Source organism: Gemmatimonadaceae bacterium, from assembly GCA_020852815.1.
Taxonomy (GTDB): domain Bacteria; phylum Gemmatimonadota; class Gemmatimonadetes; order Gemmatimonadales; family Gemmatimonadaceae; genus SCN-70-22.
The window spans coordinates 1-115,343 of sequence record JADZAN010000046.1; the positions used below are offsets into that span (position 1 = coordinate 1).

Consider the following 115,343-nt stretch of genomic DNA (forward strand, 5'->3'; position numbering starts at 1 on the left):
AGAAGACGAGAAGACGAGAGGCCTTCCCCAGCGAACCTGGGGACGAGACCAACGTGCGGGGGGGCGGCGGGCGGCGGAAGGTGTGCGTTCTCGTCCTGACTGGTCCACTCGTAGCCGGATGCTAGCTTGCACGCGTCTCATCATCTCGGGGGATGCGGTATGTCGCGAATGGCGATAGTGGCGCTTGGCGCGCTGGTGGTCGGGACACTCGGCTGCACGCCGGGGGCGCGCGGCGCGGCGGGGAATGGGCCGGTGACGGCTGCGGCGCCGCATCTCACGATCCTGCACTTCAACGACGTCTACGAGATCACCCCGGTCGAGGGCGGGAAGTCCGGAGGACTGGCGCGCGTAGCCGCGTATCGCCGACGCCTCATCGACTCGGTGGGCCCGGTCCTCACCACGCTCGGCGGCGACTTCGTCTCGCCGTCGGCGCTCGGCACCTCGCGCGTGAACAACGAACCGCTCGCGGGCAAGCAGATGGTCGCCGTGCTCAACGCCGTGGGGCTCGACTGGACCACGTTAGGCAACCACGAGTTCGACATCGGCGACCGCCGCCTGCGGCAGCGCCTCGAGGAATCCCGCTTCCAGTACGTCGCCTCCAACGTCACCGACAGTGCCGGGCGCCCCTTTCCCAAGGTGCAGCCGCACGCCATCGTCCGTATTGCATCTGGCGGACGCACGCTCCGCGTCGGGCTGGTCGGCGTCGTCATCCCATCCAATCCGCAGCCGTGGGTCAGATACGAAGACCCGATCGCCTCGATTGCCGCGCACGCCGCCATGATCCGCGACTCGGTCGACATTCTCATCGCGCTCACGCACCTCTCGGTGCAGCAGGACCAGCGCGTGGCCGAGGAGGTCCCCTCGATCGACGTCATCCTCGGCGGCCATGAGCACGAGAACTACCTCCTGCAACGCGGCCCCAACCTCACCCCCATCATCAAGGGAGACGCCAACGTGCGCACCGTGGCCGTGGTGCGCATCGAGCCCGGCCTGCGCGGCGGGCGCGCGCGCGTGAGCAGCACCCTCATCCCCATCACCGACCACACGCCCACCGACAGCGACGTGGCCGCCGAGGCGCAACGGTGGATCGACGCGGCCTTCGCCGGCTATCGCACGCAGGGCTTCGCCCCGGAAGCGGTGGTCGCCACGCTCCGCTCCGCGCTGGACGGGCGCGAGACAACAGTGCGCACGCGCCCCGGGCCGCTCAGCGATGCGATCCTCGCCGGGATGCGCGCCGAAGCCGCCGACGCCGAAGTGGCGATCTTCAACGGGGGCTCGATCCGCATCGACGACGTGGTGCCGCCGGGTGCCCTCACGCAGTACGACGTCATTCGAATCCTCCCGTTCGGAGGGGTCACCGTGCGCGCCGACCTCACCGGGCGGCTGCTCAAGCAGGTGCTCACCATCGGGAGGCAGAGCGCGGGGAGCGGCGGCTACCTGCACGCATCTGGTGCCAGCTTCGATGGCGGCGGCGTGCTGCAGGTGAACGGCGCGCCGGTGACCGACGAGCGCTGGTACCGGGTCGTCCTCACCGACTTCCTGCTCAGCGGGAACGAGTCGCGCCTGGGCTTCCTCACGCGCACCAACCCGGAAGTGAAGGTGATTCGGGACATGCGTGACATCCGCCTCTCGTTCATCGATCAGCTACGCCGGATGTGACCGCCGGCCACTTCGGCGAGGCTCGTCGGCGCGGTGGCCGTCGCGCGCCACGAATTGAGATAAGCGCTGCGTTGGGAAGGAGTTGCCGAGCGCTCCGGTGTCGGCGTCTCGCGGGTTGACCCAGCGTGGGAGGCTGTCTACTTTTCGCCCCCTGATCCCGAGTAGCTCAGGTGGTAGAGCGGGTGACTGTTAATCACCATGTCGGGGGTTCGAGTCCCTCCTCGGGAGCTGGCGAAAGCTCACGACAAGGCCCGTCGCGGAAGCGGCGGGCTTTGTCGTTCGAGCGACATCCCGGGGCAACTCGGGTAGAGGAGTGATCCGACCGCTCTCGCAGCGCCCACGTTTGTACTTCGCTGCCCGCCGCGCCTCTCGCGGCAGTGTGCTGGGGCGCGAACCTACCGGCTGCCGATTCTCCGCGCGCGTATGCTCTCGGATCCGCTCGTGAACAGCGTGTCGTGCAGGACGACGGGAGCGCCGTAGTATCGATTGGAGTCGCTCGCGCTGGAACCGGAAGGCGGATCGCGTCGGATGATAGCGCCCCGCGTCAGATCGTACTCCACAAGAACGCCGCCATGATTGACGGCGACGGAGGTGCTTCCCACCGCGGGCGGATCGAGGGGACTTCCCCGCTGTGACGCACGCCAGATCTCATGTCCGTCGACCGGCGAGAGCGCTTGAATGATGCCCAGATCGGACGTCGCGAGAAGCATGCCTGAGCCTGCAGCGGAGTAACGTCGATCGTCGAAGGGACCGGTCCCGGGACCGGAGGGATCTCCTGGCGGCGAATGCACCCGTGGAGCTGTCCACCGTATCGCTCCCGAGCCAGCGTCGTGTGCGAATACGCGACCGTCGTCCTGTGCTTCGACGATCAGGTCTCCCGAGCGGGCCACGCGCGAGTAGCACTTGGAACTCTGTCCAGGTAGTTCCGGCGAGTACTGATGGCGCCACACAATCTGGCCGGTTGCTGCGCGCAGCGCGAAGAGTTCACCGGTCTCGACCTTCGTGCCGAATGTGTTGCCGCAGACGAAGAGCAACATGTCAATGAGCGTCGGACCGAACGCCGCGAGGGTAGTATCGCCTCGTTGCAATCGTGCGCTCCAAAGCTCGCGCCCGCTTCTCGCGTCCAACCGCCGGACAATGCCTTCGCCACCTGCAACGAAGAAGGTGCTCCCATCCGTCGCGATGGTTCTTGTGCCTTCGTTCCCCGGCGTCGAAAGCTGCCACAGCGGCGTTCCGTCGTTGGCGTCCACAGCGAAGACGTCCACGTCACCCACGGCGGCGACACCGCCGGCGAGAGCGACGTTCTCGCCAAACGGCGCACCATCTCCATAGCGCCTCTTCCATCGCAGCCGTCCGGTATGCGCGTCGAGCGCAGCGAGTTCTCGCTGACCCGTCGTGACATAGAGGACGCCAGCAGCGGAGTCCAGCCCCGGCGTGACGTTGCTTCCGCGGAGACTGACCACCCACCCCCACTTGCCGTGACCCGACGATGGAACGGATGGACGGCCAGCGTCGCACGCACTGACTGCGAGCGAGGTTGCGACGAACCAGCGGAGGACACGCAAGAGGTCAGTGCGGGTCATATGATAGGGGCGGAGTAGGGTCGCACGTGGCGACCCTACCCGGTCCATGGTTCACGCCTGACACGGCGACGTACTGCATCGCACTGTAACCAACTTCGAGGCGGAGGTACTGCCACCCGCCGAATCCATGATCACCACCTGCAAGGTATAGGACGCAGCCGCGCCCCACGTGAAGCTACTGCTCGATCCAGTCTGCTTCGACACGCCGTTCACCTTCCACGCGTACGTGTAGGGCGTTCGTCCGCCGTTGCTCCCGACGACTCAGCTCAGCGCCCGGACAACGCGGTCCGCTCGATGCGCAACCGCACAAGTGTCGGTACCTCGTCCACGACCTCCTCTCCCCAAGCCATCCGATCGGACACCCAGAGCAGGCGGGTACTGGGATTGCCTGAGGCCAGGCCGGTAAGGCTGCCATTCCGATCCAATACGTAGTAGCGGACGCTTCCTCCAGCGTCTGCCCCACGCAGCCAGGTGCTGCCGTCAGCGGCAACGATGGCCGCAGTCACCGGTGTGGCAAACTCGGGCAAGAAGAGTGCGCGATCGAGTTCGGCCGCGGCAAACCGGGGACGGATCGCACGCAGTACCGCCTCGCGCACACTATCGCGCGCTGTCCGGGAAATTGGCACGGGCGCGACGGGCACGACAGTGGACCACAACGTGTCGCCAAGCAAGTTGATCGCTGTGGCGCGGAACGACGCTGCACTTCGGCGGTCTGAGCTTGAACGCTGGATCACAATTACACGTCGATTGGCACCATCGCAGGCGAGCAAGGGATTGTCCGCAAACGGCTGAGCGCGATACATCATCGCAGATGCGGATCGGAGCACCATATCCGAGTGGCGAATGGACACCCACGTCAGCGTACCGATGACTGCTCCCGAGCGAGCCATGCGGTAGACGGGGCTAGCTGTCACACGCCCATCTGCAATCGCGCGCCCGGTCGTACCACCGAAGCCAAGCATCTCACCGTCGCTCGTGAGGGCGAGCGGCATGGAGAAGAAGGAATCCGCGCGCGCGCTTCCGGCTTGGCCAAGTTTGTCCAATGGCCAGGACCTGATGAAGCGTCCATCCGAATTGAACATTGATACTCGGCGCTGAGCTACATCAATTGCCCAGAGGGTATCCGCGAGCGTACCGATTGCGAACAGGCCCTGAAACTCGCCCGGCCCGGCTCCCGGGCGACCAACATTCCTAACGAAGCGACCGCCGCTGTCAAACTGGCGCACGAATTGGGAGCCCTCGTCGCGAACGTAGACCCGCTGGCCGTCGACGACAACGCCTGCAATTCGCACAAACTGAAAAGCACTTCCGTCCTCATCGTCACCGAGTCGGAGCTCCGGGACGAGTCTCAGCGCGGCGGACCGCTGTCCCTCCGGGACAGAAGCGGCGTCACAGGAGACAAGAAGCAGTAGGAGGACGGCGGGTGAGAACCGATGGCTCGTGTACGGCGCCCACAATCTCCTGAGGACTCGCATTGTCGGCGTCATCCGCCGCAATCTCATGACTTGAGTGCGGCTTCGACAGGTGCCCGCAAGGAGTCGACAGAGTCCTCGGGAGTGCGCAGCGACACTCTGGATGCCAGGTGCGTTGCTCCTTTGCCTACAAGTCATTGGAAGCTCTATCTTCTGCACATACCCGAGCGGTGCCAGCATACGATGCGTGTTGAACCACAGGACCCATGCCAGCGTCGGGAATCCGACGTCATCAAAGCCGCGCGGCCGGATGACCTCCGTCCCGCGCCCTCGCTCTCGTCACGGCTTCAGGTCCTCTCCGGCGAGGGGGCCATCGACGTCTTCCGCCGTGCGGTCGCGCTCGAGCAGCAGGGGCGGTCGATCATCCATCTCGAACTCGGCGCGCCCGACGTGCCGGCGCCGCCGCACGCCACCGAGGCGGCGATCCAGGCGCTGCGCGACGGTGATGCGCGCTACGTGGCCGTCAACGGCATTCCCGAGTTGCGCGAGGCGATCGCCGCCGACCTGCGCTCGCGCGACGTGCACGTGGACGCCGACCAGGTGCTCGTGACGCCGAGCGCGAAGACCGCCGTGTTCTACGCCATCCTTGCCGCCGCGGAACCGGGGAGCGACGTCCTGGTTCCCGACCCGGGCTTTCCCATCTACCCCAGCGCCGTGCGCTTTGCCGGGGCCGTCCCGGTGGGATACGGTGTCGACAGCCGCAACGCGCCGGATGTCGACGACATCGAGGCAAAAATCACGACGCGCACGCGCGCCCTCCTCCTCAACTCGCCCAACAACCCGACGGGTGGCGCGTTAGGCTCGGCGGCGCTGGCGCGACTGGCTGCCCTCTGCGCCCGGCACGGGATCGTGGCCATCACCGACGACATCTACACGCGACTGGTGTACGATGCCCCCTTCGCCCCGACGCTGGCCGCGTTTGACGGGGCGCGCGACCGCACCATGGTCATCGATGGCTTCTCGAAGACGTATGCAATGACCGGGTATCGCCTGGGCTACATCGCGGCGCCACGCCCGTTCGTCGAGCCGTTGCTCCAGTTGGCCACCAACGGCCACACCTGTGTGGCCCCCTTCATCCAGCGCGCCGGCGTGGCGGCGCTCACCGGACCGCAGGACGCGGTGCGCGCGCAGGTCGAGATCTACCGCGTGCGTCGCGACCGGTTGGTGAGCGGCCTCAACGCCATCGAGGGGGTCCGCTGCGCCACGCCGGACGGCGCGTTCTACGTCTTTCCCGACCTTCGCGCGGTGCTTGCAGCTCGCGGGATGTCCTCGGCGCAGTTCGCCGCACGGTTGCTCCAGGACTTTGGCGTCGCGGCCATCGACGGCGCGGCGTTCGGCGCGCGCGGCGAGGGGCACCTGCGGCTCTCGTTTGCCTCGTCCACGGCAGAACTCGACGCGGCGCTGGCGCGCATTGCGTCGTGTGTCGCCTCGCTCTAGCACTTTCATGGCCATCGACCGTCGCTCTGCCATCGCCGCGCTCGCGGCCCTCCCACTTGGACGTGCGCTGTCGGCACCGGAGTCGAGCGCCGACGCGACGCCGTACCCGAGGCCGCCAGCAGCAACGCCGCTGCTGCGCACCGACGGGAGCGCGCGGCATTTCGCTGTGATCGGCGCCGGCGCCTTTGGTGGCTGGACGGCCTGGCACTTGCGGCGCGCTGGTCATCGGGTGACGCTGATCGACGCCTACGGAGCCGGCAACTCGCGCGCGTCGTCAGGCGGCGAGACGCGCCTCATTCGCGCCGTGTACAACGGGCAGCGCGAGTACACCGACCTTGTCGCGCGCGCCTTCGCGCTGTGGCGCGAGTACGAGCGCTCGTGGGGGGCGCGCTTCCTCACGAAGACGGGGGCGCTGTGGATGTTCGAGGGCGACGACGACGCCTTTGCGCGCCGGTCGCTCGAGCTCATGCGCGCGCATCGCCTCCCGCTGGAGGAGGTGGAGCTGGCGGCGGCCGCGCGCCGGTGGCCGCAGCTGTCGTTCGCTGGGGTACGCCACGTCTGGTTCGAGCCCGAGGCCGGGGAGCTGTTGGCGCGCGCGGCGTGCGAGACGGTCCGCGAGCAGTTCGTGAAGGCAGGAGGCGAGTACCGGACGGCGCTGGCGCGCCTCCCGGCATCGCTGGGGCGCCACCTCTCGGCGCTCCCGTTAGGCGACGGGTCGACGCTCACCGCCGACGCCTACGTCTTTGCCTGCGGCCCATGGCTGGGGCGCCTGTTTCCCGACGCGGTGGGGAAGCGGATCCGCGCCACGCGACAGGAGATGTTCTACTTCGGGACTCCGGCCGGCGACACGCGCTTCCTCGACCCGGCCATGCCGGCGTGGGCCAACTTCGGCGACCGGTTGATCTACGGCATGCCCGGGAACGAGCGGCGCGGCTTCAAGGCGGCCGACGATTCGCTGGGTGACGAGGTGGACCCCGACACGCTGGAGCGCCTGGTGCGCCCAGAGGCGCTGTCGCGCGTGCGTGCCTTCGTGGCCCGCCGCTTTCCCGCGCTGGCCAAGGCACCGCTGCTGGAGACACGCGTGTGCCAGTACGAGTACAGCACCGACGGCGACTTCGTCGTCGACCGGCACCCGGCGGTGGACAACCTCTGGATTGCCGGCGGCGGCTCGGGGCACGGCTTCAAGATGGGGCCGGCCATCGGCGAGCACATTGCCGCCGTGGTGCAGGGCGACACCCCGGTGCGCCCCAAGTTCTCGCTTTTGCGCCTGACGAACGCCAGGCCGGCGCCGGCCACGCGGCGGGGGTAGCGCGACGATGCCGGCGCGCGGCCCCCCGCCGCCCGGCCCGTCAGATGAAGATCACCTGCGCCCCGTCCGACTTCTCGAAGAACTCCATCGCCGTGATCACGTCTTGCACCTGCGGCACCAGCTCCTCGCGCGCGATCCCCATCATCTCCATCGCCATCTGGCAGGCGTACAACTCGGCGCCCGCGTCGCTGAGGGTCTCGAGCAGTTCGCGCACCGTGGGAACGTCGATCTCGGCGATCTTCCTCTTCATCATGTGCGTCGCCAGGCCCTCTACGCCCGGCAGCCCGGCGAGCATTGCCGGCATGTGCGCGCCGGGATTGCCCACCACGCCGGCGTGGAGCTTGTCCACCGTCGACTCGCGGATGATGTCCATCCCCCAGAAGGTGAAGAAGAGCACGGCGTCGATCCCCATCATGCGCGCCGCATTGGCCAGGATGAGGCCGGGGTAGGCCATGTCGAGGCTCCCCTTGGAGCAGATGATCGCGACCTTGCGGTTGGTGGCGCGGGCATCGTTGTTGGCGCCGCTCGTGGCGCCGGCCGGCACCGCCGCAGTCTCCAGCGCGGTAGTCATCGTTCGTCCTCGTCGTTAGGTGTCGTGGCTCGGCTGGCGCTCACACGCAGCTCTTGGGCTTGGTCAAACCAGAGACCTTGGCCGCCAGGATGCCGGGGCCCTTCGGAAAGAGCTGGTACAACTCCTTGGTGGGGATCCCGGCAATCGCCGTGATGCGGCGCAGCCCGGGCGGCGTTCCCTGCTCTGCCGCGTCGCGCCGGCAGAACTCGATCACCTTCCAGTGGCGATCGGTGAGGGTGATCCCGGCGCGCTGCGCGAGCTCCTCGCCGATTTCGGGAGTCCATTCCTGCGGGTTCGTCATGAAGCCGTCGTCATTGAGCTGCACCTCATGTCCCGCGATCAGTGCCATGGTCATCGTAACCTCACGGATGGGTCAGCCCCGCTTCCCCGCCATGCTCATGCGCGGGCCGACGGTGGGGAGTTCGTGTCCCTTGAGCAGGACGTTCCAGTAGATCGACCGAAAGGCGAGCTTCCCCCAGTGGTTCACGCGCGTCTCCTCGAGGAGCGTGAATGGTCCAACGATGGGAAGCGGGAACCGGCCCGCGAGCGGCTCCACGTCGTAGTTGAAGTCGATGAGCGTCGCCTTGCCATAGCCCGTCTCGATGAAGCAGTTGGCATGGCCGTCGAAGCCGGGATCGAGCGGGAGGCCGGCGATGGCGCGACGCACGTTCCCGGTGAGCACCTCGGCCTGGAAGTGCGCCACCGACCCCGCCTTCGACGAGGAGAGATCGGTCGCGTCGCCAATCACGAAGACGTTCTCGAAAGCCCTGGACTGCAGCGTGTGCCGATCGGTGGGGACAAAGTCGAGTTCGTTGCCCAGCCCCGACGTGGCAATCGCTGCACTCCCGCGGTGCGTGGGGACGGTGACGAGGAGATCGTACGGGATCTCGCGCCCGTCCCAGCTCCTGAGCATGCGCGCCGAACCGTCCACTTCGCCCGTGTTGAAGGTCGTCTCGACCGCGATGCCCCGCTCCTCGAGCAGCCCTCCCATCATGTCGGAGCACCGCTTCTTGGTGAAGGCGCTGTCCAGCGGCGTGGCATACACCAGCTCGACGTCGTCGCGCATGCCGCGCCCCGCGAAGAACGCCTCGGCCAGGAAGAGAAACTCGAGCGGGGCCACCGGGCACTTGATCGGCATCTCGACCACGTTCACGACGAGCCGCCCGCCCTTCCATGTGCGCAACTTCTCGCCCAGGGCCGAGGCGCCGTCGAGCGTGTAGAAGTCGAACGCCGTATCACGCCAACCCTTGCCTGTCAGTCCCTCCGTCTCGGCGGGGACGATGCGACTCCCCGTGGCGATGATGAGGAAGTCGTAGGCGATCGATGCGCCTCCCAATAGGGTGACGCGGTTCTCATCCGGGACGATGCGGTCGACCACGGCGAGGATGAGCTTTGCGGCTGGCGGCAGCACCGCCGAGCGCCGCTTCACCAGCTCGGAGCGCGTGTAGTCGCCGAACGGAAGAAAGAGGAGTCCCGGCTGGTAGACGTGCTCGTCGTCCTGGTCGACGACGGCGATCTCCCAGTCATCCAGCGGGAGGACATGGACCAGCTTGGCCGCCATCATGGTGCCGGCGGTGCCGCCGCCAAGGATCAGGATCCGTTTCATCGCGCCACTCCGGGTTCGTAGTCCCAGCGTCCCGTTCGCGCGATTGGAAGGGCATCATGCGGGCCAGCGCACGGTCCCGAGGCGAAGCGCAAGGGGGGCAACGCGTTAGGCACCCGGCCGCATGGGCGCGGCGCGCCCGAATGAAACGCGACGTTGCAACAGGCGAAACATCGTGAAACTCGATGTTTCAAGACGAACGCGCCGCGGCACCAGCCAGCGACGCTCATCGCCGCCGCGCGACGCTACAGCCGGTACTCCTTCATCTTCCGCCACAGCGTCGTGCGGCTCATCCCCAGGGCGCGTGCCGCCTCGTCGCGGCGATAGCGCGCGCGCTCCAGCGCACCACGGATGCGCTGCATCTCCTCCTGCCCAGCCGGCGTTCCGGCCTCGCCAACCCCCACCCCGCCAGCTCCGCGCATCGCGCCATTCGCCGCCGGCAGCCGCAACGCGACGGGCGAGGCGGCGCGCGTATCCACGGCAATCCCCGGCGGCAGGTGCGTCACCTGCACCGTCTGGCCATCGCACAGCGCCGTGGCGTACTCCAGCGCGTTCTCCAGCTCGCGCACGTTCCCCGGCCAATCCCAGGAGACCAGGGCATCCAGTGCCGCCGGGGACAGGCGCAGCGCGCGCCCCCGACGCTGGCCAATGCGCTCGAGCAGGTGCGGAATGAGGAGCGTGAGATCGTCACGACGCTCGCGCAGTGGCGGCACGTGAATGGGGACGACGCGGAGACGGTAGAAGAGATCCTCGCGGAAGCGCCCTGCCGCCACCGCCGCCGCGAGATCCACATGCGTGGCGGCGATCACGCGCACGTCGGCGGTTCGCGTGCGCGACTCTCCCACGCGCTCGAACGTATGATCCTGCAGCACACGCAGGAGCTTGGCCTGCAGCGCCGGTGGCATATCACCGATCTCGTCGAGGAAGAGCGTCCCGCCCTCGGCGGCCTCGAAGCGCCCGGCGCGATCGCGCAGTGCGCCAGTGAAGGCGCCGCGCACGTGCCCGAACAGTTCGCTCTCCAACAGCTCCGCCGGGAGCGCGGCGCAGTTCACCGCCACGAACGGTCCGCGCCGCCCCGATCGTGCATGCAGCGCGCGCGCCACCATCTCCTTCCCCGTCCCGCTCTCCCCCGTGACGAGGATAGTCGCGTCGTTGTCGTGCAGGAGTTCGATGAGTCGAAAGATGCGTTGCATCTGTGGCCCGCGCCCGACGATTCCCTCGAAGGCGGGGAGCGCATCGGCACGCGCCAGGTCCGAGCCCGGACGAATCATGATCGCCGTTCTCGCCCCCGAGCTGCCGCAGTGCGTCGTGGCAGCGATGGGGCCGAGCGAGATGGAGACCGGGATCCCCTCGCCGTCGCGCGCGACCAACTCGGCGGCGAGCCCTTCGCGTCGCACGCCGGCGTCGAGCGCCTGGCGCAATAGATCGGGGGCTCCATCGCGCGCATCGCGCAGGAGCAACGCCAGCGGCCGCCCGCGCAGCGCGTCAGGCGCAACGCCCAGCATCGCGGCCAACGCCGTGGATGCCGACATGACGCGCTGCCCGGCGTCGGCAATCACGTACCAGCGCCCCAGGCTGCCAAGGAGCGTCTCCAGCTGCTCGCGGCCGTCCATGACCTCGTGGACGCCGAGGGTGTGTGCCTCGGGGCTCCGCGTGTCCGCCAGGCGCAACGTCTCGATGGCCCCCGTCACGTTACCCTGCGCGTCGCGCACCACCTCGCCCGCGCGCACGACCTCGAGCTCGGCGCCGGTCCTGGTATAGACGGTGAGCGGTGTCTCGTCGACATGCCCGTGCCGGAAGACGCCACACCCCTTGAGGCACTCGCGGCAACGGATGAGCGAGATGCACGGCTTCCCGATCACGTCCGCCGCGGTAAAGCCGGTGATGCGTTCCAGCTGCGGGCTGACGGCGATGATGGTGCGGTCGGCGTCGACCTCGAACCAGCCGACACCGGAGAGCCTGGCAATGACGTCGCGTGCGCGATCGGCTTCCGGCGGCGCCAGCGCCGGGCGATGTGGGGCGGCCTTCACCATGGCAACACGATGTTGCAACGAAACGTTGCGTCGCATCGGGGGATCTGCCTAAGCCGGAGGGCCGAAAGCCGGACCTCGGAAGTGAAACGCATTCACGTGCCGTCGCGGAAGGCGCGGGGGGAGGCGGTTCGGCGTCAGCGCTCGCGCCACCGCGCGGCGGGGGTGGCGTCGGTTGGTGGCGGTTGGAGGAAACGGCCGAGGCGTCGTCGCCTGGCGTGCGAATGGCGCGTGGCGAAACGGTTCAGGGGCCCATCCGCGCCCTAACGCGGAAAGGCCCCTGTGTTACGTGACCGCTCGGCGCGGTGCGCCAGACAGCCAGTGCGGATGTGCTGCGGGTCGTGCGGACGAATTGCGGACTTACTGCAGAGTTTCTGCAGACGTACTCAGTCCTGCGAGAACCCGATTACCAGCCTCTGGCGATCCGCGCCGTTCGTGGGTCAGTAGACAATGGATCACCTCCTCGTTTGCAGGTTGGGCGTTGAGGGTGCGATGGTGCGGAGAAGATATGGGGAGGCGCGCGGGACGCAATACGGACGCTCGCCGCCGCGCGGCGCCTTGAGCGGGGCTGGCGCTTTGACTGGGCGCGGCGCGAGGGATAGGATCGTGGCGACCGCAACCGCCGATGGCCCCGCTACCGCCTGCATGTCGCGAGCGGAGACGGCGAGGCTTTCATACGCGCCTTCCCCCAGAGGTCGTGATGTCCGTTCGACAGTCCTTGCGCGCCTTCGTGGTCACGACCACGACGCTCGTCACCGGAGCAGCCGCCACGTTTGCCCGCGCCCCCCTTGCTCCTGACGAGGCGCACGCCCAGGGGTCCGCCAGGGGCGCGGCGGCAGCGGCGCCGGCGCTGGCGATTCCCGCCGAGTCGTACCGTCAGCTACAATGGCGCACGATCGGCCCCGAAGGGAACCGATTCACCTCCGCCGCCGGCATTCCCGGCGACCCGCTCACCTATTACGTGGGCGCGGCCTCGGGCGGCGTGTGGAAGACGAACGACGGCGGCACCAACTGGCAGCCGCTGTTCGATGCGCAGCCGGTGCAGTCCATCGGGGCGCTCGCCGTGTCGCGCTCCGACCCCAACGTGGTGTGGGCGGGGACGGGCGAGGCGCACATCCGGTCGCACATCTCGCTCGGAATGGGCGTGTATCGCTCCACCGACGCGGGGCGCAACTGGACGCTGATGGGCCTGGAGAAGACGGGACGCATCGCGCGCATCGTCATTCATCCGCAGGACCCCAACACCGTCATCGTCTGCGCGCTGGGGCACGCCTATGGCCCGCAGCCGGAGCGCGGGATCTACCGCACCACCGACGGTGGCGTCACGTGGACGCTGGCCATGCACGTGGACGACAACACCGGCTGTTCGGACCTCGCGATGGACCCGCGCAACCCGCGCATCCTGTACGCGGGGATGTGGCAACTCGAGATCCACACGTGGGGGCGCACGAGCGGCGGTCCGGGGAGCGGGCTCTTCACGTCACGGGATGGCGGTGCCACCTGGACGCGCCTCACCGGGCGCGGCCTTCCGCGCGGTCCGGTGGGCAAGGTCGCCGTCGCGATCGCCCCGTCCAACACCGACCGCGTCTTCGCCCTGATCGAGACGGGCGACGGAATTCCCTGGAACGGACAACCGACAGAGAGCGGGCAGCTATGGCGCTCCGACGACGGCGGCCAGAACTGGCAGCTCATCTCGCGCGACCGCAATGCGATGGGGCGCGCGCACTACTACTCGCGCATGGCCGTGAACCCCGATGACCAGGACGAGGCGTACTTTCTCACGGCGTCGTACGCGAAGACGGTGGACGGCGGGGCAACGCTCCGCACGGTGCAGGGGCGCGAGGCGCCCGGCGGCGATCACCACGACATCTGGATCGATCCCACCAACGGCAACCGGCAGCTCGTGGCGCACGACCAGGGGCTGTCGATCACGCAGAACCGCGGGAAGACGTGGTACCGCCAGCGCCTGCTCAACGCGCAGATGTACCACGTCACGGTGGACAACGAGATTCCGTACAACGTGCTGGGCAACAAGCAGGACGAGCCGTCGTATCGCGGGCCGTCCAACTCGCGCGTGATGGGCGGGCGCGGCCAGGGGATCTCACGCGGGATGTGGCATTCGGTGGGCGGCGGTGAGAGCGGGTGGGCAACGCCCGACCCCACCGACTCGAAGATCGTCTGGTCCACCGCGTCGGGATCGGGAATGGTCGGCGGCATCGTGGTGCGCTTCGAGGAGGACCGCCGCCAGTTCCGCAACGTCGAGGTCTGGCCGCAGCAGTCGAACGGCCCCGCCGACGGGGTGAAGTACCGCTTTGTCTGGGACTCCCCCTTCCAGATCTCGCCGCACGATCACAACACGATCTACGTCGGCAGCCAGCACGTGCACCGCACGACGAATGGCGGCCAGAGCTGGGAGGTCATCTCCCCCGACCTCACGCTCAACGACCGCACGCGCATGGGAAGCTCCGGCGGGCTCACGCCGGACAACATCGGCGTGGAGTACGCCGGCGTGGTGTACGGCATCGCCGAGTCGCCCCGGGAGAAGGGGGTGATCTGGGTGGGGACGAACGACGGTCTCGTGCAGCTGACGAGGGACAACGGGAAGTCGTGGACCAACGTCACGAAGAACATCCCGAACCTCCCGCCATGGGGGAGCGTGCGCTCCATCGCCCCCTCGCGCTTCGACGGTGGCACGGCGTATCTCACCGTCGACTTCCACCAGGTGAACAACCGCGACCCGTTCATCTACAAGACGACGGACTACGGCGCGACGTGGAAGTCGATCACCAACGGGATCGCCAAGTCGCCGCTCAGCTACGCCAAGGTCATCACCGAGGATCCGGTGCGACGCGGCATGCTCTACGTCGGGACGGAGAACGCGATCTACGTCTCGTTCGACGCCGGGGAGCAGTGGCAGCCATTGCAGAACGATCTCCCGCACGCGCCGGTCTCCGGCATCGTCGTGCAGGAGCACTTCAACGACCTCGTGATCTCGACGTATGGGCGTGGCTTTTGGATCATGGACGACATCACGGCGCTGCGCCAGCTCAACGCGGACGTCCTCGCCCGTCCCTCGCACCTCTTCACGCTGCGCCCTGCCTATCGGTTCCGTCCCATCACCGCGCCGTCGACCACGTACGACGATCCCACGACGGGCGAGGACCCGGAGTACGGCGCCTCGATCAACTACTACCTCAAGGCTCCGGTCGCGGGCGGCGTGAAGCTCAGCGTGGCCGACGCCAACGGACAAGTGATCCGCACCATCACGGGAACGAACGTGGCCGGGATCAACCGCGTGTACTGGGACCTGCGGCACGAGGCGTCGAAGGAGACGCGCCTCTTTACCTCCCCGCTGTACGCGCCGCACCTCATCGCCCCGCCCAACGGGCGCGTGGCACCGGGGACGGGGCAACTCGCGATCCTCGCCGCTCCGGGGCGCTACACGGTCACGCTTGCGGCTGGCGGCGACGAGCAGCGGCAGCCGCTGGAGGTTCGCAAGGACCCGAACTCCGGCGGGACGGAAGGCGACATCGAGGCGCAAACGCGCGCCCTGGTCGCACTCCGCACCGACATGAATGACGGGGCCGACGCCGTGCAGCGTATCGAGGCAGTGCGCGTGCAGCTCGAGGCGATCGCCAAGGTGGTCGACGACGCCGAGGTCCGCCGCGCGGCCGACGCGCTCCTGCAGCAGTTCGTCGACCTGGAGCAGAACCTCGTCGACTTGCGGCTGACGGGCACGGGGCAGGACGGCGTGCGCTTCGGCTCCAGGCTCCTGGGCAAGCTCAGCTACCTCGCCAACGGGATGGCCTCCAGCGACCACCGCCCCACCGACCAGCACCTCGAGGTCCAGGGGATCCTCGGCGGCGAACTCAAGCGGCACCTCGGCGCGCTCGACGCCCTCATCGCCAACCAGCTCGCCACCTTCAACAACCTCCTCAAGTCGCGCAACGTGCCTAACGTGATTGTCCGCCCCCGGTCGCCCATCAGCGACTGACGCGGCCACGGCGACGCGCACTACCTTTCGGCCACACCTCCCCTGCCTCGCCCCGCAAGCCTGAGCCATCACATGTCCCTCCTCCTGCGCCTCCTCATCAATGCGGCCGCGCTGTACGTCGCGGCGCGGTTCGTCGACGGCATCTCGTTCTCGGGCCCGCCCATGGCGCTCATCGCCGTCGCCCTCGTCTTTGGCGTCGTCAACACCTTCGTGAAGCCGGTCATCAAGCTGTTCTCGATTCCCGTCATCTTCTTCACGCTGGGGCTCTTTCTCGTGATCATCAACGGCGCGATGCTCCTCCTTACCTCGCGCCTCTCGATGACCTTGGGGCTCGGCTTCACGGTGCGCGGCTTCGGCCCCGCCTTGCTGGGCGCAATCGTCGTCTCGCTCACCTCCCTCGTTCTCGGGCAGTTCCTGGAGGACGAAGTCAGGGCGTGACGCCCGCCGTCCGGCGCGACCCCCGGGCACTCCGTCTCCCCAAACGCCAAAAAGGAGCAAGGCCCGCGGACGCCAGTACGGCGCCCGCGGGCCTTCCCCGTTGGATGGTGGATCCGCGTCGCGTTAGGCGTTGCGGTCCAGGCACCCCTTGAACTTCGGGTTGTTCTGTTCGTCCTGGATGATCGGGAGATTGACGTCGTTGCCGAAGACACCGCCCTTGTAGTGCTGCCCGGTGGGGAAGACCGCGGTGGCCGCCCTCCCGTACTGGCGAATCAGGCGGCGCATGTCGCCCAACCGCTGGCCGCGGCTGAACGTCCACAGCGCCTTCTCGCGGAACATCAGGTTGATGCGCAGTTCATCCGTCCCCGGATCGGCCAGCGGCGCCATGGCGTTCACGGCGACCGCGTGGAGCGTGGGAGGCGCCGCGCGCAGGGCGTTGAGGATGGAAAGCCACTGCGTGTAGTTCTTGTCACGCAACGCCTTCTCGGCCTCGATCATGCGGGCGTCCACGCCGTTCACGATGTCGACGGCGGTCAACTGCCCGAAGATCTCCGTCGTGTTCATGAACGTCTGCCCGTCCTGCCCGGCGGTGGTGCGCTTGGTGACCGGGACACGCGGATCGTTGAGCGTCGCGAACGGAATGGCGTTCGGGACGACGATGTTCCGCTGGTTGCCCTGCAGCGAGTCGCCCACGGTGTAGCGAAGCGCCGAACGTCCCAGCGACCAGAGGTTGTTCGTCTGCGTCGTGAGGGAGAAGAGCGACCGATGGGAGAAGGTCGTGGGGATCCCGGCAACCGTCGCCGCGGCTGCATCGACCTGGTTGAGCCCCAGTTGCGCGCGCGCCTTGGCCACGCGCGCCGCGCGGGAGAGCGCCACGGAGGTCGTGTCGGTCGCGCTGCCGATGGAGGCCAGCGCCGAGTCGAACGACGCGATGGCGACGTTGAGGACCTGGTTCACGGTGAGCGGATCGCCGTACACGGGCGTGGCACCCGAACCGTCGGAGAGCGGGATGCCGTTGCAGAAGTCAGACGCCAGCTGCAACTCCACGAAGCCGCGCGCGAAGTACTGCTCGCCGATGTTCGTGGTCGCGGTGGGCTCCCACTGCTTCAACCCGGCAATCGCCTGGTTGGCCGAGGTGCGTACCCGATACAGGCGGTACAGCATGTTGGAGATCTGGGAGTTGTTCTCCTGGATGCGGCGCTGGTCGGTCTCGTCGTTCTGGACGAAGGTCGAGCTGGTCGCCCATTCGTCGGCCAACAGGCCGCCGAAGAGCCACGTGCTCTCGTTGCCGCCGGTGGCGGCCGTGAGGCGCGACACCGTGCCGATGGCAAGACCACGCGCCCCTTCGAGCGAGTTGGCGTCGGACGGGTTGATGAGGTCGGGATCGATCGCCTCGAGCAGCGTGTCGGTCACGCTGCCGCAAGCGGTCGAAGTCGCGAGCGCGAGGGCCGCAACGGCCCTCAGGGAGCGCCCGCCGAAGGACATACGATGCATGATCGAGTTCCCCTGTTGGGCGTTAGCGGTTGATGTTGACACGGAGGATGTAGTAGCTGGGAAGCCCGAGCCCCTGGAAGTCGCCGCCCGGCGTGTCGACGCCGGCCGTGACCTGGTAGTCGTTCTCGGGATCGACGCCGCGATAGGCCGTCCAGCGGGCCAGGTTGCGCCCGGTGAGGAGGACGCTCACCGCGCGGCTCTTGAAGAAGCGCTGCGACCAGTCCTGGCTCAGGCTGTACTGGACCGTCAGTTCGCGGAAGCGAACGAAGTCACCCTTCTGCAGGAAGCCGTCGAGCGACGCCGACGGATGGTCGCGCGTGGCGACGACCATGGCCTGCTCCTCGAACGAGGCTCCCGGGCTCTGGAGCCCGTTGCAGTTCTGGCGCGAGACGCAGCGAATTCGCTCGGTGTTGTTGTACCACTTGTGGCCACCGCGATAGTCGAGCATGGACTGGATGCGGAGGCGACGCGAGAAGAAGTCGAAGCCGTTGGTCCACGTCACGAGGTTGCGCGGCTGGCCATAGCCACGGAACGAGAACGAGTCGGCAACGAAGACTTCGTTGAGGTTCGGGTCGGCGTTGTAGGTCAGGATCTTGTCGCCGTTCTTGTCCTGCCACCCGGTGATCGCGCGCGCCCACAGCCCAAACAGCGGATAGCCTTCCAGCGCGCGCGTCGTGGTGCCGATCTGCCGCGGCGTGCCGCCCAGCGAGATGAGCTCGTTGGAGTACGTCGAGCCGTTGAGCGAGACGTCCCACGCGAAGTTCTTGTGGTCCATCACCTGCGCCGAGATGATCGCTTCCCACCCGTTGTTCCCCACCGAGCCGATGTTGACGCGCTGCGTCGTCGGCCCGCCAATGGACGGCGGCTGGATGGCGGAGATGATCGCGTCCTTCGTCTTCTTGGTGTAGTACGTGACCTCGAGCGAGTACCGGTTGTTGAGGAACTTGGCGTCGAAGCCCGTCTCGAACTCGGTGGAACGCTCAGGCTTGAGGTCGGGGTTGCCGATCTGCGTGTAGACCGCGGCCGGCTGGTCGAGGCCGCGATAGTTCGCCGTCGTGGCGAGGTAGTAGCGCAACGCATCGTTTGGCCCGGGCTGCACGCCCGACGAGCCGTACGACGCGCGGAACCGGAACTGGTTGAGCCAGTCGAACTTGGGGAAGAACGACTCGTCGGACATGATCCAGGAGAGCGACCCCTTGGGGTAGTACACCTGCTGGAAGTTTGTCCCGAAGGCGGAGTTCTGGTCGGTGCGCACGGCCGCGGTGAGGAAGAGGCGATCGTTGATCGCCGCCGCCTGCTCCACGAAGAGGCCGAGCGTCTTCTGGTACGTCGTCGCCTCGGCCGCATTGGGGACGGCGCCGGCACCGGCGGTCTGCGCCCCCGGGGCAAGCTGCGTCCCCGTCGCCGAGCCCAGTTCGAAGAGGTAGTTCACGTACTGCACGCCGCCTGTTGTCTTCAGGCTGAGCCACGGCATGGGCGTGTACGACGCCGTCGACCCGAGGTCGACCGTGAAGTTGCGGATGTCGGTCCGCGAGTTCTGCTTGAAGCCAAGGCGGTAGTTCGCGGTGATGGGCGGTCCCTCGCCGCGCAGCAGGAGGTTGTCGTCCACGCGGTTGGCATAATCGTTCCCCAGCGTGAGGCGGTTCTGCAGCCACGAGGTGGGGCGCCAGTTGGCGTTGAACGAACCAATGAAGCGATTCACGCGCTGTCCGGTCTTCTCCTGCCAGGTGTAGCCCGGCGTCCAGGCGCGGTACCCGTAGAGCGGCGTGGCCAGCCCTCCCGTTCCCACCAGGCGGTCCGGCGAACAGATCTTGCACCCGGGTCCACCGAAGGCCTGCGACCCCAGGCCGGCCGTGGCGTTGGATTCCAGCGAGAAGCGCTGGTTGAGGTTGACGAAGCCGGTGGAGGCGGAGATGTCGAGCTTGGGGCTCACCGCGGCGTTGATGTTGGCGCGCACGCTGGTCTTGCCCAGCGCGTTGGGGCGCTCCGTCCAGTCGTGCAGCGGGAGGTTGAGCGTGTCGAGGCGGCGGCGCTCGAAATCCGGGATCTCGAGGAGCCCGGTCTCGTCCTCACGCTCGCCCGAGACGAAATACCGCACCGCCTCGGTTCCACCCGACAGCTGCAACCCGTACTGGTTGCGGTTGCCGGTGCCGAGCGGCGTCACGTCGGGATCGGTGAAGAGGTTGTACTTCGCGACCGAGTCGATGGTGCAGAAGCCCGACGAGACGCGCGGCAGGTTGCAGCCGTTGATGGCCAGCGCCGCACCCGTCGACTTGTTGCGCCCGAAGATCGTGTAGTTGGTGGGATAGGTGTTCTGGTCCTTGATCACCCCGCCCTCGGCGTACACGGTCCAGCGGGCCGCGCCCGCGCGTCCACGCTTGGTCGAGATGAGGACGACGCCGTTGGCCGCGTCGGTGCCGTACAGCGTTGCCGCCGAAGGCCCCTTCACGATCTCCATGCTCTCGATCTCTTCCGGGTTGATGTCGCCGATACGGCTCGGCTGCGATCCACCGGTGAAGAGGTTCGACGAGTTGGAGTTGTTCGACATGCGAACGCCGTCGATGATGAAAATCGGGTCGTTCGACAGCGACAGCGAGTTCTGGCCGCGAATACGGATGCGGGCCCCCGCCCCCGTCTGCGTCCCCGACGTCACGGTGACGCCCGCCGTGCGCGAGTTGAGCATGTCGTTGACGTTCTGCACCGCGCCCGACTCGGCGATCTTGGCCGCGTCGATCGACGCCACCGCGTTGCCGAGCTCCACGCGACGCGTGTCACCGGTGGCCGTCGTCACGACCGGCGCCAGCGTGAGCGCGACTTCCGACAAGGCAAACTCCAGGCTCGCCGCCTGTCCGGCGACGACGGTCACCGCCTTCTTCTGTTCCGAATAGCCAACGCGCAGCACGCGAACCGTGACCGCGCCAGGCGCAACGGAGCGGAACGTGAAGCGCCCATCGGCATTCGTCAGGCCGCCCAACGTCGTGCCGACGATCACGACCTGCGCCTGATCGAGGGGGCGGCCGCCAGCCGCCTCGGTGACGTGGACATTGATACTCCCCTGCGAGGTCTGTGCTCCGAGCGCACCGGCGCCTAACGCCAGCAACGCCCCGACCGTCCGCAGGGTTCGTCCGAACGAGACAGTACTCATTCCCGGACTCCAGGGTGTGGGGAGAGATGAGGGGTACAACCACCGCCATCGCGCACGACCGGAGCGTCGATGTCGGGGTCCTCTCTCACCACCCTGCGGCCCCCCCGTATCACCCGCGCACCAGCCTCGCGCGTACCGATCTCCGGCCGCTTCGTAGGGGGAAGACGTGGGCCGGAATTCCGGATAAGGGCTTGGCGGATCGCGCTAGGTTAAGGGAGCAAAAAGCCCCCGTCAACGACGGATGTACGTGCGCACCCTTCCTCGCCCTTATGTAACCGGTTCCAATTGGTTGGCAGATGCGGCTGGCCCCTCACACGTGCCCGCCCGAGCATCGCCCGGTTACCGAAGCCGCCGCTGCAGGAATTCCGCCGCCGTGGTGAACGCCGCCTGCCATGACGTGTGCCGCAGGAAGGAGTGCACCTCGTCGGGGAAGACGAGCTGCTCCACCTCCACCCGGCGCTCGCGGAGCTGCTCCACCAGCGTGATGGTCTCCGCGAATGAGACGTTGCGATCGTCATCGCCGTGGATCACCAGCACCGGCGCCTTCCATCGATCGAGGTACGCCAGTGGCGACGACTCGCGCGCCAGGCGCGTGCGCGGCGGATCGAGGAGGATGTTCCAGTCGGGGACGAAATGCCGGATCCCCACGTTCCAGTCGTGCACGCCGTGGATGTCGACGCCGGTGGCAAACAGCTCCGGCGCGCGCGCCAGCCCCATCGCGGTGAGGTAGCCGCCGTACGACCCGCCCCACAACGCGATCTTCTTCGGATCGACGTCGGCACGATTGCGCAGGAAGAGCCCCGCCCCCACCACGTCGTTGAACTCGCTCGCCCCTTCGGCCCCGTAGCGCGGTGCCTCGCGGAAGGAGAGGCCGTAGCCAATCCCGCTCCGGTAGTTCACGGCCAGGACGACGAAGCCCCGGCTGGCCAGGTACTGGTTGAAGGCGTAGGCGTTGTGATAGTACTCGCCATAGTGGTAGCCCAGCAGCATCTGCCGGCGCGAGCCGCCGTGGAAGAAGATCGCCGCCGGGTGTCGCTCCCCCGCCCTGGCGTTAGGCGGCAGGAAGAGCTGCGCCGGCACCTGCATCCCGTCGGGGGCGGTGAACATGACCGCCTGCGGCACCACCAGTTGCGAGGTGGGAAAGCTCGCCAGCACCGCCGGCGCCAGCGCCACCGCCCGGTCACCCCCCGCCAGCCGCACCGCATGCGCCGGCGTGCGCGCGTCCGAACGCAGGTAGGCCAGCGATCCATCGCTCAGCTCCACCTGCCCCCACTCGATCCCGTCGCCACGCGTGACCGGGACCGGCGCCCCGCCCTTCACCGCCACGCGCCAGATGTGACGGCGATCGATGTCGCCGATGTTCGTGTTGTACAGCACCTCGCGCCGGTCGCGACTCAGGCGGACGTACTCCACCTCGCCATCGCCGGGCGTGAGGAGCGTGGCGCGCCCGCCCGCAACCGGGACGCTGTACAGGTGATTCCACCCGTCCTTCTCCCACGGGAAGACGATCACGTCGCCGTCGCCCCACAGGATCTGGTCGGGGGCCACCACCTCGTGCGGCACGCTCCCGTCTCCCGCGTCGGCGGTCCACACGGTGCGCGCGCTACCCGTGGCCACGTCACCCACGAGGATGGACCACGGACGCCCCGTGCGCTGCGCCTTGAAGAGATACAGCTCGCTCGACGCCGGCGTGCGCACGAAGGCGACGAATCGTCCATCGGGACTCCACACAGGCGCGTCGTCGGTGTCGACGCTCGGCGCGAGCCACGTCACGCGCTTGGTGGCCACCTCGACGACGGCGATGAAGGCATGATCGCCTCGGCTGCTGACGTACGCGAACCTGGTCCCGTCGGGCGACCAGCGCACGTTCGACATCCCGCCGCGGATGTTGAGGAACTCGGTGAACTCACCCTTTTCCTCGGCCAGCGAGCGCCCCCACAGCTTGCCGCGCGACACGAGGAGGAGCTTGCCGTCTGGTGAGATGGTGGGAGCGGTCCCGCCACCCAGCCGCACCGGCGCCCCCCCGGCGAGTGCCACGCGATAGATCGCACTCTCCGCTCCCCCCGGAAGCTGCGCCGGGTTTGGGCTCTCCCCCGCGCGATTGCGCCCGCCACCGCGCACGAAGACGATCGATGAGCCGTCAGGCGCCCAGGTGAGCGTGTTGATCTCCTGCCCGTCGTCCTCGGTGTAGCTCGTTAGGCGACGGCCGGCGTAGGCGGGCGCCTCGGCCACCCAGATGTTGCGGCGCCCGCGTTCGTTGAGCACCCAGGCCACCGCACCGCCGCGCGGCGCCGCCGCAATCTCCAGCGGAAACGGCGCGGCGAGGAGCTGGTCGATGGTGAGCGGCGATGCCCCCTGCGCGGGAAGGGGGGCGGGAACGGCGGAGAGAGCGCACAGCAGGGCGAACAGATGGACAACTGTGGGGCGGTGCATGGGGATGACGTCGAATGGGGAAGACGCGGGGCGCAAGACGCGCGCCCCTCGTGCGGCGCAGCGGGCGAGAATATGTCCCCCATTCGCGCCCACCGCGCCCCCTTCACCGCGTTCCCCCTACGCCCCCTCACGACCCCGGTCCATATTTCCGTCGCGACAGGCGATGAGCGCCACCTCCACCCTTTCCGTCCCATGCCGCAATCGACCACGCCCCTCGTCGGGGTGGTGATGGGCTCCAAGTCCGACTACGAGCACATGCAGCACTGCTGCGCCATGCTCGACGAGCTGCAGCTCCCCTACGAAGCGCGCGTCGTCTCGGCGCATCGCACCCCCGACTGGATGTTCGAGTACGCCGAGTCGGCCGAGGGACGTGGGTTGCTCGTCGTCATCGCCGCCGCTGGGGGGGCGGCCCACCTCCCGGGGATGATCGCTGCCAAGTCGCTCCTCCCCGTCCTCGGCGTCCCGATCCCGGCAACGCTTCTCAACGGGAGTGACGCGCTGTACTCCATCGTGCAGATGCCGGCGGGAGTCCCCGTGGGGACGCTCGCGATTGGCAAGCCGGGGGCGATCAACGCCGCGATCCTCGCCGCCGAGATCGTGGCCGCGCGGCACCCCGAGGTGCGCGAGCGGCTTCGCGCCTTCCGCGCCGCGCGCCGCGACGAGGTGCTGGGCCAGGTGCTGCCGTGAGCGTGATCCTTCCAGGCGCAACGATCGGGATCCTGGGGGGCGGGCAGCTGGGGCGCATGACGGGAATGGCGGCACGTTCGTTAGGCTACGATGTCCAGGTCCTCGACCCGGATCCCGACTGTCCCGCACGCGCGGTCGCATCGCGCACCGTCACGGCGCGCTTCGACGATGCCGACGCCGCCGCCGACCTCGCCCGCGAGTGCGATGTGGTCACGCTCGAGATCGAGCAGATCGCGCGCGCGTCGCTCGAGGCGGTGAGCGCGCTGGCGCCGCTGCGCCCGCGCGCCGAGGCGGTCTTCACGGTGCAGGATCGCATCCGGCAGCGCTCATGGCTCGACACGCACGGCTTTCCGGTGGGAGCGTATCGTGCCGTCTCGACCGCGGAGGAATGTGCGGCGGCGGTCGCCGCGCTAGGCCCCTCGATCTGCAAGGCCCCGATGGGGGGCTACGACGGGCGCGGCCAGGTGCGGGTGAAGTCGGCGACGGAGGGACGCGCGGCGTGGTCGGCGTTAGGCGGCGCTCGCGTGATCGTGGAGCAGTTTCTCGACCTCGACGTCGAGCTGTCGGTTCTCGTCGCGCGTCGTGAGGACGGCGAGAGTGCGACCTATCCGCCGTCGGTGAACCATCACGTGAACGGTGTCCTCGACTGGGCCATCACCCCCGGAGGGCTCCCCGACTCGGTGGCGCGACACGCGCAGCAGGTTGCGCGCGCCATCGCCGATACGATGGGGGTCGTCGGGCTCCTCGCCGTCGAGCTCTTCGTCACGAGGGACGGGCGCCTCCTCGTCAACGAACTCGCCCCTCGCCCGCACAACACCTATCATCATTCCGAGCGCGCGCACTCCACGTCACAGTTCGAGCAGCTGGTGCGCGCCGTGTGCGGGCTCCCGTTAGGCAAGGTCGACCTCGTCACGCCGGCGGCCATTGCCAACCTGCTCGGCGACCTGTGGGTCGAGGGAGATCTCCCCCACTTCACGCAGGCGCTCACCGTCCCCGACGTGCGTCTGCACCTGTACGGCAAGGCCACGGCACGCCCCGGCCGGAAGATGGGGCACCTCTCGGCGATTGCCCCCACGGCGCATGATGCGCTGGAACGCGTCCTCGACGCGCGGCATCGCCTCGCCACCCGCCCCATGATAGATGCCTGAGTCCATGAGTCACCGCCGCGCCCGCCGCACTGACGCACGTGGCGCCAGCCGCATGATTATCCGCGTTCGCATCGCGACGCTGGCCATGTCCGGGCTGCTCGCCAGCGCGTGCGCGACCTCGCGCCCCGCCCAGGGCGCCGCCGCCATCGCGACCGCCACGCTGCGCGCCGCCGACGGACGTGAGGTGGGAACAGCCACCCTTCGCAAAGTCGATGATGCGCTCCAGCTCGAACTCGACGTCAACGGCCTACCCGATGGAACGCACGGGCTCCATTTCCACACGGTGGGCAAGTGTGACGCGCCCGGCTTCGCCACCGCCGGCGGGCACCTCAATCCCGGCGGGACCAAACACGGCATGCAGAACCCGCAAGGGCCGCACGCCGGCGACCTCCCCAACCTCGTGATTGCCGGCGGACAGGCCCGCGGATGGACGGCGCGCACCCAGCGCGTCGTCGCCGACTCCACGCCCGGCGGGCTCTTCGATGCCGACGGCACGGCGCTCGTGATCCACGCCAATCGCGACGACGACGTCACCGACCCCAGCGGGAACAGCGGGGCGCGCATCGCCTGCGGCGTGATTCGCCGCATGTAACAGCGGGCGTGACCGTTGGTGGCGGCACGTGGGACGAGCCTACACACCAACGCCCGCTGGTAGGTGGAGGCCGGGGCGCTTCACCATTGGTGAGGCGCCCCTCGTCGTCAGGCACCCGTGCGGTGTCGCGTTTCGATCGATGGCCGCGCATAGCCTGTCACGCGCTCGATTGACAGCGCAGGTCCCGGTAGTAGTGTGAGACGCTACCTCCCGGGTCCCGCGCGCTCGTGGCGACGCCTGCCGCTCGCACCTGACTAACCCGGGAATCGCACCCTGGTGAGGACCCCTCCATGACTTCGCACGCCCACCGCACGACCGATGGCCGCGGCCGCCTGTACGACAGCGTCGTCGACACCATCGGCAACACACCCTGCATCCGCCTCAACCGCATCGCACCGCCGCACGTGCGCGTGTACGTGAAGGCCGAGTACTTCAACCCTGCGTCGTCGGTGAAGGACCGCCTCGCGATCTCGATCATCGAGGAGGGCGAGCGTCGCGGCGAACTGAAACCGGGGCAGACGGTGGTCGAGGCCACGAGCGGCAACACCGGAATCGGGCTCGCGATGGTGTGCGCCGCCAAGGGCTATCCGCTCGTGGTGACGATGGCCGACTCGTTCTCCATCGAACGCCGGCGCCTGATGCGATTCCTGGGGGCCAAGGTCGTCCTGACCCCGCGCGCCGCCAAGGGGCTGGGGATGTACCAGAAGGCGCAGGAGCTGGCCGATGCCAACGGCTGGTTTCTCGCGCGCCAGTTCGAGACGGCCGACAACGCGAGCATCCACGAGAACACGACGGGGCGCGAACTCGTCGCCGACTTCGAGGGCGAACGTCTCGACTACTGGGTGACGGGTTACGGCACCGGCGGGACACTCACCGGCGTGGCGCGCGTGCTGCGCACCGAGCGCCCGGCGACGCGGATCGTCCTCGCCGAGCCGAGCATCGCCCAGTTGTTAGGCAGCGGGACGCCGCAGGTGCGCGCCGCCGATCATGCGCCGGCCGAGAGCCATCCCGCCTTCACGCCGCACCCCATTCAGGGGTGGACGCCGGACTTCATTCCCTGGGTCCTGCAGGAGTCGGTCGATCGTCACTACTACGACGAGTTGGTCGCCATCGCCGGCCCCGATGCCATGGCCTGGTCGCGGCGCCTGGCGGCGGAGGAAGGGATCTTTACCGGGATCTCCGGCGGTGCCTCGTTAGGCGCGGCGATGCAGGTCGCCCAGCGCGCCCCCGAGGGATCGGTCCTCTGCTGCATGCTCCCCGATACGGGCGAGCGCTACCTCTCCACGCCGCTGTTCGAGGGCGTGGCGTCCGACATGACCGACGAGGAAGTCGCGCTCTCGCGCTCGACCCCCGGATTCCAGCTCGAAACCGCCTGACCGCACGCCCCCCTCGAAGGACGACGGACCATGACCAGCATCTCGCCGGCACTTGGCCGGCACGCCCCCATCGACATGTCGCCGGGGGACTTTCGCGACATCGGTCACGCCCTGGTCGATCGCGTGGCCGACCTCCTCTCCACGTTGCGCGACCGCGCGGTGACCGGCGGACTGCCGGTGGACGAGGTGCGCGCGCTCGTCTCGCGCTTCGGCGCGATGCCTGACGAGGGAGGCGACGCCGCCTCCATCGTCGCCGAGGCCGCCGACCTGCTCACGGCGCACTCGCTGTTCAACGGGCATCCGCGCTTCCTCGGCTACATCACCGCGTCGCCAGCGCCCATCGGCATGCTGGGCGACCTCCTGGCCGCCGCGGTGAACCCCAACGTGGGGGCGTGGGCGCTCTCCCCCGTGGCGACGGAGATCGAGTCGCAGACCATTCGCTGGATCGCCGAACTCCTTGGATATCCAGTGGGGTGCAGCGGCGTGCTGGTAAGCGGCGGCAACCAGGCCAACTTCGTCGGGCTCTATGCGGCGCTCCGTGCGCGCTTCCCGCGCGAGGACGCCGAGCGAACGGCGGGGCTCGCGCGCGCCACCATCTACGCCTCGCGCGAGACGCACACCTGGATCGAGAAGGCGATCGACATGTTCGGCCTCCCGTCAGATGCACTGCGATCGATCGACGTCGACGCCGAACGTCGGCTCCAGCTCGCCGACCTCACCGCGCAGCTCACGCGCGACCTGGCGGCGGGGCGCATCCCGATCGCCGTCGTGGGAACGGCGGGGACGGTGAGCACCGGGGCGGTCGATCCGCTCGGCGCAATGGCGGCGCTGTGCCGCGAGCACGGGACCTGGTTCCATGTCGATGGGGCCTACGGTGGCTTTGCCGCCATGCTCGACGACGAGAAACTCGTGCCGGACGACCTGCACGCGCTCGCGCTCGCCGACTCGGTCGCCGTCGATCCGCACAAGTGGCTCTATGCGCCACTGGAGGCGGGGTGCGCGCTGGTGCGCGATGCGGCGCTGCACCGCGCCGCGTTCTCCTACCACCCGCCGTACTATCACTTCGGCGTGGAGGCGACCAACTACGTCGACCTGGGGCCGCAGAACTCCCGCGGCTTCCGCGCCCTCAAGGTGTGGATGGCGCTGCGCCAGGTGGGGCGCGCCGGCTACCGGCAGATGATCGGCGACGACATCGCGCTGGCGCGCGCACTGCACGAACGCCTGTCCACCGACCCGCGCTTCGAGGTGGGCGCGCGTGGGCTGAGCATCACGACGTTCCGCTATGTGCCGCCCGGCCTGGCCAGCGACCGCTCGAGCGAGCGCGAGGCGTACCTCAACCGCCTCAACCGTGAGCTGCAATCGCGCCTGGAGCGGAGCGGTGAACTCTTCGTCTCCAACGCCGTGGTGGACGGCAGCTACCTGCTACGCGCCTGCATCGTGAACTTCCGCACGTCGATGGCCGACATCGACGCCATCCCCGACATCGTGGCGCGCCATGGCGAAGCGTCGGCACACTTCGTGTGAGAAGACGAGAAGACGAGAAGACGGGAAGACGAGGGAGGTCACCATCGGGCATGAAAGTGGGGCGCCCGCACGCGAGTGCAGGCGCCCCAGCTTCTCGTCCTCTCGTCCTCTCGTCTTCTCGTCTTCTCGCCCTAGATCGCCTTCGACAGCCCGCCGAATCGCCGGTCCCGCGCGCGGAACTGGGCGACGCTGTCGTCGAAGTCGGCGTTGGAGAAGTCGGGCCACATGCGGTGCGAGAAGACGAGTTCCGCGTAGGCGCATTCCCAGAGCAGGAAGTCGCTCAGCCGCTGCTCGCCGCCGGTGCGCACCATGAGGTCGACGTCGGGGACGCCGCCCGGGCAATGGTTCACCATGGCGATGGCGCGCCCCAGATCGTCGCGCGAGAGCGCGGCCCCTTGCGGCACCATCGTCGCCGCGCGCACCAGCGTGTCGCGCGACGAATAGTCCACCGCCAGGCGCAACACCATCCCGTCACAGGCCGCCGTCTCGCGCTCGGAGGCCTCGATGGCCCGCCGGAGTTCCGGCGACAAGCGGTCGCGACGCCCGATCACGCTCAGGCGGATGTCGTTCTCCATCAGGCGCGGCGTCTCCGACGCCAGGTTGCGCCGGAAGAGCTTCATCAGCGCGCTGACTTCATCCTGCGGACGGTTCCAGTTGTCCGAGGAGAAGGCATACAGCGTGAGGTACTCCACCCCCGAGCGGCGCGCATGCTCCACGATGCGCCTGACGGTCTTGGCCCCCTCGATGTGCCCCATCGTGCGCCGCTTGCCGCGCTGCTGCGCCCAGCGCCCGTTGCCATCCATGATCATGGCAACGTGACGCGGCATGTAACCGGGAAGGGGCGCCAGTTCCCGCCTCCCGTCTCCGGACTCGATTCTGCGTGTGGTCACCGCTCTCGCGTGTCTCGCGTGGCTTTGATGATCGCTTCCATGTGCCCGAGATAGCGCTCCAGCGCGGCCCGCCCGGTGGGCGTGAGCGCGTAGTCCGTCTTGGGCAAGCGTCCTTCAAACGACTTGGTGCAGCGGATGTAACCGGCTTCCTCGAGTTTGCGCGCGTGCACACTCAGGTTGCCGTCGGTCGTCCCCATGAGCGACTTGAGGGCGTTGAAGCTGAGCGACTCGTTCACGGCAAGTGCAGAAACGATGCCGAGCCGGATGCGCTCGTGGATCAGACGATCCAGCGACGCCGGAGTCGCATCGGCCATCTGGCCGTCGACGGGCGCCATTGCCGCGCGCCCAGTCGCCCCCTTCCCGGTCGCCCCGGGAGCGGAACTGCGCTTGGCTGCCTTAGCCACCGTACCTCCTCGAAATCGCGAAGCCGAACAGGACGTGCAGCCCCCCGAAGCCGGCCGCCATGATCGCGTTGATCAGGACCCCGCGCATCTCGACCGGCCAGCCGGCAAAGACGAGCGGGACCGCCAGCGCAATCGCCCCGAACCCCATGAACAACGCCCCCATGACCGGGATGACGGGGACCGACAGCGCCCCCCCAGCCATCACCGCCGCCCCGTACAGCATCAGCCACATCCCCGGCAGCGCCGCGTACCAGCCGGCGCGGAGCGCCACCGCCGTCAACACGGCCCCCGCCACCAGCGACGGGAAGAAGGCGAGCGCCAGCTTCCGGGCCAGCGCCGAGGTGAAGGCGGCGCGCGAGGCACGCGTCTTCTTCACCGTGAGGATGGTCGAGGCGGCGAAGGCCACCGGAGCCGCGGCCATCCAGGTGAAGAGCCACCTCGGCGACTCGAAACGCGCCCCCGCCACCAGCGTGGCCACCAGCGCCACGACACCGGCCAGGATGATCCCCACCCCCGACACCGCGGTGAAGGTCCCCGCCGCCTCCATCGTCTCGCGAATGAAGCGGAGATTGTCCGCCGCCCGGTCCGAGAGGGCGGGTGGCGGCGTGGGGGGCTCGAGTCGAAGCGGGCGGTCCTGGCGCGTCATGACAGGAGAATCGCCTGTGTGAGGTGTTGTCGTCAAGTGCTTTGCCGTGTAAAGACGAGGCGAGTCCGCCACGGTCACACCGGGGGGGCCCGCCAAGGCGCCGCGGACGAGGAAGGGGGGGAGCACCGTCGGCCGACCGGCGCTCCCCCCCCCCCCCGCTACCTCGGTCGGCGGCGCCGGCTAGCGCCCCGCCGCCGCCCCCGCATCGTCGTCATCGCTCACCGCCGGGGGGCCGAGCACCCTGCGAAGCTCCTGGATGCGCTCGTCGAGTTCCTTGCGCAGCACGCCGTACCGCGTGATGGCATCGCGCCCGATCTTCTGGTCCGCCTGCATCGTCATGCTGTACAGGTACTGGATGTGCGCCTGCAACTCCGGCTTGGAGTAGCGCACCGACGGCTGGACGACCTTGGCTCGCAGCGCCTCCAGCGCCTTGAGCGTGTCGGCCGCGCTCGCCGCGGAGGCCAGGCGCTTGCGCCCTTCCTCGATCTGCGCCGCCACCTGGTTCACCTCGGTCACCATGTCGCGCACCTTGAGGTTGTGCTGGAACTGCTCGCGCAGGTCGGCCAGCGTCACCCCGTCACGTGCAATGCGCGGGTCCATGCGCAGCTCGAGCGGCTGCGTCGCGGACCAGCTCCCGCTCGTCAGGCGCACGCTGTAGCGCCCCGGCACCACGCGCGGCCCGTTGCGACCGCTCCGCATCGGGTTCGCATCCCACGGCCCGGCCACCGTGAAGTCCCACGTGAAGCGGTTCACGCCGGCGGCCGCGGGCAAGCGCGGCGCCCCCGAACGCTCGGTGATCATCTGGCGCATCGACGGCTGCACCGTTTCGCGCTCGCCCTCACCCGCGCTGGAGAAGGAACGGATCACCTTCCCGTTCGCATCGAGGATGTCGAGCGTGATCGGTGCCGACGGCGCGCTCGCCAGCCAGTAGTCGATGGCGGCGCCGTTAGGCGGATACTGCGGATCGGCCGGGTCGGCGCGCGACGACTCCACGCCGCCGAACGATCCGGCATAGCGCTGCATGATCGCCGCGCGCGGCGTCAACAGCGCCGCCGGCGCCGAGACGAGCTTGTCGGTGAGCTGGTGCAGCGACGACAGGTTGTGCATCACCCAGAACGAGCGCCCCTGCGTGGAGACCTGCAGGTCGCCGTACTGCACGCGCATGTCGGTGATGGGGACCACGGGGAGGTTGAGCTGGAACGGCTGCCATTGCTTCCCGTTGTCGAACGAGATGAACATCCCGAACTCCGTCCCCGCGTAGAGCAGCCCCTCGCGCGCCGGGTCCTCGCGCACCACGCGCGTCGGGTTGTCGGCGGCGATGCCGTTGGTCCCGTCGGTGAGGAGCGTCCAGGTCGCGCCGTAGTCGTCGGTGCGGTAGAGGAACGGGCGGAAGTCGCCTAACAAGTAGCAGTGCACCGCGTAGTACGCCGATCCCTTGCGATGCGGCGACGGCTCGATCTGCTGCGTGCGGCACCCGTCCGGCGGTCCCTTGAAGCCGTTGCGTGCGAACGCTCCCGACGTGGGCACAAGCCCGCGCGGGGTGATGTCCTTCCACGTCCGGCCACCGTCACGCGTGATGTAGAACGGCCCGTCGTTGGCCCCCGTCCAGATCACCCCGGGCTCGAGTACCGACTCGCGAATGGCATAGATCACGGAGAAGTACTCCTCACCCGTGACGTCGATCGTGATCGGCTCGCCGCTGGGCGCGTCCTGCCGTTCCTTCGGGTTGAGCGTGAGGTCGGGCGAAATGGTCTGCCACGTCACACCGCCGTCGCGCGTGCGATGCACGTACTGCGAGCCATAGTAGACGGTGTTCGGCTCGTTAGGCGAGACCTCCATCGGCGACACACGCTGGAAGCGCAGGATGAGGTCCTTGCCAGGATTGCCGTAGAGCGACTGCCCGCCATTCCAGTAGGGTTGCTCCTGCCCGGTGCGCATGCTCATGCGCGAGAACTGCCCCTTGCACGCGCCATAGACGGTGTCGGGGTTGGTCCGGTGCGGCATGATCGGCCCCGTCTCGCACCCCGGGCCCTGCATCCACTCCTGCATGGGCGAGTCCGGGCGCCCCGACGTGAGCGGGAGCGACGGAATGATGAGCGTGGAGTTGTCCTGCTGCGCCCCGTACAGGCGGTAGGGATACTGGTTGTCCGAGACGACCTGGTAGATCTCCGCCGTCGGCTGGTTGTAGATCGACGACCAGGTGCGACCGCCATTGAGCGAGACCGTGGCCCCGCCGTCGTTGGCCTGCACCATGAAGTCCGGATTGCCGGGATTGATCCAGAGGTCGTGGTTGTCGCCGTGCGGGATGTTCTGCGCCCGGAAGCTCTTCCCGCCGTCTGTCGTCTTGTAGAATCCCTCGCTCATCACCCAGACCGTGTTGGGGTCCCTGGGATGCGCGGCGATGTTGGCATAGTAGAACGGGCGCGTGAGCATCGGCGCGTAGTTCGACGCCAGCGTCCACGACTCACCCGCGTCGTCGGAGCGATAGAGCCCGCTCCCCGGCTTGGCCTCGATCACCGCCCACACCACGTTAGGCGCGGCCGGCGTCACGGCGACGTTGCTCTTGCCGAACAGCTCGTTGGGGAGCCCGTTGGTGAGCTTCTTCCACGTGCTCCCGCCATCGGACGACTTGTAGATCCCCCCTTCTCGCGCCCCCGAGATGATCGTCCACGGCTTGCGTTCGGCGCGCCACATCGAGGCGTACACGACGTTGGGATTGCCGGGCTGGAACTCGACATCGACCGCCCCCGTGGAGTCGGAGATGAAGAGCACGTTGGTCCACGTCTTCCCGCCGTCGGTGGTGCGATAGATCCCGCGCTCCTTGTTGGGGCGGAACGGGTTGCCGATGGCGGCGACGAAGACGATGTCGGGGTTGCCGGGATGAATCTCGACGCCGCCGATGTTCCCGACGTTGGCGAGCCCGACATGGGACCACGTCGCGCCGGCATCGGTCGACTTGTAGACTCCGATCCCGATCGCGACGTTCGAGCGCAGGCCGTCGGAGCCGGTGCCGGCGTAGATGACCTTGGGGTCCGAGTCGGCCACGTCGATGTCACCCATCGACCCGACCTTGAAGTACTTGTCGGAGATGTTGAACCAGGTCTGCCCGGCGTCGGTCGTGCGCCAGACGCCACCGCCCGTGGAGCCCATGTAGAAGGTGAACGGTTCCTGCGCGACGCCGGTCACCGTGGTCACGCGCCCACCGCGCGCGGGACCCACGTTCCGGTACTGCAGGTTCCGCAGGAGCGAGGGGTTCACCTGCGTGAGCGGCGCCACCGGCGCCGGACGGGATTGACGGGCGGCGGGCGAGCTTGCCGGGCGAGCGGCGGCCGTTGCCTGTGCGCCGCCCTCGGCGGCCACGAGCGAAACGGCGAGCAGCGTCGCTCCGGCCATGCCGCGGCGCGCGAAGAACGGACTGCGTTGGTGCATACAGCGCCTCGAGGTCTGGGGAGAGAGGTGTGCCAGTAGAACGTGCGGGGAGAGAGGCGCGTTGGCGCGCCTCCGAGCCGCACGCCCCGACGTGCGCACACCGCAATCTGCCGAGGCGCGCCCGCGGAGGCGAGTCGTGGGGCGCCCTTGCGCCTGCGCCGCATGCGGGATTGCGTTGCGCACTCCTCACGACGCCGACTTCGATGCACAACGCCCCGCGACAACGCCCCGCGCTCGCCGCGCCCACTGCCCACGCTGCGCGCGCCGCACACACCGCGCGCCTTCTCACGCTCGGCGCGCTCGCCGCGTCGATGCTCGCATCACCGCTGCGCGCACAGGCCACCAACGAGGCGCGCACGCGCTGGGAACGGCTGTGCCAGATCCGCAAGGACAAGTTCGACCTCATCCTCCCCGAGGCGATGCGGGAGAACGGGATCGACATGTGGATCGTGGCCATGAAGGAGGGGCACTACGACCCGCTCTGGGCGCTGCTGGGGCGCGGCTACGCGGGGAGCATCGGGTACTTCGTCTTCACCGACCGGGGCGATCGCATCGAGCGCGCGGCGTTAGGCATCGAGGATCACCACCGCGAGGCCTGCGGGGCCTACGACATCGACGACGGTGGCAACGACCTGGCCGCCTTCGTCAAGGCGCGCAACCCGCGCCGGATCGGGCTCAACATGTCGGAGGAGATGGGAATGGCAGACGGCCTCACCCACACGCTCCACCGGCACATCGTCAAGACGCTGGGCGATCCGTACGCCGCCCGCCTCGTCTCTGCCGAGAAGCTCATCTCGGACTTTTCCTCACGCCGCACCGCGAGCGAGATCGTCGCCTTCGGCCAGGCGGGGGAAATCGGGCGTCAGGTGGCCGAGCGCGCGCTGTCGAACGATGTCATCACGCCAGGAGTGACGACGCTGGCCGACGTGTCGTGGTGGATCGAGGACGAGATGCTGCGGCGCGGGCTGGGGAGTTCGTTCGAGGTGCCGTCGATCTACGTCACCGGGCCTAACGGGATCGAGGCCACGTCGAACGAGCGCATCATCCAGCGGGGCGACATCCTGATGATCGACTTCGGCGTCGGCTACCTCAACATGTGGACCGACCAGAAGCGCATCGCCTACGTCCTCAAACCGGGAGAGACGAAGCTCCCGGAGAGCTACCAGCGCGCCTTTGACAACGCGCGCAAGGTGCGCGCCGTGATCCGGCAGACCGCCAAGGCCGGCAAGACGGCGCAAGCGATGATGGACGAGGTGAACTCGGCGATTGCCAGGAGCGGCGTGCTCCCGATGCGCGGCTTCAACCAGGTGCGCGCCGACGACTCGATCGAGTTCATCATCGGCTGCCACTCGGTAGGCGATTGGGGGCACGGCATCGGCCCGTCGATGGCCTTCTTCAACCCCACGCGCCTTACCTTCGAGATCCGCCCCAGCAACCTCTTCTCGATCGAGCTCTTCGCCTACACACCAATCCCCGAATGGGGTGGAAAGAAGCTGCGCATCCCACTCGAGGACGATGCGATCGTGACATCGCGCGGCGTGGAGTGGGTGTATCCGGTGAACGAACGAGTGCTGCTCGTCAGGTAGCGGACGGGGGACGGGGGAACGCTTGCCCCAGCGGAGACTGGGGGGGGACGGGAGTGCGAACGGCGCCGATCGGCGCCGTTCGCGAGTCGTGCGCGGTTGCGGGTTCCGTCGCCGGCGCGCATCGCGCGCCGGCACTCCCGTGTCCCGTGATCAGTTCTAGCCTTTCCGCTTCCCCCACAGCGGCGGCGGCGGCTCCGTCATCATCCGCTTGGGTGCGTTGGGCAGCAGGCGCAACGCTTCCTGCACGGCGCGCTCGAGTTGCGGGTCGTGGCCGGCAATCACTTCCTTTGGCGTGTTCTCGACGTCGATGTCGGGGGCCACGCCTTCGTTCTCCACCGCCCACTTCCCGTCGCGCGTGAAGAAGCCGCCGCGCGGGGCGATCATCGTGCCGCCGTCGATCAGCGCTGGCGTGTCCCACGTTCCCACGAGCCCGCCCCACGTCCGCTTCCCGACGAGCGTCCCGACCTTGCGCCGCTTGAACATGTACGGCATGAGGTCGCCGCCGGAGCCGGCCATCTCGTTGATGATCATCACCTTCGGACCCCAAATACCGGCAGCCGGCGAGGTGAACGGGACGCGGTCGCCTTCCCGATTGTTGAAGTAGCCGTCAAAGTCGCGTTGCAGGATGTCGACGATATAGTCGGCCGCCGAGCCACCGCCATTGAAGCGTTCGTCGATGATCGCCCCCAGCTTGTGCTGCTGCGCGAAGTAGTAGCGGTTGAACGAGGTGTAGCCCGGCTGCCCGGTGTTGGGGACGTACACGTACGCCAGCCGTCCCTGCGACAGCGAGTCGACCAGGCGCCGGTTCCCCTCCACCCAGGCGCGCTGGCGCAACCCCTGTTCAGTCGGCACCGGGACCACGGTCACGCGATGTGCGCCGGCCATCTCCGGTGACGCATTCACCATCAGTACCACCTGGCGGTTCGCCGTCCCGTCGAGCAGGCGGAAGATGTTGTCGGGGGCGCGCAGCTCCACGCCGTCGATCGAGAGGATGTAGTCGCCCACCTTCACGTCGATGCCGGGGCCGCTGAGCGGGGCGCGGAGTTCCGGGTTCCAGCTCTCGCCGTCATAGATTCGCGTGATGCGATAGCGCCCGTTCTCCACCGAGAAGTCGGCGCCAAGCGTCCCGACATTGGCCGGCGGCACTTCGGGGAGGTCGCCGCCGCGCACGTACGAGTGTCCCACCGCCACTTCGGCCCCCGTCATGTCCAGCAGGTAGCCGAAGTCCTCGCGATGTGCAACGTGCGCGACCATCGGCTCGTACATCGCCTTCACCTTCTCGTAGTCCGCGCCCTGCATGTTGTCGACGTACAGGTACTCACGCTGGTTGCGCCACCCTTCGGCAAACATCTGCCGGTACTCGGCGCGCGGATCCACCAGCATGCGGATGCTTGTGTTGAGGCGTCCCTGCGCGCCCTGCGGGACGGGCCCCTCGGTGTTGACGATCGACAGCCCACCCTGCGGCCCAGCGTTCCGCAGCAGGAGCTTCTTCCCGTCCTGCGAGATGGTGTACTGCACGACGCCCTGCGCAAAGACGCTCGCCTTGCGCTCGCGCAGCGTGTAGCGATGCAGCACATCCCCCCCGCCCTGCGCCCCCGCCGCCTGCGTCCCGACATCCGGGGTGTTCTCCAGGACGAAGATCGTCCCCGCCCCACCCGCCTTGAGCGCCGAGTAGTCGCGCGGCACCACCCCTAACGAGACAACACGGTTCGCGAGACCATCGAAGTCGATGGCGACCGATGGACCGACCGGTGCCGCATCCCGATTGCCGGCCGCAGCCCCCGGCGCCGCCTGCGGCGGCGCCACTCCCGTCTCCCGTCTCCCGTCCCCCGCCCCCTCTTCATCACTCTCCGGCGCGAGCGGCGACGCATCCGACTTCTTCAGCACGGCCGCATAGATCGCGCGCGTCGTCGGATGATCGTACGACGACATGTCCAACCATCCCGTGCGGGGGCCGTAGTCGGTGGACGCCAGCCAGTAGAGGTACTTCCCGCTCGCGTCCCACGCCGGCCATGTGGCGTCGGCCATTCCGTCCGTCAGCTGCTTCGTGCTCCCGCCCTGCACGTCGTAGACGAAGATGGCGCGGAAGAGCGATGGGAGGCGCTTGGCGTACGCGATCCACTTCGAATCCGGGCTCCACACCGGATTGATCGACCGATCGGGCTGCATGTAGGGATCGGTGTCGATCCTGGTCGACCGCCCCGAGACCACTTCGGTGACCCACAGGCGCAGGTGCGCATCCGTGTAGAGGATGCGCGAGCCATCAGGCGACCAGGCCGGCGTGTAGTAGAACGAGGGCTCGGGGAGGGCGATGGTGCGCGGGGGCGTGATCCCGTCCTGCGCCTCGATCACCAGCTTGTAGGTCCCGCCGGCATCGGAGAAGTAGGCCACCGACTTGCCATCCGGCGACCATGCTGGTGTACGCTCGGCGCTGCCGCTGGCACGCGTGAGGTTGCGCCAGTCGCCCTTCTCGGCGGGGATCGTGAAGATCTCGCCGCGCGCCTCCACCGCCGCACGCTTTCCCGTGGGCGAGAGCGCGAGGTTCGTGATCCGGTTGCCCACGTCGCGCCACTGCGGCACGAGCCACGGGAAGTCGCCGCGCACCGTGATGTCGAGCCGCTTGTGCTGTTTGGTGCGCGGGTCGAGGGTGTGCAGGTAGCCCCCCTGCTCGAAGACGACCAGCCCGCCGCCGGCATCGAGCGACTTCACGTCGTAGTCGGTGAACTTCGTCAGCTGCTCCAGCGCCTTGGAGCGTGTGTCGTACGCCCAGACGTTGTGCACGCCGTCGCGATCGGAGGCGAAGTACACCACGTCGCCGATCCACGCCGGGTCGATGTCCTTTGAGTCGGTCCACGCCGGCGCGGTGACGTCGTGCGTGGCGAGGTCGAAGATCCAGATCGCCCGGTTTTGCCCGCCGCGGTAGTTGCGCCGTTCGTCGTCCCACGAACCGTTCATGCGGTAGGCCACCCGCTTGCCGTCAGGCGCAATCTTCCCCTGCGCCGCGCGCGGCATGGGCATCGCCACCTCGATGTCGCCTTGCGGCGCGACGGTCCAGAAGCGGGGCTGCCCGTTAGGCGAGGTGCGCGACGACGAGAAGACCACGCGCGCGCCGTCCGGCGTCCACCCCTGGACCACGTCGGCGCCGGGGTGCCACGTGAGCCGTTTCGGCTCCCCACCCTCCGCCGCCACCACGTACACGTCGGTGTTGCCCGCGTACTGCCCGCTGAACGCGAGCCACTTGCCGTCGGGGGAAAACTTGGGATTCGTCGTCACCCCCTGGAACGAGGTCACGCGCCGCGCATCGCCGCCATCGCGCGCGGCAACCCAGATGTTGTTGGCGTAGGTAAAGGCCACCTGCGTGGCACTAATGCTGGGCTGCCGGAGAAGGCGGGTCTGCGCGCGGGCAGGAGCGGCAGGCATGGCGGCCAAGCCGCCCCACACCGCAAGGAGAATTCGACGGTCCATCGGGGGTGCCGGTGAGCGAGAAGGCCCCCGGCCATCGTGGCCGGGGGCCTCCTATCATGCGCGCTCGGGCGATCGTTGGCGAGGAGCTCGCCGTCCGTTGCGTGCCGATCCTACCAGCGAGATACCCGGTTCTCGCAGTAGTCGCGGATCCGGCGACGCTCCCGCAGCTCCTCCCAGCGCGAGTCGATCCGGTCCCAGCGATCGCGGCTCACGCGACGCCACATGTCGCGCTCGCACTCCCGAAACGCATCCCACTGATAGCGGTTCCAGCGCCGAGACCGGCGATCGAAGTCACGCTGCTCACGCCCCCACGCCCGCTGTTCGCGTTCCCACGCATCGTTGTCGCGACGACGATCGCGGTCGTTGCGGTCGACCCGACGGTCGCGGCTCCGATCCCAGTCCCACCGGTCATCGCGACCGCGCCCGTCGCGGCTGCGCGCGCGATCGTTGCGATCGCGGTCCATCTGGGCGTCGCGGGTGCGGCCGCGGACCTCGTCCTGGCTGGGCAAGCGCGACTGGGCGACACTCACGCGCGGCGACAGGGCCAGGATCGATGTGGCCATCAGGGCGAACACGGTGTTGCGCATGGTGCCTCCTGCGTGTTGGTCATTCGACCGGTATGCCTTCACGGAGCCCGGACGCTTGCTCGCGTCGCTCCGACGCTTCAGGGGGCAGCTTCGATGCCATTCGATGTCGCCATCCCGGGCCGCGCGTAAGTCGTTGCGGCCGCTCGCCGTGCGAGATCGGCCACCGCTCTCGCTCCCCGCTGTGTGTCGCCACGGGTGGACGCTTCGCTGTCCTCCGGCAGGCGAGGTTCCCGTCGCGCCCACGCGCAACGCCCCCCGAGCCGCCGGAGGACTGCCCGGTCCTGTGGCGCGCTTGGCGACTCCCTGACATTGTTGACGCACACAAGCCGATAGATGACGCCGGGCGGGGCGCGCATCATCTCTGCACGACCTCTCCGCCCAGGAGACCTAACGATGGCGTCGAGCGTTCCACCCCGCCCCGGCCACCGCACGCTGCGCGATCCCGTCTACGCGGAACGGCTGCGCTCCCTCGCGCTCCTCATCGGCAACACCCCGCTCCTCGCCGTCGACTTCACCTTTGGCGGCGAGTCGCGCACGGTATACGCCAAGCTCGAGTCGATGAACATGACGGGGAGCGTGAAGGACCGCATGGCGCTCCACATCCTCCGCACGGCCGCCGAGGAGGGGACGCTCACGCCGGCGTCGCTGATCGTCGAAGCCACCAGCGGCAACACCGGCATCTCGTTCTCCGCACTGGGACGCGCGCTGGGGCATCCGGTCGCGATCTACATGCCGGACTGGATGAGCAGCGAGCGCATCAACCTCATTCGCTCGTTCGGTGCCGACGTGCGGCTCGTGTCCCGCGCCGACGGCGGCTTCCTGGGTTCCATCGCGCTGGCCGAGGGGCACGCGGCGCGCACACCGGGCGCCTTCCTCCCGCGCCAGTTCGCCAACCAGGCCAACTGCGCGGCGCACGAACTCACCACCGGCCCCGAGCTGTGGTGGCAACTGGCGCCGCACGGCCTCGCTCCCGACGCCTTCGTTGCCGGCGTCGGCACCGGCGGGACGATCATGGGAACGGGACGCTACCTGCGCTCCAACGATCGCTCGGTGGCGCTCTACCCGGTGGAACCGGAGAACTCACCCACGCTCTCCACCGGGCACAAGGTCGGGCATCATCGCATCCAGGGGATCTCCGACGAGTTCATCCCGTCCATCGTCGACCTCGACTACCTCGACGATCCCATTGCCATCGACGATGGCGACGCGATCATCATGGCGCAGAAGCTGGCGCAGGACGTGGGGCTCGCCGTGGGGATCTCGTCAGGTGCAAACCTCCTGGCCTGCATCGTGGCGCAGGAGCGGCTGGGGCGCGACGCCGTCGTCTGCACCGTCTTCTCCGACAGCAACAAGAAGTACCTGTCGACGGACCTCATGCGCGAAGAGCCGGTGCGCGCCGACCACCTCTCGCGGCATGTGAAGGTGCATGGCTTCCGCGTGATCCCGCGCGCCTGCGCGCTGTGCAATCACGGCTCCGACGCGCTCATCGAGCCGGACGAGTCCACACCCGCTTCGTCGGAAGCGCCTCCCGATCAATGATCGCCCCGCGCGCCACGACGGTGTCGAGGCGCCGGATGTTCCTGATGTCGGCCAGCGGGTCGGCGCCCAGCACCAGGAGGTCTGCCGACTTGCCGCGCTCCAGCGTCCCGTACTCCGCGAGCGCCTTGCTGGCCAGCGCGCCATTGCGCGTGGCGGCGACGAGCGCTTCCATGGGCGTCATCCCCAGCTCCACCAGCCCCTCGATCGCGGCGATCGAGCCGCTCCCCGGATCCTGCCACGCCGGCTTGGGGTCGCGCCGGAACTCGGGGGCCAGCCCCAGGTAGTTGTCGGTGGCGATCGTCGTCACGCACCCCGCCTTGATGAGCTTCTGCGCGTTGGCGCGCCGGATGGCCATGCCGCGATCGCCCTGGTCGCGCCGCTTCTCGGCCTCGGTGAGGTCGCGCTGCGCGGTGCCCCGGGCGCGCGCCGAGTCGACGCGTGCCTGACGAGTGGAGTCGTCGCGCCGCCGCTTGGTCTCGTATTCCATCCACGGCGCGCCGGTCATCGTGTTCACGAGCATGGCACAGACGACCTTGCGATCGACGAACTCGCGCACGACCTCGTCGGACATCGGGACGTCGAGCACCTCCGGGTGCTGCACGAGATCGACGCCGGCGCGCAGCGAGATCAACAGCCCCTCCGGCGTGGTGGAGTGCGTCTCGGCCACGAGGGCGCGCTTGTGCACTTCGTCCACGATGGCGCGCTGTGCCCGCTCGCTGAAGCCGATGAAGACGGGAAAGCCGAAGTGCGACGTTCCGCCGAACTTGAGGAAGTCGACGCCCTTGTCGAGATAGCGGTTGATCGCGGCGCGCAGCGAGTCGGGCTCGAGGTTCACGAGCTCCTCGCCGGCCCCCTGCGCGATGGCGTCGTTCATCTGCTCCTGGAAGAGCGACAGATTCTCCTGTGGCCGCCCGGTGAAGGAGAACGAGAAGGGACCGCCCCAGCCAACGATGTTCCCCGCCACATACATGCGCGGCCCGGGCACCTCGCCGCGCCGGATTGCATCGCGCGCGGCAATGAGCGGCGCCAGCATCCCGTACGAGTCGCGCACCGTCGTCACGCCAACCTTGAGGTGCGCCTGCGCCGCCTCGATCGCCACGTCGGTGAAACGATCCTGGTAGCGTGCGAAGTTCTCCAGCCCGCTGTAGATGGAAGCGTGGATGTTGGCGTCCACGAAGCCCGGGGTGATCCACCTGCCCGCGACATCGATGACGCGCGCCCCGCGAGGAATGGGCGTCGTGGCGCGCGCGCCCACCGCGTCGAGACGCGCGCCGCGCACCACCACCACGCCATCGACGATCGGCGCGCGCCCCGTGCCATCGATGACCGTGGCCCCGACGAAGGCAAGCAGCGTATCGGGGCGAGCCGGCCGCCCTCCGCTCCCCTGCGCGCCTAACGCCGAGCCGGCGAGCGACAGGAATGGCGTCACCACGAGCATGCGGCGGAGCGCGCGAGGTGCGAGAATCGCGCGAGGTGCGAGAATCGCGCGAAGCGCGCGAAGCGCGCGAAGCCCAGGAAGCGCGCGAAAACGGGCGAAAGACGAGCGTCGATTCATGAGGCACAGTGCGGAAGGATCGCGAGAACATGCCCCCCACGAATCCCGTCCACAACCCGCGCCCTTGACAGGAAAGAGACAGCAGCGGCAATTGCCACACGCTGCCCCGCACTCACGCTGCCCCGCACTCACGCTGCCCCGCACACGCGCAAAGCCGCCGCGCCGACGCCCATAGAACTCCCGTCTCCCGTCTCCCGTCTCCCGTCCCCGTCCCCGTCCCCGCCCCACGTGCCCCTCTCTCCCGAGCAGTCCGCCGCCACCGCCGCCGTTACCCTCGACGAGCCCTGGTCCCTCATCGAGCGCTTCACGACGCTCAAGCGCGAGCACCCGGACGACGTGAACACCGCGGCCGAGGAGATCGTTGCACGCCTAACGCGACTCGGCGTTCCGGTCGAGGTGCACCGCCCCTCGCTCTTCCTCTCCCTCCCGGGAACGGCCAATGTCGCCGTGGGGGCGCAACGCTTTCGCGCCAAGCCGATGGCGATGTCGGTCCCTTATCCCGAGGGCGTCACCGCCCCGCTGGCCTACGTGCCGGCACGCTACGCCCGCAACGCCGACGAGATGTTCACCAAGGGCTTCGTGAGCGACGCCGAGGTGGACCTGCGCGGCAAGATCGTACTCAGCGAAGGGTTCGGAATGCCCGGCAAGGTGTCGTACTTCCAGGAACGCGGCGCCATCGGGATGATAGCCGTGAACCCCGGACACAATCCGCACTGGGGGATCTGCACCACGGTGTGGGGGACGCCCGACCTGCGTGACCTCCCGCGCAAGCCACGCATGGCCGTCGTCGCGGTGAACAACCCCGATGGACAGGCGCTCATCGAGATGGCCAAGGCCGGCGCCAGCGTCACGCTCACCAGCAACGTCACCGAAGGGTGGTGGGAATCGCCCATCCCCGTCGTCACGATCCCCGGAACCGAGGAGCCGGAGAGCTTCGTCCTCCTGCACGGGCACTACGACTCGTGGGACTACGGAATCGGCGACAACGCGGTCGGCGACGCCACGCTCCTCGAGATCGCCCGCGTCCTGTGGGCACAGCGCACCTCGCTCAAGCGCAGCGTGAAGATCGCCTGGTGGCCCGGCCACTCCACGGGACGCTACGCCGGGAGCACCTGGTTCGCCGATCACTTCGCCCTCGAGCTCTACGAACACTGCATTGCACAGGTGAACTGCGACTCCCCCGGATGCCGCTGGGCCACCGAGTACAAGGACATCTCGTGGATGGACGAGACCGAGGCGTTCTGCCAGGGAATCATTCGCGATGTCACGGGCCAGGAGTCGCAGGGCGAGCGTCCGCACCAGGCGGGAGACTACTCATTCAACAACATCGGGATCTCGTCGTTCTTCATGCTCCTCTCGACGATGAAGGATTCGCATCGCGAGGAGCTGGGCTACTACGCCGTCGGCGGGTGCGGCGCCAACATCGCCTGGCACACCGAGGAAGACCTCATCCACATCGCCGACCGCGAGATCCTGCTCAAGGACATCAGGATCTACCTGGCATCGGTGATGGGGGTCGCCAACGCGACCATCGCCCCGTTCAACTTTCGCAAGACGCTGGCGACGTTTTCCGGTACGCTGGACAAGTACCAGGCGCCGGTGATCGGGATCCACGACTTCGCGCGTGCCCGCGCCGCCATTGCCGCGCTCGACGCCTCGCTCGAGACGTTAGGCACGTTCGCGTGCAAGGCCGCGGCGGGGCGCGTCACGGACCCCGGCGTGCGCAAGGTGAATCGCGCCCTGCGGCGACTGGCACGCCTCCTGGTCCCCGTGAACTACACGCGCGGCCCCGCCTTCTTCCACGATCCCGCGGAGACGACGCCGGCACTCCCCGACCTCTCGCCGGCGCTCACCGCCCCCTCGATGTCGCCGTGGGAGCAGGGCTTCCTGCGCACGCAGCTCCTGCGCGGTGAGAACCGCCTCGTGGCCGCATTGCGCGACGCGCGTCGCGAGGTGGAGGAGGCAATGGCGTGACCCTCGCCCCTACGCACGGCGTGCAGCGTCACGCGCGACCCGGCGTGCCGGCGTTGCGCCGCGCGGGCGCGACGCGACGCCTGGGCGCAATGGCCGCACTCGCGCTCCTGGGGGCGTGCGGCGGGGGCGCGGCGAGTGACCGGGACAGTGGCGCCAGCGGGTCGAGCGTCGCCAGCAGCGGCGGGACGCTTCGCATCCCGATCATCAACGACCCGATCCTCGATCCCGTCATCGCGCCGGACATCGGGTCGGTGATGGTCAACAAGGTCCTCTTTCCCGGGCTGGTACGCCCCGACGAGGAGCTGCGCCCCGCCCCCGACCTCGCGCTGAGCTGGACCACGAGCGACGACGGCCTAACGACGACATTCAAGCTTCGCCCCGGCGTCACCTGGCACGACGGCAAGCCGTTCACCGCCGACGACGTCAAGTTCACCTTCGACCAGATCCTCGACCTGTCGTCGGGGTCACGGCTGCGGTCGGACTTCGCGGCGCTCGCCGGCGTCGAGGTTCTCGACTCGCTCACCGTCACCTTTCGCTTCAAGGCGCCGTTCGCGCCGTTCCTCACCCTGCTTGGCTACAACGCCGGGATCCTCCCCAAACACCTGCTGCAGGGGCGGCCGCTGAGCGCATCGACCGACTTCAACCGGCGCCACCCGGTGGGGACCGGACCGTTCAAGGTCGCGAGTATCGCCCCCGGCGCCTCGATCACGATGGTACGCAACCCGACGTACTACGGTGACACCCCGCGGCTCGATCGCATCGTCTTCAAGGTCGTGCCCGACCTCAACGCGCAGGTGGCGCAGCTGCGCGCCGGGGAACTCGACATCATCACGCTGGAGCCGGCCAACCTCGCCAGCGTCCAGGGCGTGCGCGGCGTCGACGTCCTGCAGGTCCCGGTCGTGCAGCACTACTACGTTGGCTTCAACGTGGCCCGGGCGCGCTTTCGCTCGCCGCAGCTGCGCCGAGCGCTGGCGATGTCGGTGAACCGCGACGCGATCATCAAGGGGGTGCTGCGCGGCTATGGCGACCTGGCGCGCGGGACAATCCCCGTCGCGCTCAAGGACTACTTCAGCGACTCGGTCGCCCCGCTCCCGTTCAATCCCGATTCGGCGACGGCGCTCTTTGCAGCTGCCGGCTGGCGCCGCGGCGCCGACGGGATGCTGCGCGACGCGTCGGGTGCCCCGTTCGCCTTCGAGTTGCTCCTGGACAAGGGGAACCCGACGCGCGAGCAGACCGCGCTCGCCGTGCAGCAGGACCTGCGCAAGGCGGGGATCGACGTCACGCTGCGCACCATGGAGTTTGCCGCGCTCGTGCGCGATCGCATCCTCCCCGGCACCTTCGACGCCATCCTCACCTGGTGGACGACGCCGCCCGACCCCGACCAGTACGCCTTCTATTACACGGGGCAGGACAACAACAACGTCCACTGGTCCAACCGCCGCGCCGACTCGCTCCTCGCGCTCGGGCGCTCCACGCTCGACACCGCGGCTCGGCGCGCGGTCTACCGCGCCTTCCAGTCGCTGGAGACCGTCGACCCGCCAGTCCTCGTCCTGTTCTATCCGCGCGAGATCCAGGCGGTCTCGTCGCGGCTGCAAGGGCTCCCGACGCTCGGCATTCGCGATGCGCTCCGCCACAGCGAGCGCTTCGCGATGCGCGCCCAGTAACCCGGGGCAATGGTCGCCTTCCTCCTGCGACGCCTCGCACACGCGCTCCTCGTCCTGTTCGTCGTCGCCACGGTGACGTTCGGCATCGTGCACGCCGCACCTGGCGGCCCCTCGCTCCTCGCCGACCCCAAACTGAGCGTTGCAGAGCGCGCCGCCATCGCGGCGCGACTGGGCGTCGACCGACCGCTCCCCGAGCAGTACCTGCGCTGGCTGGGCGCGCTCGCCCGCGGTGATCTGGGCAATTCGTTCCTCTACGAAACGAGTACGCTCTCCACCATTGGCGACCGTCTCCCCACCACGCTTCTCCTGGCCGGCGCGGCGCTCCTGGTCACGGTGCTCGTGGCGGTCCCGGTCGGGGCGGCGAGCGCGGCGCGCCCCGGGGGGTGGATCGACCGCGTGGGGAGCGTCTTCGCCATCAGCGCCATCTCCATCCCCGTCTTCTGGCTGGGGATCGTTGGGATCCTCCTCTTCGCCGTCCACTGGGGCCTCCTCCCGGCGGGCGGCGCCGAGACGGTTGGCGGCGACGGGTCGCTCGCCGATCGCCTGCAGCACCTGGTCCTCCCCACGCTCGTGCTGTCGGCGGCCGGCACGGCGGAGTTGATGCGCTACACGCGCGCCAGCGCCCGGCGCCAGCTCGCGCGACCGTTCGTGCGCACCGCGCGCGCCAAGGGCGTGGGCGAGCGCGCGGTGCGCTGGCGCCACGCGATGCGCAACGCCCTCATCCCGGTGGTCACGGTGCTGGGTTTGCAGCTGCCGAGGCTGGTCGGCGGGGCCGCCATCACCGAGACCGTCTTTGCCTGGCCCGGCATGGGACGGTTGGGGATCGAGGCGGCGCTGGCACGCGACTATCCGCTGGTCATGGCCATCACGCTCGTCGTCTCCGGCGGGGTCCTCCTCGCCTCGCTCCTCGTCGACCTCGCCTATCTCGTGCTCGACCCCCGCATCCGCCTGGAGGCATAGCGGTGCGCCGACCCCTTGCCGGCACCGCGCCATGACTCCGCGCCGACGCGTGCAGCTGACGGTGGTGGTCATCGCCCTGCTCGTCCTCGCGGCGCTGGCGGGGCCGCTCGTGTACCGCACAGACCCCGATGCGCTCGACTTCGGCGGTGCGGCTGCCCCTCCCGGCGCCGGCCATCCGCTGGGAACCGACGAGAGCGGGCGCGACGTGCTGGCGCGCCTCCTCGTGGGCGCACGCGTCTCGCTCGCCGCCGGTGCGGCGGCGATGCTCCTCTCGGTCGCGCTCGGAACGCTGGTCGGCTCGTGTGCCGCCATGTCCGGCCCGCGGACCGACAGCGTCCTCATGCGCTTCACCGACGCCGCGCTGGCCATTCCCGCCATCTTCGTCGTGATCACCGTGCTCACCTTCGTGGGGCCATCGGTCCCCACGCTGGTGATCGCCATCGGCGTCACGTCGTGGATGGGGCTCGCGCGCCTGGTGCGCGGCGAACTGCTCGCGCTCAAGCACCAGGACTTCGTGGAAGCCGCCGTGGCGCTGGGCGAGCGCCCCGTGCGCCGCTTCGTGCGCCACCTCCTCCCGCACCTGTGGCCCACCATCCTGGTGAACGCCACGTTAGGCATGGGAAGCGCGCTGCTCACCGAGTCGGCGCTTTCCTTCCTTGGGCTCGGCGTGCAGCCGCCAGCCGCCAGCTGGGGGAACATGCTCAGCAGTGCCCAGACCTCGATGTTCAGCGCCCCCTGGCTCGCCGTGATCCCGGGATTGCTCATCCTCCTCGCGGTGGCCTCCATCAACGTCCTGGGCGACGCGCTGCGCGACGCCCTCCACGCCGGCGAGTGAGCCGGAGCGACCGGCCAATCATGACGTCGAGTTTTCCCCTGCCGCACCCTTCCCTGCTGCTCGCGCTCGCCTTCCCCCTCGTGGCGCGCGCCCAGGCCGCGCCGCCGCCAGCCGCAACGCGCTCGGCGCCGCCCTTCGTCATCGAGGAAGCTACCATTGCCGACGTCCACGCCGCCATGCAGCGCGGCGCCCTCACCTGCCGCGACCTCGTGGCCGGCTACCTGCGGCGCATCGAGGCGTACGACCGCAACGGCCCCGGCATCAACGCCCTCATCGTCGTCAACCCGCAGGCGCTCGCCACCGCCGACTCGCTCGACCGGCGCTATCAGCGCAACGGGTTCGTGGGGGCGCTGCACTGCATTCCCGTCATCGTGAAGGACAACTTCGAGACGGTCGACCTCCCCACCAGCGCCGGGACGCTCGCCCTCAAGGGGTGGCAGCCCACGCGCGATGCCTTCCAGGTGCAACGCATCCGCGCCGCCGGCGCCATCGTCCTCGCCAAGGCCAACATGGCGGAGCTGGCCTTCTCCCCTAACGAGACCGTCTCCTCGATCCTGGCCGGCTACACGCGCAATCCCTACTCGCTCGATCGCGTCACCGCCGGCTCCAGCGGCGGGACGGCGGCCGCCGTGGCGGCGTCGTTCGGCACCGTGGGACTGGGGAGCGACACCGGCAACTCGATCCGCGGCCCCTCCGCGCACCAGGCGCTCGTCGGGATCCGCTCGACCATGGGGCTCACCTCGCGCACCGGCGTCGTCCCCCTCTTCGACTCGCAGGATATTGCCGGCCCCATGGCGCGCACTGTCGCCGACGCCGCCGCCGTCTTCCAGGTGGTCGCCGGGGAGGATCCGCTCGACCCCGTCACCGCCGCCGCACGCGCTCGTGTCATCCCTCGTTATGCAGACTCGCTCCGCGCCGATGGGCTGCGCGGCGCGCGCATCGGCGTCCTCCACGCCGCCTACGATACCCCAACGCTCGACAGCGAGGTGCAGGCGGTCTTCCAGCGCGCCCTCGCCGACCTCGCACGACTCGGCGCCACCATCGTCGACCCGGTCGCCATTCCCGCCCTCGACTCCATCCGCCGGCTGCAATCCGGCGCCTGCTCGCCCTTCCGGTACGACTTCGACCGCTACATGGCGCGCGTTGCCGACTCGCACCCCCCGGTGAGCACCGTCGACGAGATCCTCAAGTCGGGGCGCTACCACCCCTCCATCCAGGCGCGCCTCGAGGCCGCGGTGCGCGTCACCGAGTCGCCGGCCGAAAGCCCGGGGTGCCAGGCGCGCGAGCGGTATCGCGAGGCGCTGCGTCTCGCCCTGCGACAGCTCATGGACTCGCTCAAGCTCGACGCCGTCGCCTACCCCACGTGGAGCAACCCGCCCCGCCTCATCGGCGACCTCAACACACCGGGGGGCGACAACTCGCAGGTCTTCTCTCCCGCCACCGGCTTCCCCGCCATCACCGTCCCCATGGGCTACACCCGCGCCACCCTCCCCGCCGGGCTGCAGCTCCTCGCCCGCCCGTTTGCGGAAGGGACGCTCTTCCGCCTGGCGTTCGCCTACGAGCAGGGCACGCACCATCGCCACCCTCCCGCCACCGTCCCCCCGCTTCGATAGCCCCCACGTCGCACTGGGCGCTCCCCACTTCGGAGTCGCGCTCGCCGGCACATATTTCGGCGCATGTCCATCGTCCCGATTCACGGTCACGACGCGCTTCGCGCGCGCCTTTCCGATGCGCTGGCCAAGGGGCTTCTCCCCCAGAGCCTCCTCCTGCACGGAGCCGGCGGGATCGGGAAGCAGCGCCTGGCCCTCTGGCTCGCGCAGACGCTGCTGTGCGAAGGGGCCATCTCGCCATGCGGACAGTGCCGGCACTGCCGCTACGTCCTCGACCTCACGCACCCCGACCTGATCTGGGTCTTCCCGCGCCCGAAGCTCAAGGACGCCGACCCGTCGCTCGCCGACATCAGGCAGGACCTCAGCGAGGGCGTGCAGGAGCGGGCGGCGGCAGACGGGCTCTATGCACCGCCGCCGGGAAGCGACGCCATCTTCGTCGCCACGTCGCGGCTCCTGGTCCAGATGGCCGCCGTCACCCCCGCCATGGCTCGGCGCAAGGTCATCATCGTCGGCGAGGCCGACCGCATGTCGCCGCCACAGGAGAACGCCGAGGCGCCCGCGGCCAACGCCTTCCTCAAGCTCCTTGAAGAGCCGCCGGCGGATACCAACATCATCCTCACCTCCAGCGCGCCGGGGGCCCTCCTTCCGACCATTCGATCGCGCGTTGTCGCGGTCCGCGTCGCTCCCCTCGCCGATTCGGCCATTCGGCAGTGGCTCGCCGAGCCACCGGTCAAGGAGGCGCTGGACAAGGCGAAGCTCCCCGCCAACGTCGATGAACGCGTCCGTCTGGCCGGCGGCGCTCCCGGGCGACTCCTCGCCGCCCAGGAGACCAGCGCCGCCAGCGAGGCCGCGCGGCGGATCCTGGAGGTAGCCGCCAGCGGCGACAAGAGCCGCGCCTTCAAGCTGGCGCTTGCCCAGGGGAGCGCCGGCGCCCGCGGCACCTTCACCGACATCCTCGAAGCGCTGAGCGTCGCCCTGCACGACCGCGCCCGCCAAGCCGTCCAGCGCGCCGACGAACGCACCGCCCGCAACGCTGCCCGCGCCATGTCGCTGGTGGAAGAGTCGAAGCTGATGGCCGGCGGCAACGTGAACCCGCAGCTCATCACCACCACCCTGCTCGCCGACCTGACCCGCATCCTGAACGCCTAACGCCAGCCCCACAGCTCTCCCCCCCCTCACCCGCGCCCAATCTCGTCTTCTCGTCCCCAGCCTTCGCTGGGGCAGGCCTCTCGTCCTCTCGTCTTCTCATGAAGAGTCTGACTCACATCGACACCGCCGGCGCCGCCCGAATGGTCGACATCTCCGCCAAGCCGCCGACGCTCCGAATGGCCCGCGCCCGCGGCGCGATCACGATGCGCCCCGAAACGCTGACCGCCATCCGCGAGAACCAGATCGCCAAGGGTGATGTGCTCGCCGTGGCGCGGATCGCCGGGATCATGGGGGCCAAGAGGACCTCCGAACTGGTTCCGCTCTGCCACCCGATCGCCTTGTCCGACATCCAGTTACAGCTATCACTTGACGAAGAACTTCCGGGCGTGTGGGTCGAGGCGACCGCGAAAACGAGCGGTTCCACCGGCGTCGAGATGGAGGCGATCGTGGCCGTAAGTGTGAGCTTGGTCACGCTTTACGACATGGCCAAGGGGGTGGATAAGGGGATGGTGATCGGTCAGATTTCCCTCATCGAAAAGCGCGGCGGGAAGAGCGGGGACTGGGTAAGGACTTAAGGCCCCCGCCGCTTTCATCAGGCGCCGGTCATCCGACTGCTCGTGGGGTTTAGGACAAACCGGCTGACGATAGAGGACGGCATACATGCAGGATCTCAGCAAGTCGTACGTGCACCGCGGCGACGCGGAGCGACGAAAGCGGAGAGTCCGAGGGGCGATCATGCTGGTGGGAGTCATCACCGCCGGCACCATGGCCGCCCGGAATTGGGAGCCCGCTGAAGCCACCGCGACCCCGCTCCGGCGCACCCTGGCCGATCGCGCCGAGGTCCAGCGACTCCAGCGCCAGATCGAGGAGGCGCGCGGGGACCTGCGACTCGCCACGGCCCAGCTCGAGCGCTGGAACCGCATCTTCCATTACTCGCACAAGTTCCGGATTCCGGCCGACATGGCCGGCGCCGTGTACGATGCCGCCATTGCCGAGCGCATCGACCCCGAACTCGCCTTCCCGCTGGTCAAGCTGGAGAGCGACTTCAAGGAGTCGGCGCTGAGTGAAGTGGGGGCCATCGGCCTCACGCAGCTCATGCTGGCGACGGCCAAGTACTACGACCCGACGCTCACGCGCGCGCGCCTGCACGATCGGAACACCAACCTTCACATCGGCTTCCGCTATCTCCGCGACCTGATCCGGGAGCAGCGGGGCGACATCCAGATGGCGCTCCTGGCCTACAACCGCGGCCCGGCGGCGGTCGAGGTGGCGAAGGAACTCGACCTGGACGCGTCCAACGGCTACGACCGCATCGTCCTGAAGGGATACCGCGGCAAGGGGATTCTCGACTGACAGAACTCGGTAGCCGTAGCGCCACGACTATCGGGCGGTCGTCCCCTGTTTGGGGGCGGCCGCCCTCTTCTTGGCCGTGGCGCTCGACTTGGCCCGGGACGACTTCGCCGCGGCCGACTTGCGAGCGGTCGACTTCTTCGCAGAGGCCTTAGTCGACTTCTTCGCCGCCGACTTCTTCGCAGTCGACTTCCCGGCCGACGCCCTGCGGGCCGTCGCGCTGCGCCCCTTTGACGAGCGCGAGGCGACGGCGCTCCGTGCGGCACGCGACGACCCCGCCCGCACCGCGCCACCCTTCACGATGATAGTCTGCCCGGGGTAGATCACCGCCCGCTTGAGGCGATTGAGGCGAACCAGCGACGAGACGCTGGTCCTGTATCGCTTGGCAATCGCCCCCAGCGACTCGCCGCGACGCACGACATGGGTCACGCGCCCGCCGACTGAGGCACCGCCCGGCCCGTAGCGCTCGATCGACGGATCGGGGACGTCGAACGCCCCCTGCACCACCAGCGCCGTGGGGACCAGCAGCGTCTGTCCGGCGACCAGCCGCCCCTTTCGCGTCGCGATCTTCCGGTTGAACCATTGGAGGTGACGCACCTGCGCGTCGTGGTCGCGGGCGATGGATGCCAGCGACTCCCCCTTCTTCGTGGTGACGCGGGCGAAGGCGACCCGTTCGTTGGACGGCAGCTTCGCGAACGCCGAGTCGAAGGAGGTTCCGGAACCTGCCGGAATGCGCACGGCGACCTGTGCGTCGGGAGGCGTTACCCCGCGCAGCAGGTGCGGGTTGAGCGTCTGCACCTCGCGCACGGTCACGCCAATCGCCTTGGCGACCGCGGCGACCGGCGTGAGCGATGGTACCATGACCGAGTCGTACGCATAACGCGGGACCGAGTCCAGTCGGATGCCGTACTTCTCCGGCGTCTTGCCTATGAGCGCCGCGGCGATGAGCTGCGGGACGTAGTTCTTCGTCTCTGCCCGGAGGTAGTCCTGCTCGGCGAGGGCAAAGAAGCAGTCTTCGCCCTCGATGGCCGTCAGCTCGTCGTCGAACTTCTTGAGCCCGCGCGAGACGCGCCCCGGGCCACCGTTGTACGCCGCCGCGGCCAGGTAGAGTGAGCCGAACTGCCCGCGCAGGTCGCGGATGAAACGCGCCGCCGCATCGGTCGACTTCATCGGGTCGCGACGCTCATCGACCCACCAGTCGACGCGGAGCCCTACCCCGCGCGCCGTGGACGACATGAACTGCCACATCCCCACGGCCGCGGCGCGCGAATAGGCGTGCGGGTCGTAGCCGCTCTCGACCAACCCCAGGAAGTACATGTCCTCGGGGATTCCCGCAGCGCGGAACTTCTCGCGAATCATCGGCTCGTACTGCTTGCCGCGCTGCAGCCGCTCCACGAAGCGCCCGCGCGCGTTGCCAAGGAAGAGCTCCATGTAGTGCGCCACCTTCTCCTGCGTGGCGTACGCATCGACCTCGATGTCCCACGCCGGCTCGCTTCCCGTGTTGGAGATGGAGTCGACATCGATGATGCGCGAAGACACCAGCCCGCTCACCACCGAGTCGGGGACGTCGAAGACCGAGCTGACATTCCTGATCGCCGCGCGAAGCGTTGCGTTGACGGAATCGGGGACGGCGAGCGAGTCAGCCTTCGCATCGCGCGACGACACCGGCAACGTCGCAGCACTGTCGCTCACCGCCACGGGCGTTCCCCTATCGGGGAGCGGCGCGTTAGGGGGAGGAGTGGGACGGATGGCCGGTGCGCACCCGGCCAGCAGCGAGAACGTCATCGCCGCGAGGCATTGCTGGAGACGCACGACGTCACGCGTAGTCGCGCGACGCAGATGACACGCGAGAGCGGCGTGCGTCAGGCGGTTGATGGTGAATAGCGGAATGCCGACCTCCAACGGGAGGTGTGGGACGAGGCGGAACGGCGAGAGGATGCGTGTGCAACGCGACGGTTCTGTGGCGACCCGCGGCGCGGGCCCAACGTCGCTCGCCCTGAAAGGGCGCTGCAATCTCGCACGCGGTCCGGAGCTTGGGAACCTCGTACCCGGGTGACGTTCATCTGTTGCGTCCCCACGCATGAGGGCTCGCTCATGCGAGCGCGCTCGTGCGCCTGGCGTCGAGAAGATGCGCTCGTGCCGAGTGCCGGGCGAGTGTGCCTGACGAGTGCCGTGAGAACGCCTGACGAGTGCCTAGCGAGTGGCGATCGCGTTTCCGAGGAGTCGATTCGTCGCCTGCAACGTCGCGATCACCGCGCCGCGCAGCGGATCGTCACCCGCCAGGTGGCAGCCCAGGAGGCGACGCTCCTTCGCGCGGTCGCCGCTCCCCAGATCGCCAGCCAGGCAGTGCACGCTGACAATCACGACGTTGGCGTCGAACGCCCGCATCTGCTTGACCCCCAGCAGCTCGAACCGGAGCGTCCCCCGCGAGAACTCCTCGATGGCCCGCAGCGTCGCCTCGGCGGCGAGGCGGATGTCTCCCAGTGGGGCCGAGATCCCCTCGGCGCGCCCCACCACCGCGTCGCCCGACTGGTACTCGAGTTCCACCTCGGCCACGCAGCGCGCGTTGGGGGTGCGCTCGAACGAGAAGCGCGTGAAGCGCAGGCGCTCGCGTCGCGCGGCGCTCGTGGAGGCGCGGTCGTCCAGCGCGCCAACGACGAGGGAGATGTTCAGGTCATCCACGGGAAGTCGCATGTGTCCCGGCCGACTGGAGGTGTGAGGTCGCTTGCTTGAAAGGGGAGTCCCCTGTCACACGACTGTCCCCCATGAGAGGCAACACACCGGGTGCCGCACCGACTGCGACGCCCGCCGAGTCCGGCGTAGCGGGCGCAGCGGGCGCCGGGGGCGCCTTGAGACGCCGACGCTCCACACACCGATTGCCCGCGGCCGCCGGGAAGTGGATCTTCGTCCCATGCCTTCGTCACGCCGGTTGGTCCAGCCCGCCACCGCCCGCCCGCGGGGCCTCGCCCGTAGCCTTTTGCTCGCCGTTGTGGCAGCCTCGACGCTGCACGTCGCTGGCGCCAGAGCCCAGGCGCCGTCGGCAACACACGCGCTGCAGCGACGCATCCAGGCACGGGTCGCCGAGCTACCCGGCGTCACGGCGGCGGTCTACTACCGACACCTCGGAACCGGGGAGACCGTCAGCTGGAACGCCGACACGGTCTTTCACGCGGCGAGCACGATGAAGGTCCCGGTGATGATCGAGTACTTTCGCGCCATCGACCAGGGGCGCCTGGTGCCCAACCAGCGCGTGACGCTCGTGAACCGCTTTGCCTCGATTGTCGACGGATCGCCCTACACGCTGGATGCTGGCGACGACTCGGACAGTTCGCTGTACCAGTCAGTGGGGCGCGAGGTCCCCGTGCGCGAGCTGGTCGAGCGGATGATCACGCGCTCCAGCAACCTGGCCACGAACGTCGTCATCTCACTGGTCGGGGCGCCGCAGGCGCAGGCAACGGCGCGCGCCCTGGGGGCGTCCACCATCAACGTGCGACGCGGGGTGGAGGACAACCTCGCCTTTCGCGCGGGGCTCAACAACACGACCACCGCGCGCGACCTGGGGGCGTTGTTCGAGGCGCTGGCGCGCGGGACGGCCGCGTCGCCGGCGTCGACCGCCGAGATGCTGGCCATCCTCGAGCGGCAGGAGTTCAACGAGGAGATTCCCGCCGGGCTCCCGGCCGGCACGCGCGTGGCGCACAAGACGGGCTGGATTACGGCCACCATGCACGACGCGGCGCTCGTCTTCCCGGCCAGGGGCTCGCCCTTCGTGCTGGTCATCCTCACGCGCGGCCTGCCTGACGAGAAGACGGGACAGCGCCTCATCCAGGACATTGCGCGCGCCGTGTGGGAGCACGCCACCGCGCCGGGCGGGGGTCGTTAGGCGCCGGCGCTACGAGTGGTTGCAGAACCGGGCGCCGCGCCGTTGCGGGCACCGTGCGCCGGCGTTGCGGCTACCGGTTCTCGAACCGCCTCTAGCCGACGAACATCCCCGCCACCGCCCGGTTCACCTTGAGCCGGGCCGCCCCCTACGCTCCCTCCCTGGGGAGTTGGCCAAAGACGAGGCGGAACGACGAGCCCTTCCCCAGCTCGCTCTCCACGGCAAGGGAGCCGCCCAGCATCTCGGCCAGGCTGCGACAGATCGCCAACCCCAGCCCCGTCCCGCCAAAGCGACGCGACGTGCTGCTGTCGGCCTGCTCGAAGGGGAGAAAGATCGACTCCAGGCGCGTGCGCTGGATGCCGATCCCCGTGTCGTGCACGCCGATGGCGGTCACCACCCCGGCGGCATCGGTCTCGACGCGCACGAGCACCGCGCCGCGCTCCGTGAACTTGATCGCGTTCCCCACCAGGTTGATCAGGATCTGCCGGACCTTGGCCACGTCCGTCAGCATCAACGGGACGTGGTTCGGCCCTTCGTAGCGCAGCACCACCGGCTTGCCGGCCGCCTGCCCCTCGAGCTGCGAGAGCGTCTCGTGCGCGAGCGCCACGAGATCCGCTTCCTCCACATCGAGCACCATGCGCCCCGCCTCGATCTTCGAGATGTCGAGGATGTCGTTGATCAGCGAAAGCAGGTGCTTCCCGTTGGCGAGGATGCGCTCGATCAGGTCCAGTTCCGAGCGCGACAGCCGTCCCGCGCGGTTCTTGAGCAGGACGGAGGAGAAGCCGATCACCGAATTGAGTGGCGTTCGCAGCTCGTGCGACATGTTGGCCAGGAAGCGCGACTTGGTGACGCTGGCCTCCTCGGCGCGGCGCAGCGCCTCTTGCAGCTCGGCCGTGCGCGCCGCCACGCGCGCGTCCAGCTCGCGCAGCACGCCGTTGAGCTGCGTGTTGAGCGTCTGCCGTTCGCAGGCCGTGCGTTCCACCTCTTCGTACGAGGCACGCAGGCGTTCGCCGAGGATCCCCATGGCCGATATCACCTCGCGAATCTCGATCGGGGTGTTGGCCGGGACCTCGGGCGGCGAGCGATCCACACGCACGTCGAAATCGCGCAGCCAGTCATGCACGCTCCGCAGCGGACGCCGGATGTTGCGGATCAGCAGGAAGGAGAAGAAGACCCCCAGCAGCAACGAGAAGCCCGCCGCGCGCAGCGCCGCGAGGTGTCCCGCGCGCGACTCGGCCAGGACCGAGGCCATCGGGCGCTCGACGACCACCTGCCACCCATCCGCCAGCCGCAACCGGGCGACCAGCCAGTCCGGTGTCGTGAGGACTTCGCCCGTGCTTCCGCTGGTGGGCACGGCGCCCCAGCGTGCGCGCATTGCCCGCGCATCGAGCGTGTCGAGCGGCTGGATGGGAATGTCGCCCGCCGACGCGGCCACGACCCCAGCCGGGTCGACGATGACGTAGGCGGCGCCGGAGTGCTTTCCTCGTTGGACCAGCGCGCCGGAGAGCGTGAGGTTGAGCGACGCCTGCACCACGCCGCGCACCTTCCCCGACCGGTCGCGGATCGCGCGCCCGAAGGCCACGATCACGTGGTTGCCAATACTCCGCTGCCGATAGACCGTGCTCGTCACCGTCGAGCTGTCGCGAATGGCGCGCTGGAAGTAGTCGCGATAGGCAAACGACTGGCCCACGAACGACGTGGTGCCGTTCGCGCCCGGCTCGACAGGTTCCACTGCGCGGAGAACTCCCTCGGCGTCGAAGAGGGCGGCCGTGCGGAACTCGGGAAACTCCTTGTGCAGGAGGCGCAGCGCGTCGCGATTGATGTCGGCGTCGAGCGGTCTCTCGGCGTTGATCAGGCGCGACGCGAGCGTGACGGCAGCGCGACGCGGCTCGAGGTAGCGATCGAGTCGATCGGAGACTTCGCGCGCGACGTCGTTCAGCTCACCCGACGCGGTGATGAGCAGGGCGCGCCGCGTCGTCCACGCATCCCACGCCGTCACCGTCGCGATCGGAACGATTGCGACGACGAGGAAACCGATCAGGATGCGCCGGGAGAGCGATCGAAGCACGGTCCGCGAAATGGTGGTCGGCGCCGCGGGGTGGGGGGAGGCGCCTGACCAGAGTTTCGACAGAGATTAGAGGAACTTGACCGTGCCGTGCAGCATTGCTCATGACCCGGCCGGGTCTCGAACCCGGGACCTACGGATTAAAAGTCCGTTGCTCTACCAACTGAGCTACCGGGTCGTGCTCGACGACTGCGATCATGTTTCGTCGCTGTCGCGCGCTGAATGTATCGCCGCGCCATTCGGGATTGTACCGACCCGCGCGGGGGGGTGGGGGGGCGCGGTGGCGCGCTTGGTGAGGAGAGTTGGCTACGGCGCATTGGGTGTCAACGCACGAGGGCCCCGGCGCTGCCGGGGCCCTCGTGGTCCATCGATGTGACGCGTCTACTCCTGCCTACTCCTGCCTACGCGATAGTTGCCTTCTCTGCGGAGGCGGCAGGGCATTCCGCGTGTTGCTTACTGCACCGAGGCGGTGGTCGCCTCGCCGCCCTTCGTCTCCACGACGAAGACGACGCGACGGTTGGCCTGCGCACCGGGCATGTCGCGCTCGGCGCCCTGCACCACCTGGCGGACTTCACCCAGGCCGATCGTGCGCATCGAGATGCCCTGCACACCCGCCTGCGTCAGGTACGACGCCACCGACTCCGCGCGGCGCTTCGAGAGCGCCTCGTTGTAGCGCGGCGAGCCCGCCGGATCGGCGAAGCCCTCGACGGTGACGAGCGCGCCGCCGTAGTACTTGTTCACGACCTGGACAAAGCGATCGAGCTGCGGGCGGTCTTCATCGCGAACCGACGCGTCGTCGAACGCGAAGGTGACGGGGAAGGCGAACTTCATCCCGTTCTCCATCGCCGTGATCTTGGCGCCGAACTCGGTGCGGAGCGCCGTGAGGTCACGACGCAGCGCGGCAACGTCGGTCTTGAGGGTGGCAACTTCGGACTTCACCGACGTGATGTCACCGGACAGCGCGCTGTCTCCCTGGGCGCGGGCCACGCGCTCCGCGGACAGGCCGGTCTCCACGGTGTTGCGGACGTATCCCTTGGTGGCGCAGGCGCTCAGGGCCATCGCCGCGAGCGCTGCTGCGGACAGCTTGCGAATACCGCTCATGATGTACTCCTCAGGTAGGCTGAGTTTTCGGTTGGATGTGCCGCGCTGCCCATCAGGTGGGCCGGCCGCGAGGGCAGCGTTCAGGCGAGGGGTAGTATAGCAGCGGCAGGGATTTCCGCGTGTGACTGCTATCACACCCTAACCAACGACTAATCCAGCGGGAGGTTCAGCCGCCCAATCAGGTAGCGGTGCCCGGTATTTGGGGCTTCCATAGCCACTCGCCCCCGTCGACCACGAGGATTGCTCCTGTGATCCACGACCCGGCATTCGAAGCAAGGAACGCCACCGCGTTCGCGATGTCGGCGGGCTCGCCCCAGCGACCCAGCGGGATCGTCTTCGCGGCGTAGTCGCCCATCGCGCGCTGCACGGCGAAGACGTCGGCTGCGCCGCTCCCGCCAGGCGGCGTGAAGGCCTTGCGCACGCCCTCGGTTGGGATGGGCCCGGGGGCAATCGCGTTCACGCGGATGTTGTGGCGCGCCCACTCCACGGCCAGCGTCCGCGTCAGCGCGTCGATGCCCGCCTTGGCGGCGGTGGCGTGCGCCATCAGCGGCCAGCCGCGGTAGTGCAGCGTCATGGAGATGTTGATGACGTTGCCGCCACCGGCACGCTGCATGTAGGGGAAGACCGCTTGCGTGCAGAAGAAGGTCCCGGACAGGTCGATGTCGAGCACGGCGCGCCACGCATTGGGCGACATCTGGTCCGAGGGGACGTAGAAGTTCCCCGCGGCGTTGTTCACGAGGAGGTCGATGCGGCCGTGGGTGTCGGCGATGCGCGCCATGGTCGCCTTCACCGCCTCTGGGTCGCGCACGTCCAGCGGCGCGGTGTGCACGCCCCCCGTCCCGCCGGCGTCGCGCAGCCGCATGGCCGCCGCCTCGAGCCGCTCCGCGTTGCGGCTGGCGATCACGACCGTCGCACCTAACGAGTGGAGGAGCGAGGCGATGCCGAAGCCGATCCCGCTCCCGCCGCCCGTGATGACGGCGACGGAACCGGCGTACAGGTCGGGACGAAAGACCGAGGTCATGATGGCGGCGCGATGAGGGTGTGGATGGGGGCCTGGGGCGGCGCCCCCGCGTCCCCCACGAACAACGACAGCTGCTTCACGCAAAACGACCGCCTGTGATGCGGCGTCGCCCCCAGCGCATCCAGCGCCCACAAGTGCGCCGGCGTCCCGTAGCCGACGTTCTGCTCCCAACCGAACCCCGGATAGCGCACCGCCAGGCGCGCCATCAGCCGGTCGCGCGTCACCTTGGCCACGATCGACGCGCAGGCCACCGCGTAGCACTTCCCATCGCCTCCCACCACCGCGGTGTGCGCCACCCCCAGCGTGCGGATCGGCTTCCCGTCGAGAATCACGTGGTGCGGCGTGACCCCCGCCCTCGCCAGGCGCGCCAGCGCCCGGCGCATCGCCAGCGCCGTCGCCTGGTAGATGTTGATGCGGTCGATCTCGCGCGGCGACGCGGCCCCCAGCGCCACTCCGGTGGCGCGCCGAAGGATCTCGCTTGCCAACACCTCCCGCTCCGCTGGGCGCAGCTTCTTCGAGTCGTCCACCCCGGCGATGCGCCGTCCGGCTGAGGGCATGACGACGGCGCACGCGACAACGGGGCCCGCCAGGGGGCCCCGTCCGACCTCATCGATCCCGGCGATCAGCTCGCCGTATGTCTCCCGGGCATCGCGCTCGACGCGCGACCAGCGTGCCGTACGCCGGTGCGATCGGCGAGCCGGCATGCGCCCGCGTCCAGCCCCTTACGCCTTGCCGCCCTCGGCGCCCGGCACCGCCACGCGCGCCTTCTTCTCCTTGATGCGCGTCGCCTTGCCGGCCAGGTGGCGGAGATAGTAGAGCTTCGCGCGGCGCACGCGCCCGCGACGCACCACAGTGATCTCCGAGAGCATCGGCGAGTGCACCGGGAAGATGCGCTCGACGCCCACGCCGTTCGAAACCTTGCGCACCGTGAACGTTGCGCTCACGCCGCTGCCGCGGCGGGCAATGCACACGCCCTCGAACGCCTGCAGGCGCTCCTTGTCGCCTTCCTTCACGCGCACGTTGACGCGCACCGTGTCGCCGGCACGAAACGGCGGCACTTCGCGGAGCCACTCCTTCTGGGTTTCGATGAACGGATGCATATGACGCTATGACGCTCGGGTCGGTGGGGCTGCGCCCGGTCTGGGTCGGTTTTCGGGAGACCCGTAACGTAAACGGGGAGCGTGCCTTCCGCTACCCTTCCCTACTCCACCGTCCCCCAGATCGCCGCAACGCTGGGCGCGGCGGCCGTGTGGAACGTGACCGAGAAGGCGCGAGGGTTCTCGCGCAGTTCCTCGGCCAGCAGCGACGCCTGCGCGTCCCGCGCCACCGAGACCGTCCCTCGCAGCTGGATGTACGGCGTGCGCAGCGTCAGGTCCGAGAACAGCGTAGCCAGCACCGCGCCCACGTCCCCTCCCCCCTGCCGGCGAAGGAACGCCGCGCTGAAAGTCTCACCCGTTGGGTTGTAGATGGTGGCCAGGTACTCGAAACGGTCATCGTCCCTGACCACGATGCGCACGGTCCCCCATGCCGACGACGAGCGGGCGCTTGGCGAGACCGACGGACGCTCGTCAACGGCGCTTACGCGCGACGTGAAGACCCGGCGCTCGCGCGAGACCGGATGCCCCCCGATCTCGGACGCCGCCAACGCTGCCCCTCCCTGCGTGGCCATGGTGGCGCAGGCAGGGCAGAACGCAGCGATGGTGAGTGCGAGGGCGAGGGTGCGACGCACGCGGCAGGGGCGGGGGGATGGGGAACGGGGAGGCCTTTCCAGCAGACGCCACAGTATGCACACAGCAGGCCAACGCGTCCAGCATGAAAAACGCTCTGCGATCTACCGAGATTCCCTACGGCGAGTTTCGCTCGCCTCCCGGCAGTTGGAGTCCCGAGGCCTGCGCCTCGCCTTTCTCCCGCTCCGCGCACGCGCCCCGCGCACGCGCCAATGCCTCGTCACGCGCCGCGGTGAGTCGCTCTCCCTCGGCCCGGCGCCAACGCGCGATCTCGCCGTGATTGCCCGAGAGGAGGACCTCGGGGACCGTGAGTCCGCGGAAGTCCGGCGGGCGTGTGTAACTCGGCGCACTGATCATCCGTGTCTCGTGGAACGAATCGGTGCGCGCGCTCTCGTGATCCGACATCGCCCCGGGGAGGAGCCGCACCACGGCATCGACGATCGCGAGCGCCGCCGGCTCCCCGCCGCTCAGGACGAAGTCGCCGAGCGAGAGTTCTTCGGTAGCCAGGTGCTCGGCCACGCGCTGGTCCACGTCCTTGTAGTGCCCACAGAGGAGCGTTAGCTCGTCACCCGCGGCGAAGCGCGCCGCGTCCTGCTGAGCGAACGTTCGCCCGCGCGGCGAGAGGAGGACGATCGGCGCCCGGCAGCCTAACGACTCCACCGCCTCGAAGAACGGCCCCGGCTTCATCACCATCCCGGCGCCACCGCCGTACGGATAGTCGTCCACCGTGCGGTGGCGGTCGTGCGTGTAGTCGCGCAGGTCCACCAGGCGATACTCGACGCTCCCCGCGGCCGCCGCCTTGGCCGGGATGGACAGTTCGAGCGGGATGCGGAAGAAGTCGGGGAAGATCGTGACGATCGTTATGCGGAGCGGGCTCACTCGAACAGCCCCTCCGGCGCGTCGACGACGAGCACGCCGCGCTCCACGTCCACGCCGGCGATGAACTCCTCGCGATACGGCATCAGGACGGTGTCGGTCGCGCCGGTGCGCCGGATCTCCAGCAGGAGCCCATGCGCCAACTCGAAAAAGCCGGAGACCGTGCCGATCGTGCTGCCGTCCGTGCGCTGCACCTCCAGTCCAACGAGCTGGTGCAGGTAGACCTCGTCGTCCTGGAGCGGCTCGAGTTCCTCCATGGGGACCAGGAGGTAGCGCTCGCGCCACAGCTCCGCCTCGGTCCGGTCGGTGATCTCCTCGAAGGTGACGAGGAGGCCGTCCTTGAAGGGGCGCGCGTCGTCCACGTGCAACGCCTTCCCGTTCGGCGCCAGGTCGCCGGCGGTCGTGCCGGCTAAAAGACGTGCGCCGGGCGCGAAGATCGCGTCCGGCGCATCCGTCATCACTTCGACCACCAGCTCCCCGCGCACCCCGTGGGCGCGGCGCACACGTCCAACGATGGCGTGCGTGGCGCTCCCGCGGGACGACGAGGACATGGCCCCTTACTCGGCGCCCTTCTCGCCCTCGGCCAGCGGGACGGCGGCGGCCTGCAGCTTCGTGGCCAGGCGCGCCTCGTGGCGAGCCTTCAGGATCCCTGCACGACGGAGGATCGAGCGCACCGTGTCGCTCGGCTGCGCGCCGACGTCGAGCCAGTAGTTGGCGCGATCCTGCTTGAGCTCCACCGCCCCCTCGGACTTGCGGGGCTGGTAGGTCCCGATGATCTCGATGAAGCGCCCTTCGCGCGGGGAGCGCGAGTCGGCGACGACGATGCGGTACATCGGGCTCTTCTTGCGTCCTTCGCGGCGGAGTCGAATGCGAACCATGTCAAACCTCGGTTGGTGCGTGGATCCTGCTACCCTGAGCTCCTCGCGACTCGCGGCATTTCCGGAGCGCGCCCAGGCCAATCTTGAGAAGACGAGAGGACGAGAAGACGAGAAGACGAGGAGGGGCTCGTTGTGGATCTCGTCTTCTCGTCTTCTCGTCATCTCCCCATAAGTCCCGGTGGCATACCCATCCGGCCGCCACTCGCGGCCTTCTTCATCATCTTCTGCATGTCGCGGAACTGCTCCAGCAGGCGATTGACCTCGTTGATCGGGCGCCCGCTCCCCTTGGCGATGCGGGCGCGGCGCGAACCGTTGATCAGGTTGGGAGTCTTGCGCTCTTCCCTGGTCATCGAGAGGACGATTGCCTCGACATGCTTCAGGCGTTTGGGGTCCATGTTGGCCCCCTTCAGCATCTTGCTGCTGACCCCTGGCAACATCTTGAGGATGCTCTCCATGGGGCCGAGCTTCTGCATCTGCTTCATGGCGGTGAGAAAGTCCTCGAGATCGAGACCTTCCTTGCGGACCTTCTTCTCCAGCTTCCTGGCCTCGGAGGCATCGAACGCTTCCTGTGCCTTCTCGACGAGCGAGACCACGTCGCCCATCTGCAGGATGCGGCCGGCCATGCGCTCGGGGTGGAACTCCTCGAGCGCGTCCGGCTTCTCGCCCACGCCGATGTACTTGATGGGCTTCTTGAGGACGCCGTAGATCGAGAGCGCCGCACCGCCACGGGCGTCGCCGTCCATCTTGGTGAGGATGACGCCGGTGACGCCTAACGCCTTGTTGAACCCCTCGGCGATGCGCACGGCGTCCTGGCCGGTCATGCCGTCGGCGACGAAGAGGATCTCTTCGGGGCGGACCGCCTCCTTGAGGCGCACCAGCTCCTGCATCATCTCGTCGTCGATCTGCAGGCGGCCGGCGGTGTCGAGGATCACGACGCGGTCGCGGGCGCGTTTCCCCTCGTCGATGCCGGCGCGGGCGATCCTCACCACATCCTTCGTGGAGCGATCGGCGTAGACCGGGACCTCGAGCGACGCGCCTAACGTCTCCAGCTGGTCGATGGCGGCGGGGCGATAGACGTCGGCCGCCACCAGGCGGGTCGGGCGCCCTTCGCCCTTGAGCTTGCGGGCGAGCTTGGCGGCCGACGTCGTCTTCCCGGAGCCCTGCAGCCCGACCATCATGACGACCGTGGGCGGGACCGAGGAGAGCTTGAGCGGCTCGCGGCGCTCGCCGAGCATCGCCGTGAGTTCGTCGTAGACGATCTTCACGAGCTGCTGCGCCGGCTGCACCGTCTTGAGCTGCGTGACGCCGACCGCCTTCTTCTCCACGCGCTCCAGGAACTCGCGCGTGAGCTGGAAGTTCACGTCGGCCTCGAGGAGCACGCGACGCACTTCCCGCAGCCCTTCCTTGATGTCCGACTCGGTCAGGACACCGCGGCCGCGGAGCTTGGCGAAGACGCCAGAAATCTTGTCTGAAAGCTCGTCAAACATAGAGCCAAGAACGCTAGCTAAGTGGCCGAGGAAACACAACCTAGGGGGTGTGTCTCCCGGCGCTCGGCGGGGGCCGCACGCGTTCATCGCGGCACCGAGCGTCTCGAGCTCCCCTGCGCCCCCGCCCACAGGGGCCGCACGCCGCCCCCAGGGGCGCGGCTCCCCCCTCCGACGAGCGCGGCGAGCGCCACTGGCGGTCCGCCCGGGGACGCTTACCCGGCACGCCCCGCGCACCAGGACGCCGCAATCGCCTTGGAGCGAGCCCGGCGTCTCGTTAGGTGGAGCCCGCCGCGGCGACTCGGTTGTATCGCGATTCGCCCCGTGGCGTCATACCTTTGGAACCGTCGCCGGAACGTGGACGGGAGAGGAACAACTCCCGCCCCCGCTCCCGTCCCAGCTTTCGCTGGCACAGGCTTTTCCCGTCTGCCTTTCTCATGTCCCGTCCCCAGCGTCGCGACGAAATTCTCGGCCAGGAACTTCCGCCAACGCTCCCGCTCATGGCGTTGCGGTCCACGATCGTCTATCCGCTCGGCACGATCGCGGTGCAGATGGGGGCCCCGGAGAACCTCGCCCTGCTGCGCGCCAACGAGGACCCCGGCCTCATCGTCGCCCTCGTCGTTGCAACTGGCGACGTGGACGATGCCATCGACAACCGGAAGTTCATTGGGCGCGTGGGGGTCGCGGCGCGCGTGCACGAACGCATCAACCTCCCGGGCGACACCGTCCAGATCACGCTGCAGGGGCTTCGCCGCATCACCATCGAGTCGGTGGAACAGGAGGAGCCGTTCGTCATCTCGGGGGTGCGCGCGGCCAAGGAACTCCCCGCCGATCCGGACGAACTCGACGATCTCGTGGCGCGCATCGTCAGCGCCGCCGAGACGCTGGCCGATCTCGTGGACCGCATCCCGGACGAGGTCCCGCAGATTCTCAAGATGAATGTCTCCGACCCGGGGCGCTTTGCCGACCTCGCGGCGACGAACATGAACTTCCGGATCAGCGACAAGGACGAAGTGCTGCAGCGGCTTGATGTGGGGCAGCGACTGCGCTTCATCCTTTCGCGTTTGGAGCGCGAGGTGGCGCGCGCCCGCGTGATGGAGGACGTGAAGAAGCAGACCGAGGTCAAGATCGAGCAGCACCAGCGCGAGTTCTATCTCCGTCAGCAGCTACGCGCGATCCAGGCCGAGCTGGGCGAGACCGACCCCGGCGAGAAGGAGGCGATCGAGCTCCTCAAGAAGATCGACGACGCCAGGCTCCCCGAGCGCGTGGGGCAGGAGGCGCGGCGCGAGACCGAGCGGCTGCGCATGCTCTCGCCGGCGTCGAGCGAGTACCAGGTGATCCGCACCTATCTCGACTGGATCCTGTCGCTGCCGTGGCACAAGCAATCGGGGGACGCCGAGATCGCGCTCACCAAGGTCGAGGAGGCGCTCGACGGGCGGCACTACGGGCTGCACGAGGCCAAGGAGCGGATCGTGGAGTTCCTCGCCGTGCGCAAGCTGCGCGGCGGCGACTCGCACGGGCCGATCCTCTGCTTCGTGGGGCCGCCGGGGACGGGGAAGACGTCGTTAGGCGAGGCGATCGCCAAGGCCATCGGGCGCGAGTTCTACCGCATCTCCGTGGGCGGGGTGCGCGACGAAGCCGAGGTGCGCGGCCACCGGCGCACCTACGTGGGGGCCATGCCCGGGCTCCTGTTGCAGGCGCTGCGGCGCGTTGGGGTGAGCGACCCGGTCCTGATGATCGACGAGATCGACAAGATGTCGGGGGGCGGCGCCTCGGGCGACCCGACGGCGGCCATGCTCGAAGTGCTGGACCCGGCGCAGAATCACGACTTCGTCGACCACTACCTGAACCTCCCGTACGACCTCTCGCGCTCGCTCTTCATCTGCACGGCCAACAACCTCTTCGACATCCCCGCCCCGTTGCGCGACCGCATGGAGGTCATCCGCATCGCCGGCTACACGGTGGAGGAGAAGGTGGAGATTGCGTGGCGCTATCTCCTGCCGCGCCTCCTCGAGGAGCACGGGATCACCGACAAGGACATCCAGTTCACCGACGAGGTGCTGGGCTTCATCTCGTCGCGCTACTCGCGTGAGGCGGGGCTGCGCAACTTCGAGCGCAACATCGCCACCATCATGCGCAAGCGCGCGCGCAAGAAGGCCGAGGGGGAGGAAGGGGCGTGGGTGGTGGACAGTGCCCTCGTCGAACAGCACCTGGGCGCCCCCAAGTACGCGGCGGAGGAGGCCGAGAAGGAGCCCGAGATCGGCGCGGTGACGGGGCTGGCGTGGACCTCGAATGGCGGTGACATCATGACCATCGAGGCGCTGCGCATGCCGGGGACCGGAAAGCTGACCGTGACCGGGCAACTGGGCGACGTGATGCGCGAGTCGGTGGACGCGGCGATGTCGTTCGTGCGCTCGCGCGCCGATTCGTTAGGCGTGACGCCGCAGGACCTCAAGGAGAGCGACCTGCACATCCACTTCCCCGCTGGCGCCGTCCCCAAGGATGGTCCCAGCGCCGGCGTGGCGGTGACGCTCGCCATTGGCTCCGTCCTGAGCCGCCGCCCCGTGCGCCGCGACGTGGCGATGACCGGCGAAGTGACGCTGCGCGGCAAGGTGCTGGAGATCGGCGGGGTGAAGGAGAAGACGCTCGCCGCCTATCGCGCGGGGTTACGCGAGGTGATCCTCCCCGCCGGCAACTCGAAGGACCTGCGCGACGTGCCGGACGAGGTGCGGGGGAACATGGCGTTCACCTTCGTGAGCGGGATGGACGAAGTGTTTCGGTTGGCGCTGATGGAGCACGCGACGACGACGCTGGCCGATGCCCCGCCGGATGAGCCGACGAGGAGCATGGGGGCGGCGCAGCCGGGGGCGGCGACGAAGACGTGATGCGAGAAGACGAGAAGACGAGAAGACGAGAGGACGAGAAGACGAGAAACGGCAAAGGACTACTACAAGGGCGTCAACACGGAGGGGAACTGAGACACGGAGGGCACGGGGGAGGTCGCACACGCGACGCCAACCCGTGCCCTCCGTGTCTCCGTGAATCCCCCGTGGTGTTTCTGTTGCTCGTCTTCGTCTTCTCGTCCCCAGCTTTCGCTAGGGCAGGCTTCTCGTCCCCAGCCTTCGCTGGGGCAGGCTTCTCGTCTTCTCTAGAATGCCCGTTGCAGCAGATACAGCACCATCCCCGCCAGCCCCCCCACCAACGTCCCATTGATTCGGATAAACTGCAGATCGCGCCCGATCGCCAGTTCGATCCGGTGCGACGTCGCCACGGGATCCCACCGCCTAACGGTCCCCGCGATCAGCTCCCCCACCTCGTCCTGGTAGCGCTCTACTATCGCCACCACGGCCTCGATCAGCCAAGCGTCGACCTTTTCCATCAGCACGGGGTCGGAGAGAATCGCATTGCCGAAAGCGGTGAGCCCGCGCTCGATGGTCTCCGGCGAGAACCCTTCCGGATTCTCGGCGTGGCGCGCGATGCTCGCCTTGGCGTCAGCCCAGAGCGAGGCGCTGAAGCCGCGCACGGCGTCGGCGTGCAGCACGTCCTCCTTGATCTGCTCGGCCTTGAGGATGACCTCGGGCGACGCCTGCAGCTTGACGATGAACTCGTCGATGGCCTCGTCGAAGCGCTGGCGCAGCGGATGGTTGGGGTCGGCGTGCACCGCCTGCATGGTGTTCTCCAGCGCCCGCACGATGCGCCCGGCGATCTTGTCGTCGATCGCCCCCGGAATCCACCACGGGCTCTCCTTCTCCACCCGCTCGCGAATCAGGTCCTGGTTCTCGCTGATCCCCTTGGCAAGCAGGCGAATGGCGTCGTCGAGCAGCGCCTGGTGACGGTTCCCCGCCGTCAGGATCGAGAGCGCCTTGCCGATGAGCGGCGCCACCTGCGTCTTCTGCGCGCGATTGATCACCGCCTTGCTGATGAACTCCTGCACGTCGTCGTCCTTGAGGACGTTGGCGGCGGCGGCGGCGGAGCGGGCAAGCTGGCGGGCGATGCGCCGCGAGTTCTCCGGCTCCACCATCCACGTGGCCATGCGCTGCGCGGCATTCAGCGTGTGGAGCTTGACCACGATCACGTCGCGGTGCAGGAAGTTCTTCTGCACGAAGGCGCCCAGCGTCTGCCCAACCCGGTCCTTGCGCGCGGGGATGATCGCCGTGTGCGGGATCGGGATGCCTAACGGGTGACGGAAGAGCGCCGTGACGGCGAACCAGTCGGCCAACCCGCCAATCATCGACGCCTCGGCGGTGGCGCGCACGATCCCCAACCACGGGTATTGTCCCTCGAAGTAGCGGGCGACGATGAAGGTCACCGTCGCCACGACGAGCAGCGCCAGCGCCCACCGCTTCATCGCCCGCAGGCGGGCGATCCGCTGCGCCTCGTCCTCCGGGCGCAGCGGCTGCGGAACGGCGAGCGCGGCCTGGTCGGGAGCCGGTCGTCGCGGCGCCTCGGACATCCTACTCCTCGAGCTTGACCTTGCCGAGGTCGAGCACGTTGATGCTCGCCCCCGCCGGCACGTCGACGTACAACACCACGGGGCGCCCGTCGATGTCGCCCGCCGTGACGGCGATGGTGCGCCCGCGCGCCGAGTAGACGCGCGTGCTCTGCGACGCCTGCGACGGCTTCACGTTGCCGAAACGCTTGAGGATGGACGTATCGAGCAGGTCGAAGAACTCGGCGCCATCCACCGACGTGTCCCACACGCTGAGCCACGCCAGTCCTTCGCCCTTCCCGGTCTCGAAGAGCTGGAAGCGGTCACCATCCCAACCTGCTCCCCCTCGGTAGGCCGCATCGCGATCCTTGAGGTGCTCATAGAGGAAGAGGCGCGTCTCGAACTCGCCGAGGTTGTTCTCGTAGAGGAGCTTGCCGGGAGGTGCGGGGAGCGTGACAAACGTGGGATCGTCGCGCGACCCGAAGAATCGGTCCTCGTGCATCACCTGCTCGGTCGACACGGGCATTTCGCTGAAGACCTGCTTGCCGGCACGCTTCTCCTTGAAGAGGCGCATGAACTCCGCCCCCGAGAGATACGGGAAGAGGAGCGTCTCCTGGATGAGCGTTGGCGCAGACGAGAAGACCGGCATCGACGAGTTGCTCTCGCGGATGATCTGTCGCACGCGCTCCCATCCACCGGGGAGGTTGGCGACCATCGTCCCGCCGCCGAGCATGCTGGCCAGTTGTTCGAAGGTGGCCTGCCCCTCGACGACGGCCTGCGCGGCGACGGTGCGATCGTTGTGCCCCCTCACCTTCTGCAGCGAGTCGAGGTTGAGGTACTGGTCCTGCAGCGCGTGCACCAGCTCGTGCGACACGGTGACCGACAGCATTTCGTCGTTGGCCCCCTGCACGATGTAGAGGACCTTGGTCGACGGGTCGTAGTAGCCGGCGATCTGCTCGGTGAGGAGCGCCAGCATGAACTTCCTGAGGTCGAGGGTGTCGGGGATGAGGCCGAGGAGCTTGTAGGAATGCTCGCTCCCCCTCAGCTCTGCCTCGGGCATGTCCTCGGTGAAGCGCTTCTCAAGGAACGCGCGCACCTCGTCCTTGGTGCGCGCCTCGAACCTGGGGGGAGACTTGAACTTGAGGCCGATCGCTTCCTCGAGTTTGGGGATGGCGTCGGCGACCTTGGCCGCGACGGGGTCCTTGGCCTTCTGCTTGCCGCAGGCGGCGGCCGTCAGCAGCAACGCGGCGCCGGCGAGCCGCGCCAGCGCGCGGGACCACCTGCGCGCGCGAACCGAGTCGCGGTGGCGTGCCCCGCGGTGACTGCCGAGCCATCCCCCAGGTCGTGCCATCACTCGCTCCATCGTACCGTGTGTCCCGTCGCCAGGGCGACTACCCGGGCGACATCGAGCCCCCGCACCACCACACCATCCTCGATCAGCAACGACCGCAACTCCACTTCGAGAACCGCGAGGCTGGACGCGCGCGGGGGCGCCGCGGGTGTCGCGCCAGCAGTCGCACTTGCAGCCGCGCTTGCGGTCGCGGCAGCAGTCGCGCCAGCGGTTGAGCCGCTGGTTGCCGCCGGGATCGCATCGGCCGCCCCCTCCGCGATGGAAGTCGCGATGGCCTGATTGGCGTTCGCACGCCCGCTCTCGCCGCTCCCGCCTTCCGCGCCGCTCTCGCTCGCCTCACGCATCTCACGCGCCTCACGCGCCTCACGCGCATCCTGCTCGCCGCGCGCCTCACGAGCGACCGATGCGGGCGAGGCGGTGAAGATCGATTCCAACTCCGCCCCGAAGCGTTGCAGCGCCTCGAGGCCGCCGCGTGCAAGGCTCTCGAAGTCGTCTCCTGATCCTAACGAGGAGTCACTGGCACTGCCACCGGGGGCGGCGCCGCGACTCTCCCACGCCGCGCCGGGCGAGGGATCGCGCCGGTCGGCACGCGCACGACGCTCCGCCGACGCGTGGCCAGCACGGCGATCGCGCCGCTCGCGCAGCAGCTCGCGCCGGCGCAGGACCATGGCCTCCGCGCGCGGCGAATAGCGCGTCACCGCCTGCGCATGCGCACACGCCTCGTCCAGCACGTCGATGGCGCGATCTGGGCGGCGGCGGTCGAGCATGTGGACGTCGGTCAGCTCCACCGACGCGCGAATGGCATCGTCGGCGATGACCACGTTATGATGCCGCTCCAGGCGCTCCAGGCGCGCACGCAGGACCTCGAACGTCTCCTCGGTGGTCAGCTCGCGCACGAGGACGCGCTGGAAGCGACGCTCCAGCGCCGGGTCGCCGCGGATCCAGCGATCGTACTCCTCGTCGGTCGTTGCGCCAATCACGCGAAAGTCGCCGCGCACCAGCGACGGCTTGAGCATGTTGGCCGCATCCATCGCCACGCCAATCGCCGTTCCCTGTCCAATCAGGTTGTGCAGCTCGTCGACGAAGAGGACGACGTCGGGGTCTGACGACGTCTCGTTCACCAGGGCGCGAATGCGCTCCTCGTACTGCCCGCGATACGTGGAGCCGGCGAGGAGCGAGACGTGGTCGAGGGCGAGGAGGCGCGTCGAGCGCAACGCCAGCGGGACATCACCCCCAACGAGACGCTGCGCGAGCGCTTCGGCAATTGCCGTCTTCCCCACGCCGGCGGGGCCCACGAGCGCCGGGTTGTTCTTCCCCTGGCGCAGCAGGATGTCGATGACACGCGCCACCTCCTCGTCGCGGCAGCGCACCGACTCCAGCCGCCCGTCGCGCGCGTCGCGCGTGAGGTCGCGCGTGTATCGCCCCAGCGCCCCGGTGATGGGGCGGTCGAGTTCCCCCTCGTCCATCAGACCCCCAGGAAGCGGGAGAGGTACCAGGAGACAAGCGATTCGCCCCAGACGAGGACGACGACCGCGGCCGGGGCCAGGAAGACGCCGAAGGGGACCAGGGGAAGTTCGGCCGCCGGCGCCTCGATTCCCATCTCGAGCTGCTCGCCGCGTGGCGCGCCGCGCAGCTTCATGACGGGATAGACGACGCCGACAAAGGCCAGCGCGCCTAACGCCGCGCCGATGAAGATGACGAGGAGGGCGCGCGATGGTCCCACCGCCGCCCCCACGACCGTCATCAACGTCACGTCGCCAAAGCCCATCGCTTCCTTCTTGAGGACCACTTCGCCCAGCCACCCCACGATGGCGACGGCGCCGGCGCCGGCGCACGCCCCGATGAGCGCATCGTACGGAAGGGCGAAGGGAGAAGGTTCAGCGCGGAAGGCGGCGACGATGGACGTGGCCATCACGAAGACCAGCCCGCTCACCGTGAAACCGTCGGGGATGAGATAGTGCAGGGCGTCGGTGACGGCGATCCCCAGCATGATGGTCGCGAAGACGGCGACGCGCAGCGCAGTGAAGGTGGGGCCGAAGTGGAAGGCGGCGAGGAGCCAGATGAGTCCGACGACCACCTCGACGACCGGGTACTGCACGGAAATGGGGAGCGCGCACCCGCGGCACTTCCCGCGCAACAGGATGAGCCAACTGACGATGGGGATGTTGTCGTACCACGCGATCTGGTGCGCACAGCGCGGGCAGCGCGAGCGCGGCGCGACGACCGACTGGTCGTGCGGCCACCGCCCGATGCAGACGTTGAGGAACGATCCGACGCACGCGCCGAGGGCGAAAGCGAAGGTGCCGAGGAAGGCGTCGATCACGAGTGGCGGTGACGAAGTTCGTACAGCAGGATGCCGGCGGCGACGGCGACGTTGAGCGATTCCACCAGCGGCGTGACGGGGAGCGAGACCACCTGCGCGAGCGCCGAGCGCACGTGTGGCGAGAGCCCGCTCCCCTCGTTCCCTACAACCAGCGCGCACCGGCGCGGCGGTGCGAGCGTGGCGATGTCGGCCCCACCCATATCGGCCCCCCACAACGGCGTACGCGTGGAACGCAGGAGCTCCTGCAGCGCCTCCCACTCCATCCCGGTGGCGAGAAAATGAAAGTGCGCCCCCATCGCGCTTCGGACGACTTTCGCGTTCCACACGTCAACGGTTCCGGGGAGGGCGAGGACGGCGCTGGCGCCCAAAGCGGCCGCCGTCCGGATGATCGTCCCCACGTTGCCGGGGTCCTGCACGGCGTCGAGGACCAGGGGGCGGAACGTGCCGTCGGAGGGGAGGTTTATCCCGTTCTCCTTGGGAATCGCCGCCACCGCGAGGAATCCCTGTGGCGAGTCGGTCTCGGCGGCGCTCTGGAATTCGCGATCGGTGACGTGCGTCACCGGTACCCCCTTCTCCACGAAGCGGGCGAGTAGTGCGGCGCCGCGCGGATTGTCGGGGAGCTGCGGGGCGGCGAGGACGCCGACCACGTTGAACGGCGACCTGGCCAGCTCCTCGCCGGTGCGGATCCCTTCCACGACGAAGAGCCCGTCACGTTCGCGCGCCTTTCGGCGCGTGAGGTCGCGAGCCAGGGTCAGGAGTCGCATCTGTTTCTCGGTTCGCGGTGTATCTGAAGAATCGACCAGTTCATCGACCAGCGTCGTGGTGGGCGCGCGATGCCCCGGTTCGGTTCGGGCGCAACGCGCCTAGGTCCAGCTTCTGTCCCATGGCATACTCTCGTTCCCCTCGTCGACCCGGAAGCTACGCTGCCGTCGCGATCCTCGCGGCGCTCGCCGGCTGCGCCATCAGCACGCAGCAGGAAATCCAGCTCGGCGCCGACTACTCGCAGCAGGTCAACGCGCAGCTCCCGATCATCAACGATCCGGAAGTCGTGCGCTACATCAATGTGCTGGGCGACTCGATTGCCCGCGTGGCCGACGACCGGAATCTCGACTGGCATTTCTACATCGTCGATAGCCCCGACGTGAACGCCTTCGCCATCCCCGGGGGCTTCGTGTACGTGAACCGCGGGCTGATCCAGCGCACCACGGCGATGAATCAACTCGCGGGGGTGCTGGGGCACGAGATCGGGCACGTGGTACGGCGGCACAGCGTGAAGCAGATGCAGAAGGGGCAAGGGCTGAGCATGGGGATGATGCTGGGGTGCATCCTGACGCCGATCTGCACCAACGGGGGCGACGTCGCGGTGGGGATGGCGGGGAACCTGGCAATGGCGTCGTTCTCGCGATCCGACGAGGCGGAGTCGGACCAGGAGGGGATCAAGTACACCATGCGCGCCGGGATCGACCCGCGCGGGATCCCGGAGATGTTCCGCATCCTGATCAAGGAGCGCAACGAGCGTCCGTCGGGGGGGATCGACTCGTGGTTCCGGACGCACCCGCTGGAGGAGAGCCGGGTGAGGGCGACCGAACGCACACTCGCGCAGTATCCCAAGGCGCAACTCGACCGGCTCACGCGCGACACGCCGCGCTTCGAGCAGTTCAAGGCGCGGCTGCAATCGCTCCCCGTCGCGCAGGGGCGCGCTCGCTAGCGTCGCGGGGCGCGCGCTCGCGACCATGTGCGCCGCGACGTGCGCGGGGTCACGGCGCGGTGAGGGAGGGCGGCTCATCTGTGAGGGGTAGTCGCGGATTGCGCCCGCCGGACGGGGCGCACAACGTGCGGCGCGTTGGAAGATCCGACTCGCGCTGCGCCGTCCAGTCACTTGCCCATTCCACCCCCGCACCCGTTCGCATGCGCACCGCTACGATGCGTCCTTCCTCGATCTTGCGCACCGGGCTTGTCCTGGTGGCCTGTGCATTCCCTGCCCTGGCCGGGGCGCAGCAGCGCTCCACGGCGGGGCCGCGCGCGTTGAGCGCGGGGCTCGGCGGGGGGGGCGTGGTCCCCGTGGGCGACTTTGCCAACGACGTGAAGACCGGGTGGCAGGTGAACGGCCACGTGCAGTACCAGCCCGCCGCCGAAGGGCCGTGGGCGGTGCGCGCCGAGGCGCTGTACACGCGCTCCAACCTGACCGATGACGCGATCAATGCCGGCGGGGGGCTTCCCGACCAGAAGTGGACGAGCAGCATCCTCTACGCCGGCGTTGCCGCACCCTACTTCATTTCGGGGCGTGCGGGGACGGTGCGGCCGTATGTGATTGGCGGGCTGGGGCTCTACTCGCAGACGGTGAAGTTCGAGGACACGTCTGGGGTGACGCAGAGCACGACCGAGTCGGGGTTCGGCTTCAGCGGGGGCGCGGGGATTCGCTTCGGGCGGGCGACGGCCTTCTTTGTCGAGGCGCGCTTCCACCAGTTCTCCATCACGCCCGAGGGGGGCGAGAAGTCGACCGGTCAGTTCATTCCGGTGTCGTTCGGCTTCACGTTCTAGCGGGGGGCGGCGGTCGGGTCGGGGGTGGGCCGGGGACGGCCCGTCATCATTCGTATCCGCACCTCACAACCCCCGCACCACCGCCTCCACCAGCCGCTCGAAGTCGTGCGCGGCAACCTTCGTCACCTCGATCACCTCGGCATGGTTGATGGGGTGCGGGCTCGTCCCCGCCGCGGGGTTCGTGATGCAGCTGACGGCGGCGCAGCGCATCCCCATCGCTCGCGCCACCATCACCTCGTGCACCGTCGACATCCCCACGGCGTCCGCCCCCAGGCGCTCGAGCATCCGCACCTCGGCCGGTGTCTCGTACGTCGGCCCCAGCAAGCCGCAGTACACCCCCTCCTCAAGCCGGATGCCGAGCGAGCGCGCGCACTCGTGCAGCTGGCGGATGAGCGCCGGGTCGTACGGGTTCGACATGTCGGGAAAGCGCGCATCGCCCGGCACCACGCCGCCAATGAGCGGGTTGCGGAACATCAGGTTGATGTGGTCGGCGACGATCATCAACTGTCCCGGCCTGAACGTGCGGCGGATGCCGCCGGCCGCATTGGAGAGGATGAGCGTCGGCGCGCCGAGCGCGTGCACGACGCGCACGGGAAACGCCGAGTGATCGCCCTCGTGCCCCTCGTACATGTGGAAGCGGCCGGCGAGGGCGAGCACCTCGCGCCCTCCAAGCGTCCCGTGCAGGAGTTGGCCGGCATGCCCTTCCACGCTGGGCTCGGCAAAACCGGGAATGTCGCGATACGAGACGCGCGTGGCTCCCTCGATGCGCGCCGCCAACCCTCCCAATCCGGAGCCCAGGACGATGGCCGCCACCGGCGAGCGCACAGGGAGCCGCCCACGCAGGAAGGTGGTCGCCTGGTCGAGACGGTCGTGTGCAGCGGAACGGTCAGGCATCACGCAACGCCTCGATCTCGGTGCGGGCACGCTGGAGGAGCGCCTCACGTTCGCGCTCGGGGAGGAAGGCGCTGGCGAAGCCGTTGAGCGCAATCGCCGACAGTTCATCGAAGTCGAAACCCAGCGAGCCGGCGGCGTGCTGATACTCGTCCACGAGGTTGGTCCCGCTCATGAGGCGGTTGTCGGTGTTGAGGACGACGTTGAGCCCCTGGTCGTAGTACTGTCGCAGCGGGTGCGTCTCGTACGAGCGCGCGGCGTGCGTCTGCACGTTACTCGTCAGGCAGATCTCGAGCGCGATGCGCGCGTCGTTCACTTCCTGCACCAGCGAGGGATCCTCGAACAGTCGCGTTGCATGCCCGATGCGACAGGCACCACAGGCATGCACCGCCTGCCAGACCGACGCAGCGCCGTCGCCCTCACCGGCATGGCAGGTGCACGCCAGGCCGTGGGACTGTGCGTATTTGAACGCCTCGGCGTGGGCCGACGCGGGGTGCCCCACCTCGCCACCCGCGAGGTCGAAGCCGACGACTCCCTGGTCCTTGTAGTCGACGGCGAGGCGCGCCAGGTCCATCGAGGTGGCGGGGGGGAGGTGGCGCAGCGAGCAGACCAGCACGCGGGCCACGATGTCGTGGTCGCGCTGCGCCCTGGCCAGGCCGCGCAGCGGCGCCTCGACCGCCTGGCCTAACGACAGGCCGCCGGCGACGTTGAGGATCGGCGCGTAGCGCACCTCGAGGTAGCGTACGCCTTCCGCGGCGGCATCCTCGGCCAGTTCGTAGGCGATGCGCTCCAGCGACTCGGCCGTCTGCATCACCGAGAGCGTCGTCTCGAAGCGCGTGAGGTAGTCCTCCAGCGTGCGCGCGTCGGTGACGAGCATGTAGTCGGCGAGCGCCTCGGCGTCGTCGCGCGGCATGGCCACGCGTGCCTCGCGCGCGAGGTCGAGCATCGTCTCCGGGCGCAGCGACCCGTCGAGATGGCAATGCAGTTCGGCTTTGGGGAGTCGCTCGAGCAGCGTGCGGGTGATGACGCGTGCCATGCTCGTCAGGCGTCCTCGCCAGCTGCACCGTTGGCGCCTGCGGACCCGCGTTGCCGGTTGGCGACCACGCGGAAGATCGCGCCAGCGAAGACGGGGGCATTCGACTCGAGCGGGAGCCCGCGCGAATCGGTCACCAGCCGCTCGCCGGCAACGATCGCCTCGGCGAGCGCGGCGTCGACCAGGCGCACCGCATCGACCGGGGTTCCATTGGCCGGGGCATCGACGCCGCGGCCATTCACGTACACGCGCACCGTGGCGCTCATGGCTTGGAGAGGGGGATGAGGCGCGCGTCGCTGGGGGCGCGCACCGGTTGCGGGCGCGTGCGCAGGTACTGCGCGAGCGCGTCCAGGTCGGACATCCGGAGGTCGACGACTTTCGCTGCGCGCTTGGCGAGCGAGAGGCCGTCGCCGCCCATCAGGATGAAGTCGAGCGTGACGAGGGTGTACAACTGCCGGGCGTTGACCGGGCGTCCATCGCTGAAGGTGAGCGAGGTGACGCGCTGCCCTGCCGGCCGTGCCGGATCGTAGGTGACCTTCACGCCGCTCAGGTGCATTCGCACGTTGGAGGTATCGACGATCTCTTCCAACAGGCGTCGCAGGTCGCGCCCGAGCACGTGCACGCGCATGAGCGAGTTGCCGAACGGTTCCACCTCGAACAGCTTCCCCAGCGTGACCCAACCGGCATACAGCGGGGCGCGCACGCCGCCGCTGTTCATCAATCCCACGTCACCCTTCCCCACCGTGCGAAACGCATCGGCAATGAGGTTGCCCAGCGTCCCCGATGCCCCCGCGTTCATCCGCTCGGCGATCTCGGCGACCGGCTTGTCGTAAATGGCGTTGGCGCGGGCGAGGACAGAGTCGGTGTAGGCAGCTGACGGCCGGTCGGCGGCGACCGAGTCACGCCAGACGTTGCGTACGATGACCGGCGGTGCCTCCGCGCTCGAGAGCGGGATGTCGATGACCCCCACCGCGGAGCCGCGCGAGTACGCCTGCACGATCGGGATTCCCTTCACGCGCGTGGCCACGCCGGAATGCGTGTGTCCACTGACGATCGCGTCGATCTTCTCGGTGACGGCGTTGGCCAGGTCGACGATCTCGCCGTTGCAGCCGTCGAGGCTCCGGCGGTCGCAGAAGGCGCCGGCGTGAGCGATGACGACCACCACGTGGGCCCCGCGTGCGCGCAGCGCGCGCGCGCGTTCGTCCACGACGCGCGCCGGGTTGGTAAAGCGCAGCCCCACGACGTTGGTCGCCTTGGTGGTGGTCGGGGTCTCCACAGTGGCCACACCGATCACGCCGACCCTGACGCCCTGCACATCGACGAGCGTGTCGTTGCGAATCCACGGGACGTCGCGGCCGGCGCTGTCGGTCACGTTGGCGCCGAGGATGGCGTACGGCGCCTGGCGCATGCGCGCCTTGAGCGAATCGACTCCCCAGTCGAACTCGTGGTTGCCTAACGCCGAGGCCACCAGCCCGTGCCGCGCGAAGAGCGAGACGACGCTGGCGCCGTAGGTGATGTTGGACGCCGGCGTCCCCTGGAACTCGTCGCCGCCATCGAGCCAGAGGGAGGCGCAGGTGGGCGCCTGACATTCACGGCGCGCCTGCTCGATGGCCCCGATGAACCACGGCGCGCCCCCCCGCAGCACGCCGTTGTTGTCGGCGCGCGCCTCGAAAGCGCCATGGAAGTCGTTGGTGGCTATGACGCGGAGCCAGCGCCCACTCGTCAGGCGGTTGGCGGCAGCTGACGGCCGGCGCGTGGTTCCGCTGGCGTCGAATGCGCTCGCGTGCATGCCCCGGTACGCCGCGTCGGCCGCACCCGACGGCTCCAGCGCCCAGTTGCGCACGGCGAAGTCGTCCGGGCGCAACGTCCCGCGGCGGCGCACTTCCGCAATGAGGAGGTCGCGGATCTCCTCCTGCTTGTCGTAGATGAGCGGCGCATCGCGCAGCATCGCGTAGCCGCCCCCGCCCGTCTGCCGGTAGTTGTTCAGCGCCAGCGTGAACGAGTCGGTGTCGGCCACGTCGCGCCCCTTCACCTGCAGGCGCGTGACGCGGCTCCCGATGGGGCGAGAGATGTCGATGGTGTAGTCCGCGCCGGCCACGATGTCGAAGTTGTAACCGGGCACCGTGGGATCGGTGGGCGACTGCGCCGCCTCCGGTGTCCCCGCGGTGCGATAGTAGCGCGATGAGTACTCGAGATACTCGCGCAGCTGCTTCCCGGTGATGCGCACCGCGCGCAGCGTGTTGTCGTACGGATACAAGCGCGCCACCTCGGCCACCGTTACCGGACCGGCGTCGAGCGAGGCGCCGATGTCGAAAGCGGCGGTCGAGGCCAGGTCGGTCCCCGCCGCCTGGCGCTGCGTTTCCAGGATGAAGTCGATGAGTGGCGTGTCGCGCACGCGCGCCGAGTCGGCGCGCCAGGGCACCGGCGTGGTGCCTAACGTCTGGTTCACCCAGCGCACCGTCTGCTCATGGGCGCGCTGCGTGACGGCGAGGACGGCCGGATGCTCGGCGTGACCAGCGTCGCGCACGATCTGGCCGCGCGTGCGCGCCACCGTCCACGCCGCTCCATCGTGCGTGAGCGTCATCGTCGCCAGCGCCACCGACGTTGCCCAGTTGCGCGCCTGCACGATCGTCACGCCGTTGATGGCGGTGTCGGCGACTTCCTTGTGCGAGTGCCCGATGACGATGAGGTGCACCCCGGGGACTTCACGCGCGATGCGCGCCCCGACGTTCTCGCTGGGGAGCCCCGTGGACACCGTGTCGTAGCTGGCCGGCTCGCCGAGCCCCGAGTGGACGACGACGACGACCGCGTCGGAGCGCCGGCGCACCGCCTGCACCTCGCGCCCGACTTCCGTCACGATGTCCTTCAGCTGCAACCTGCCGGCGACGTTGTCGCGGTCCCACACCAGCACCCCGGGGGTCGTGGCCCCCACGATCCCGATGCGCACGCCGCCGCGCTGCACCACCGTCGACGCCGGATACGCGCGCTGGCCGTTGGTGCGGAAGGTGTTGGCAGAGAGGAAGGGGAACGTTGCCTGCGCGACGGCCTTGTCGAGCGTCGGCAGGCCGTAGTTGAACTCGTGGTTGCCCAGCGCCGCGGCGTCGTACTGCATCGCGTTCATCGCCGCGATGACCGGGTGCGGCGCCGCCGTGTCGATGCGCGCCGCGACATAGGTCAGCGGATTGCCCTGCAGCAGGTCGCCGGCGTCGACGAGGACGACATGCCCAGGGCGGGCCTTGCGCACCGAGTCGACGATGGTGGCGGAGCGCGTCAGGCCGCGCAGTGTGTCGGCGGCATCGGCGTAGTAGTCCCACCCGCGCAGGCGCCCGTGGACGTCGGTGGTGGCGGCGACGATGATGACTGTCGAGTCGCCGGCCTTGGCGGTTGGGGCGGCGGCGGATGCCGAAGCTGACGCGGGGCGCGCCGTGGACGAGGCACAGCCACACAGCGCGACCGCCGCCAGCGCGGCGAGCAGGGAAAGGCGGGGGGCGACAATCGCTCGGCGGCGCCCTTCCCGACGCACGACGCGCGGGAGGGCCATAACGGGGTGACGCATGGGGAGAAGCTAGCGGCCCCCCTCGTCGAAGGGGAGCGCCGGGCAATGCGGCAGAGCCGTGATTGACCGGGGCGAAGGCGTTCGCAAGCTTCCAGATACTGCCCGCCGCCGGCACCTGGTGCCCGTCGCGGACGGGGCCATGTCTCGTGCGCCGCAGCCCGCCCTTTCGTGATCGATACCAAACCGTGACGCCTTTCCAGCTTCTCCCCAGGCCGTTGATCCACGAACGTTCTCCGCACGAATACACGGCGGGGTTAGTCTCGTGAAGCCGCTCATCATCGGCATCGCGGGAGGGACGGGGTCGGGGAAGTCGACGGTGGCGCGGCGCGTCGCGGAGCAGTTGTCCCACGCGTCGGTGGCCTTCATCGACATGGATGCGTACTACCGCAACTTCGTGCACCTGCCGATCGAGGAACGGCGCCAGGTCAACTGGGACCATCCCGATGCCTTCGACCTCGACCTGCTGGTGGAGCAGCTGCAACAGCTGGTGTCGGGGACGGGGATCGAGAAACCGATCTACGACTTCGTGACGCATACGAGACGTGCGGAGACGCGACGGGTTCCCCCCGCCGACGTGATCGTGGTCGACGGAATCCTCCTGTTCGTGGATGAACGGGTGCGCGATCTCTGCGACGTGAAGGTCTTCGTCGACGCCGAGGCCGACATTCGCCTCGCGCGCCGCATCAAGCGCGACATGGCCAAGCGGGGGCGCCCGCTGGAGGACATCCTGCAGCAATACATGACGACCGTGCGCCCCATGCACGAGCAGTTCGTGGAACCCAGCAAGCGCTACGCGGACGTGATCGTCCCGCGCGGCGGCCACAACGCCGTGGCCATCGAGATGATCACGGCCAAGATCCAACGCCGCTTCGACGCGGCTGGCGCTGAGTCGCGCGACAGCGTTCGCGACAGCGTCCGCGAAGGCGCGCGCGAAGGCGCGCGGGCATGACGGCGCGCCCGGCCGCAGGGAGCGAGCGCGTGCTCGTCGTCGACGACGAACCGGATATCGTCGCCCTCGTCGCCTATCACCTGGTGAAGGCAGGCTACCGCGTCTCCACCGCCGCCTCGGGCCCCGACGCGGTGGCCGAGGCGCGACGGGAGCGCCCCGCCCTGGTCGTCCTCGACCTCATGCTCCCCGGGATGTCGGGCTTCGAGGTTCTGGAGCAGCTCCGCGCCGATGAGGTCACGCGCGACGTGGCGGTCCTCATGCTCACGGCGCGCAAGGACGAACCGGATCGCATCAAGGGGCTGTCGTTAGGTGCGGACGACTACCTCACCAAGCCATTCTCGCCGCAGGAACTCATCCTGCGCGTGGGTGCCATCCTGCGCCGGCTGCAGGCGGGGCAACAGCCGCCGGGGGAGACGCTGCGCGTGGGTCCCATCGCGATCGACCGCGCCGCGCACCGCGTGCACGTGGACGGGCGCGAGATCGAGCTCACGCCGACCGAATACAAGCTCCTCCTCACGCTGGCCGAGCGTCGCGGGCGCGTGCAGGCCCGCGCGCACCTGCTGGAAACGGTGTGGGACGCGGCCCCCGACATCCAGACGCGCACCGTGGACATGCACGTGCAGCGCCTTCGCACCAAGTTGGAGTCGGCCGGCGAGTTGATCGAGACCGTGCGGGGATTCGGCTATCGCCTCAAGGCGGCCCAACCACGCAGTGCGTGAGGCTCTCCCGTCGGCTGCTCGCCGGTTCGCTCCTGCTCATCGGCGTGCTCGTGCTGCTGGTGGTGGTGGCGCTCGACTGGCGGCTGGGGCTCAGGCTGCACGACGAGACCGAGGCGGAACTGTGGCGTGAGGCGAGATTCATCGCCGCCGCGTGGCACCCCGGCGTCGACGCCGACTCGCTCGCCAACGCCGCCGGCGAGGCGCTGGGACATCGCGTCACGCTCATCGACTCGTCAGGCAAGGTCATCGGCGATTCCGAGTTCGACGCGCCGGCGCTGGGGCGGCTCGAGAACCATCGCACGCGCCCCGAAGTCATCCAGGCGCTGCAGGCGGGGCAGGGATCGTCGGTGCGTCGTTCCCCGTCCGCTGGCGACGAGGAGCTGTATGCGGCGCTGCGCACGCCGTTTGGCGTAGCGCGCGTCTCCATCTCCACGTCGTTGCAGACGGCGATCGTCCGCCGGGTGCAAGGCGACGTCCTCTCCGTCGCCATCGTCGCCACGCTGGTGGCGCTCCTGCTCGCCGTCCTCTTCGCGCGCTCGGTCACGCGCCCCATCCTTGAGCTGCGCGACGACGCGCAGGCCATTGCCGGCGGCGACCTCGCGCGCCGCCCCTCGCTCGTTGCGCCTGGCGAAGTGGGCGAGCTGGCCTCGGCGTTCCATCGCCTGGCCGAGCAGCTCTCGGCGCGCGTGGCCGCACTCGAGGCCGACGACGCGTTGCTGCGCGCCCTCACCGAGGCACTCAACGAAGGAATAGTCGCCCTCGACGGACGGCAGCAGGTGCAGCACATGAATGCCGGCGCGCGCCGCCTGCTGGGGGCGCGCGATCCGCTCCCCTTCCCCGCCGACCGCCTCCCCCGCGATCGCGTGTTGCGCGAGGCACTCGCCGCGGCCTTCGCCGGCTTCGCCACCGACGCAATCGAGACCACGCTCAACGACCGCGCCGTCACGCTCACCGCCCGAGCGCTGGATGGTGGAGGCGCCGTCCTCGCGCTGCTCGATGTCACCACCATACGCCGCCTCGAGAAGGTGCGCCGCGACTTCGTTGCCAACGTCTCGCACGAACTGCGCACCCCGCTCACGGTGGTGAACGGCTTCGCCGAGACGCTGCAGGACCCCTCGCTGACCCCGGAGGATCGCACGCGCTTCAGCGCCACCATCCTCTCCAACACAAACCGGATGCAGCGCATCGTCGACGACCTTCTCGACCTGTCGCGCATCGAGTCCGGCGGGTGGCGCCCAGCGCCCGACGACGTGGACATCCGCGCCGTCGCGCAAGAGACCTTTGCCGGCGCGCGCGCCATTGCCGACCGCAAGCGCGTTGCCCTGCAATCGGAGATTGGCGACGACCTCCACGTCGTGCACGCCGACCCCACCGCGCTGCGTCAGGTCCTTGGAAACCTCGTGGACAACGCGCTGCGCCACACCACTGCCGGCCACGTGACCATCGCCGCCATTCGCGAGGACAACGGTGTGCGCCTCACGGTGCGCGACACCGGATCAGGAATCCCGGCCGAGCACCTCCCGCGCATCTTCGAGCGCTTCTACCGCGTCGATGCCGCCCGCTCGCGTCAGGAAGGGGGGACGGGGCTCGGCCTGGCGATCGTGAAGCACATGGTCGAGGCGCACGGCGGACGTGTCACGGCGGAGAGCACCGCCGGGGTGGGGACGAGCGTCAGCGCCTGGTTCCCCGACCGTGCGCGACCATACGCCGGCGACACGGCGACCGGGGCGAGCGGGGCGGGCGACACCTAACGAAGGCGCCCTCCCGTGACGGCTCTGTTGCACTGCCGTCGCCAAGCCGTGTCGAAGGATGAGCAATGTAACGGAGCGCCGCGCGCCAGCCGCGCCGCGCAGCTCCCTTACGTGCGAGACACACATGCCCCGTCGCATCCTCGACTCCCTCGCGCGAGCGCGCCATGTCGCGCTCGCGCTGGCGGGATCGGTCTGCCTCCTGAACGGTATCGGCGCACCGCGCCCCCTGCACGCCCAGTCGACAGCGCCTGCCGGACGCATTGTCGGGCGCGTGATCGACGTCGCCAGCGGCCTCGGACTCTCCGACGTCGGCATCCAGGTGGTCGGCACCACGTTAGGCGCCATGTCGGGCGTGGACGGCCGCTACACGATCGCCAGCATCCCGGCCGGCACGGTCACCCTCCAGTTCCGCCGCATTGGCTACACGCCGAAAACAGTCACCGGCATCATGCTGGGCGCCGACAGGACACTGGCGCAGGACGTGACGCTTTCGACGGCGGCCATCACCCTCGCCGCCCAGACGGTCACCGCCAGCGCCGAGCGTGGCTCGGTGGCCGACGCGCTCGACGCGCAGCGCACCGCCACCGGCATCGTCAACGCCATCACCGCCGAGCAGATCGCGAAGAGCCCGGACTCCGACGCCGCGCAGGCCGTGCAGCGCGTGAGCGGCGTGACGGTGCAGGACGGACGCTACGTCTTCGTGCGCGGACTGGGCGAGCGCTACACCGTGACGCAGCTCAACGGCGCGCGCATGCCAAGCCCCGAGCCCGAACGCCGCGTCGTCCCGCTCGATCTCTTCCCTACCGGCATGCTGCAGTCGGTGACGACGGCCAAGACCTTCACTCCCGACCAGCAGGGAGACTTCTCCGGGGCGCAGGTCGACATCAGGACGCGCGAGTTTCCGGCGCGCCGCACCTTCACCTGGCAGAGCAGCGCGGGGTACAACGGCGGCGTCACCGGACAGTCGATCCTGGGGAGCGTGAATGCCGGCGGCGAACCGTTTGCCATGGGACGCTCCAACCGCGCGCTGCCGGCGCTGGTGCGCTCGGCGGGCAACTTCCAGCACATCGAGCTGACGCAGGGCGACAAGAACCGTCTGGTGGGAACCTTTCGCGACGCCTGGACGCCGGGGCAGCGCAACGCCCTCCCCAACGGCTCGATGGCGATGTCGGTCGGCGGCAATGATCCGATCCTCGCTCAGCGCATCGGCTACCTCCTCTCAGGAACGTACAGCTACTCGGAGGAGCTGCGCACCGGCCAGCGCCGCGCCCTTGCCCAGCGCGGCTCGACGCCAGGCACCACCAACGAGATCGATCGCTTCGAGGGATCGACGGCCAACCAGGGGACGCTGTGGGGTGGGCTGCTCAACCTCAGCACGCTGCTGGGAGGGGCGACGCGCGTCTCGCTCAACAACACCTACAATCGCACCAGCGATAACGACGCGCGCGTCGAGCGCGGATCGTTCGAGAACGAAGGGATCGCGGCGCGCATCGATCGCATGCAGTACGTGGAGCGCTCGGTGCGCTCGTCGCAGCTCGCCGTCGAGCACCAGCTCGGCGAGCGGCACCGCATCGACTGGCAGGTCACGACGTCGGGCGTGCGCCGCGACGAACCCGACCGTTCGGAGTTTGTCTCGGAGATCGTGAACCCCGGCGCCGCCAACGAGCAACAGTTGTGGCTGTCGACCGGCAACGGCGGCGCGGTGCGCACCTTCTCCACCCTCACCGAGGACGCCAACGAGGGGCGGGCGAACTACCTCCTTACCTTCAGCGGCTTCGGGCGTCCGCAGATGCTCAAGGTCGGCGGGCTGTGGCGCGGCACCGATCGCGACGCCGACTCACGTTCGTACTCCATCAGCGCGCCACGCATATCGCTGGCCGACCGCGCGCTCCCCGCCTCGCAGCTCTTCGACGGGCGCTTCACCACCCCGACCTCATCGGTCTTCGAAATCGCCCCGCTGTCGCAGGGCGGCGCGTATTCGGCGAGCGACCGCCTAACGGCCGGCTACCTCATGGCCGACCTCGCCCTCTCCGACCGCCTGCGCCTCATCACCGGCGCCCGCTACGAGCGCGACGACCTCACCGTCAACGCGCAGTCGACGTTAGGCCAGCCGGTGGTGACGCAGAAGCTGTGGAACGACCTCCTCCCCTCGGCGGCGCTCAACGTCAAGCTGGGCGAGTACCAGTCCGTACGCGTTTCAGTGTCGCGTACGCTGGCGCGCCCCGAGTACCGCGAACTCTCGCCCATCAAGAGCCGCGACGTCCTCAACGGCGACGACCTCGAGGGGAACCCGAACCTCGTGCGCACGCGCATCGACAACGCCGACATCCGCTGGGAGTGGTACCCCGACGCCGCGGAGATCGTGAGCGTGTCGCTCTTCGCCAAGGCGTTCTCCGACCCCATCGAGCGCGTGTACAAGAGCGCCGGCGCGCAACGCTTCCTGGCCTACGTGAACGCCGAGCGGGCGACTAACTACGGCGTGGAGTTCGAGCTGCGGAAGGGGCTCGGGATGTTCGCGCAGGCGCTGCGAGCGCTGACGGCCTTCACCAACCTCACCGTGATGTCCTCGACGATCACGCTCGGCGACTCCGCACGCCAGGCGTCGACCAACCCGTCGCGCGCCATGGTGGGACAGGCGCCGTACGTGCTGAACGCGGGGCTCACCTACGCGAGCGCGAACGGTGCCACGAGCGCCACGCTCCTCTTCAACCGCGTGGGCGATCGCATCGATGCCGCGGGCGACCAGCCGCTGCCTGACGTGAAGGAACTCGCGCGCAATGTCCTCGACCTCTCGCTGCGATTCCCGCTTGCCGGTGCGCTCAGCGCCAGGTTCGACGCCCGCAACCTGCTCGACGCCCCCTACCAGACCGTGCAGGGGACGGTCGTGCGCGAGTACTGGCGCACCGGACGCACCATCCAGCTCGGCTTCCAGTTCCGACCCTGACAACTCCAGCCCTTCAGGACTCCGCATGATACCGTTCTCCCAGCAGCTCCTCCGCAGCGCCGTGGCAACCGGCGTGTTGTGCACGCTCGCCGCCTGTGGCGACAGCGACAGTCCCGGCGCGCCGGACCGTCCGTCGCCACCACTGGGCCTCTCCGCAACCGCGCTCTCGTCGTCGAGCATTCGCGTCTCCTTCAACAGTGCGGCTGGCGACAACAGCTACGTCGTCGAGCGCGCCGAGGGGGCCGGCACCTTCGCGATGGCCGGTTCAGTCACCGCCCCCGCCACCGCGGGCGCCGTCACCTTCGCCGACGCCAACCTCAAGCGCGAAACGCTCTATCGCTATCGCGTGAAGGCGCAGCGCGGCACGCAGGAAAGCGACTACACGAACGAAACAGCAGCCACCACGCTCGCCTTCGGCAGCGCCGCCAAGGACATCACCGCCGACATCACGAGCAACACGACCTTCAACGCCGACACCGCGTACACGCTCAAGGGCTTCATCCACGTCACCAACGGCGCCACGCTCACCATCCAGCCGGGGACGACGATCAAGGGCGACTACGCCACCCTCGGGTCGTCGCTCTTCGTCATGCGCGGCGCGAAAATCCAGGCGGTCGGCACCGTCGATGCGCCCATCGTCTTCACGTCGTCGCGCGGCGTTGGCCAGCGATCGCCCGGCGACTGGGGCGGGGTGATCATCATCGGCAACGCGCGCTCCTCCCGCGACGGCGATGTGGAGGTGGAAGGGAGCGGCACCGACGGGACAACGGTCGCCTCGGGGAAGAACTATCGCGTTCTCTACAGCGGCGGCACGAGCGATACCGACTCGAGCGGTGAGCTCAAGTACGTGCGCGTCGAGTTCGCGGGCTTTGCGCCGTCGGTTAACAACGAGCTCAACTCGTTCACCTTCGCCGCCGTCGGCAGCGGGACCAGGCTCTCGTACCTCGAATCGCTCTCCGGCCTCGATGACTCCTTCGAGTTCTTTGGCGGTACCGTCGATGGTTCGTACCTCGTCTCCTACGAATCGGGCGACGATCACTTCGACATGTCGGAGGGATACCGCGGCCGCCTGCAGTACCTCGTTGCCTACCAGAGCACCGTCCTCACGCCGCGCACCGGCGCCGGTTCGGTCTCGACCGATCCGCAGGGGATCGAGAACGACGGCTGCAACGGCACGGGATGCACCAACGGCTTCGACCAGGCCCCCTTCACCACGCCCGTGGTGGCCAACTACTCGCTCGTCGGCACGGGCGACGCCTCCACCTCGGGGGCGAGCGGCGGCGTCGGCGTCATGCTGCGTCGCGGAACCGGCGGCTACTATGTGAACGGGGTGCTGGCCCGCTGGCCGCGCAGCGCGATCGCCGTGCGAGACGCCGAGACGTACAAGCGCGCCGGCAACGCGCCGATTCCCGACATCGCCACCAGCGACCTGGCAGTGCGCAACATCCTCATCGCCTCGTCAGGCACCACGTTCGAGACGGGATCGGCACGATACGCCTTCGACATCGCCGGCAACGCCATCACGGTGAACCCCACGCTCGCCATCACCGACCTCTTCACCGCGATCCCCGACGTCGCCTCGCCCAACACCACGGCCGCCAGCTTCGACTGGACGCCTAAGGCGGGGAGCGCTGCCGCGGCCGGTGGTCTCGCCGCCTTCACCGGCAAACTGGCCACGGCCGCCGGGGCGGCCGTCACGGGCACACCCTACCTCGGCGCTGCCGCACCGGGAGGGAGCAAGTGGTGGCAGGGGTGGACATACTACGCGCGCCAGTAGGCGCCGCACCGTCCGCTCCACGTTGCGCGGAACCGACCAGCGTCATGGGCCGGTCCCGCGCCTCACTCCACGAAGCCCGAGTGTGCGCCCACTCACCTTGTCCCGAAGGACACGTACTCTGTCGCTCGCGGGCAGCGTCCTGATCGCCGGACTCGCCGCCTGCGGGGAAGGCGGCGCGGCGCCTTCGCGTGTATCTGGCGCGCCGACGCGCGACACCGTGGTGCTACAGCTGCAACCGCCCGACTCCGTACACCGTGCGCGCGCGGACTCGCTGGCATCGCTGCATCGAGATTCCGTCGCCCGTGCACTCGCCGACTCGATGCATCGCGCCACACCGGGCTACGTCGTCGACTCGGCGCGTTCGCCATTGGCGCAGTTGCAACGCTTCCGCGCCTCCCTTCCCACGGTGCGCAACCTGGCCGGCGGCGCGCCATCGCGTGATTCGCTGGTGGCACTCGTCATCGCCGCCGTCACGCGGCACGACGCGCACGCATTGGCCGCGCTCGCCGTGTCGCGCGCCGAGTACGCCTGGCTCGTCTATCCCGAACTCCCGATCGCGCGCGCTCCCTACAATCACCCGCCCGACGCCGCGTGGATGCTCCTGGCCGCCGAGAGCCGCGCCGGTCGCTCGCGGCTGCTGGAGCGCTTTCGCGCGACGCCGCTCGTGGCGCGCGCCCTCGCCTGCGACGAGCGCGAGACGTACGGCAGCCTGACGCTCTGGCCTAACTGTCGCGTGACGGTGCCGGGGCGCGACGGGGAGGCACGGGCGCAGCGCCTGTTTGGCGCGGTGGTCGCGGTCAACGGCCGCTTCAAGCTGCTCTCGTTCGGCAACGACTTCTGACAGCGCTCGCGACCGGGCGCTCGGGCTCTCGTCCGCCCCCTCGCTCGCCGCGTTTGTAACGGCGCGGTCACAGCCGCATGAGGTGTGACGGCGCCGTTACACATTCGCCGCTCAGTTGCATCGAGGGGCGTGCGATCTTCCCGTCACTACTCGACTTACTGGAGATCGTCACGTGCACGCACGCGCCCTGACCGCGCTCGCCATTGCAACAATCGCCGCCTGCGGTGGCGGTGACCCGAGATCCGGTGACACGGCGGCCGCCAGCGCCGCCGCCTCGTCATCCGTCGACCTCAACGGCGCCGGCGCCACCTTCCCGTATCCGATCTACTCCAAGTGGTTCTCGGACTACGCAACCGCAACGGGCGTCAAGATCAACTACCAGTCGATTGGCTCCGGCGGCGGCATCAAGCAGCTCTCCGAGCAGACGGTCGACTTCGGCGCCACCGACGGCCCCATGTCGGATGCAGAGCTGGCCAACGCAAAGGGGGGCATGGTCCTGCACTTCCCCACCGTCCTCGGCGCCGACGTGGTGACCTACAACCTCCCCGAGGTCACGACCCCATTGCGCCTGACGGGCGCCCTCGTGGCCGACATCTTCCTCGGCAAGATCACGCGGTGGAACGACCCGCGCATCGCCGCCGAGAATGCCGGCGCCGCGCTCCCCGCCAAGGACATCCTCGTCGTGCATCGCTCCGATGGCAGCGGGACCACCTACATCTTCACCGACTACCTCACCACGGTGAGCAAGGCGTGGGGCGCGGGCCCCGGGAAGGGGAAGTCGGTGCAGTGGCCGGTTGGGCTGGGCGGCAAGGGGAACGAGGGGGTCGCCGGCGCCGTGAAGCAGACACCGGGCGCCATTGGCTACGTCGAGTTGGCCTACGCCAACCAGAACAAGCTCCCCAGCGCGCTGATCCAGAACGCCGCCGGGACATTCGTACCTCCAACGATCGCCAGCATCACCGCCGCCGCCGAGGGCGCGGTCGCCGGCCTCGCCTCCGACTCCGACTATCGTGTCTCCATCGTGAACGCGCCGGGTGCCGGGGCGTATCCGATTGCCTCGTTCACCTGGCTCCTCGTGTACGAGCAGCAGGGCGACGCGGCCAAGCGCGAGAAGCTCGTCGACTTCATGAAGTGGATGTACGACTCGGGGCAGCAGAGCGCCTCGGCGCTCGACTATGCCCCGCTCCCCAAGGCGCTCGCGACGCAGCTCACGGCGCGCCTCGACCGCGTGAAGGCGGGCGCGCCCCGGTGACGTCGCCGTCGCAGCTCCCCGCGCTGGGGGCGGCGGCGCCGCCGGTGCCATCGCCCATTTTGGGTGCAGGGGGGGCGCTGGTGGGCTCGACACCCGGCGACCGGATCTATCGCCTGGTGACGACGGCGTTCGCGTGGGCCGTCCCGCTACTGCTGGGACTCATCGCGCTCGAGGTCGTCGTGGCCGCGTGGCCGGCGTTTCGCACCTTTGGCCTCGACTTCCTCACGTCGAGCCAGTGGGACGAGGTGCGGGGCAACTTCGGCGCCGCCCCGATGATCTACGGCACCGTCGTCTCCTCGGTGCTCGCCCTCGCGCTGGCCACCCCGCTGGCGTTAGGCGTGGCGGTCTTCCTGAGCGAGTTCGCGCCGACGTGGCTGCGCCAGCCGGTCGCCTTCCTCGTCGATCTCCTGGCCGCCATTCCATCGGTTGTCTACGGGTTGTGGGGGATCTTCGTCCTCCTCCCCGTGCTGCGCGAGCAGGTCATGCCCTTCCTCGCCGACACGCTCGGGCTCCGGCACACCCCGTTCTTCAGCGGAGCGGCGTACGGTCCGTCGATGCTGGCCGCCGCGGTGATCCTGGGGATCATGGTCCTCCCCTACATCTCGGCGGTGTCGCGCGAGGTCCTGATGGCCGTGCCGCGCTCGCAGCGCGAGGCCGCGCTCGCCCTCGGCGCCACCAAGTGGGAGATGATCCGGGATGCCGTGGTCCCCTACGCGCGCTCGGGGATCGTTGGCGGGATCATCCTCGGGCTGGGGCGCGCGTTAGGCGAGACGATGGCGGTCACGATGCTCATCGGCAACCGGCACGAGATCTCCTCGTCGCTCTTCGCGCCCGGCTACACGCTGGCCTCGGTCATCGCCAACGAGTTCGCCGAGGCAACGAGTGCGCTGCACACGTCCACACTGATGGCGTGCGGCGCCGTGCTGCTGGCGGTGACGCTGGTGGTGAACGTGGTGGCACGCTGGCTGGTATGGCGCGTGTCGCGGGAGGGGCGATGAACGTGAACGCGGCCGCGCCGTCGCCGTCTCCCGCGCGCCGCCCCAGCGGTGTGCAGCGCGCGGCGATGCAGCGCACCGCCCGCTCGCTGGGGCTGCGGCGCGCCACGAACGCCGTCATGCTCGGCGTGATGAACGTTGCGGCCCTCGTCGCCGTCCTCCCGCTCGTCTTCATCCTCTGGCACCTGGCGCGCGAGGGGGCCTCGTCGCTCTCGGCCGACTTCTTCACCAGGATGCCCAAGCCGGTGGGGGAAGCCGGGGGCGGGATGGCCAACGCCATCGCCGGGACGCTCGTCCTGCTGGGCATTGCGTCGCTCATCGGCCTCCCGGTCGGGGTCGGCGCGGGATTGTACCTGGCGGAGCAGCGCACCACCCGCCTTGCCGTCGCCGTGCGCTTCCTGGCCGACGTCCTCAACGGGCTCCCGTCGATCGTGATGGGGATCTTTGCCTGGCAGTTCCTCGTGCGGCCGGTGGGGCACTTCTCGGCCGCCGCGGGGGGGATCGCGTTAGGCGCGATGATGATCCCGCTCGTCACGCGCACCACCGAGGAGATGATCCGCCTCGTTCCCGTGTCGCTGCGCGAGGCGGCGCTGGCGTTGGGTTACACCCGGTGGCGGACATCGTTGGCCATCGTGCTCCGCACCGCCCTTCCCGGGATCGTGACCGGCGCGCTCGTTGCGGTCGCGCGCATTGCGGGTGAGACGGCGCCACTCCTCTTCACCGCCTTCGGCAACCAGTTCTGGTCACTCGCGCTCGACCAGCCGGTTTCGGCGCTCCCGCTCCAGATCTTCGCGTACGCCATCAGCCCGTACGACGAGTGGCACCGCCTGGCCTGGGCCGGCGCACTCGTCCTCATCGCGCTCGTGCTCGTCATATCGCTTCTCTCGCGCCTCGTCACCCGTTCACGATTCGGAGGGAGTGGTGACTGACCTCACGCTCGGCAGCCGCAAGCCATCGCCAACGCTGTTGCGGTCCCTGCCTAACGCGCCGCAGGCTCCCCCCGCGCCTAACGCGCCCCCAGCGCCTAACGCGCCGAGCGCGCCCACCGTGCGCATCGCGGTGCGAGCGCTCGACGCCTACTACGGGGCCACGCGCACCGTGCGCGACGTGAACCTTGCCTTTCACGATGGCGAAGTGACGGCCATCATCGGCCCGTCGGGATGCGGCAAGTCGACGCTCCTCCGCTGCCTCAACCGGATGCACGAGACGGCGCCTGGGGCACGCGTCGAGGGAGAGGTCCTCCTCGATGGCGCGGACATCTACGCGCGCCATGCATCACCCATCCAGGTGCGGCGGCGCATCGGGATGGTCTTCCAGCGCCCCACCCCGTTCCCCACGATGTCGATCCGCGACAACGTCGCCGCCGGCTTCAGAGGGTTAGGGGGCGAAACGCCGTCACGCCGCGACCTGGACCGCATCATCGAGCGCTCGCTGCGGGATGCCGCGCTGTGGGACGAAGTGAAGGACCGACTGAAGGACTCCGCCATCGGGCTCTCCGGCGGCCAGCAACAGCGCCTGTGCATCGCCCGCGCCCTGGCCACCTCGCCCCGCGTGGTCCTGCTCGACGAGCCCACCGCCTCGCTCGACCCCATCAGCACGCAGAAGGTGGAAGAACTCGTCTACCAACTGCGCGGCACGGTGACCGTCGTCATCGTCACGCACAACATGCAGCAGGCCGCCCGCGTCTCCAACCGCACCGCCTTCATGTTGGGCGGCGAGCTGGTGGAGGTGGCGCCCACCAGCGCGCTCTTCACCAATCCGCAGGACACACGAACGGAAGCGTACATCACAGGGAGATTCGGATGACCGTCGCAACCGGCGTCATCGAGGCGCGCGACTACTCGTTCTGGTACGGCGAGACGCAGGCGTTGCACGACATCACCCTCACGATGCCGGCGCGTTCGGTGACGGCGCTCATCGGCCCCTCCGGCTGTGGAAAGTCGACCTTCCTGCGCTCCATCAACCGGATGAACGCCCTCATTCCCGGCGCACGGCACTCGGGGGAACTCCTCCTCGACGGTGACTCGTTGCACGCGCGCACGATGGACGTGGTGGAGCTGCGCCAGCGCGTGGGAATGGTCTTCCAGCGCTGGAACCCGTTCCCCAAGTCGATCTACGACAACGTGGCGTACGGCCCGCGCATCAACGGCACGTCGTCGCGCGCCGAGCTGGATGAGATCGTGGAGGCGTCGTTGCAGCGCGCGGCGCTGTGGGACGAGGTCAAGGAACGCCTCAAGCAGAGCGCGTTAGGCCTGTCCGGGGGACAGCAACAACGCCTCTGCATCGCGCGCGCCCTCGCCAACCAACCCGAGGTCCTCCTCCTCGACGAACCCTGCTCCGCCCTCGACCCCATCGCCACGCAGAAGGTCGAGGCGCTCCTCTACGAGCTCAAGGCCGACCTCACCATCGTCATCGTCACGCACAACTTGCAGCAGGCGGCGCGCGTCGCCGACCAGACCGCCTTCTTCTACCTCGGACGCCTTGTCGAGGTGGACGCGACCGAGCGCCTCTTCACGAGCCCGCGCGAGGAGCGCACCGAGGCCTACATCACCGGGAGGTTCGGGTGAGCCCAGCGACCGAGTCCATCGGCTTTCGCCACTTCCACGATCAGTTGGCCATGCTCAAGCAGCGCCTGCTGGACATGTCGGCGCGCGCCGAGGAGCTCGTCGACCTCGCCGTGGACGCTCTGCTCACGCGCGACAAGGAAACGGCCGACGCGGTCATCCTCGGCGATCGCGAAATCGACGTCCTCGAGATAGAGGTCGAGTCGCTCGCCGTCGAGCTGCTCGCCACGCAACAGCCCATGGCGCGCGACCTGCGCTTCATCATCAGCGCCATCAAGGTCTCGAGCGACCTGGAACGCGTGGGCGACCACGCGGTCAACATCGCGCAGTCGGCGCTGCGCCTCATCGCGCTCCGCGGCACGATCACCCCCGATCCCGAGATCGAGGACATGGCGCGCCGCGCGCGTCGCATGCTCTCCGATGCGCTCGACGCTTTCATTCGCGCCGATGGCACGCTGGGGCGCGAGGTGTGCAGGGCCGACGACGCCGTCGATGCGCTGCACGACTCGCTCTTCCGCATCCTCCTCACGCACATGATGGCCGATGCGCGCACGATCAATCCGTCGCTCGAACTCCTCCTCGTAAGCCGGAACCTGGAGCGCGTCGCCGACCTCGCCACCAACATCGGCGAGGACGCGGTCTATCTGGCGGAGGGGAAGCAGATCAAGCATCGTTTCGAGGTCGACGAGCGCTCGGCGGCCGACACCGCGTAGGCTGCCTGCGCTCGCCCCTTCACCCGCGATGGCCTCTCCCGTTCGACCGCGCGTCATTCCGCTGCGCGCCAGCGCCCCACGCCCCGAGCACGGGACGCGGCTCGCCGCCATCGACATCGGCTCCAACTCCATCCGGCAGATCATCGCCGATGTCTCGCTCGAAGGGCGCATCCGCGTCCTCGACGAGATGAAGGCCGCGCCGCGCTTGGGGACCGGTCTCGATCGCACCGGGCACCTCGACGAGGATGCCATGCAGCACGCGCTCGAGGTGCTGCAACGAATGGCCACGCTCGCCGCGCAATACGCCCCGGCCAAGGTCGAGGCGGTGGCCACGAGCGCGGTGCGCGACGCCACCAACGGAAAGCAGTTCGTCGATCTCGTCAGGCGGCACACGGGGCTCCGCGTTCGCGTCCTCCACGGCGAGGACGAGGCACGGCTCGCCTTTCGCTCCGCCGTGGCCCACTTCGACCTCGCCCGCGGTCGTTCCGTGGTGATGGACATCGGCGGCGGATCGTTGGAGTTGGCCATGAGCGCCGACGGCGTGCTGGACCGACTCGTCTCGCTCCCCTACGGTGCCATCCGGATGACGGAACAGTTCCTCGGCCTGACGCCGCGCCGCAAGGATGTCCGCGCGCTCCGCGCGCACGTGCGCGACGCCATCCGCAAGGCGCTCCCGCTGCGCGACTGGCGCGGCTCGCAACTCATCTGCTCTGGCGGGACCTTCACCAACCTGGCCGGGATCTATCTCTATCGGCAGGGAACGACGAGCGCCGCCGGGCGCGTGCAGGGAACGCGCGTCCCGCGCGAGGAGCTCGAGCACATCATCGACCTGGTGCACGAATGCTCCCCCGACGAGCGCGCGCACATTCGCGGGCTCAACGTGGGACGGTCGGACATCATCCTTGCCGGCCTCGTCGTCGCCTCCGAAGTGATGGCGCGCACCGAGTCGCGCGACCTGGTGGTCTCGGCGTACGGAATCCGCGAGGGGCTCCTGCTGGAGTGCGCCGACGTGACGCCGCTCCCCGCCGACCCTGGCGAGGCGCGCGGGCGCTCGGTGCGCACGCTGGCCGAGCGTTGTCACTACGAGGCCCCGCACGCCCAGCACGTGCAACGCCTCGCGTTGCAGCTGTTCGACGCGGTGGGGGCACGCATCGGCTGCACCGCCGACGACCGCCAGGCGCTCGCCGACGCCGCGCTGCTGCACGACATCGGCTACCACATCAACTACGACCAGCATCACAAGCACTCGTACCACCTCATCCTGCACGCCGACCTGCTGGGGATGTCGCCGGTGGAGCAGGTGATCGTGGCCAACGTGGCGCGCTACCATCGCGGTGCCCCCCCCAGGCGCAAGCACCAGAACTTCGGGCGGCTCGATCGCGCCTCGCGCGAGCGCATCGTGCGCCTGGCCGCGCTGCTCCGCATCGCTGACGGCTTCGACCGCGGACACGTGGGCGGCGTGCAGCGCGTGAAGGTGCGCTGGACCGATCGCGCCATTCGCATCACCGCCGTCCCCGACCCGCGCGCCCGCGTGCTGCGCCTCGAACTGTGGGGGGCGTCGCGCAAAGCGGCGCTGCTCGAGTCGCTGGTGGGAGTGCCGGTGGAGATCGTTGCCCCCGACGGGACCGTGGTCGAGGGGCGCGACGACGAGGACGGCGACGGCGAGTAGCGCCCGCGGGCCGAGCCTAACGCAGCTTGGTGCGCTTCCCCTTGCCGCGCGACGTTGGCGGCGCGGCCGGCGCATCGCCGTTTGCGGCTGCCGGCGCGGCCGCCGCCAGCGCCGTCACCGCGCGCACCTCCGCCGTGGTGTAGCGCGAATCGGCGCGCTCCAGCCCCCAGGGGTCGCGCAGTAGCTTGCGATGCGTGGCCAGCTCGGCGTCATCGCCCGGTGACACCTGCGTGTAGGTGCCGTCAGCCGCAAGGACCCACGCCTGGCGATTGTCGGCCAGGCACGTCTCGAGCAGCGAGTACATCCGGTGCCGCAGCGCCGCGTCCTCGACCGGGACAATGACCTCCACGCGCCGCTCCAGGTTGCGCGGCATCCAGTCGGCCGAACCGATGTAGAACTCCTCCTCGGCGCCGTTGGCGAAGTAGAAAAGGCGCGAATGCTCCAGGAAGCGCCCAATGATCGAGCGCACGCGAATGCGCTCCGACACCTCGGGGAGCCCGGGGCGCAGGCAGCAGATCCCGCGCACGATGAGGTCGATGTCCACCCCGGCTTGCGACGCCTCGTACAGCGCGGCAATCACGTCGGGCGAGACAACCGCGTTCATCTTGGCGACGATCTTTGCCATGCGACCGGCGCGCGCGTGCTCGGCCTCGCGGCGGATCAGCTCGATGAAGCGCGCCTTCATGTTGGCCGGGGCAACCAGCACCTTGCGGTACTCGCGCTGCCGCGAGAAGCCGGTGAGGAGGTTGAAGACGTCGGTGCAGTCGGCGCCTATCTCGGGCTGGCAGGTGAACAACCCGATGTCGGTGTACAGGCGGGCTGTTTTGGAGTTGTAGTTCCCCGTCCCGATGTGCACATAGCGGCGAATGCCGTCGGGGTCGCGGCGCACCACGAGGGCGATCTTGGCGTGCGTCTTGAGCCCCGACAGCCCGTAGGCCACGTGCACGCCGAAGTCCTCCAGCGTGCGCGCCCAGGTGATGTTGTTCGATTCGTCACCGCGCGCCTGCAGCTCCACCAGCACCGCCACCTGCTTCCCTCGCTGCGCCGCGTTGGTCAACTGCCGCACGATCGCGCTGTCGCCCGACGTGCGATACAGCGTCGTCTTGATCGTCAGCACGTGCTCGTCCTCGGCCGCCGCCTCGAAGAAGCGCTCCACCGACGTCGCGAACGACTCGAACGGATGGTGGACCAGGATGTCGCGCTCGCGGATGGCGTCGAAGATCGAGCGCGTCGTGTCGCGCAGTTCCGGCGGCGTGAGCGGCGCGAACGGAGCGTCGCGCAGCGCCGGCACGTCGAGCAGCGCCAGCGCCATCAGGTCGCCGAGTTCGAGGAGCGTCCCCGTCTCGTGCACGTCGCGCGACGTGAGCGGGAGGACGTCGGGCTCCGTCACCTCGCGCAACTCGTCCAGGAGCAGCTGGCGGATGTGCGGCGGCGTCCCCTGCTGCACCTCCACGCGCACCACCTCGCCAAAGCGCCGCTGGAAGACCTGCTCCTCGATGGTGGCCAGGAGATCTTCCGGCTCGTCGGCCGCGGGGACGTCGAGGTCCGAGTAGCGCGTGAGCTTGAAGGTGTGGCACCCCAGGATCTCCATCCCGGGAAAGAGCGTGTCGAGGTGCGCGGCAATCAGCCGCTCCAGCGGAACGAAGCGGTGCCCGCCCCCCACCGGGATCCAGCGCGGCAGCGAGCGCGGCACCTTTACACGCGCAAAGTGCTCCCCGCCGCGCGACGGGTCGCGCAGCTCCACCGCCAGCGAGATGGAAAGGTTCGAGATGTACGGGAACGGATGACCGGGGTCGACGGCGAGCGGCGTGAGGACGGGAAAGACCTCGTGCTCGAAGAAGGCGTTCATCGCCGCCGACTCGTCAGGCGCAAGCGCCTCCATCCCGACGAGCATGATGCCGTGCGACTCCAGCGCCGGGATCAGCCGCGCATGCAGGCACTGCAGCGCGTCGCCCACCAGTTCGCGCACGCGACGGTCGATCGCCTCGAGCTGTGCCGCTGGCGACATCCCGTCGGCCGGCACCTGCTGCACCCCCGCCGCCACCTGGCGCCGCAACCCGGCCACGCGCACCTGGTAGAACTCGTCCAGGTTGGTGCTGAAGATCGAGAGGAACTTGAGCCGCTCCAGAAGCGGCGTGCGCTCGTCCAGCGCCTCGTGCAGGACGCGCGCATTGAACGCCAGCCACGACAGTTCGCGGTTGATGTAGAGCGAGGGCGCGACGGCGTGTTCGATCATGGAGGCGGCGCGGGGAGTGAGGTGCGGGCGATCGCGTCGGGCATGGTGATGACCATGCCCGCGCACGCCTCGTCACGGAAGGCTCGTCTCCCAAGCTAACGCCGGAATGGTCACCGGCGTGTCACGGTACGGCGATGCGCGAGCGCTCGCTCCCGCCGCCCGCGCGCCGTCAGACCGTGATCAGCCGCTCCAGCACCACGAGGCACAGCGCCGAGATGGCCGCCGCGGCCGGGATCGTCATGATCCACGCCCAGACGATGCGGCCGGCGATCCCCCACCGGACGGCGCTCACGCGGTTGGTCGCCCCGACCCCCATGATCGCCCCGGTGATGGTGTGCGTGGTGCTCACCGGGATCCCGAAGCGCGTCGCCAGCAGGATCGCAAAGGCCCCGGCCGTCTCGGCCGCGCTCCCCCCCACCGGGCGCAGCTTGGTGATGCGGCTCCCCATGGTGTGCACGATGCGCCACCCGCCAAAGAGCGTCCCCGAGGCAATTGCCGTGTAGGCCCCCATCTCCACCCACAACGGGATGTGGTCGCTGTTGGGGACGTAGAGGAAGTGCGCCCACCCCGTCTCCCCCGCCAGCGACATGTTCACCGATGCCAGGAGCCCGACGATGATCCCCATCGTCTTCTGCGCATCGTTGGCCCCGTGCGACAGCGAGAACAGCGCCGCGCTCCCCAACTGCACCTTGCGGAAGATCGAGTCCACGCGGCGCGGCGAGACGTGGCGGAATGTCCAGTAGATCGCCGTCATCAGGAGGAAGCCCGACGCCATGCCGATGAGCGGCGACAGGAAGATGAAGATGATCGTCTTGGTCCACCCGGCCACGATGATCGCCCCCGACCCCGCCTTGGCCACCGCTGCCCCTGCGTAGCCGCCTAACAAGGCGTGCGACGAGGAACTCGGCAGTCCCCAGTACCAGGTGATCAGGTTCCAGATGATCGCGCCCAGGAGCCCCGAGAGGATGATGTTGGGCGTCACGATCGCCGGATCGATCATCCCCTTGTGGATCGTCTTCGCCACCGCCGTCCCCACCGTGAACGCCGCCACGAAGTTGAAGAAGGCGGCCCACACCACCGCCGTCAGCGGGCTCAGGACGCGCGTCCCGACGATCGTGGCAATGGAGTTGGCGGAATCGTGGAAGCCGTTGATGAAGTCGAACACGAACGCGATCAGCACGATCGCGAGTACGTAGGTGACCACGGCTTACGAGTTCTTGAGGGAGATGCTCTCGAGGACGATGGCCACCGTCTGGCAGCGGTCCAGCGTCTCCTCGATCGTGTCATAGATCTCCTTCCACTTCATCACGTCGAGCGGGTCGGGACGCCCGGAGAAGAGCTGCCCCATCGCGTTGTGGTACACGGTGTCGCCCTCGGCCTCCAGGCGCTTCACCTCGCGCGTGGCGATGGCGACCGCGCGCGGGTCGCGAATCGCGTTCACCGCCTTTTCCAGCTGACGGACCGACTGCGTGAGGATCTCGCACAGCTTCTTGGCCGGCTCGCGCGTTTCGTTCAGGTGGAACATCTGCGCGCGGCGCGCCGTCCCGTCGATCAGGTCGACGACGTTGTCCAGCTCCTGCGTGAGGTTGTGGATGTCCTCGCGATCGAGCGGCGTGATGAAGCTCTTGTCGAGGCGCGTGCTGACTTCGTGCGTGATGTGATCGGCTTCGTGTTCCACTTCCTTGATCTGGGCCGCGATCTCGTCCAGCCGCTCGGGCTGGGTGAACATGTCGCGCAGGAGCGAGGCCGAGGAGATGAGCTTGGTCGACAGCGCGTTGAAGAGGTCGAAGAAGCCTTCGTCGCGCGGAATGAGGCGAAAAGCCACGGGAGGTCTCGAGCTGGGGGCGGCGCCTTCGATCCGGAAGCGGTCGCCTCGCGGGTCAAGCGCCGTGACGGAAACGTTGCCACGTCGCGACAAAAAAATATGCCGCCGGGGAGCCCGGCGGCAGACGAATCATCACGACCACGTAACGATTCGCATGAGACCGGTCAGTACGGTCCCGCTGCGTGCGACCCGGTGGCGCAGGTCGCACACCCCGTGGAGTGCTGCGACGCCAGCGACAGGAGGTCGTTGAGGGGGAGCGGCCCCTGCCCCAGGCACTTGGCCATCGAGACCCCGCTCGACGTCCCGATGCGGGTGGCGCCGTTGGCGATCATCTTGAGCGCCGCCTCGCAGTCGCGCACGCCACCCGACGCCTTGACCCCCATCGCGTCCCCCACCACGAGGCGCATCAGCGCCACCGCCTCGGCGCTCGCACCGCCGGCGGCGTGGAAGCCGGTCGACGTCTTCACGTACTGCGCGCGCATCTCCTTGGCGATCGCGCACACCTTGATGATCTCCACCGGCGACAGCGCCGCCGATTCGATGATCACCTTCACCAGGCGCCCCTGCGCCCCCTCGACCACGGCGGCGATGTCGTCGGCCACGTGAGCCCAGTCGCCGCTCTTGAGGTGCCCCAGCGCGATCACCATGTCGAGCTCCGTCGCACCGTGCTCCACGGCCAGCGCCGCCTCGCGTCGCTTGATCTCGGAGGTGTTGGCGCCTAACGGGAAGCCGATCACCGTCGCCACCTGCACCGGGGTGCCGCGCAACCGCTGGGCGCAGCGGCGCACCCAGACCGGGTTCACGCAGACCGCGGCGAAGCGGTGCTCCTTGGCCTCGTCGCACAGCTTGTCGATCTCGCTGGCGGTCGCCTCGGCCTTGAGCAGCGTATGATCGATGAAGTCGGCCATGCGCGCGTTCTGGCGCACGAAGGTGACGCCGGGCGGGGCACCGGGTGTACCGCCGGCGCCGCCAGCGCTGGTGGCCGCGTTGGCCACGTTGGCCGCGTTGGCCGCGTTTGCCGCGTTGGCCGCGCTAGCCGCGTTGGCCGCGGTGGCGCGATCCCCCGCCGCCAACTCGCGCGCGATCTCGCGCGCCAACGCCTGCAATCTCTCCGTCACCGTCCCTCCTCCGGGACTTCGCCGTCTTCCAGGTCCACGCGATCCACCACCCCCACCACCACCGCCTGCGCCGGGATGCGCGCGCTCTTCGACAGCGACCGCGCCGCCCCCCCTTCCTGCACCACAAGGACGCGCTCCCCAACCCCGACGCCAACAACGTCCAGCGCCACAATCTCCGCCCCCTCCTCGTCCCCCACCGTCGTCAGGCGACGGATGAGCAGGAGCTTTCGCCCGGCCAGCTCGCCATGCCGGTGCGTGGCCACCACCTCACCCACGACGCGCGCGATGAACATCGTCAGCGCCCCGCAGGCGTCAGCGGCCCGGACCGGAGGGCGCTACGCATCGAGCGTCCGCACGGGCACCCCGCCTTCAGCCGCCGCTTCGCCCTTGGGCACCACGTGGCACCAGTCGACCTTGGCCACGATCCCCGCGTCCACCGCCGCCAGCGGCTCCTCCAGCGTCATGGCCGCCTCGCGCGAGGTGATGTAGACGACCACCTCCCCCGGCCCCACCCCCACGCGATCGATCGCCACGATGGGCTTCCCCGCCGGCTCACCAGTGGCGGTGAGCGGCTGGATCCACTGCAGCGGAATCGCCGTCAGCGTCTCCTGCTTCACCGTCGCCACGAGGCGTCCCATCACGCGCGCCAGATGCATGCGCCAAAGCTGGAGCCGTCCATCGCCACGGGGTAGTGGCTTACGCCGTCAGTCAAAGACGCGCCGAGCATCGGAGACCGCGCGCCGCCGCCGCACGAACTCGCGATCCTGGAAGAAGCGGATCAGCACCACGCCGGCCACGAAGCCTCCCACGTGCGCCCAGACCGCGACGCCGCCCGACACCTCGCGCCGCAGCGACATCAACTGCGGAAGCCCGCTCAGCACCTGCAGCCCGAACCACCACAGCAAAACGATCCACGCCCGGATGTGCACGATGAGCGGGTAGATGATGATCGGGATCAGCATCTTGACCCGCACGTGCGGATAGAGGACGAGGTACGCCCCCATGATCCCCGAAATGGCCCCCGACGCCCCCACTGTCGGCACGGGCGAGGTAGGGTCGAGCGCCACGTGCGCCCCCGCCGCCGCCAGCCCGCACAAGAGATAGAAGGCGAGGAAGCGCACATGCCCCATGCTGTCCTCGACGTTGTTCCCGAAGACCCAGAAGAAGAGGCAGTTCCCCAGCAGGTGCATCCAGCTCCCGTGCAGGAACATCGAGATCAGCGGCGTCAGCACATTGATGGGCTGCGCGTCCACCGAGCATGCCATCCCCGGGCCGATCGGCACCGCCTCGCCCAGCGGCGCCATCCGTGTCACCTCACCCGGCACCATCCCCAGGTCGCAGACCGTCGCCGCCAGGCGCGTCGCGTCCATCCCGCCCCCCTGCACCAGGACCCACACCCCCACCGTGACGGCCAGGAGGAGGTACGTCATGTACGGCGTGTCGAGCGTCGGGTTGTCGTCGCTGAGCGGGATCATGGCCGGGGACGGTCGTGGGGCTGATTCTGCGCGCTGCACCCTCGCGCCACTCCGCCGAAATCGCAAGCACCCGCCAAAATCCCCGGCGAATCTCCCCTCCACCTGCCATTCTGACGCCTTTCCCCGGTCCCGGACTTGCCCTGAACGCGCGCGAGGCTTCCAGAGCCCGCAACACCTACTCATCCAGAATCCATCATGGCAGACAAGGTTATCGGCATCGACCTGGGGACCACCAACTCGGTCGTCGCGGTCATGGAAGGGGGCGACCCGGTCGTGATCCCCAACTCCGAAGGCGGGCGCACCACGCCGTCCGTCGTCGGCTTCACCAAGGACGGGGAGCGCCTGGTCGGGCAGATCGCCAAGCGTCAGGCCGTCACCAACCCCAAGAACACCGTCTTCTCGATCAAGCGCTTCATGGGGCGCAAGAGCTCCGAGGTCACCGAGGAGTCCAAGCGCGTCCCCTACGCCATCGTCTCGGGCGCCAACGACCAGGTCTCGGTCGAAGTGGGTGGAAAGCGCTTCTCTCCCCCCGAGATCTCGGCGATGATCCTGCAGAAGATGAAGCAGACCGCCGAGGACTACCTCGGACACTCGGTATCCAAGGCGGTCGTCACCGTCCCCGCCTACTTCAACGATTCGCAGCGCCAGGCCACCAAGGACGCCGGGCGCATTGCCGGCCTCGAGGTGCTCCGCATCATCAACGAGCCCACCGCGGCCGCGCTAGCCTACGGCCTGGACAAGAAGAAGGACGAGAAGGTCGCCGTCTTCGACCTGGGCGGCGGGACGTACGACATCTCCGTCCTCGAGCTCTATGACGTCGACGGCACGCGTCAGTTCGAGGTCAAGTCGACCAACGGCGACACCCACCTCGGCGGCGACGACTTCGACCAGCGCGTCATCGACTGGCTGGTCGGCGAGTTCAAGCGCGACCAGGCCATCGACCTTTCCAAGGACCCGATGGCGCTCCAGCGCCTCAAGGAAGCGGCCGAGAAGGCAAAGTGCGAGCTGTCGTCGACCATGTCGACCGACATCAACCTCCCCTTCATCACCGCCGACCAGTCGGGGCCAAAGCACCTCAACTACTCGCTCACCCGCGCCAAGTTCGAGCAGCTGGTGGATGACCTCATCCAGCGCACCCTCGAGCCAATGAAGAAGGCGCTGGCCGATGCCGGGCTCAAGCCGTCGGAGATCGACGAGGTCCTCCTCGTCGGTGGCTCCACGCGCATCCCGAAGATCCAGGCCGCGGTGAAGGAGTTCTTCGGCAAGGAGCCCAACAAGGGCGTCAACCCCGACGAGGTCGTCGCCATCGGCGCCGCCGTCCAGGGCGCCGTCCTCACCGGCGAGCAGAAGGATGTCCTCCTCCTCGACGTCACCCCGCTCTCGCTCGGCATCGAGACTTTAGGCGGCGTGATGACCGTGCTCATCCCGCGCAACACCACCATCCCCACGCGCAAGACCGACGTCTTCTCCACCGCCGACGACAACCAGACCACGGTCGAGATCCACGTCCTGCAGGGCGAGCGCGAACTGGCCATCCACAACAAGACCGTCGGCAAGTTCCAGCTGACGGGGATCCCGCCCGCACCGCGCGGCATGCCGCAGGTCGAGGTCGGCTTCGACATCGACGCCAACGGCATCCTGCATGTGTCGGCCAAGGACAAGGCCACCGGGAAGGAGCAGAAGATCCGCATCGAGTCGTCGAGCGGTCTGTCGAAGGACGAGATCGACCGCATGGTGCGCGACGCGGAGAAGAACTCGGCCGACGACAAGAAGCGCCGCGAGGAGATCGACACGCGCAACCGCCTCGATTCGCTGGCCTACGAGGTGGAGAAGAACTCGAAGGAGTGGTCCGAGCGCCTGGCCCCCGAGATGAAGTCGCGTCTCGAGGGCGCCGTGGAGCGCGCCCGCAAGGCGCACCGCGGCGACGACATGGCGGAGATCAAGTCCGCCTTCGACGAGCTGTCCACCGCGTACCAGGAAGCCGGCCGCTCGCTCTACGCGCAGCAGCAGGCCGCCGGTGAGCAGCCGCCTGCCGGTGAACCGGCCGCCGACGGCGCCGGCGCCCAGCAGCCCAAGGCCGACGACGTGGTGGAGGCCGACTACGAGATCGTCGACGAACCCAAGAAGTCGTAGCGCCGCGTAATCTCCGGTTGAGGGTGGGGGGCGTAGCTTCATCTCCACGGTCCCCCCACCCTTCGGAGCGGTCACCATCCGTGCTGAGGCGCCCCTGAACGCCTCACCCCCGCCGAAGGTCGGTCTCCCGGAACCGGGTACCGACCTTCGCGACTTCTTCGTAGAGTGAAGAAGCAACGTTTCAGGGAACCAGATGTGACTAGTGTCGTAGGAAAGGAAAGCGCCCGCTTCTTCTCGTTCGATGGGCCCCAGCCATCGCTGGGCTGCTCGCTTCGCTCGCATCTTCTCGTCTTCTGGTGCTCATGATGAAGTCACCGATTTCCTCTCGCCTGAAGCTCGCCGGCGCGGTCGCCATCGCCTTCGCCTGCGGGTTGGTCTTCGCGTCGGGGCTCGACCTCACGCGCTTTGGCTACGCCCAGCAGTCCCGCAACGGGATCCTGCGCCCGGCCAGCAACCCGGCCTACGCGCCCCCCGCCAACGTGGAGTCGCTCAACGCCTCGTTCGTCGGCATCTCGGAGCAGGTCACCCCGGCCGTCGTCTCCATCGAGGCCGAGCGCTCCGAGCCCAAGCGCGTGCAGCAGCGCAACCCCAACCAGCGCCGCCAGGCGCCCCCGGGGCTGGAGGACTTCTTCCAGCAGTTCGATCCCCGTCAGGAGCAACCCATGCAGTCCAGCGGCTCGGGTTTCATCGTGTCGCCGGAAGGGTACATCCTGACCAACAACCACGTCGTGGCCGACTTCGACCGGCTCACCGTCAAGCTCACCGACAACCGCATCTTCAAGGCGCACCTGGTGGGGCGCGACTCGACGACCGACGTGGCCGTGATCAAGATCGACGGCGCCACGAGCCTCCCCGTCGCCACGTTAGGCAGTGACGACAACGCCCGCGTGGGCGAGTGGGTCCTGGCCATCGGCAACCCGCTGGGCCTGGAGCACACCGTCACCGCCGGCATCGTCAGCGCCAAGGGGCGCGGCAGCGCCGACATCAACCTGTTCCAGAGCCAGTACGCCATCTCGGACTTCATCCAGACCGACGCGGCCATCAACCCCGGCAACTCCGGCGGCCCGCTGGTCAACATTCGCGGTGAGGTCATCGGCATCAACTCGGCCATCGCCACACGCACCGGCTACTACCAGGGGTACGGCTTCGCCATCCCCATCGGCCTGGCGCGCGACGTGATGGACGACCTCATCAAGCACGGACGCATTCGCCGCGCGGTGATTGGCGTGAGCATTCGCGACGTGAGCGCCGCCGATGCCGCGGCCGCCAAGCTCACCGAGGTGCGCGGCGTGCAGGTGGGCGGCTACACCACCGACGACTCCCCCGCCAGGCGCGCCGGGCTGCAGGAAGGCGACATCATCCTCAAGGCCGACGGCAAGGTCGCCGACCGCGTGGGGACGCTGCAGCGCATCATCCGTTCGCACGAGCCGGGTGAGACCGTCGAGCTCGAGGTGAACCGCTACGGGCAGATGAAGACGTTCAAGGTGAAGCTCGCCGAGGCCCCTAGCGAGCCGCAGCAGGTGGCGCGCGCCGAGGGCAAGGGCGATGACGAACCCGCCGCCTCGGCGGGGACTACCTCGAGCAAGCTGGGGATCACCGTGGAACCGGTGAGCGCCGAATTCGCCCGCCAGGCCAAGGTTCCCGAGGAGCGTCGCGGGCTTCGCGTGATGGACGTGGACCCGCAGGGCGGAGCGCGCCAGCTCTTTGTCGCCAACGGGATCGACATCATCGTCGAGGTCATCTACCCCGCCCCGCGCAAGCCCGTCCGCACCGCAGCCGAGCTGCAGACCGCTGTGGCCAAGGTCAACGCCGGCGAGTACGTGTCGCTCCTCGTGTACAACGCGCAACAGCAGAGCACGCGCGTGGTCTCGGTGAAGGTCGGGGGCGAGTAGGGGCAACACCGCGGCAATGGTGGAGCAAGGAGCCCGGTGCGTGACGCGCGCCGGGCTTCGTCCGTTCCGGGGGGTGGTGGCGGCGGTTAGCTTGTCGGGCGTTGTGCTGGGCAGTTGGAAAGAGCACTGTGTTCGAGCATTGTGTTCGAGCATTGCGGGAGTGGCGGAACTGGCAGACGCGCTGGACTTAGGATCCAGTGCCGCAAGGCGTGTGGGTTCGAGTCCCACCTCTCGCATTGACAAGACAGTGGACGTGTTTCGTCTGTCGGTCGTGGTGGACGACGGTGCATCGTCGAACACCACCGTGGCGGGTTTCGCGTACGGGAACAGCGTCGCCGGCGTGTCCTGTCACTGGGGCCACTCGCACCACCGCCCGGCGACGGCGCGAATCTCGTGAGTGGGCTCGCCGCCCATCCCGTCCGACTTCTGTCCCCACCCCGCAGACCGTAGATTCCGGCATCGGACCCGCTGGTCCCGGTCGACGTCACGACGCGCCGAGTCACGCCAGCACTATCTCCGCTCCCTCAGTCACCCCTGCATGCCCCGCCCCGCCCGCGTCGCAGTGCTCGTCGGCAGCGCCCTCATCGCCAGCGGCTGCTACAGCTATCGCGACGTTGCGCCGACCTCTCCGCTCCCCAACGACGCCATCGTCCGCGTGGAGCTCACCGACGCGGGGACCGAGCGCCTCTCCCCCGCGATCGGCGCCTCGGTGCTGTACGTGGAGGGAGCGGTCCAGCGAAACGGGAACGACGGCGTCGCCCTCCGCGTCACCACGCTCCGCCGGCGCGGCGAGCCCGAGGCCCGGTGGACGGGCGACCTGTTGCAGCTGAACCGCGAGGACGTGCGTTTCATGAGTGAGCGCAAGCTGAGCCGCTCTCGCAGCATCCTGGCCGGTTCGGGCTTTGGCGCCCTCGGCGTCGCCCTCCTCTACTCCATCGCCAAGGCGACCGGCCTCGTCTCCGGCTCCCCGACGCGCCCCACGCCGCCCGGCACGTAGCCCGCCGCCTGGCTGGCACGCTGGCCCGCGCGCGGAGAACGCGCGCTGCATCTCGGTTGGGAATTGCGACATCCCGGAAACGTCACGAGGGGAGCCTTTCGGCTCCCCTCGCGTCGTTCCTGACATCGCTCGGCGGTTTTCCGCCTAACGACTTGTTACTTGCAGACCGGCGTACCGGTGATCTTCTTGTTCGCGTCGATCTCGATGAGCGGGATCGGGAACAGGCACCCCGGCTTGTTGAACGCCAGCGACGCGGAGACCCACTTCGGGTCCTTCACGCCAAAGCGGTACATGTCGTTCAGGCGACGCCCCTGGAAGATGAGCTGGATGCGACGCTCCCACTGCAGGATCGCCGAACGCGACGGCGTCCCCGCATAGGTGGCCTTGCTATCAATCGCACGGAGCGCGTTGATCGCCGTATCGAACGCGGCGTTGTTCCCCGCCGCCAGCGCCGCCTCGGCGATGATCAGGTGCATCTCGCGCGCCGACGCCTGCGTGAGCGGCGGCGAGTTGATCTGCGCCGAGCTGGCAAACACAATCTCGCCGATCAGCTTCGTCGCCGAGGCATCGACGGTGCCCGAGACCGGGTCCACGGCGATGACCTTCGTCGGCTTGCTGTTGGGCCCGACGTTCACGAGGTCCTGGTTCGGCGTGTACTCCACGCGGGAGTTCATCTCGAACCCGAAGCCGCCACCCGAGCCATCGCCCTGGTTCAGGTCGTTGGTCAGGATGGCGAAACGCCAGTCGCCGCTCTTGGCGGCGAGCGCCGCTTGAGCGTCGGCCACCATTCCGTTCACGTCGCCGATGAGCGGCGACGCTGGGGTGGTGCCGGCGGGATTGAGCTTCTGCCAGATCGCCTTGCTCTGCTTGGCGCGGGCGCGAAGGGCGAGCACGTAGGCCTTGTTGTCGCCCGTGGCCAGCGAGTTCGCCGCGTCGAGCCACTTGGTCGCCGAATCGTACAGCGCGACCATGCCGGCTTCGCCGTAATTGGGCCCAGCGACCGTACGGTCGGAGAAGGCCATGTCGTCGAACTTGTCGGCAATGCTGATGTAGTTGACCGCCGCGATCATGTACGCCTGCACGAGGAGCTGCTTGTCGAGCAGGTCGCCGTCGGCGTTGAACTTGGAGATCTTCTGCACCGCCTGGTCGGCCATCCAGCGCGCCGAGGCCACCTTCAAGTAGCCAGACTGCACATACTCGTTGGTGTTGATGCCGAACTCGCCGGAATCGAGCAGGCGATAGTCGTCACGCGAGCCGACCCAGTATGCCTCGTCGGTCGCCGGGACGTAGAAATTGAGCATCGACGACAGCCCGTTCCCGGTGAGGTTCATCGCGCCGTTCAGGATTGCAGCGGCAGCCGCCGGGACTTCGAGCGCGGTCGACGACACGTTGTTCGGGTTGTCCACATCGAGGAGTGACGAGCAGGCCCCAAGGGACAGCGCAGCTGCCCCAAGGGTGATCCCGCGTCCGATCCGCGACGCCGTCCCTACGATGAATGTGGGGGTGTGCTTCACGGTGAGTTCTCCTTAGTAGCCGAGGCGGACCGAGATGCCAAACCGGCGCGGGACCGGGAGGCCGAACGCGTCGATGGAATCCTGGAAGTTGTCGTCAATGCTGCCGTTGCGCGTACGCCCGGTGCTCGTGACTTCCGGATCAACGCCCTGGTACTTCGTCCACAACATCAGGTTGCGTCCGGTGAGAGACACCGCGAGCTCACGCGCGCGGATCTTGGCCGCCAGCGACTGCGGGGCGGTGTACGTCAGGCTGAGTTCGCGGAAGCGGACGAACGAACCGTCGGACACTTCGTTGAGCCCCTGGTACGGGGTCAGCGAGGCGAGGTCATAGACCCATTCCTTGGCCGCGGCGAGGCGCTGCTGCGCCGTCGACGCCGGGTTCTCGAGCGTGGACTGCACGCGAGCCGCTGCTTCGGAGTTGTTGCCGCGCGGCGAGGCGTTGCGGAAGCCGCAAATGAGGCACCAGTACGTGTAGTTGCCGCCCTTGTACTCGAACAGCGTGTTGACGCGCCAGTTGCGACGGAACGTCATCGACCCGCCAAACGATCCGGTGTAGTCCGGAGTCGGCTTGCCGAGGTTGCTCTCGAGGCCGTTCTCGAGCAGGATGACCGACCCGTTGAACAGGTTGAGGTACGTGCGCGGCGAGGCGAGGTACGCCAGCATCTGCGCTTCGGTCGCGGCAACGCCATTGGCCTTGCCGCCGGTGATGATGCCGGCATCGTACGGGAGCGAGCCCGCCGCGACGCTCTTGACCTTGGCACCGAACCACTGGCCTGGCGCATAGCCTTCGCGAATGAACGCGCGGATGCGGGCGTAGTTCGGGTTGACCTTGATGTTCGGGGCGCCGCCCAGCGAGGCGATCTTCTGGCTGAGGTACGCCACGTTGCCGAACACGTCGATCGAGAGCCCCGGCGTCTGGACAAGGAAACCCTTGGCGCCGAGTTCGAACCCCTTCGCGTCGAGCTGCCCGACGTTCGTCAGCTGCGCATTCACGAAGCCGCCCGACGGCGGATACTGCACGTTGTACAGCAGGTCCTTCACCTTGCGATCCCAGTACGTCAGCTCGATGCCGAAGCGATCGTTCAGGAAGCCGAGTTCGGTACCGCCCTCGATTTCCGTCGCGACCTCAGGCTTGAGCTCCGGGTTGCCGAGGTTGTCCGGGCCAAGGCCAGCGCCCGCCGGGCCACCGGCCGCCGAGAACGTGGTGAACTTGGCGAAGGCGCTCGGCTGACGGCCGGACTGCCCCCAGGCGGCGCGCAGGCGCCACGAGGAGATCGGGCCAAAGCCATGGCCGGCGAAGTCGGTCGGGACGAACGAGACCGAGACCTTCGGGTACACGACGCCTGCGGCCGACTTGCCGAAGGCCGACGAGTAGTCGTAGCGCGCGCCCGCGGTGAGGTACAGGTAGTTCTTGTAGCCGAGCTGCTCCTGAACGAAGTAGCCGCCGTTCACCGTCTCCGTCACGCCGTCGTTGGCGTACTGCACGCCAGTCGCCGAGGTGATGGCGACGCCCGGGCCCGGGAAGTCGTAGCCGTTGGAGCCGGGGAACTTCTGTCGCGAGATGAAGCCCTGCACGCCGGCGATGAACTGCGAGTTCAGCGTCTTGGTGAAGTCGCGCTGCCAGTTGGCCTTGAGGTCGACCGTCACTTCGCGGTCGTTCCACTGGTAGATCCCCTTGTAGCCAAGGACGTGGTCGCCGATGATGCCGTCGACGTTGTAGCCGAAGGGGGCGAAGTTCGTCGTCGTTTCGGACGTGTAGTCCACACCCAGCGTGCCGGAGAACGAGAGTTCCGGGATCGGGGTGTATTGCGCGTCGAGCGCCGAGAGATAGCGGTCGGCGGCGATGATCGCCGTGCGACGGCCGGTCTCGAACGGCGTGCCGAAGGCGCCCGGCGAGCCGGTACGGTTGCCGCCGAACTTGCACTTCTGCGGCCCGGCGATCCCGAAGTCGGGATCGGTGCCCGTGGGGTTCGAGTAGTCGCAGTTCCCCAACTCGGGCTTCGAGAAGCCAAGGAGCGTGATCGGCGAGTAGATGTTGTTGCCGTACTCGGGGCGATCGGCGTACTGGTTCACGTACTGCGCGCGCCCGCCGATGCGGAGCTTCGAGGTCGGAAAGCTGGAGACGTTGAGGTTCCCCGAGCTGCGACGGATGAAGTCGTTGGCCAGCCCTTCGAGCTTCTGCGACGCAAACGGGCCGTCGTCCTTGTTGTAACGACCGGCGAGGAAGTAGTTCAGGTTCTGCGTCCCGCCCGTGAGCGAGGCCGAGGCGGTGGTCGCCATCCCCGTCTCGAAGTAGTCGCGCTGGAGCGGCTCGGAGAAGGGCTTGTAGAGCGCCAGGTCCGAACGCCCCCACAGCTTCGTCAACCGTGCCAGCTGAGCGGCGCTGGTGGCGTAGCCGTAATTGTCATCCAGGCGGTTCGTCGGGTACGACGACATGTCCTGGTTGACCTGGAAGTCCCACTTCGGCGTCCCCGCCGTGCCGCGCTTGGTGAAGATCTGGATCACGCCGTTGGACGCCTCGGTGCCGTACAGCGTGGCCGCGGCGGCGCCCTTGAGGATCTCGACGCGCTCGATGGTCGCGGGGTCGATGTCGTCGATACGGGAGATCGACGAGCCGCCCGTCTGCGAGCCAGCCGAGTTGATGCGCATTCCGTCGACGAAGACGATCGGCTCGTTGGACTGCGTGAGCGATGCGTTGCCGCGGATGCGGATCTTCATCCCTTCGCCAGCAAGGCCGGAGGTGGAGAGACCGACGACGCCCGGCTCACGCCCCTGGAGCAGCTCCGAGGGAGTGGCGATCGGGGCGTACTTGGGCGGGTCGATCGTGGCGACCGAGTTGCCGAGCTTCTTGACCTCCGTCGCGCCGGCGGTGCCGGTGGTGACGACGGCCTGCAGCTGCAACGCCGACTGCGAGATCGCGAAGTCGGCGGTGGCGGTGCCACCGGCGGTCACGGTGACGGTCTTGGTGGCGGGGGTGTACCCCACCATGCGAACGCGAAGTTCGATGGAACGGGCCGGCACGTTGGTCAGACGATACTTGCCCAGCCCATTCGTGACCGCGCCGATGCCCGCCGTGGTCGAGCCGACCTGGGCCCCTTCAATCGGGCGCCCCGTGCCAGCATCGGTCACGGTTCCTTCGATGGTGCCGACGCCGCCCTGTTGGGCCTGTAGCGTCGTGGAAGCAACACTGAGTGACGCCGCGAGCGCGGCGACCAGCGTTCCTCCCCAGCGAACGAGTCTGTTCATGCGACCTCCCGCATGAGGTGGATGAGAAACACAACACCGAACACAACACTCCGAACACGACAACTCCCGCGACACACGTCGAAAACGCACCTACTCCCGAACACACGTCGCCCGCGAGCGTGGTTGAGGGGGGAGGTGCGCCAGACGAGGCGCGCGAGAAGACACCTTTTTACGGGCGTTCGTCCACTCTGTCAATGAACGAGATGCACCGAAGTGAACGATTCGCGGTTCAGCGGCTCTTCAAAGCGCCGAAACCCACCCGAACGGGTAGGAAAATGGGGCCACGTGAAGTTGTTGCTAATTGGAGTTCTCCGCCGCGCTCGGCCGTTCTCGAGCGTTCGGGCGCGAGAGCGCCACGACCTGTCCCAACCCCCTGATCCATTGGACAGGAGTTGTGACGAGGAATACAATAGCAGTGGACGGAGGGGCTCGTCGGGGTCTCACGTTATCCTTGGGTTTGGCCCGTCGTCCCGCACCTGGTCTCGCATGCCCGCCGCTGACGCTCAACGCTGCGAAAGGATCCTTCGAACGCACTCGCGCACCTTCTACCTCGCGAGTCTCTTCCTTCCGCCGGAGAAGCGTCGCGGTGCCCTGGCCCTGTACGCCTTTTGCCGGCTCGCCGACGACATCGTCGACGACGCCACGATGCGCGGCACCCCGCCCGACGAGATCCGGCGCCGACTGAGCGCCCACACGCGCGGGCTGGACTGCGTCTACAACGGAAAGACCGATTCCCCGGTCTTTCGCGAGATCGCCTGGACGGTGCAGCGCTTTGGCGTTCCGCGCGAACCGCTCGACGAACTCCTGGAAGGGGTCGCGCTCGACCTGGGGGGGTGCCGCTATCGCACGTGGAGCGACCTGGAACGGTATTGCCAGGGGGTTGCCTCGTCGGTCGGCGAGATGTGCACCTACGTGTGGGGGGTGCGCGGCGACGCCTCGCTCAAGGCGGCGGTGGGCTACGCCCGCACGCTGGGCACCGCGATGCAGCTGACGAACATCCTCCGCGACGTGGGCGAGGACGCGCACCGCCGGCGCTGCTACCTTCCGGAGGAAGACCTCGACGCCTACGGCTTCTCCCCCGACGACGTCCTCGAGGGGCGGGTGCTGCAACGCCGCGACGCGTGGACCGCGTTCACGCGCGGGCAGATTGACCGCGCCGTCTCGCTCTACGCCGCCGCTGCGCCAGGCATCGCGCTCCTCTCCTTCGACGCGCAGCGCTGCGCCAGCGCCTGCGCCGCGGGCTACGCCTCGATCCTCGACGCGATCGAGGGGCAGGACTACGACAACGTCACGCGGCGCGCCAGCGTCGGCTGGCTGGGCCGGGCGGGCGTGCTGGCGCGCGCCTGGCTCGGCCCGCTCGCACCGTTCCCCACGTCGGGGAGCGGACGCGCCGCCGCGGCCACGCTGGCCTAACGACTCGCGCCCGCCGGCGCTGGCCATCC

Annotated in this window: 86 protein-coding genes and 3 tRNA genes; 42 read left to right on the plus strand and 47 right to left on the minus strand. The window is 68.7% G+C overall.

From position 1 onward, the window contains the following. Window positions 1-159: 159 nt before the first annotated feature. Window positions 160-1,659 carry a bifunctional metallophosphatase/5'-nucleotidase gene (locus IT359_19990; GenBank protein ID MCC6931281.1) on the plus strand — a complete coding sequence of 500 codons (1,500 nt, stop codon included), beginning with the start codon at window positions 160-162 and terminating at the stop codon, window positions 1,657-1,659. A 155-nt stretch (window positions 1,660-1,814) separates the two neighbouring features. Further along, window positions 1,815-1,887: transfer RNA gene (locus tag IT359_19995), tRNA-Asn, on the plus strand. 167 nt (window positions 1,888-2,054) lie between these two features. Here the strand turns inward: IT359_19995 and IT359_20000 are convergent. Together IT359_20000 and IT359_20005 are read right to left on the minus strand one after the other, a co-directional pair. Beyond that, window positions 2,055-3,242, minus strand: coding sequence for a PQQ-binding-like beta-propeller repeat protein (locus IT359_20000; protein ID MCC6931282.1), 1,188 nt, complete (start codon window positions 3,240-3,242; stop codon window positions 2,055-2,057). Between the two features lie 266 nt (window positions 3,243-3,508). Then, window positions 3,509-4,534, minus strand: a complete 1,026-nt coding sequence (locus tag IT359_20005; GenBank protein MCC6931283.1) for a 6-bladed beta-propeller — start codon at window positions 4,532-4,534, stop codon at window positions 3,509-3,511. 363 nt (window positions 4,535-4,897) lie between these two features. On the opposite strand from IT359_20005, the gene IT359_20010 reads away from it, so the two are divergent. Together IT359_20010 and IT359_20015 are read left to right on the plus strand one after the other, a co-directional pair. Then, window positions 4,898-6,151, plus strand: coding sequence for a pyridoxal phosphate-dependent aminotransferase (locus tag IT359_20010; GenBank protein MCC6931284.1), 1,254 nt, complete (start codon window positions 4,898-4,900; stop codon window positions 6,149-6,151). 7 nt (window positions 6,152-6,158) lie between these two features. Continuing rightward, entirely contained in the window at window positions 6,159-7,460 is a 1,302-nt protein-coding gene (locus IT359_20015; GenBank protein ID MCC6931285.1) for an FAD-dependent oxidoreductase, read from the plus strand. Between the two features lie 40 nt (window positions 7,461-7,500). Here the strand turns inward: IT359_20015 and IT359_20020 are convergent, their stop codons facing one another. The 4 genes from IT359_20020 to IT359_20035 all read right to left on the minus strand — a co-directional run bounded on the left by IT359_20020 (window position 7,501) and on the right by IT359_20035 (window position 11,703). Further along, entirely contained in the window at window positions 7,501-8,031 is a 531-nt protein-coding gene (locus IT359_20020; GenBank protein MCC6931286.1) for a DsrE/DsrF/DrsH-like family protein, read from the minus strand. 40 nt (window positions 8,032-8,071) lie between these two features. Further along, the gene (locus tag IT359_20025; protein ID MCC6931287.1) at window positions 8,072-8,386 is read right to left on the minus strand and encodes a TusE/DsrC/DsvC family sulfur relay protein; all 315 of its coding nucleotides are present in this window, start codon (window positions 8,384-8,386) and stop codon (window positions 8,072-8,074) included. 18 nt (window positions 8,387-8,404) lie between these two features. After that, on the minus strand, window positions 8,405-9,637 hold the full coding sequence (locus tag IT359_20030; GenBank protein ID MCC6931288.1) for an NAD(P)/FAD-dependent oxidoreductase: 1,233 nt from the start codon (window positions 9,635-9,637) through the stop codon (window positions 8,405-8,407). Window positions 9,638-9,879: 242 nt separating this feature from the next. Further along, entirely contained in the window at window positions 9,880-11,703 is a 1,824-nt protein-coding gene (locus tag IT359_20035; GenBank protein MCC6931289.1) for a sigma 54-interacting transcriptional regulator, read from the minus strand. A gap of 661 nt (window positions 11,704-12,364) precedes the next feature. On the opposite strand from IT359_20035, the gene IT359_20040 reads away from it, so the two are divergent. Together IT359_20040 and IT359_20045 are read left to right on the plus strand one after the other, a co-directional pair. Continuing rightward, window positions 12,365-15,658 carry a hypothetical protein gene (locus IT359_20040; protein ID MCC6931290.1) on the plus strand — a complete coding sequence of 1,098 codons (3,294 nt, stop codon included), beginning with the start codon at window positions 12,365-12,367 and terminating at the stop codon, window positions 15,656-15,658. A 72-nt stretch (window positions 15,659-15,730) separates the two neighbouring features. Continuing rightward, window positions 15,731-16,096, plus strand: coding sequence for a phage holin family protein (locus IT359_20045; GenBank protein MCC6931291.1), 366 nt, complete (start codon window positions 15,731-15,733; stop codon window positions 16,094-16,096). Between the two features lie 123 nt (window positions 16,097-16,219). On the opposite strand, the gene IT359_20050 is transcribed toward IT359_20045, so the two are convergent. From IT359_20050 to IT359_20060, 3 genes are all read right to left on the minus strand, one after another. Continuing rightward, window positions 16,220-17,509 (minus strand): hypothetical protein, encoded by a 1,290-nt coding sequence (locus IT359_20050; GenBank protein MCC6931292.1) that lies wholly within the window; start codon window positions 17,507-17,509, stop codon window positions 16,220-16,222. Window positions 17,510-17,612: 103 nt separating this feature from the next. Then, window positions 17,613-20,735 carry a SusC/RagA family TonB-linked outer membrane protein gene (locus IT359_20055; GenBank protein MCC6931293.1) on the minus strand — a complete coding sequence of 1,041 codons (3,123 nt, stop codon included), beginning with the start codon at window positions 20,733-20,735 and terminating at the stop codon, window positions 17,613-17,615. 339 nt (window positions 20,736-21,074) lie between these two features. Continuing rightward, the gene (locus tag IT359_20060) at window positions 21,075-23,168 is read right to left on the minus strand and encodes a S9 family peptidase (protein MCC6931294.1); all 2,094 of its coding nucleotides are present in this window, start codon (window positions 23,166-23,168) and stop codon (window positions 21,075-21,077) included. 192 nt (window positions 23,169-23,360) lie between these two features. On the opposite strand from IT359_20060, the gene purE reads away from it, so the two are divergent. From purE to IT359_20085, 5 genes are all read left to right on the plus strand, one after another. Then, on the plus strand, window positions 23,361-23,855 hold the full coding sequence (purE, locus tag IT359_20065) for a 5-(carboxyamino)imidazole ribonucleotide mutase (GenBank protein ID MCC6931295.1): 495 nt from the start codon (window positions 23,361-23,363) through the stop codon (window positions 23,853-23,855). A 56-nt stretch (window positions 23,856-23,911) separates the two neighbouring features. Continuing rightward, the gene (gene purK / locus IT359_20070) at window positions 23,912-25,003 is read left to right on the plus strand and encodes a 5-(carboxyamino)imidazole ribonucleotide synthase (GenBank protein ID MCC6931296.1); all 1,092 of its coding nucleotides are present in this window, start codon (window positions 23,912-23,914) and stop codon (window positions 25,001-25,003) included. A 52-nt stretch (window positions 25,004-25,055) separates the two neighbouring features. Beyond that, on the plus strand, window positions 25,056-25,595 hold the full coding sequence (locus IT359_20075) for a superoxide dismutase family protein (protein MCC6931297.1): 540 nt from the start codon (window positions 25,056-25,058) through the stop codon (window positions 25,593-25,595). Window positions 25,596-25,885: 290 nt separating this feature from the next. Continuing rightward, window positions 25,886-26,971 (plus strand): pyridoxal-phosphate dependent enzyme, encoded by a 1,086-nt coding sequence (locus tag IT359_20080; GenBank protein ID MCC6931298.1) that lies wholly within the window; start codon window positions 25,886-25,888, stop codon window positions 26,969-26,971. 30 nt (window positions 26,972-27,001) lie between these two features. Next, window positions 27,002-28,495 carry an aspartate aminotransferase family protein gene (locus tag IT359_20085; GenBank protein MCC6931299.1) on the plus strand — a complete coding sequence of 498 codons (1,494 nt, stop codon included), beginning with the start codon at window positions 27,002-27,004 and terminating at the stop codon, window positions 28,493-28,495. A 131-nt stretch (window positions 28,496-28,626) separates the two neighbouring features. Here IT359_20085 and uppS read toward each other — a convergent pair whose 3' ends face one another. The 4 genes from uppS to IT359_20105 form a co-directional block, all read right to left on the minus strand. Continuing rightward, the gene (gene uppS / locus IT359_20090; protein ID MCC6931300.1) at window positions 28,627-29,322 is read right to left on the minus strand and encodes a di-trans,poly-cis-decaprenylcistransferase; all 696 of its coding nucleotides are present in this window, start codon (window positions 29,320-29,322) and stop codon (window positions 28,627-28,629) included. A 59-nt stretch (window positions 29,323-29,381) separates the two neighbouring features. Next, window positions 29,382-29,699 carry a transcriptional regulator gene (locus tag IT359_20095; protein ID MCC6931301.1) on the minus strand — a complete coding sequence of 106 codons (318 nt, stop codon included), beginning with the start codon at window positions 29,697-29,699 and terminating at the stop codon, window positions 29,382-29,384. An 82-nt stretch (window positions 29,700-29,781) separates the two neighbouring features. Next, window positions 29,782-30,435 (minus strand): hypothetical protein, encoded by a 654-nt coding sequence (locus tag IT359_20100; protein ID MCC6931302.1) that lies wholly within the window; start codon window positions 30,433-30,435, stop codon window positions 29,782-29,784. A 180-nt stretch (window positions 30,436-30,615) separates the two neighbouring features. Then, a complete protein-coding gene (locus IT359_20105; GenBank protein MCC6931303.1) occupies window positions 30,616-33,828 on the minus strand; it encodes a hypothetical protein in 3,213 nt (1,070 codons plus the stop codon). A gap of 239 nt (window positions 33,829-34,067) precedes the next feature. Here IT359_20105 and IT359_20110 point away from each other — a divergent pair, with 239 nt between their 5' ends. Further along, window positions 34,068-35,450 (plus strand): aminopeptidase P family protein, encoded by a 1,383-nt coding sequence (locus IT359_20110; protein MCC6931304.1) that lies wholly within the window; start codon window positions 34,068-34,070, stop codon window positions 35,448-35,450. Window positions 35,451-35,606: 156 nt separating this feature from the next. Here the strand turns inward: IT359_20110 and IT359_20115 are convergent, their stop codons facing one another. Next, window positions 35,607-38,915 carry a PD40 domain-containing protein gene (locus tag IT359_20115; protein MCC6931305.1) on the minus strand — a complete coding sequence of 1,103 codons (3,309 nt, stop codon included), beginning with the start codon at window positions 38,913-38,915 and terminating at the stop codon, window positions 35,607-35,609. A 110-nt stretch (window positions 38,916-39,025) separates the two neighbouring features. Further along, a complete protein-coding gene (locus IT359_20120; GenBank protein MCC6931306.1) occupies window positions 39,026-39,502 on the minus strand; it encodes a hypothetical protein in 477 nt (158 codons plus the stop codon). Between the two features lie 393 nt (window positions 39,503-39,895). Here IT359_20120 and IT359_20125 point away from each other — a divergent pair, with 393 nt between their 5' ends. After that, a complete protein-coding gene (locus tag IT359_20125) occupies window positions 39,896-41,041 on the plus strand; it encodes a cysteine synthase family protein (protein ID MCC6931307.1) in 1,146 nt (381 codons plus the stop codon). Here IT359_20125 and IT359_20130 read toward each other — a convergent pair. Beyond that, the gene (locus IT359_20130) at window positions 40,986-42,479 is read right to left on the minus strand and encodes an amidohydrolase family protein (protein MCC6931308.1); all 1,494 of its coding nucleotides are present in this window, start codon (window positions 42,477-42,479) and stop codon (window positions 40,986-40,988) included. The two genes, IT359_20125 and IT359_20130, sit on opposite strands and share 56 nt — an antisense overlap. A 345-nt stretch (window positions 42,480-42,824) precedes the next feature. On the opposite strand from IT359_20130, the gene IT359_20135 reads away from it, so the two are divergent. From IT359_20135 to IT359_20170, 8 genes are all read left to right on the plus strand, one after another. Further along, entirely contained in the window at window positions 42,825-44,570 is a 1,746-nt protein-coding gene (locus tag IT359_20135; protein ID MCC6931309.1) for a M28 family peptidase, read from the plus strand. After that, the gene (locus tag IT359_20140) at window positions 44,567-46,234 is read left to right on the plus strand and encodes a hypothetical protein (protein MCC6931310.1); all 1,668 of its coding nucleotides are present in this window, start codon (window positions 44,567-44,569) and stop codon (window positions 46,232-46,234) included. Before IT359_20135 ends, IT359_20140 begins: the two co-directional genes overlap by 4 nt. Before the next feature lie 9 nt (window positions 46,235-46,243). Continuing rightward, window positions 46,244-47,194 carry an ABC transporter permease gene (locus IT359_20145; protein MCC6931311.1) on the plus strand — a complete coding sequence of 317 codons (951 nt, stop codon included), beginning with the start codon at window positions 46,244-46,246 and terminating at the stop codon, window positions 47,192-47,194. A 31-nt stretch (window positions 47,195-47,225) separates the two neighbouring features. Further along, the gene (locus IT359_20150; GenBank protein MCC6931312.1) at window positions 47,226-48,029 is read left to right on the plus strand and encodes an ABC transporter permease; all 804 of its coding nucleotides are present in this window, start codon (window positions 47,226-47,228) and stop codon (window positions 48,027-48,029) included. A 38-nt stretch (window positions 48,030-48,067) separates the two neighbouring features. Beyond that, entirely contained in the window at window positions 48,068-49,642 is a 1,575-nt protein-coding gene (locus tag IT359_20155; GenBank protein ID MCC6931313.1) for an amidase, read from the plus strand. Between the two features lie 63 nt (window positions 49,643-49,705). Then, entirely contained in the window at window positions 49,706-50,788 is a 1,083-nt protein-coding gene (locus tag IT359_20160) for a hypothetical protein (protein ID MCC6931314.1), read from the plus strand. Between the two features lie 98 nt (window positions 50,789-50,886). Continuing rightward, complete coding sequence (moaC, locus tag IT359_20165; protein MCC6931315.1) at window positions 50,887-51,363, plus strand: cyclic pyranopterin monophosphate synthase MoaC; 477 nt, start codon at window positions 50,887-50,889, stop codon at window positions 51,361-51,363. A gap of 85 nt (window positions 51,364-51,448) precedes the next feature. Then, window positions 51,449-52,141, plus strand: a complete 693-nt coding sequence (locus tag IT359_20170; GenBank protein ID MCC6931316.1) for a transglycosylase SLT domain-containing protein — start codon at window positions 51,449-51,451, stop codon at window positions 52,139-52,141. A 27-nt stretch (window positions 52,142-52,168) separates the two neighbouring features. Here IT359_20170 and IT359_20175 read toward each other — a convergent pair whose 3' ends face one another. Both IT359_20175 and IT359_20180 read right to left on the minus strand, forming a co-directional pair. Continuing rightward, on the minus strand, window positions 52,169-53,950 hold the full coding sequence (locus tag IT359_20175; protein MCC6931317.1) for a transglycosylase SLT domain-containing protein: 1,782 nt from the start codon (window positions 53,948-53,950) through the stop codon (window positions 52,169-52,171). Window positions 53,951-54,331: 381 nt separating this feature from the next. After that, entirely contained in the window at window positions 54,332-54,832 is a 501-nt protein-coding gene (locus IT359_20180; GenBank protein MCC6931318.1) for a hypothetical protein, read from the minus strand. Window positions 54,833-55,127: 295 nt separating this feature from the next. Between IT359_20180 and IT359_20185 the strand changes: the two genes are divergently transcribed. After that, complete coding sequence (locus tag IT359_20185) at window positions 55,128-56,018, plus strand: serine hydrolase (protein ID MCC6931319.1); 891 nt, start codon at window positions 55,128-55,130, stop codon at window positions 56,016-56,018. A 145-nt stretch (window positions 56,019-56,163) separates the two neighbouring features. Here the strand turns inward: IT359_20185 and IT359_20190 are convergent, their stop codons facing one another. From IT359_20190 to ffh, 11 genes are all read right to left on the minus strand, one after another. Beyond that, window positions 56,164-58,083, minus strand: a complete 1,920-nt coding sequence (locus IT359_20190) for a hypothetical protein (GenBank protein MCC6931320.1) — start codon at window positions 58,081-58,083, stop codon at window positions 56,164-56,166. A gap of 102 nt (window positions 58,084-58,185) precedes the next feature. Then, a tRNA-Lys gene (locus IT359_20195) sits at window positions 58,186-58,258 on the minus strand. 275 nt (window positions 58,259-58,533) lie between these two features. Continuing rightward, window positions 58,534-59,181 (minus strand): OmpA family protein, encoded by a 648-nt coding sequence (locus IT359_20200; GenBank protein MCC6931321.1) that lies wholly within the window; start codon window positions 59,179-59,181, stop codon window positions 58,534-58,536. A gap of 178 nt (window positions 59,182-59,359) precedes the next feature. Then, window positions 59,360-60,202, minus strand: a complete 843-nt coding sequence (locus IT359_20205) for an SDR family oxidoreductase (protein MCC6931322.1) — start codon at window positions 60,200-60,202, stop codon at window positions 59,360-59,362. Continuing rightward, a complete protein-coding gene (locus IT359_20210) occupies window positions 60,199-60,906 on the minus strand; it encodes a ribonuclease HII (GenBank protein MCC6931323.1) in 708 nt (235 codons plus the stop codon). Before IT359_20210 ends, IT359_20205 begins: the two co-directional genes overlap by 4 nt. A gap of 18 nt (window positions 60,907-60,924) precedes the next feature. Continuing rightward, window positions 60,925-61,302 (minus strand): 50S ribosomal protein L19, encoded by a 378-nt coding sequence (gene rplS / locus IT359_20215; GenBank protein ID MCC6931324.1) that lies wholly within the window; start codon window positions 61,300-61,302, stop codon window positions 60,925-60,927. 101 nt (window positions 61,303-61,403) lie between these two features. Beyond that, window positions 61,404-61,931 carry a hypothetical protein gene (locus IT359_20220; protein MCC6931325.1) on the minus strand — a complete coding sequence of 176 codons (528 nt, stop codon included), beginning with the start codon at window positions 61,929-61,931 and terminating at the stop codon, window positions 61,404-61,406. Between the two features lie 115 nt (window positions 61,932-62,046). Continuing rightward, entirely contained in the window at window positions 62,047-62,808 is a 762-nt protein-coding gene (gene trmD, locus IT359_20225) for a tRNA (guanosine(37)-N1)-methyltransferase TrmD (protein ID MCC6931326.1), read from the minus strand. Further along, window positions 62,805-63,356, minus strand: a complete 552-nt coding sequence (gene rimM, locus IT359_20230; protein ID MCC6931327.1) for a ribosome maturation factor RimM — start codon at window positions 63,354-63,356, stop codon at window positions 62,805-62,807. Before rimM ends, trmD begins: the two co-directional genes overlap by 4 nt. Before the next feature lie 6 nt (window positions 63,357-63,362). Next, a complete protein-coding gene (gene rpsP / locus IT359_20235; GenBank protein MCC6931328.1) occupies window positions 63,363-63,683 on the minus strand; it encodes a 30S ribosomal protein S16 in 321 nt (106 codons plus the stop codon). A gap of 158 nt (window positions 63,684-63,841) precedes the next feature. Continuing rightward, window positions 63,842-65,170 carry a signal recognition particle protein gene (gene ffh, locus IT359_20240; protein MCC6931329.1) on the minus strand — a complete coding sequence of 443 codons (1,329 nt, stop codon included), beginning with the start codon at window positions 65,168-65,170 and terminating at the stop codon, window positions 63,842-63,844. Window positions 65,171-65,604: 434 nt separating this feature from the next. Between ffh and lon the strand changes: the two genes are divergently transcribed. Then, complete coding sequence (lon, locus tag IT359_20245) at window positions 65,605-68,052, plus strand: endopeptidase La (GenBank protein MCC6931330.1); 2,448 nt, start codon at window positions 65,605-65,607, stop codon at window positions 68,050-68,052. Between the two features lie 263 nt (window positions 68,053-68,315). On the opposite strand, the gene IT359_20250 is transcribed toward lon, so the two are convergent. From IT359_20250 to IT359_20270, 5 genes are read right to left on the minus strand one after another with little or no spacing between them, the layout of a single operon-like run. Continuing rightward, window positions 68,316-69,620, minus strand: a complete 1,305-nt coding sequence (locus tag IT359_20250; GenBank protein MCC6931331.1) for a DUF445 family protein — start codon at window positions 69,618-69,620, stop codon at window positions 68,316-68,318. A gap of 1 nt (window position 69,621) precedes the next feature. Further along, the gene (locus IT359_20255) at window positions 69,622-70,947 is read right to left on the minus strand and encodes a hypothetical protein (GenBank protein MCC6931332.1); all 1,326 of its coding nucleotides are present in this window, start codon (window positions 70,945-70,947) and stop codon (window positions 69,622-69,624) included. Next, window positions 70,947-72,413: an ATP-dependent Clp protease ATP-binding subunit gene (locus tag IT359_20260; protein ID MCC6931333.1), complete on the minus strand. Its 1,467-nt coding sequence runs from the start codon at window positions 72,411-72,413 to the stop codon at window positions 70,947-70,949. The genes IT359_20255 and IT359_20260 overlap by 1 nt, the downstream gene beginning before the upstream one ends. Continuing rightward, window positions 72,413-73,270: a prepilin peptidase gene (locus IT359_20265; GenBank protein ID MCC6931334.1), complete on the minus strand. Its 858-nt coding sequence runs from the start codon at window positions 73,268-73,270 to the stop codon at window positions 72,413-72,415. The genes IT359_20260 and IT359_20265 overlap by 1 nt, the downstream gene beginning before the upstream one ends. After that, window positions 73,267-74,034 (minus strand): RNA methyltransferase, encoded by a 768-nt coding sequence (locus tag IT359_20270; GenBank protein ID MCC6931335.1) that lies wholly within the window; start codon window positions 74,032-74,034, stop codon window positions 73,267-73,269. The genes IT359_20265 and IT359_20270 overlap by 4 nt, the downstream gene beginning before the upstream one ends. Window positions 74,035-74,153: 119 nt before the next feature. Here IT359_20270 and IT359_20275 point away from each other — a divergent pair, with 119 nt between their 5' ends. Together IT359_20275 and IT359_20280 are read left to right on the plus strand one after the other, a co-directional pair. Further along, window positions 74,154-74,978 (plus strand): M48 family metalloprotease, encoded by an 825-nt coding sequence (locus tag IT359_20275; GenBank protein ID MCC6931336.1) that lies wholly within the window; start codon window positions 74,154-74,156, stop codon window positions 74,976-74,978. Between the two features lie 200 nt (window positions 74,979-75,178). Continuing rightward, window positions 75,179-75,811, plus strand: coding sequence for an outer membrane beta-barrel protein (locus IT359_20280; GenBank protein ID MCC6931337.1), 633 nt, complete (start codon window positions 75,179-75,181; stop codon window positions 75,809-75,811). Window positions 75,812-75,874: 63 nt separating this feature from the next. Here the strand turns inward: IT359_20280 and IT359_20285 are convergent, their stop codons facing one another. From IT359_20285 to IT359_20300, 4 genes are read right to left on the minus strand one after another with little or no spacing between them, the layout of a single operon-like run. Continuing rightward, window positions 75,875-76,705 carry a purine-nucleoside phosphorylase gene (locus IT359_20285; protein ID MCC6931338.1) on the minus strand — a complete coding sequence of 277 codons (831 nt, stop codon included), beginning with the start codon at window positions 76,703-76,705 and terminating at the stop codon, window positions 75,875-75,877. Continuing rightward, window positions 76,698-77,738 (minus strand): adenosine deaminase, encoded by a 1,041-nt coding sequence (add, locus tag IT359_20290; protein ID MCC6931339.1) that lies wholly within the window; start codon window positions 77,736-77,738, stop codon window positions 76,698-76,700. Before add ends, IT359_20285 begins: the two co-directional genes overlap by 8 nt. Window positions 77,739-77,743: 5 nt before the next feature. Further along, the gene (locus IT359_20295; protein ID MCC6931340.1) at window positions 77,744-78,001 is read right to left on the minus strand and encodes a hypothetical protein; all 258 of its coding nucleotides are present in this window, start codon (window positions 77,999-78,001) and stop codon (window positions 77,744-77,746) included. Beyond that, window positions 77,998-81,291, minus strand: a complete 3,294-nt coding sequence (locus IT359_20300) for a 5'-nucleotidase C-terminal domain-containing protein (protein ID MCC6931341.1) — start codon at window positions 81,289-81,291, stop codon at window positions 77,998-78,000. Before IT359_20300 ends, IT359_20295 begins: the two co-directional genes overlap by 4 nt. 262 nt (window positions 81,292-81,553) lie before the next feature. Between IT359_20300 and udk the strand changes: the two genes are divergently transcribed. From udk to IT359_20360, 12 genes are all read left to right on the plus strand, one after another. Continuing rightward, window positions 81,554-82,240 carry a uridine kinase gene (gene udk, locus IT359_20305; GenBank protein MCC6931342.1) on the plus strand — a complete coding sequence of 229 codons (687 nt, stop codon included), beginning with the start codon at window positions 81,554-81,556 and terminating at the stop codon, window positions 82,238-82,240. Next, window positions 82,237-82,959, plus strand: a complete 723-nt coding sequence (locus IT359_20310) for a response regulator transcription factor (protein ID MCC6931343.1) — start codon at window positions 82,237-82,239, stop codon at window positions 82,957-82,959. The genes udk and IT359_20310 overlap by 4 nt, the downstream gene beginning before the upstream one ends. Then, window positions 82,956-84,710, plus strand: coding sequence for a HAMP domain-containing protein (locus IT359_20315; GenBank protein MCC6931344.1), 1,755 nt, complete (start codon window positions 82,956-82,958; stop codon window positions 84,708-84,710). Before IT359_20310 ends, IT359_20315 begins: the two co-directional genes overlap by 4 nt. A gap of 124 nt (window positions 84,711-84,834) precedes the next feature. Further along, entirely contained in the window at window positions 84,835-87,654 is a 2,820-nt protein-coding gene (locus tag IT359_20320; GenBank protein MCC6931345.1) for a TonB-dependent receptor, read from the plus strand. Window positions 87,655-87,679: 25 nt separating this feature from the next. Beyond that, on the plus strand, window positions 87,680-89,431 hold the full coding sequence (locus IT359_20325) for a fibronectin type III domain-containing protein (GenBank protein MCC6931346.1): 1,752 nt from the start codon (window positions 87,680-87,682) through the stop codon (window positions 89,429-89,431). A gap of 319 nt (window positions 89,432-89,750) precedes the next feature. Further along, entirely contained in the window at window positions 89,751-90,272 is a 522-nt protein-coding gene (locus tag IT359_20330) for a hypothetical protein (protein MCC6931347.1), read from the plus strand. Window positions 90,273-90,444: 172 nt separating this feature from the next. Further along, entirely contained in the window at window positions 90,445-91,524 is a 1,080-nt protein-coding gene (gene pstS / locus IT359_20335) for a phosphate ABC transporter substrate-binding protein PstS (protein ID MCC6931348.1), read from the plus strand. An 80-nt stretch (window positions 91,525-91,604) separates the two neighbouring features. Continuing rightward, the gene (gene pstC, locus IT359_20340; GenBank protein MCC6931349.1) at window positions 91,605-92,522 is read left to right on the plus strand and encodes a phosphate ABC transporter permease subunit PstC; all 918 of its coding nucleotides are present in this window, start codon (window positions 91,605-91,607) and stop codon (window positions 92,520-92,522) included. Between the two features lie 65 nt (window positions 92,523-92,587). Next, a complete protein-coding gene (pstA, locus tag IT359_20345) occupies window positions 92,588-93,448 on the plus strand; it encodes a phosphate ABC transporter permease PstA (protein MCC6931350.1) in 861 nt (286 codons plus the stop codon). Between the two features lie 231 nt (window positions 93,449-93,679). Then, window positions 93,680-95,086, plus strand: coding sequence for a phosphate ABC transporter ATP-binding protein (locus IT359_20350; GenBank protein ID MCC6931351.1), 1,407 nt, complete (start codon window positions 93,680-93,682; stop codon window positions 95,084-95,086). Further along, entirely contained in the window at window positions 95,083-95,796 is a 714-nt protein-coding gene (gene phoU, locus IT359_20355) for a phosphate signaling complex protein PhoU (protein MCC6931352.1), read from the plus strand. Before IT359_20350 ends, phoU begins: the two co-directional genes overlap by 4 nt. Window positions 95,797-95,824: 28 nt before the next feature. Then, window positions 95,825-97,465 carry a Ppx/GppA family phosphatase gene (locus IT359_20360; protein ID MCC6931353.1) on the plus strand — a complete coding sequence of 547 codons (1,641 nt, stop codon included), beginning with the start codon at window positions 95,825-95,827 and terminating at the stop codon, window positions 97,463-97,465. Window positions 97,466-97,481: 16 nt separating this feature from the next. Here the strand turns inward: IT359_20360 and ppk1 are convergent, their stop codons facing one another. The 7 genes from ppk1 to IT359_20395 form a co-directional block, all read right to left on the minus strand. Continuing rightward, complete coding sequence (gene ppk1, locus IT359_20365; protein ID MCC6931354.1) at window positions 97,482-99,701, minus strand: polyphosphate kinase 1; 2,220 nt, start codon at window positions 99,699-99,701, stop codon at window positions 97,482-97,484. Between the two features lie 169 nt (window positions 99,702-99,870). After that, entirely contained in the window at window positions 99,871-100,905 is a 1,035-nt protein-coding gene (locus IT359_20370; protein MCC6931355.1) for an inorganic phosphate transporter, read from the minus strand. A 3-nt stretch (window positions 100,906-100,908) separates the two neighbouring features. Further along, entirely contained in the window at window positions 100,909-101,526 is a 618-nt protein-coding gene (locus tag IT359_20375) for a DUF47 domain-containing protein (protein MCC6931356.1), read from the minus strand. Window positions 101,527-101,690: 164 nt separating this feature from the next. Beyond that, a complete protein-coding gene (gene deoC / locus IT359_20380; GenBank protein ID MCC6931357.1) occupies window positions 101,691-102,434 on the minus strand; it encodes a deoxyribose-phosphate aldolase in 744 nt (247 codons plus the stop codon). Window positions 102,435-102,640: 206 nt separating this feature from the next. Continuing rightward, the gene (locus IT359_20385; GenBank protein ID MCC6931358.1) at window positions 102,641-102,937 is read right to left on the minus strand and encodes an ethanolamine utilization protein EutN; all 297 of its coding nucleotides are present in this window, start codon (window positions 102,935-102,937) and stop codon (window positions 102,641-102,643) included. A 42-nt stretch (window positions 102,938-102,979) separates the two neighbouring features. Continuing rightward, complete coding sequence (locus IT359_20390) at window positions 102,980-103,300, minus strand: hypothetical protein (GenBank protein MCC6931359.1); 321 nt, start codon at window positions 103,298-103,300, stop codon at window positions 102,980-102,982. Between the two features lie 48 nt (window positions 103,301-103,348). Next, window positions 103,349-104,119, minus strand: a complete 771-nt coding sequence (locus tag IT359_20395; protein MCC6931360.1) for a rhomboid family intramembrane serine protease — start codon at window positions 104,117-104,119, stop codon at window positions 103,349-103,351. A gap of 195 nt (window positions 104,120-104,314) precedes the next feature. On the opposite strand from IT359_20395, the gene dnaK reads away from it, so the two are divergent. The 4 genes from dnaK to IT359_20415 all read left to right on the plus strand — a co-directional run bounded on the left by dnaK (window position 104,315) and on the right by IT359_20415 (window position 109,141). Continuing rightward, on the plus strand, window positions 104,315-106,252 hold the full coding sequence (dnaK, locus tag IT359_20400; protein MCC6931361.1) for a molecular chaperone DnaK: 1,938 nt from the start codon (window positions 104,315-104,317) through the stop codon (window positions 106,250-106,252). Window positions 106,253-106,554: 302 nt separating this feature from the next. Further along, complete coding sequence (locus IT359_20405; GenBank protein MCC6931362.1) at window positions 106,555-108,144, plus strand: Do family serine endopeptidase; 1,590 nt, start codon at window positions 106,555-106,557, stop codon at window positions 108,142-108,144. A gap of 154 nt (window positions 108,145-108,298) precedes the next feature. Further along, window positions 108,299-108,380, plus strand: a tRNA-Leu gene (locus tag IT359_20410). 302 nt (window positions 108,381-108,682) lie between these two features. After that, complete coding sequence (locus IT359_20415; protein MCC6931363.1) at window positions 108,683-109,141, plus strand: hypothetical protein; 459 nt, start codon at window positions 108,683-108,685, stop codon at window positions 109,139-109,141. Window positions 109,142-109,296: 155 nt separating this feature from the next. On the opposite strand, the gene IT359_20420 is transcribed toward IT359_20415, so the two are convergent. After that, the gene (locus IT359_20420; GenBank protein ID MCC6931364.1) at window positions 109,297-110,655 is read right to left on the minus strand and encodes a hypothetical protein; all 1,359 of its coding nucleotides are present in this window, start codon (window positions 110,653-110,655) and stop codon (window positions 109,297-109,299) included. A gap of 12 nt (window positions 110,656-110,667) precedes the next feature. Next, window positions 110,668-113,901 carry a SusC/RagA family TonB-linked outer membrane protein gene (locus tag IT359_20425; GenBank protein MCC6931365.1) on the minus strand — a complete coding sequence of 1,078 codons (3,234 nt, stop codon included), beginning with the start codon at window positions 113,899-113,901 and terminating at the stop codon, window positions 110,668-110,670. A gap of 486 nt (window positions 113,902-114,387) precedes the next feature. Between IT359_20425 and IT359_20430 the strand changes: the two genes are divergently transcribed. Continuing rightward, the gene (locus IT359_20430; GenBank protein ID MCC6931366.1) at window positions 114,388-115,314 is read left to right on the plus strand and encodes a phytoene/squalene synthase family protein; all 927 of its coding nucleotides are present in this window, start codon (window positions 114,388-114,390) and stop codon (window positions 115,312-115,314) included. Window positions 115,315-115,343 lie beyond the last annotated feature (29 nt).

Coding starts and splice junctions, on each gene's coding strand:
- IT359_20300 (MCC6931341.1), bottom strand. CDS start 81,291: ATGCGTCACCCCGTTATGGCCCTCCCGCGCGTCGTGCGTCGGGAAGGG.
- IT359_20350 (MCC6931351.1), top strand. CDS start 93,680: ATGCGGCAAGTCGACGCTCCTCCGCTGCCTCAACCGGATGCACGAGAC.
- IT359_20055 (MCC6931293.1), bottom strand. CDS start 20,735: ATGAGTACTGTCTCGTTCGGACGAACCCTGCGGACGGTCGGGGCGTTG.
- uppS (MCC6931300.1), bottom strand. CDS start 29,322: ATGCCGCGTCACGTTGCCATGATCATGGATGGCAACGGGCGCTGGGCG.
- IT359_20145 (MCC6931311.1), top strand. CDS start 46,244: ATGGTCGCCTTCCTCCTGCGACGCCTCGCACACGCGCTCCTCGTCCTG.
- IT359_20385 (MCC6931358.1), bottom strand. CDS start 102,937: ATGTTCATCGCGCGCGTCGTGGGTGAGGTGGTGGCCACGCACCGGCAT.
- IT359_20080 (MCC6931298.1), top strand. CDS start 25,886: ATGACTTCGCACGCCCACCGCACGACCGATGGCCGCGGCCGCCTGTAC.
- IT359_20100 (MCC6931302.1), bottom strand. CDS start 30,435: ATGACGCGCCAGGACCGCCCGCTTCGACTCGAGCCCCCCACGCCGCCA.
- IT359_20310 (MCC6931343.1), top strand. CDS start 82,237: ATGACGGCGCGCCCGGCCGCAGGGAGCGAGCGCGTGCTCGTCGTCGAC.
- IT359_20360 (MCC6931353.1), top strand. CDS start 95,825: ATGGCCTCTCCCGTTCGACCGCGCGTCATTCCGCTGCGCGCCAGCGCC.
- IT359_20075 (MCC6931297.1), top strand. CDS start 25,056: ATGATTATCCGCGTTCGCATCGCGACGCTGGCCATGTCCGGGCTGCTC.
- IT359_20085 (MCC6931299.1), top strand. CDS start 27,002: ATGACCAGCATCTCGCCGGCACTTGGCCGGCACGCCCCCATCGACATG.
- deoC (MCC6931357.1), bottom strand. CDS start 102,434: ATGGCCGACTTCATCGATCATACGCTGCTCAAGGCCGAGGCGACCGCC.
- pstA (MCC6931350.1), top strand. CDS start 92,588: ATGCAGCGCACCGCCCGCTCGCTGGGGCTGCGGCGCGCCACGAACGCC.
- IT359_20395 (MCC6931360.1), bottom strand. CDS start 104,119: ATGATCCCGCTCAGCGACGACAACCCGACGCTCGACACGCCGTACATG.
- IT359_20425 (MCC6931365.1), bottom strand. CDS start 113,901: ATGAACAGACTCGTTCGCTGGGGAGGAACGCTGGTCGCCGCGCTCGCG.
- IT359_20405 (MCC6931362.1), top strand. CDS start 106,555: ATGATGAAGTCACCGATTTCCTCTCGCCTGAAGCTCGCCGGCGCGGTC.
- IT359_20390 (MCC6931359.1), bottom strand. CDS start 103,300: ATGCATCTGGCGCGCGTGATGGGACGCCTCGTGGCGACGGTGAAGCAG.
- ffh (MCC6931329.1), bottom strand. CDS start 65,170: ATGTTTGACGAGCTTTCAGACAAGATTTCTGGCGTCTTCGCCAAGCTC.
- IT359_20115 (MCC6931305.1), bottom strand. CDS start 38,915: ATGGACCGTCGAATTCTCCTTGCGGTGTGGGGCGGCTTGGCCGCCATG.
- IT359_20095 (MCC6931301.1), bottom strand. CDS start 29,699: ATGGCCGATGCGACTCCGGCGTCGCTGGATCGTCTGATCCACGAGCGC.
- IT359_20015 (MCC6931285.1), top strand. CDS start 6,159: ATGGCCATCGACCGTCGCTCTGCCATCGCCGCGCTCGCGGCCCTCCCA.
- IT359_20205 (MCC6931322.1), bottom strand. CDS start 60,202: ATGACCTCGGTCTTTCGTCCCGACCTGTACGCCGGTTCCGTCGCCGTC.
- IT359_20020 (MCC6931286.1), bottom strand. CDS start 8,031: ATGACTACCGCGCTGGAGACTGCGGCGGTGCCGGCCGGCGCCACGAGC.
- IT359_20105 (MCC6931303.1), bottom strand. CDS start 33,828: ATGGCCGGAGCGACGCTGCTCGCCGTTTCGCTCGTGGCCGCCGAGGGC.
- IT359_20150 (MCC6931312.1), top strand. CDS start 47,226: ATGACTCCGCGCCGACGCGTGCAGCTGACGGTGGTGGTCATCGCCCTG.
- rimM (MCC6931327.1), bottom strand. CDS start 63,356: ATGTCCTCGTCGTCCCGCGGGAGCGCCACGCACGCCATCGTTGGACGT.
- IT359_20285 (MCC6931338.1), bottom strand. CDS start 76,705: ATGCCTGACCGTTCCGCTGCACACGACCGTCTCGACCAGGCGACCACC.
- IT359_20430 (MCC6931366.1), top strand. CDS start 114,388: ATGCCCGCCGCTGACGCTCAACGCTGCGAAAGGATCCTTCGAACGCAC.
- rplS (MCC6931324.1), bottom strand. CDS start 61,302: ATGCATCCGTTCATCGAAACCCAGAAGGAGTGGCTCCGCGAAGTGCCG.
- IT359_19990 (MCC6931281.1), top strand. CDS start 160: ATGTCGCGAATGGCGATAGTGGCGCTTGGCGCGCTGGTGGTCGGGACA.
- IT359_20275 (MCC6931336.1), top strand. CDS start 74,154: ATGGCATACTCTCGTTCCCCTCGTCGACCCGGAAGCTACGCTGCCGTC.
- IT359_20060 (MCC6931294.1), bottom strand. CDS start 23,168: ATGCACCGCCCCACAGTTGTCCATCTGTTCGCCCTGCTGTGCGCTCTC.
- IT359_20255 (MCC6931332.1), bottom strand. CDS start 70,947: ATGGCACGACCTGGGGGATGGCTCGGCAGTCACCGCGGGGCACGCCAC.
- IT359_20320 (MCC6931345.1), top strand. CDS start 84,835: ATGCCCCGTCGCATCCTCGACTCCCTCGCGCGAGCGCGCCATGTCGCG.
- purK (MCC6931296.1), top strand. CDS start 23,912: ATGACGGGAATGGCGGCACGTTCGTTAGGCTACGATGTCCAGGTCCTC.
- IT359_20250 (MCC6931331.1), bottom strand. CDS start 69,620: ATGTCCGAGGCGCCGCGACGACCGGCTCCCGACCAGGCCGCGCTCGCC.
- lon (MCC6931330.1), top strand. CDS start 65,605: ATGTCCCGTCCCCAGCGTCGCGACGAAATTCTCGGCCAGGAACTTCCG.
- IT359_20125 (MCC6931307.1), top strand. CDS start 39,896: ATGGCGTCGAGCGTTCCACCCCGCCCCGGCCACCGCACGCTGCGCGAT.
- IT359_20040 (MCC6931290.1), top strand. CDS start 12,365: ATGTCCGTTCGACAGTCCTTGCGCGCCTTCGTGGTCACGACCACGACG.
- IT359_20035 (MCC6931289.1), bottom strand. CDS start 11,703: ATGCGACGCAACGTTTCGTTGCAACATCGTGTTGCCATGGTGAAGGCC.
- IT359_20170 (MCC6931316.1), top strand. CDS start 51,449: ATGCAGGATCTCAGCAAGTCGTACGTGCACCGCGGCGACGCGGAGCGA.
- IT359_20280 (MCC6931337.1), top strand. CDS start 75,179: ATGCGCACCGCTACGATGCGTCCTTCCTCGATCTTGCGCACCGGGCTT.
- IT359_20130 (MCC6931308.1), bottom strand. CDS start 42,479: ATGCTCGTGGTGACGCCATTCCTGTCGCTCGCCGGCTCGGCGTTAGGC.
- rpsP (MCC6931328.1), bottom strand. CDS start 63,683: ATGGTTCGCATTCGACTCCGCCGCGAAGGACGCAAGAAGAGCCCGATG.
- IT359_20270 (MCC6931335.1), bottom strand. CDS start 74,034: ATGCGACTCCTGACCCTGGCTCGCGACCTCACGCGCCGAAAGGCGCGC.
- IT359_20200 (MCC6931321.1), bottom strand. CDS start 59,181: ATGAGCGGTATTCGCAAGCTGTCCGCAGCAGCGCTCGCGGCGATGGCC.
- IT359_20330 (MCC6931347.1), top strand. CDS start 89,751: ATGCATCGCGCCACACCGGGCTACGTCGTCGACTCGGCGCGTTCGCCA.
- add (MCC6931339.1), bottom strand. CDS start 77,738: ATGGCACGCGTCATCACCCGCACGCTGCTCGAGCGACTCCCCAAAGCC.
- moaC (MCC6931315.1), top strand. CDS start 50,887: ATGAAGAGTCTGACTCACATCGACACCGCCGGCGCCGCCCGAATGGTC.
- IT359_20010 (MCC6931284.1), top strand. CDS start 4,898: ATGCGTGTTGAACCACAGGACCCATGCCAGCGTCGGGAATCCGACGTC.
- IT359_20000 (MCC6931282.1), bottom strand. CDS start 3,242: ATGACCCGCACTGACCTCTTGCGTGTCCTCCGCTGGTTCGTCGCAACC.
- IT359_20110 (MCC6931304.1), top strand. CDS start 34,068: ATGCACAACGCCCCGCGACAACGCCCCGCGCTCGCCGCGCCCACTGCC.
- IT359_20295 (MCC6931340.1), bottom strand. CDS start 78,001: ATGAGCGCCACGGTGCGCGTGTACGTGAATGGCCGCGGCGTCGATGCC.
- IT359_20180 (MCC6931318.1), bottom strand. CDS start 54,832: ATGCGACTTCCCGTGGATGACCTGAACATCTCCCTCGTCGTTGGCGCG.
- purE (MCC6931295.1), top strand. CDS start 23,361: ATGCCGCAATCGACCACGCCCCTCGTCGGGGTGGTGATGGGCTCCAAG.
- IT359_20030 (MCC6931288.1), bottom strand. CDS start 9,637: ATGAAACGGATCCTGATCCTTGGCGGCGGCACCGCCGGCACCATGATG.
- IT359_20045 (MCC6931291.1), top strand. CDS start 15,731: ATGTCCCTCCTCCTGCGCCTCCTCATCAATGCGGCCGCGCTGTACGTC.
- IT359_20210 (MCC6931323.1), bottom strand. CDS start 60,906: ATGCCGGCTCGCCGATCGCACCGGCGTACGGCACGCTGGTCGCGCGTC.
- IT359_20025 (MCC6931287.1), bottom strand. CDS start 8,386: ATGACCATGGCACTGATCGCGGGACATGAGGTGCAGCTCAATGACGAC.
- ppk1 (MCC6931354.1), bottom strand. CDS start 99,701: ATGATCGAACACGCCGTCGCGCCCTCGCTCTACATCAACCGCGAACTG.
- IT359_20325 (MCC6931346.1), top strand. CDS start 87,680: ATGATACCGTTCTCCCAGCAGCTCCTCCGCAGCGCCGTGGCAACCGGC.
- IT359_20260 (MCC6931333.1), bottom strand. CDS start 72,413: ATGGACGAGGGGGAACTCGACCGCCCCATCACCGGGGCGCTGGGGCGA.
- IT359_20120 (MCC6931306.1), bottom strand. CDS start 39,502: ATGCGCAACACCGTGTTCGCCCTGATGGCCACATCGATCCTGGCCCTG.
- IT359_20160 (MCC6931314.1), top strand. CDS start 49,706: ATGTCCATCGTCCCGATTCACGGTCACGACGCGCTTCGCGCGCGCCTT.
- dnaK (MCC6931361.1), top strand. CDS start 104,315: ATGGCAGACAAGGTTATCGGCATCGACCTGGGGACCACCAACTCGGTC.
- IT359_20415 (MCC6931363.1), top strand. CDS start 108,683: ATGCCCCGCCCCGCCCGCGTCGCAGTGCTCGTCGGCAGCGCCCTCATC.